Annotated in this window: 99 protein-coding genes, 1 other RNA gene and 12 pseudogenes (1 of these 112 running past the window's edge); 55 read left to right on the top strand and 57 right to left on the bottom strand. The window is 58.7% G+C overall.

Translation table 11 applies throughout. The features are described 5' to 3' along the window. A pseudogene (guaA, locus tag MUN84_RS20380) lies at positions 1–20 on the top strand (glutamine-hydrolyzing GMP synthase) (it extends 1,510 nt beyond the left edge of the window). A gap of 208 nt (positions 21–228) precedes the next feature. On the opposite strand, the gene MUN84_RS20375 reads toward guaA, so the two are convergent. The 3 genes from MUN84_RS20375 to MUN84_RS20365 form a co-directional block, all read right to left on the bottom strand. Continuing rightward, positions 229–588 (bottom strand): hypothetical protein, encoded by a 360-nt coding sequence (locus MUN84_RS20375; RefSeq protein ID WP_244695763.1) that lies wholly within the window; start codon positions 586–588, stop codon positions 229–231. An 11-nt stretch (positions 589–599) separates the two neighbouring features. Then, the gene (locus MUN84_RS20370; protein ID WP_244695762.1) at positions 600–1,787 is read right to left on the bottom strand and encodes a DUF4153 domain-containing protein; all 1,188 of its coding nucleotides are present in this window, start codon (positions 1,785–1,787) and stop codon (positions 600–602) included. Between the two features lie 386 nt (positions 1,788–2,173). Then, entirely contained in the window at positions 2,174–2,494 is a 321-nt protein-coding gene (locus MUN84_RS20365; protein ID WP_244695761.1) for a DUF6686 family protein, read from the bottom strand. A gap of 527 nt (positions 2,495–3,021) precedes the next feature. On the opposite strand from MUN84_RS20365, the gene MUN84_RS20360 reads away from it, so the two are divergent. Genes MUN84_RS20360 through MUN84_RS20350 form a run of 3 tightly spaced genes read left to right on the top strand, consistent with a single transcriptional unit; the run spans position 3,022 to position 6,178 of the window. Then, a complete protein-coding gene (locus MUN84_RS20360; RefSeq protein WP_244695760.1) occupies positions 3,022–3,741 on the top strand; it encodes a hypothetical protein in 720 nt (239 codons plus the stop codon). A gap of 2 nt (positions 3,742–3,743) precedes the next feature. After that, positions 3,744–5,402 carry a hypothetical protein gene (locus tag MUN84_RS20355; RefSeq protein ID WP_244695759.1) on the top strand — a complete coding sequence of 553 codons (1,659 nt, stop codon included), beginning with the start codon at positions 3,744–3,746 and terminating at the stop codon, positions 5,400–5,402. Next, positions 5,399–6,178 carry an AsmA-like C-terminal region-containing protein gene (locus MUN84_RS20350; protein ID WP_244695758.1) on the top strand — a complete coding sequence of 260 codons (780 nt, stop codon included), beginning with the start codon at positions 5,399–5,401 and terminating at the stop codon, positions 6,176–6,178. Before MUN84_RS20355 ends, MUN84_RS20350 begins: the two co-directional genes overlap by 4 nt. 274 nt (positions 6,179–6,452) lie before the next feature. Here the strand turns inward: MUN84_RS20350 and dgt are convergent, their stop codons facing one another. From dgt to MUN84_RS20320, 6 genes are all read right to left on the bottom strand, one after another. After that, positions 6,453–7,874, bottom strand: a complete 1,422-nt coding sequence (dgt, locus tag MUN84_RS20345; protein WP_244695757.1) for a dGTP triphosphohydrolase — start codon at positions 7,872–7,874, stop codon at positions 6,453–6,455. A gap of 88 nt (positions 7,875–7,962) precedes the next feature. Further along, a complete protein-coding gene (locus tag MUN84_RS20340) occupies positions 7,963–8,655 on the bottom strand; it encodes a DUF1361 domain-containing protein (protein ID WP_244695756.1) in 693 nt (230 codons plus the stop codon). 301 nt (positions 8,656–8,956) lie between these two features. Further along, a complete protein-coding gene (locus MUN84_RS20335; RefSeq protein ID WP_244695755.1) occupies positions 8,957–10,447 on the bottom strand; it encodes a TolC family protein in 1,491 nt (496 codons plus the stop codon). 68 nt (positions 10,448–10,515) lie between these two features. Beyond that, positions 10,516–11,916, bottom strand: a complete 1,401-nt coding sequence (locus MUN84_RS20330) for an HlyD family secretion protein (RefSeq protein ID WP_244695754.1) — start codon at positions 11,914–11,916, stop codon at positions 10,516–10,518. A gap of 144 nt (positions 11,917–12,060) precedes the next feature. Beyond that, positions 12,061–13,698, bottom strand: coding sequence for a peptidase domain-containing ABC transporter (locus MUN84_RS20325; RefSeq protein WP_244695753.1), 1,638 nt, complete (start codon positions 13,696–13,698; stop codon positions 12,061–12,063). Positions 13,699–13,808: 110 nt separating this feature from the next. After that, entirely contained in the window at positions 13,809–14,519 is a 711-nt protein-coding gene (locus MUN84_RS20320) for a TetR/AcrR family transcriptional regulator (RefSeq protein WP_244695752.1), read from the bottom strand. Between the two features lie 478 nt (positions 14,520–14,997). Here MUN84_RS20320 and MUN84_RS20315 point away from each other — a divergent pair, with 478 nt between their 5' ends. The 7 genes and pseudogenes from MUN84_RS20315 to MUN84_RS20285 all read left to right on the top strand — a co-directional run bounded on the left by MUN84_RS20315 (position 14,998) and on the right by MUN84_RS20285 (position 20,803). Further along, positions 14,998–15,858, top strand: a complete 861-nt coding sequence (locus MUN84_RS20315) for a hypothetical protein (protein WP_244695751.1) — start codon at positions 14,998–15,000, stop codon at positions 15,856–15,858. Further along, a complete protein-coding gene (locus MUN84_RS20310; RefSeq protein WP_244695750.1) occupies positions 15,795–16,841 on the top strand; it encodes an ABC transporter substrate-binding protein in 1,047 nt (348 codons plus the stop codon). The genes MUN84_RS20315 and MUN84_RS20310 overlap by 64 nt, the downstream gene beginning before the upstream one ends. A gap of 106 nt (positions 16,842–16,947) precedes the next feature. Next, positions 16,948–18,275 (top strand): annotated as a pseudogene (hemL, locus tag MUN84_RS20305) (glutamate-1-semialdehyde 2,1-aminomutase). Between the two features lie 285 nt (positions 18,276–18,560). Then, entirely contained in the window at positions 18,561–19,136 is a 576-nt protein-coding gene (locus MUN84_RS20300) for a hypothetical protein (protein ID WP_244695749.1), read from the top strand. A 100-nt stretch (positions 19,137–19,236) separates the two neighbouring features. Further along, a complete protein-coding gene (locus MUN84_RS20295) occupies positions 19,237–19,431 on the top strand; it encodes a hypothetical protein (protein ID WP_244695748.1) in 195 nt (64 codons plus the stop codon). 64 nt (positions 19,432–19,495) lie between these two features. Next, the gene (gene dcd / locus MUN84_RS20290) at positions 19,496–20,032 is read left to right on the top strand and encodes a dCTP deaminase (protein WP_244695747.1); all 537 of its coding nucleotides are present in this window, start codon (positions 19,496–19,498) and stop codon (positions 20,030–20,032) included. 249 nt (positions 20,033–20,281) lie between these two features. Beyond that, positions 20,282–20,803 carry a hypothetical protein gene (locus MUN84_RS20285; protein WP_244695746.1) on the top strand — a complete coding sequence of 174 codons (522 nt, stop codon included), beginning with the start codon at positions 20,282–20,284 and terminating at the stop codon, positions 20,801–20,803. Between the two features lie 70 nt (positions 20,804–20,873). Here MUN84_RS20285 and gldC read toward each other — a convergent pair whose 3' ends face one another. Together gldC and dnaN are read right to left on the bottom strand one after the other, a co-directional pair. Then, positions 20,874–21,212 carry a gliding motility protein GldC gene (gene gldC, locus MUN84_RS20280; protein WP_188557445.1) on the bottom strand — a complete coding sequence of 113 codons (339 nt, stop codon included), beginning with the start codon at positions 21,210–21,212 and terminating at the stop codon, positions 20,874–20,876. Between the two features lie 206 nt (positions 21,213–21,418). Beyond that, on the bottom strand, positions 21,419–22,543 hold the full coding sequence (gene dnaN / locus MUN84_RS20275; RefSeq protein WP_188557444.1) for a DNA polymerase III subunit beta: 1,125 nt from the start codon (positions 22,541–22,543) through the stop codon (positions 21,419–21,421). Positions 22,544–22,627: 84 nt separating this feature from the next. Here dnaN and MUN84_RS20270 point away from each other — a divergent pair, with 84 nt between their 5' ends. Together MUN84_RS20270 and MUN84_RS20265 are read left to right on the top strand one after the other, a co-directional pair. Beyond that, positions 22,628–22,783, top strand: a complete 156-nt coding sequence (locus MUN84_RS20270) for a hypothetical protein (protein WP_244695745.1) — start codon at positions 22,628–22,630, stop codon at positions 22,781–22,783. Between the two features lie 25 nt (positions 22,784–22,808). Next, positions 22,809–23,267, top strand: coding sequence for a BLUF domain-containing protein (locus tag MUN84_RS20265; protein ID WP_244695744.1), 459 nt, complete (start codon positions 22,809–22,811; stop codon positions 23,265–23,267). Positions 23,268–23,320: 53 nt separating this feature from the next. Here the strand turns inward: MUN84_RS20265 and MUN84_RS20260 are convergent, their stop codons facing one another. The 11 genes from MUN84_RS20260 to MUN84_RS20215 all read right to left on the bottom strand — a co-directional run bounded on the left by MUN84_RS20260 (position 23,321) and on the right by MUN84_RS20215 (position 32,128). Continuing rightward, a complete protein-coding gene (locus MUN84_RS20260; protein WP_244695743.1) occupies positions 23,321–23,854 on the bottom strand; it encodes a sensor histidine kinase in 534 nt (177 codons plus the stop codon). Then, on the bottom strand, positions 23,851–25,032 hold the full coding sequence (locus MUN84_RS20255) for a PAS domain-containing protein (protein WP_244695742.1): 1,182 nt from the start codon (positions 25,030–25,032) through the stop codon (positions 23,851–23,853). The genes MUN84_RS20260 and MUN84_RS20255 overlap by 4 nt, the downstream gene beginning before the upstream one ends. After that, positions 25,025–25,354, bottom strand: coding sequence for a circadian clock KaiB family protein (locus tag MUN84_RS20250; RefSeq protein ID WP_244695741.1), 330 nt, complete (start codon positions 25,352–25,354; stop codon positions 25,025–25,027). Before MUN84_RS20250 ends, MUN84_RS20255 begins: the two co-directional genes overlap by 8 nt. A 10-nt stretch (positions 25,355–25,364) precedes the next feature. Further along, positions 25,365–25,679: a circadian clock KaiB family protein gene (locus MUN84_RS20245; RefSeq protein ID WP_244695740.1), complete on the bottom strand. Its 315-nt coding sequence runs from the start codon at positions 25,677–25,679 to the stop codon at positions 25,365–25,367. A 36-nt stretch (positions 25,680–25,715) separates the two neighbouring features. Then, a complete protein-coding gene (gene kaiC / locus MUN84_RS20240; RefSeq protein WP_244695739.1) occupies positions 25,716–27,425 on the bottom strand; it encodes a circadian clock protein KaiC in 1,710 nt (569 codons plus the stop codon). A 412-nt stretch (positions 27,426–27,837) separates the two neighbouring features. Then, positions 27,838–28,494 (bottom strand): hypothetical protein, encoded by a 657-nt coding sequence (locus MUN84_RS20235; protein ID WP_244695738.1) that lies wholly within the window; start codon positions 28,492–28,494, stop codon positions 27,838–27,840. Beyond that, positions 28,485–28,703, bottom strand: coding sequence for a GldG family protein (locus MUN84_RS23275; protein ID WP_262920587.1), 219 nt, complete (start codon positions 28,701–28,703; stop codon positions 28,485–28,487). Before MUN84_RS23275 ends, MUN84_RS20235 begins: the two co-directional genes overlap by 10 nt. Further along, positions 28,682–29,449 carry a Gldg family protein gene (locus tag MUN84_RS23270; protein WP_262920586.1) on the bottom strand — a complete coding sequence of 256 codons (768 nt, stop codon included), beginning with the start codon at positions 29,447–29,449 and terminating at the stop codon, positions 28,682–28,684. Before MUN84_RS23270 ends, MUN84_RS23275 begins: the two co-directional genes overlap by 22 nt. 112 nt (positions 29,450–29,561) lie before the next feature. Continuing rightward, positions 29,562–30,287 carry a gliding motility-associated ABC transporter permease subunit GldF gene (gene gldF / locus MUN84_RS20225; RefSeq protein WP_244695737.1) on the bottom strand — a complete coding sequence of 242 codons (726 nt, stop codon included), beginning with the start codon at positions 30,285–30,287 and terminating at the stop codon, positions 29,562–29,564. A gap of 37 nt (positions 30,288–30,324) precedes the next feature. Next, positions 30,325–31,233: a gliding motility-associated ABC transporter ATP-binding subunit GldA gene (gene gldA, locus MUN84_RS20220; RefSeq protein WP_244695736.1), complete on the bottom strand. Its 909-nt coding sequence runs from the start codon at positions 31,231–31,233 to the stop codon at positions 30,325–30,327. A 241-nt stretch (positions 31,234–31,474) separates the two neighbouring features. Continuing rightward, positions 31,475–32,128 carry an SDR family oxidoreductase gene (locus tag MUN84_RS20215; RefSeq protein WP_244695735.1) on the bottom strand — a complete coding sequence of 218 codons (654 nt, stop codon included), beginning with the start codon at positions 32,126–32,128 and terminating at the stop codon, positions 31,475–31,477. An 84-nt stretch (positions 32,129–32,212) separates the two neighbouring features. Here MUN84_RS20215 and MUN84_RS20210 point away from each other — a divergent pair, with 84 nt between their 5' ends. Beyond that, positions 32,213–32,920 carry a GIN domain-containing protein gene (locus MUN84_RS20210; RefSeq protein ID WP_244695734.1) on the top strand — a complete coding sequence of 236 codons (708 nt, stop codon included), beginning with the start codon at positions 32,213–32,215 and terminating at the stop codon, positions 32,918–32,920. A 22-nt stretch (positions 32,921–32,942) separates the two neighbouring features. On the opposite strand, the gene MUN84_RS20205 is transcribed toward MUN84_RS20210, so the two are convergent. Beyond that, positions 32,943–33,653: an SDR family oxidoreductase gene (locus tag MUN84_RS20205; protein ID WP_244695733.1), complete on the bottom strand. Its 711-nt coding sequence runs from the start codon at positions 33,651–33,653 to the stop codon at positions 32,943–32,945. A gap of 102 nt (positions 33,654–33,755) precedes the next feature. Between MUN84_RS20205 and MUN84_RS20200 the strand changes: the two are divergent. Continuing rightward, positions 33,756–34,486 (top strand): annotated as a pseudogene (locus MUN84_RS20200) (MlaE family ABC transporter permease). A 65-nt stretch (positions 34,487–34,551) separates the two neighbouring features. Further along, positions 34,552–35,361: an ABC transporter ATP-binding protein gene (locus MUN84_RS20195; protein ID WP_244695732.1), complete on the top strand. Its 810-nt coding sequence runs from the start codon at positions 34,552–34,554 to the stop codon at positions 35,359–35,361. Positions 35,362–35,564: 203 nt separating this feature from the next. Here MUN84_RS20195 and MUN84_RS20190 read toward each other — a convergent pair whose 3' ends face one another. The 4 genes and pseudogenes from MUN84_RS20190 to MUN84_RS20170 all read right to left on the bottom strand — a co-directional run bounded on the left by MUN84_RS20190 (position 35,565) and on the right by MUN84_RS20170 (position 38,909). Next, the gene (locus MUN84_RS20190) at positions 35,565–36,110 is read right to left on the bottom strand and encodes a YfiT family bacillithiol transferase (protein ID WP_244695731.1); all 546 of its coding nucleotides are present in this window, start codon (positions 36,108–36,110) and stop codon (positions 35,565–35,567) included. A gap of 157 nt (positions 36,111–36,267) precedes the next feature. Beyond that, a pseudogene (locus MUN84_RS20180) lies at positions 36,268–36,893 on the bottom strand (bifunctional nuclease domain-containing protein). Positions 36,894–37,099: 206 nt separating this feature from the next. Then, on the bottom strand, positions 37,100–38,077 hold the full coding sequence (locus MUN84_RS20175; RefSeq protein ID WP_244695729.1) for an electron transfer flavoprotein subunit alpha/FixB family protein: 978 nt from the start codon (positions 38,075–38,077) through the stop codon (positions 37,100–37,102). 91 nt (positions 38,078–38,168) lie between these two features. Beyond that, entirely contained in the window at positions 38,169–38,909 is a 741-nt protein-coding gene (locus tag MUN84_RS20170; protein WP_188557429.1) for an electron transfer flavoprotein subunit beta/FixA family protein, read from the bottom strand. A 74-nt stretch (positions 38,910–38,983) separates the two neighbouring features. On the opposite strand from MUN84_RS20170, the gene MUN84_RS20165 reads away from it, so the two are divergent. From MUN84_RS20165 to MUN84_RS20155, 3 genes are all read left to right on the top strand, one after another. Beyond that, positions 38,984–39,325, top strand: coding sequence for a tetratricopeptide repeat protein (locus MUN84_RS20165; protein ID WP_244695728.1), 342 nt, complete (start codon positions 38,984–38,986; stop codon positions 39,323–39,325). A gap of 171 nt (positions 39,326–39,496) precedes the next feature. Next, entirely contained in the window at positions 39,497–41,968 is a 2,472-nt protein-coding gene (locus tag MUN84_RS20160; protein ID WP_244695727.1) for a M1 family metallopeptidase, read from the top strand. Positions 41,969–42,158: 190 nt separating this feature from the next. Beyond that, a complete protein-coding gene (locus tag MUN84_RS20155) occupies positions 42,159–42,932 on the top strand; it encodes a transporter (protein ID WP_244695726.1) in 774 nt (257 codons plus the stop codon). A gap of 311 nt (positions 42,933–43,243) precedes the next feature. On the opposite strand, the gene MUN84_RS20150 is transcribed toward MUN84_RS20155, so the two are convergent. The 4 genes from MUN84_RS20150 to rhuM form a co-directional block, all read right to left on the bottom strand. Beyond that, on the bottom strand, positions 43,244–44,581 hold the full coding sequence (locus MUN84_RS20150; protein ID WP_244695725.1) for a M20/M25/M40 family metallo-hydrolase: 1,338 nt from the start codon (positions 44,579–44,581) through the stop codon (positions 43,244–43,246). 400 nt (positions 44,582–44,981) lie between these two features. Then, positions 44,982–45,722, bottom strand: coding sequence for a hypothetical protein (locus MUN84_RS20145; protein WP_244695724.1), 741 nt, complete (start codon positions 45,720–45,722; stop codon positions 44,982–44,984). Positions 45,723–45,781: 59 nt separating this feature from the next. After that, a complete protein-coding gene (locus MUN84_RS20140) occupies positions 45,782–49,231 on the bottom strand; it encodes a pyruvate carboxylase (protein ID WP_244695723.1) in 3,450 nt (1,149 codons plus the stop codon). Positions 49,232–49,363: 132 nt separating this feature from the next. Further along, a complete protein-coding gene (rhuM, locus tag MUN84_RS20135; protein ID WP_244695722.1) occupies positions 49,364–50,350 on the bottom strand; it encodes a virulence protein RhuM/Fic/DOC family protein in 987 nt (328 codons plus the stop codon). 165 nt (positions 50,351–50,515) lie between these two features. Between rhuM and MUN84_RS20130 the strand changes: the two genes are divergently transcribed. The 7 genes and pseudogenes from MUN84_RS20130 (at position 50,516) to MUN84_RS23260 (ending at position 55,843) form a co-directional block, all read left to right on the top strand. After that, entirely contained in the window at positions 50,516–51,229 is a 714-nt protein-coding gene (locus MUN84_RS20130) for an SDR family NAD(P)-dependent oxidoreductase (protein WP_244695721.1), read from the top strand. Between the two features lie 117 nt (positions 51,230–51,346). Further along, a complete protein-coding gene (locus MUN84_RS20125; RefSeq protein ID WP_244695720.1) occupies positions 51,347–52,669 on the top strand; it encodes a cryptochrome/photolyase family protein in 1,323 nt (440 codons plus the stop codon). A gap of 59 nt (positions 52,670–52,728) precedes the next feature. Beyond that, complete coding sequence (locus MUN84_RS20120) at positions 52,729–53,364, top strand: TetR/AcrR family transcriptional regulator (protein ID WP_244695719.1); 636 nt, start codon at positions 52,729–52,731, stop codon at positions 53,362–53,364. Between the two features lie 338 nt (positions 53,365–53,702). Further along, positions 53,703–54,403, top strand: a pseudogene (locus tag MUN84_RS24210) (ABC1 kinase family protein). A 101-nt stretch (positions 54,404–54,504) separates the two neighbouring features. Continuing rightward, on the top strand, positions 54,505–54,813 hold the full coding sequence (locus MUN84_RS24205; RefSeq protein ID WP_317239021.1) for a hypothetical protein: 309 nt from the start codon (positions 54,505–54,507) through the stop codon (positions 54,811–54,813). Between the two features lie 170 nt (positions 54,814–54,983). Continuing rightward, complete coding sequence (locus MUN84_RS23265; RefSeq protein WP_262920585.1) at positions 54,984–55,484, top strand: dienelactone hydrolase family protein; 501 nt, start codon at positions 54,984–54,986, stop codon at positions 55,482–55,484. A gap of 50 nt (positions 55,485–55,534) precedes the next feature. Next, positions 55,535–55,843: a dienelactone hydrolase family protein gene (locus tag MUN84_RS23260; RefSeq protein WP_262920584.1), complete on the top strand. Its 309-nt coding sequence runs from the start codon at positions 55,535–55,537 to the stop codon at positions 55,841–55,843. Between the two features lie 199 nt (positions 55,844–56,042). On the opposite strand, the gene MUN84_RS20105 is transcribed toward MUN84_RS23260, so the two are convergent. From MUN84_RS20105 to MUN84_RS20040, 14 genes and pseudogenes are all read right to left on the bottom strand, one after another. Further along, on the bottom strand, positions 56,043–56,822 hold the full coding sequence (locus MUN84_RS20105; protein ID WP_244695718.1) for a phenylalanine 4-monooxygenase: 780 nt from the start codon (positions 56,820–56,822) through the stop codon (positions 56,043–56,045). Positions 56,823–57,191: 369 nt separating this feature from the next. Further along, positions 57,192–57,925 (bottom strand): annotated as a pseudogene (locus MUN84_RS20100) (phenylalanine 4-monooxygenase). A 553-nt stretch (positions 57,926–58,478) separates the two neighbouring features. Continuing rightward, positions 58,479–58,778 (bottom strand): hypothetical protein, encoded by a 300-nt coding sequence (locus MUN84_RS20095; RefSeq protein ID WP_244695717.1) that lies wholly within the window; start codon positions 58,776–58,778, stop codon positions 58,479–58,481. 113 nt (positions 58,779–58,891) lie between these two features. Continuing rightward, the gene (locus MUN84_RS20090; protein WP_244695716.1) at positions 58,892–59,197 is read right to left on the bottom strand and encodes a helix-turn-helix domain-containing protein; all 306 of its coding nucleotides are present in this window, start codon (positions 59,195–59,197) and stop codon (positions 58,892–58,894) included. Then, positions 59,161–60,192, bottom strand: coding sequence for a hypothetical protein (locus MUN84_RS20085; protein WP_244695715.1), 1,032 nt, complete (start codon positions 60,190–60,192; stop codon positions 59,161–59,163). Before MUN84_RS20085 ends, MUN84_RS20090 begins: the two co-directional genes overlap by 37 nt. Before the next feature lie 205 nt (positions 60,193–60,397). Further along, positions 60,398–61,411: a 3-deoxy-7-phosphoheptulonate synthase gene (aroF, locus tag MUN84_RS20080; protein ID WP_244695714.1), complete on the bottom strand. Its 1,014-nt coding sequence runs from the start codon at positions 61,409–61,411 to the stop codon at positions 60,398–60,400. Between the two features lie 131 nt (positions 61,412–61,542). Beyond that, the gene (gene trpA, locus MUN84_RS20075; protein WP_244695713.1) at positions 61,543–62,325 is read right to left on the bottom strand and encodes a tryptophan synthase subunit alpha; all 783 of its coding nucleotides are present in this window, start codon (positions 62,323–62,325) and stop codon (positions 61,543–61,545) included. Between the two features lie 60 nt (positions 62,326–62,385). After that, the gene (gene trpB, locus MUN84_RS20070; RefSeq protein ID WP_244695712.1) at positions 62,386–63,582 is read right to left on the bottom strand and encodes a tryptophan synthase subunit beta; all 1,197 of its coding nucleotides are present in this window, start codon (positions 63,580–63,582) and stop codon (positions 62,386–62,388) included. An 81-nt stretch (positions 63,583–63,663) separates the two neighbouring features. Continuing rightward, complete coding sequence (locus MUN84_RS20065) at positions 63,664–64,293, bottom strand: phosphoribosylanthranilate isomerase (protein WP_244695711.1); 630 nt, start codon at positions 64,291–64,293, stop codon at positions 63,664–63,666. Beyond that, positions 64,293–64,960 (bottom strand): annotated as a pseudogene (locus MUN84_RS20060) (indole-3-glycerol phosphate synthase TrpC). Before MUN84_RS20060 ends, MUN84_RS20065 begins: the two are co-directional and overlap by 1 nt. Before the next feature lie 430 nt (positions 64,961–65,390). Continuing rightward, positions 65,391–66,407: an anthranilate phosphoribosyltransferase gene (trpD, locus tag MUN84_RS20055; protein WP_244695710.1), complete on the bottom strand. Its 1,017-nt coding sequence runs from the start codon at positions 66,405–66,407 to the stop codon at positions 65,391–65,393. A 96-nt stretch (positions 66,408–66,503) separates the two neighbouring features. Continuing rightward, positions 66,504–67,070: an anthranilate synthase component II gene (locus tag MUN84_RS20050; RefSeq protein ID WP_244695709.1), complete on the bottom strand. Its 567-nt coding sequence runs from the start codon at positions 67,068–67,070 to the stop codon at positions 66,504–66,506. A gap of 166 nt (positions 67,071–67,236) precedes the next feature. After that, a pseudogene (locus MUN84_RS20045) lies at positions 67,237–68,651 on the bottom strand (anthranilate synthase component I family protein). Between the two features lie 287 nt (positions 68,652–68,938). Beyond that, positions 68,939–70,360: an alpha/beta hydrolase-fold protein gene (locus tag MUN84_RS20040; RefSeq protein WP_244695708.1), complete on the bottom strand. Its 1,422-nt coding sequence runs from the start codon at positions 70,358–70,360 to the stop codon at positions 68,939–68,941. 972 nt (positions 70,361–71,332) lie between these two features. On the opposite strand from MUN84_RS20040, the gene MUN84_RS20035 reads away from it, so the two are divergent. The 4 genes from MUN84_RS20035 to MUN84_RS20020 all read left to right on the top strand — a co-directional run bounded on the left by MUN84_RS20035 (position 71,333) and on the right by MUN84_RS20020 (position 78,425). Beyond that, positions 71,333–74,335 (top strand): SusC/RagA family TonB-linked outer membrane protein, encoded by a 3,003-nt coding sequence (locus tag MUN84_RS20035; RefSeq protein WP_244695707.1) that lies wholly within the window; start codon positions 71,333–71,335, stop codon positions 74,333–74,335. Between the two features lie 25 nt (positions 74,336–74,360). Then, entirely contained in the window at positions 74,361–75,959 is a 1,599-nt protein-coding gene (locus MUN84_RS20030) for a RagB/SusD family nutrient uptake outer membrane protein (RefSeq protein WP_244695706.1), read from the top strand. 94 nt (positions 75,960–76,053) lie between these two features. Beyond that, positions 76,054–77,121, top strand: a complete 1,068-nt coding sequence (locus tag MUN84_RS20025) for a SusE domain-containing protein (protein WP_244695705.1) — start codon at positions 76,054–76,056, stop codon at positions 77,119–77,121. A gap of 335 nt (positions 77,122–77,456) precedes the next feature. Next, a complete protein-coding gene (locus MUN84_RS20020; protein ID WP_244695704.1) occupies positions 77,457–78,425 on the top strand; it encodes an N-acetylglucosamine kinase in 969 nt (322 codons plus the stop codon). Positions 78,426–78,441: 16 nt separating this feature from the next. Here MUN84_RS20020 and MUN84_RS20015 read toward each other — a convergent pair whose 3' ends face one another. After that, a complete protein-coding gene (locus tag MUN84_RS20015; RefSeq protein ID WP_244695703.1) occupies positions 78,442–81,357 on the bottom strand; it encodes an alpha-amylase family glycosyl hydrolase in 2,916 nt (971 codons plus the stop codon). A 192-nt stretch (positions 81,358–81,549) separates the two neighbouring features. On the opposite strand from MUN84_RS20015, the gene MUN84_RS20010 reads away from it, so the two are divergent. The 4 genes from MUN84_RS20010 (at position 81,550) to MUN84_RS19995 (ending at position 85,890) form a co-directional block, all read left to right on the top strand. Next, a complete protein-coding gene (locus MUN84_RS20010; protein ID WP_244695702.1) occupies positions 81,550–81,930 on the top strand; it encodes a hypothetical protein in 381 nt (126 codons plus the stop codon). Position 81,931: 1 nt separating this feature from the next. Beyond that, positions 81,932–82,540 carry a DUF2279 domain-containing protein gene (locus MUN84_RS20005; RefSeq protein ID WP_244695701.1) on the top strand — a complete coding sequence of 203 codons (609 nt, stop codon included), beginning with the start codon at positions 81,932–81,934 and terminating at the stop codon, positions 82,538–82,540. A gap of 126 nt (positions 82,541–82,666) precedes the next feature. Next, the gene (locus MUN84_RS20000) at positions 82,667–83,779 is read left to right on the top strand and encodes a Smr/MutS family protein (protein ID WP_244695700.1); all 1,113 of its coding nucleotides are present in this window, start codon (positions 82,667–82,669) and stop codon (positions 83,777–83,779) included. A gap of 248 nt (positions 83,780–84,027) precedes the next feature. Continuing rightward, entirely contained in the window at positions 84,028–85,890 is a 1,863-nt protein-coding gene (locus MUN84_RS19995; protein ID WP_244695699.1) for a M1 family metallopeptidase, read from the top strand. A gap of 6 nt (positions 85,891–85,896) precedes the next feature. Here the strand turns inward: MUN84_RS19995 and MUN84_RS19990 are convergent, their stop codons facing one another. Genes MUN84_RS19990 through MUN84_RS19980 form a run of 3 tightly spaced genes read right to left on the bottom strand, consistent with a single transcriptional unit; the run spans position 85,897 to position 86,950 of the window. After that, a complete protein-coding gene (locus MUN84_RS19990) occupies positions 85,897–86,187 on the bottom strand; it encodes a hypothetical protein (protein ID WP_244695698.1) in 291 nt (96 codons plus the stop codon). 38 nt (positions 86,188–86,225) lie between these two features. Next, the gene (locus tag MUN84_RS19985; RefSeq protein WP_244695697.1) at positions 86,226–86,546 is read right to left on the bottom strand and encodes an element excision factor XisI family protein; all 321 of its coding nucleotides are present in this window, start codon (positions 86,544–86,546) and stop codon (positions 86,226–86,228) included. Beyond that, entirely contained in the window at positions 86,534–86,950 is a 417-nt protein-coding gene (locus MUN84_RS19980) for an element excision factor XisH family protein (RefSeq protein ID WP_244695696.1), read from the bottom strand. The genes MUN84_RS19985 and MUN84_RS19980 overlap by 13 nt, the downstream gene beginning before the upstream one ends. Positions 86,951–87,018: 68 nt before the next feature. Between MUN84_RS19980 and rnpB the strand changes: the two genes are divergently transcribed. From rnpB to MUN84_RS19935, 10 genes and pseudogenes are all read left to right on the top strand, one after another. Beyond that, positions 87,019–87,509, top strand: an RNA gene (gene rnpB, locus MUN84_RS19975) — RNase P RNA component class A. 159 nt (positions 87,510–87,668) lie between these two features. After that, entirely contained in the window at positions 87,669–88,817 is a 1,149-nt protein-coding gene (locus MUN84_RS19970; protein WP_244695695.1) for a cellulase family glycosylhydrolase, read from the top strand. Further along, positions 88,814–89,743 carry a hypothetical protein gene (locus MUN84_RS19965; protein WP_244695694.1) on the top strand — a complete coding sequence of 310 codons (930 nt, stop codon included), beginning with the start codon at positions 88,814–88,816 and terminating at the stop codon, positions 89,741–89,743. Before MUN84_RS19970 ends, MUN84_RS19965 begins: the two co-directional genes overlap by 4 nt. Then, positions 89,740–90,228, top strand: coding sequence for a hypothetical protein (locus tag MUN84_RS19960; protein ID WP_244695693.1), 489 nt, complete (start codon positions 89,740–89,742; stop codon positions 90,226–90,228). The genes MUN84_RS19965 and MUN84_RS19960 overlap by 4 nt, the downstream gene beginning before the upstream one ends. Then, the gene (locus MUN84_RS19955) at positions 90,228–90,854 is read left to right on the top strand and encodes a sugar-binding domain-containing protein (protein ID WP_244695692.1); all 627 of its coding nucleotides are present in this window, start codon (positions 90,228–90,230) and stop codon (positions 90,852–90,854) included. The genes MUN84_RS19960 and MUN84_RS19955 overlap by 1 nt, the downstream gene beginning before the upstream one ends. A gap of 52 nt (positions 90,855–90,906) precedes the next feature. Further along, positions 90,907–91,173, top strand: a pseudogene (locus MUN84_RS23255) (beta-galactosidase); the annotation flags it as partial. A 15-nt stretch (positions 91,174–91,188) separates the two neighbouring features. After that, a complete protein-coding gene (locus tag MUN84_RS19950; protein ID WP_262920722.1) occupies positions 91,189–91,803 on the top strand; it encodes a glycoside hydrolase family 2 TIM barrel-domain containing protein in 615 nt (204 codons plus the stop codon). Positions 91,804–91,856: 53 nt separating this feature from the next. Further along, the gene (locus MUN84_RS19945) at positions 91,857–92,060 is read left to right on the top strand and encodes a hypothetical protein (protein ID WP_244695691.1); all 204 of its coding nucleotides are present in this window, start codon (positions 91,857–91,859) and stop codon (positions 92,058–92,060) included. Between the two features lie 14 nt (positions 92,061–92,074). Beyond that, positions 92,075–92,644: a DUF4982 domain-containing protein gene (locus MUN84_RS19940; protein ID WP_244695690.1), complete on the top strand. Its 570-nt coding sequence runs from the start codon at positions 92,075–92,077 to the stop codon at positions 92,642–92,644. A gap of 230 nt (positions 92,645–92,874) precedes the next feature. Further along, positions 92,875–94,052, top strand: a pseudogene (locus MUN84_RS19935) (sigma-54-dependent transcriptional regulator). Between the two features lie 185 nt (positions 94,053–94,237). Here MUN84_RS19935 and MUN84_RS19930 read toward each other — a convergent pair. Next, entirely contained in the window at positions 94,238–95,239 is a 1,002-nt protein-coding gene (locus MUN84_RS19930; protein WP_244695689.1) for an acyl transferase, read from the bottom strand. A 115-nt stretch (positions 95,240–95,354) separates the two neighbouring features. On the opposite strand from MUN84_RS19930, the gene MUN84_RS19925 reads away from it, so the two are divergent. Further along, a complete protein-coding gene (locus tag MUN84_RS19925; protein WP_244695688.1) occupies positions 95,355–95,906 on the top strand; it encodes a hypothetical protein in 552 nt (183 codons plus the stop codon). Positions 95,907–95,980: 74 nt separating this feature from the next. Here the strand turns inward: MUN84_RS19925 and MUN84_RS19920 are convergent. After that, positions 95,981–98,402: pseudogene (locus MUN84_RS19920) on the bottom strand (thiamine pyrophosphate-dependent enzyme). 304 nt (positions 98,403–98,706) lie between these two features. On the opposite strand from MUN84_RS19920, the gene MUN84_RS19915 reads away from it, so the two are divergent. The 6 genes from MUN84_RS19915 to MUN84_RS19890 all read left to right on the top strand — a co-directional run bounded on the left by MUN84_RS19915 (position 98,707) and on the right by MUN84_RS19890 (position 103,698). Next, positions 98,707–99,480, top strand: coding sequence for a DUF1573 domain-containing protein (locus MUN84_RS19915; protein ID WP_244695687.1), 774 nt, complete (start codon positions 98,707–98,709; stop codon positions 99,478–99,480). A gap of 314 nt (positions 99,481–99,794) precedes the next feature. Next, positions 99,795–100,922, top strand: coding sequence for an alanine dehydrogenase (gene ald / locus MUN84_RS19910; RefSeq protein ID WP_244695686.1), 1,128 nt, complete (start codon positions 99,795–99,797; stop codon positions 100,920–100,922). A gap of 175 nt (positions 100,923–101,097) precedes the next feature. Beyond that, positions 101,098–101,697: an SMI1/KNR4 family protein gene (locus tag MUN84_RS19905; protein WP_244695685.1), complete on the top strand. Its 600-nt coding sequence runs from the start codon at positions 101,098–101,100 to the stop codon at positions 101,695–101,697. 83 nt (positions 101,698–101,780) lie between these two features. After that, on the top strand, positions 101,781–102,587 hold the full coding sequence (locus tag MUN84_RS19900; RefSeq protein ID WP_244695684.1) for a hypothetical protein: 807 nt from the start codon (positions 101,781–101,783) through the stop codon (positions 102,585–102,587). Continuing rightward, positions 102,569–103,465 (top strand): LTA synthase family protein, encoded by an 897-nt coding sequence (locus MUN84_RS19895; RefSeq protein WP_244695683.1) that lies wholly within the window; start codon positions 102,569–102,571, stop codon positions 103,463–103,465. The genes MUN84_RS19900 and MUN84_RS19895 overlap by 19 nt, the downstream gene beginning before the upstream one ends. Continuing rightward, complete coding sequence (locus MUN84_RS19890) at positions 103,426–103,698, top strand: hypothetical protein (RefSeq protein WP_244695682.1); 273 nt, start codon at positions 103,426–103,428, stop codon at positions 103,696–103,698. The genes MUN84_RS19895 and MUN84_RS19890 overlap by 40 nt, the downstream gene beginning before the upstream one ends. Before the next feature lie 68 nt (positions 103,699–103,766). Here the strand turns inward: MUN84_RS19890 and MUN84_RS19885 are convergent, their stop codons facing one another. After that, a complete protein-coding gene (locus tag MUN84_RS19885) occupies positions 103,767–104,165 on the bottom strand; it encodes a type I restriction enzyme HsdR N-terminal domain-containing protein (RefSeq protein WP_317239020.1) in 399 nt (132 codons plus the stop codon). 246 nt (positions 104,166–104,411) lie between these two features. Here MUN84_RS19885 and MUN84_RS19880 point away from each other — a divergent pair, with 246 nt between their 5' ends. Beyond that, positions 104,412–105,185 (top strand): AMP nucleosidase, encoded by a 774-nt coding sequence (locus tag MUN84_RS19880; protein WP_188557383.1) that lies wholly within the window; start codon positions 104,412–104,414, stop codon positions 105,183–105,185. 673 nt (positions 105,186–105,858) lie between these two features. Further along, entirely contained in the window at positions 105,859–107,517 is a 1,659-nt protein-coding gene (locus tag MUN84_RS19875; protein WP_244695681.1) for an amidohydrolase, read from the top strand. Positions 107,518–107,600: 83 nt separating this feature from the next. On the opposite strand, the gene MUN84_RS19870 is transcribed toward MUN84_RS19875, so the two are convergent. The 5 genes and pseudogenes from MUN84_RS19870 to MUN84_RS19850 form a co-directional block, all read right to left on the bottom strand. Further along, positions 107,601–108,911: a T9SS type A sorting domain-containing protein gene (locus tag MUN84_RS19870; protein WP_244695680.1), complete on the bottom strand. Its 1,311-nt coding sequence runs from the start codon at positions 108,909–108,911 to the stop codon at positions 107,601–107,603. A 250-nt stretch (positions 108,912–109,161) separates the two neighbouring features. Beyond that, positions 109,162–109,677, bottom strand: coding sequence for a DinB family protein (locus tag MUN84_RS19865; protein ID WP_244695679.1), 516 nt, complete (start codon positions 109,675–109,677; stop codon positions 109,162–109,164). Positions 109,678–109,906: 229 nt separating this feature from the next. Continuing rightward, a pseudogene (locus MUN84_RS19860) lies at positions 109,907–111,238 on the bottom strand (MFS transporter); the annotation flags it as partial. 309 nt (positions 111,239–111,547) lie between these two features. Beyond that, positions 111,548–112,135 (bottom strand): NTP transferase domain-containing protein, encoded by a 588-nt coding sequence (locus MUN84_RS19855; protein ID WP_244695678.1) that lies wholly within the window; start codon positions 112,133–112,135, stop codon positions 111,548–111,550. A 166-nt stretch (positions 112,136–112,301) separates the two neighbouring features. Then, positions 112,302–113,492: an XdhC family protein gene (locus MUN84_RS19850; RefSeq protein ID WP_244695677.1), complete on the bottom strand. Its 1,191-nt coding sequence runs from the start codon at positions 113,490–113,492 to the stop codon at positions 112,302–112,304. A gap of 361 nt (positions 113,493–113,853) precedes the next feature. On the opposite strand from MUN84_RS19850, the gene MUN84_RS19845 reads away from it, so the two are divergent. Both MUN84_RS19845 and MUN84_RS23250 read left to right on the top strand, forming a co-directional pair. After that, positions 113,854–114,924 (top strand): S8 family serine peptidase, encoded by a 1,071-nt coding sequence (locus MUN84_RS19845; protein WP_262920583.1) that lies wholly within the window; start codon positions 113,854–113,856, stop codon positions 114,922–114,924. Beyond that, positions 114,909–115,316, top strand: coding sequence for a S8 family serine peptidase (locus tag MUN84_RS23250; protein ID WP_317239232.1), 408 nt, complete (start codon positions 114,909–114,911; stop codon positions 115,314–115,316). Before MUN84_RS19845 ends, MUN84_RS23250 begins: the two co-directional genes overlap by 16 nt. Positions 115,317–115,343 lie beyond the last annotated feature (27 nt).

The raw sequence follows: 115,343 nt of genomic DNA, 5'->3' as shown, positions 1-115,343 counted from the left end.
CAACTATTGAGTGGGAATAGTGGTGAACCAGTGAGTTTGCCGTTCCACTAGGCCCAACAGGACGCCATGACCGTAAAAAAGCATGGGGTTACAACGTACAACGCCGCAGTGGGCGACACTCTCCGTCGAACGATTGAGTGTCGCCCCACTGGGGCGTTGTTCTTCTACTCATGCTAGCTTCTAGAATGTAACGTCCCATTAGGCCAGTAGAATCTAAAGCTCACTAGTTCACTTTTTCACCTCCAATAAAGCCTGGCCTTCGAAGCTGTACCATACACTATCCTGCCTCTGATGGCGGTTTAGGCTGCGCAGCACTAGCTGCAAGTGGAGGCGGTTGTCGGTGGCGTGCAGGGTAAGGGCCGCGGTGGGCAACTCTACGCTGGTGGCAGGATTACGGCCGTAGGTACGGGTCAGCGAATCGGCAACGGCACCGGGGGCGAGCGTGAGTTGGGGTTGCCAGCTTCCATCGGCCCGCAACTGCTCCAGTTGCAGCAGGTAGCTACGGCGACGAGTGCGTACCCGAAACGAACCTTCCGGCACGACTACCTCCGCCAGGACATCCTTATCGGGCACATGGTACTGATACACGCTCAGGTTGTTCAGCCAGTAGCGGCCGTTACCCAGGGTAGCACATCGGGGTTTTTGAGGTCGAATGTGGCAGAAATTTCTTCATTGGCAGCAGTCGCATAGGGGCTGGCGCGCTCCAGGCCGCTGAGCGCGAACAGACGGGTGGACTGCCAGTGCCTTCTCTCCCACGGCGTTTCTTGGCGCAACGAATCGGGCAGCTGCAAGGAGCCGGCAAAAACAGGTTGTAGCTCAGCCAGCGCCTGCCGCTGGGCGAAAAACTCAAAAATAGACGTGAGCCGCTGCCGCACTACCAAGGGCAGTTTCGGTGCTCGAGCCCCGGCTCCGTCTAGCTTACCGTTCCGCAGCAGGTTATACTCAGCGCTGATTTCACGTAACTGGTTGAGTTGACTACGCTCAGCCGTAGCAAATGCGCCCCAGGGTCCGGCGGCGGAGACCAGCGCAACCAAGGCCAGGGAAGCCGGAATCCAGATGATGCCCTGGCCTTTGCGCACCAGAAAGTAGGTAGCCATAACCAGCAGCCAGGCGGCCAGCACCAGGACGAAGTAGCGTTCCTCCGTAATGCCGTAGGACCGAATGCGGGTAGCAATAGCCACGGCCAGCAGCCCCAGCAGCGGAAACAGAGCCCGGTAAAACCATCGGGCAAACGTGCGGATCCAGGTGTTTTCGGTTGCGTTGCGGATTGGATGAATCAGGAGCAAAGCCAGAATGCCCGCTACCGCAAAAGCCAGTATCAAAACAGAGACCCAGCCTTTTGGTAGCTCCCACTGCACCAGTATGCGCCCCATGTAGGCGTACAGAATGCCCAGGTATAACACCACCAGCGGCAGTAGCACAAACTGCGTGAATACCTTCAGGCCTTTCGGATAGGTGGCCTCCTGCTCAAGAAGGGCGAAGTTGCGCGGCACCCCGGCCAGGAAAAACCAGGTGTTGAACACTGTTCCCAGCACGACGAACAGGTGCCCATACACGCGTTGGTCTACCTTCACCTCAAAAAGATTCTGGATGGCCAGCAGCGCCAGGGCGCATCCGACGAACAACACCCCGGAGTAGAGCCCGGCCGTGAGAATGCGCAGAAACAGCGTTTCGTTGTATCGCCAGAAGCCCGGCGTATCGGCCTCCCGGCGCAGTTCGGGTAGGTACGGCACTACGGCTACCAGCAGATGCGAAGCTACCAGCAACACAAACAGCCGGAGCCCCATATACTATCTGGTTGCGGGGGCACATGGCATACCAACCACCCAGCAGCAGTACTACCCCACTTGTAGCGGCCAACTGCTTCCACCCACGCCAGCGGTACCGCTCCGTGGCTAGGGCAACGGCCAGTGTGAGCGTAAGCCCCAATACGGCCGTGGAAAGCACTGGAAACAGCCAGTCGAGCTTGGCTTCCTCGGCATACGGTAGGCGCTGCACATAGATGCCTACGCCGCACAGAACGAAGGCGCAGAGCAGGGTTAACGGATAACGCCGAAGCACCATCGTGGCTTCGGTCAGCAGATGATGTAGGGAAGGAAGTCGCATAAGCTCCGTCGGATAAGTGCGCCAAGAAACAGCTTTTCCGTTGAGCTTACTGCCTGCAGGGCCACGCCTACTCGTTTTGCTGCAGCAGTTCATCTACCTCCAGGAGTAAGGCCGTATTTTCGAGGATGTCGCGCAGCTGGGTTAGCTCCACCAGGGAGAAAACCAGGGCCAACCGGGGCGCCGCCGTGCGCAGGGCAATGCTGCGGGCTTCCGGGTCGCGGGTGTGCAGGCAGTAGTGGCGCCAGGTTTCCGTGACGCAGTGCCGAAACTCCTGAAACTCAGTGGGGGTAGTAGCCATGGCCACGTTGCCGAAGCAGACGTGCAAATGACGTGTGCGCGGGCACCGGGCGCAGTACCCGTATTCGTTATGATGAAAGAACTGAGCCATGCGAAGTTGCTTACAAGAGGTTCACTGGCGCAAGTATAACTATTTAGAAAAATTCTAAATAATAAATAACCGTATTTCTTTATCCGCAACGCTGCCCTAGCCTATGGCTATTCGGCTTCTGTGGGTGCTACATAACTCTCGCCTCCAGAATTTCAGATACTGCTGCTTTACGATGCACGGCATGGCCTCTGGTAGCGCCGTGGCGGGTGAGCATTTCTGATGCTGTGCGCCCGAACTATGGCTGCTTCGGGCGTTTGTTGGGGCCGTTTCTGCGGCGGTAGGCATCAGTAGGGCGGGCCGCCGGCCTGGCTATTATTGGCACCGTTCTGCCCAGAAGGAACCGGCTTACGGTGCAAGCAGCGCGGAGGGCATAATGGGTTTGCTACTGGCTCAGACACGGCGCCGATTTCTGCGTAAAACCGCACCGGCCCTCTACTGCTCCGCTTGCGCTTTATGAAACGAACGTCCTTCCGCCAGTTCCTGGTCCTAGCTGTGCTGGGGTTGCTAGCGGTGGTAGTGGCGGGTACGTGGCTGATTGGGACGCACTGGGGCAGCGCCGCCTGGAGCAAGCTATCCGGCAGCGGCTGGCCCAGCAGTCAGACCTGGTGGTAGCGCCCTTCACGGTAGATTTTTCGGTGTGGCGCAACTTCCCTCACCTTACGGCCTCCGTGCACCACCTAGCCCTTACTGACACCTCCTACCACCGGGCCGTGCCCGTGCTGCGCATTGGGCGAGCCGATATGCGGGTAGAGCTCCAACACATCTGGCGCGGCACCATCCGCATCAGCCACCTCACGCTACAGGACGGTACCTTTCAGCAGTTCACCGACTCCCTGGGCCACGATTGGGGCCTGCGCGGCAAGGGTCCGCGCCGGGCTACTCCCGCTGGCCCTCCCGATTTCAACCTGGATTCTCTGGTGCTACGGAACGTGCACGTCACGGACCATAATGAGTTGCACCGCAGCGGCTTTGCGGCCCACGTGCGCCAGGGCCGGCTAACGGTTCGCTCCCGCAATGGAGTAGCCCATGCCAGTGGTCGGCTCGATGGGCAGTTGGTGTATTTGCGCAGTGGCCGCGGCAACTTGTTTACCCAGGAGCCGGTGGTAGCGCTGGTGCGCTACCGCTACAATTTCCGGCGGCGAGAAGGGACATTCTTGCGCACCCACGCCACGCTCAACGGCGACACCATTCTGGTTACCGGTACCCACCGGGGGCGGCGCCCGGCGAACCGCGCGGCACCCGCCTGAACTTGCGCTTCCAGGGTACGCAGCCCCTGCTAGAAGTACTACATGTGGCCCTGCCCGCGGGTTTGCAGCGGTTTTTGCGGGGTGCCCGCAGCCGCAGCCACGCCCGCATCTGGTACACCATTCGTGGGGTAAGCGGCCCAACTACCCGGCCGCGCACCATTCTGCGCTTTGCCCTGCGCGGGGCGCAGGTGCAATGGGCCGACGCCGCCCGCCGGATTCACCGCTGGGACGCGCGCGGCATTTTTGATAATGGTCCCCAGCACTCGCCCCGCACTACCTACCTCACCTTCACGCAGTGCCGGCTGTACTCGCGGGCTGGGCAGCTGGATGCGGCCCTGACGGTGCGCGACTTTACCCGACCCCACCTACTGGGCCGGATTCGGGGCCGCACTGAGCTGCAGACCCTGGCGGCCGTAGTAGCGCCCAGCTTGTGGCGGGCCCGGGGCGGGCAGGCGGCTCTGGACCTGCAGCTCAACGGCGCGGTGCCGGAAATCCCGGACCGCCTGACGCGGCGCTCGACCCGTCCTGATACGCTGCTACCCATTCTGGCGGCCCGCGGCACGGTTCGACTGGAGCAAGCCGCTTTTGCCGTGCCAGGCCGGCAGGCCGCCATGACGGGGCTGAACGTGCTGGTTCGACTACAAGACAGCCTCTGGATTCTGGAAAACCTAACGGGGCGGCTCAACGGCATGCAGGTGCGGGCTAATGCCACTACTACTTATTTGCTGGCCTACTTCAGCGGACAGCGGGCGGCTACTACCATAACGGGTTCGTTCGGGGTTGATGAACTGCACCTGCATGAACTGCGCCGCCTGCTTGCCCCGCCTAGTCGTGGTGCCCGGGCCGGGCGGGCTCCGCGGCCCGGCAGAAACCGCAAGGCCCAGCTAGCAACCCGGGTCCTGAACTTCTTACCTCCCGGGCTCCACCTCAACATCCGGCTGCAGTGCGGACGGCTGGTAGTAGCCACCGATACTCTGCAGCAGCTAGCCGCCACCGTGCGCCACGACGGGCGGCGGGTGCAGCTAACGGAGCTGCGGGGGCAGATGTGGGGAGGCACCATCCGAGGCGTTATTAGCTGGCCCACCGATACGCTCGCGCCCCCACCCGTAGCCGCCCAGCTGGCCGTACATTTCCGCACCCTGCGCTACCAGCAGTTGCTGGCCCGCCTAACCCGGCCACCGCGGCGTAGCGCCGCCGCCCCGGCGGCTCCTACCCTGCGCGAGGTGCTGTTGGCCGCCAACGGGCAGGCCCGCGTTACCATAGACCGGCTGCTGCTACCCGGAGCCGAGCAGTTCACGAATCTGCACCTGCGCGTAGATAAAAACGGGCCGCGTTTTCTGATTCCGGCCCTCACGTTTACCATTGGCACCGGGGGCACGGGGCGCGTGAGTGCCAGCGCTCTGCTGGCGGGCACGCGCCTGGCCCGGGCCCGCACCGATATCGACTTGCGGTATGGGTCCCTGAACGTGCAGCACTTGCTGCAGATGCTAGCCAGCCTGAGCGCCCTACCCACCGCCGCGCCGGAACAGATTCGGCCGGCCGCTTCTGTTGCCCGGCTGCGCCCCTCCCCCTTTCTAGATGGTACCATAACCGGCCGGGTGCGGGTGTCGGCCGCCCGCATGGCGTACGGGGCCTTGCGGGGCAGCAATTTCGGTTGTTGAGCAACCTGAAGGCGGGGCAGGTACAGGTTGACGAATGTGCGGTACAGGCCCTGGATGGCTCCTTGCACTTGCGCGGCACCCTACAAACGGATGCCGGCACGGCCACCCGCCCCTTGCACGCCCAGCTGCGCCTGCGCGACATTCAGCTTCCCAAGCTTTTCGAGCTGGCCCGCCTGCTGGGCTTTGACGTGGTAGGGCCCGACAACATTCGGGGCAGTATGCGCTGCGAAGCCGACGTACACACAGAACTAAGCCCAAGCTTCCTGCCCCTGCTAACGCAAACCCACGCCTTCATGCGTACCGACTTGCGCGACCTGGAGCTGATTGAGGTAGAAGCCGTGACCCAGGCGCTGAAGCTACTAAGCGAAAAGCGCACCGGGCACCTGTATTTCGAGCCCGTGCAGCCACGCTTCGTGCTGGAAGGCAACCGCCTCCTAATTCCGGCTTTAAGCCTGAGTAGCAACCTCACCGACATGACCGTAAGCGGCGAATACTACCTCACCGGCCAGGCAGATCTTTACGTGGGGCTCAGCCCGCTGCAAGCCTTGTTTGGCGATAATGAGAAGCGCATCAGTCGCATCCAAAGCGGCGAGGCCGAGCAGCGCCCCAGCCGCGGGCTGGTGTTCATGAACCTGTACCGACGCCCCGGCAGCCCCTACAAGGTGCGCCCCTTCCGCAAGCAGGAACAGCAGCGCCAGCAAGCCGTTATTCAGCAGCAGTACCGGGAGCTGTTGCAGCGCCAGCCCCTAGATACCACACTACGGCTGTTACAGTAACCTCTTGCGGGCCAGATAGGGTGGTAGCGCAGGCTAGCGTATGGTGCGGGCTTGTCCGTTCTTGCCGTGGTGCCTACCCTTCTTTTTGCCGTTTAACCTACTGATGCACATACGCTTTTCTTTCTTTCAAAAAGGTGCTTGCACCAGGCGAAACGAGGCTTTGCATGTCATTCCGAGCACAGCGAGGAATCTGGGTTCCGGCAAAAGAGGCTAACCCAGACTCCTCGCTGTGTTCAGTAGTACACTGAGCTAATACTGACTTTTCAGAAGCAGGCTAAAACCCCTTAGGCAAATCTATTCCGCGAATTGTGCGGAACAGGCTAATGGCGTTTTGGTCGGTGAGGCCGCCGATATAATCCGTGAGCAGAATGATTTGCTCGTAGGCTGAAGCGCCCTTCTGGTGAGCCACGGCCCGAAACTGCTCGGGCAACAGTTGCACTACTTTGCGGGAACGGGAGCTTTCTTGCGGATCAAAGGTGGCGTGCAGAAACGCATCAAGCAGCCCAGCCATGACCTCGAAACCGGCCGCCTCAATTTCCAGCACGGGGCGGCTGCGATACAGGTGCTCCATCGTGAGCTGATGCACGTGCTGGAGCTTGTCCCAGCAGTCGAGCTGCTGCACCAAGGGCTCATCGGAGCGGCCACGCAACAGGTCGGGGGCCCGGTCGGCGAAGAGGCGGGCGGTTTGCTGCACAAGGCGGTTGATAAGGCGGGCGCGCAGGTAGCCCAGTTCCTCGCGCCAGTCGCGCCAGTCCAGGGAGCCGCGGCGGCCAGGCGCGTCGCCCAACATGTCGCGCAGTACCCGCAGGCCGGTTTCGCACGGAATGAGGCCCAGCTTGAGCCCATCTTCAAAGTCGATGATGCGGTAGCATAAGTCGTCGGCGGCTTCTACCAGAAAAGCCAGCGGGTGGCGGTGGTAGAAGCCGCCCAGGTCAGTGCCCGGCGGCTTGGTCAGCAGCCCCAACTCCCGGGCTACCTCCTGAAAGCGCGGGGCCTCGGTCTGAAAGTAGCCGTACTTTTTCTCGCTAGTGCCCCGGGTAAGGGTGGCCTCCTCCACAATGGAAGGGCGCGGATACTTGGTAAAAGCGCCGAGGGTAGCGTAGGTCAGCCCCAGCCCGGCCGAGCCGCTACTGTGGGCCGCGTAGGTGTGGGTCAAAATTCGAAACCCAGCGGCGTTACCCTCAAAGTGCTGTAAATCGGTGCGTTGAGCCGCGTTCAGCATGCGCACAAACGGCTCGGCGGCGGGACTGCGGAAATAGGCCGAAATGGCATCTTCGCCGGAGTGTCCGAACGGCGGATTGCCGATGTCGTGAGCCAGGCAGGCGGCGGCCACAATGTCGCCGAAGTCGCTGTCGAGGTGGGGTAGCTGCTGGGCCAGACCAGTTGTTTCCTCCAGCAAAAGCCGCCCGCCCAGGCGCCCCAGGGAACGGCCCACGCAGGCTGTTTCCAGGGAGTGAGTCAGGCGGGTGTGCACAAAATCGGTTTCCGGCAAGGGCATCACCTGGGTTTTGCGCTGCAGCCGCCGAAACGGGGAACTAAACACCACCCGGTCGTAATCCTGCACGAAGGCGCCGCGCACCGGCGGCGCATCGGAAACAACGTGTAGCTGGGGCTGCTGAGGGTAGCGGCGGCGGCTGAGTAGCCGTTCCCAGCTCATGGTGGGCGTATCGGGCGAGTCGGGTTGGAGGTGCATCATCAGGGAGGCAAGGTACAAGGCAGCGGCAAATCATGCGGCTATTTCTTCCCTGCCCGTTGCGGCTACCCGTTGGCCGGCCGCTTATCTTCTACAGTTCTTCCGGCTCCCGGTGCTGGCCCAGCAGGCGCACCGTGGCGTAGCCCAGCAGCAGGAACACCCCATACAGCAACGTCACGCCCCAGGTGCCGCGGTGCATAGTGGGGTGCAGAATCCGCGAGATGATGTCGTAGAATAAGGTAATGGGATTGGTCAGAATGTCCCAGCTATTAAAGCGCAGGTAGCGGCCCAAGTACACCCCGAAGCTGCTTAGTAGCAGGGCCAGGGTAGCAAAGGCCCAGCCGGCGCTCCGGCCTAGGCGGCGCGTCACCAGCAGCTGCATATCAGTCAGGGAGGCGTAGGCCAGCATCAGCCCGTTCCAGGCGCAGCTCAGAATCAGGGCCAAATCATACCAGTACGGCACGCCGGGGCGAGGCTCCAAGTGAAATAAGTCGGTGAGGATGTAGGGCGCGTTGGGAAAGAACAGCAGCCAGACCGCGCCCACCGGCAGCAGCACCCGGGCCTTCAGGCGGCCGGCCGTCAGGCCCAGCATAGTGCTCAGCCCGAACGGAATCAAAGCCAGAAACAGATTCCAGAGCAGGAACACAAAGGAAATCTTGTGGGTCAGAAACACCCGGAAGGTAATCAGCACCACACTTAGCACCAGGGAAGCGCCCAGCACCAGCATCAGGTTCAGGCGCTGCCGCAATTGGGGCGCAGATAAAGTAGCTACGGACATCGACATACCACTAGGTACAAACTTTTAACCGGGGATAGTAACGCAAGGTTGCAGCCCGGCATTGTACGAGGGGCCGGCGTTCCGGAAATGGCTAACTAAGTAGCAAGAGAACGTCATTCCGAGCTCCGTGAGGAATCTCGCTCAGCTGACGACAGGATTACTACCCCAACTTCAGCATGCGAGATTCCTCGCGGGGCTCGGAATAACGTTTAAAAAGAGCTTGGCAGTAGTGGATACGTTTGCGCTACAAACGCCAAGCTCGGAATGACGTTCAGACCCCAACTTTCCTGCTTAGCCGACCTTGCCCCTACTCCGGCACGCCCCCGGCGGCCCAACGCAGAGTGGCCTGGGTTTGGGCGTACTTGGCTTGCAACTCGGCCAGCTTCACCCGGGCCGAGACCAGACTGGCTTCCCGGGAATTGATGAGAAACACGGAGCTTTCCCCGTTCTCGAAGCGGATTTGCTCGCCGTTGCGCAGGCGCTCAGCGTTGCGCACTACCTGCTCCTGCAGGGCGAGCTGCTCGCGCAGGGCTTCCCAGTCGTTGGCAACGGTGCGCACGGTGGTTTGCACCTCGCGGGTGTCCTGCTGCAGGTCCAGCTCAGCTTCGCGGGTTTTCAGCCGGTTGAGCTGGAGCTTGGCCCGCTCCTGGCGCAGTAGCAAGGGGTAGGCAAAGCTGACGCCCAGCTTGTAATTATTCTCTAAGTAGCTGCCACTCAGGCTAGCCGCCTTCTCGGGACTGAAGGGCTGGCCGGCCTGGAGCAGATTGTAGTCGAGGGTAAGCTTGGGCAGAAGCTTGTTGGAAAGCAGGCGCTGCTCCACGCTAAGTTGGCTGAGCTTGGCGCGGTTTTTCTGCAAATCTGGATGAATCTGCTGGGCCAGCTGGGCTAAGGCCGCTACTGAGTCGGGGGCCAGGGTACGCCAGTCGGTGGGGCCGGGCAAGGGCTGCGGTGCGGTGGCGGCGGGCAGATCCAGGGGCTGTTGCTGCTCGTTCCAGAGATAGTTGCTCAGCAGAAGGGTAGCGTTGCGGAACTGCACCCGGGCCTGGCTCAGCGTGGCCTGACGGTTCTGCAGCTCCGTGAGGGCCTCCACCGAGTCGATGGCGGCCAAATCACCCAGCACCACACGCTGACGAATGGCCCGGAAGCGCACATCGGCCAGGTCGGCGTTGCGGGCCAGCAGCTGCAAGCGTTGGTAGTTCAGGCTCCAGTCCCAGTAGTCTTTGGCAGCCTGGAGCAGCAGCTTGTTTAGGGCGCTACGGCGCTCGGCTTCGGCCAAGCCTTGCAGGGCTTGGGCCTGGCGCACGGCGGCGCGGCGCTCGTCAATCAGCAAGCCCTGGGCCAGGGGCACCGAGAGGCCCACGTAGCTCAAGCCAGCCGGGGAAGTGTAGTTTTCGGGGTTGACGTAGGTGCCTACTCCCCGTTCGAAGCCAGCCTTGACATCGAGACCGTACCACACCGGAATGCGCAGCTGGGTGTCCCAATCGTGAAAGTACTCTTTACCCTTGAAGGTCTTGCCGTAGTATTTGCTAGTGGCAGCGGGGTCGAAAAGGCCGCGGGCGTAGCGCACCTCCTGGCGGGCCCGCTCAGGCAGTAGGCCGGCCTGCCGGGCCACCGGGTGGCGCAGGGCCACGTAGTTCAGCAAATCAGCCAGGGCAAACACCTGTCCCGAATCAGCCGAGGTAGGCGTCACGACGGCGGGCCGGGGTACCGTTGGTTGGGCCGCCAGGCTTCCCAACTGCAGCCACCCGAGCAGTAGCAGCAACCCTACCCTACCCCGCCAGGGCCCGGCAGGGCGCACGGGTTGGCTAAGGGCCCAACCGAAAAAGGCTCCTGGGCTTCTACTGACAAATTGTACTAACTTCTGGCTCATTTCGCTTCCTCCTCTCCCCCGGCGTCGGCGGCTTTATCAGCTTTCTTGGCCTCTTTGCCACCCTTGCCGGCATCGGCGGGCGAGCCCACGAAGTTGGGCGGGAAGCCGTTGAGCTGGCGCCAGAGCTCGTACCAAATGGGTACATCATCGAGCAGGGCCCAGCCGTACACCCCGGAACCTACCCGTAGGGGCTTGGGCCAGGCTTCCAGCTCAGGGTCCGGCGTCACCAGGATGCGGTACTGGCCTTGGGAGTCAATGTTATCGATGACGGCCACGCGGCCCCCGAAGGTACCGAAGCTGGTACCGGGCCAGCCGCTGAACACCAGGGCCGGCCAGCCATCAAACTGCAGGCGCACCTTGCGGCCCACCCGCAGCAGCGGAATATCCATGGGCTTCACGTAGAGCTCGGCGGCCAGGGCCGGGGCATCGGGCATCACGCTCACAATGGGCTCCCCTTCCTTTACAATGTCGCCGAGACCGGTTTTCAAGGCCCGCACCACGTAGCCATCCTGGGGCGCCGTAATGCGGTAGAAGCCCGAACGGATGCTTAAGTTGGCTAGCTCGTTGCGCATTTTGGCAATCTGCCCCTCCGAGTCGAACTGGTAGGCCACGGCCGAGCGCCGGTCGGACTCCGACTTGGCCAGCTTATCCTGGTACTCGGCCTGCAACGAGGACAGCTCCAGCTGGGCATTGATTAGCTCCTGGCGGGAGGCGCCCAGCTTGTTTTCTACGGCCTGGCGCTTGGCGGTGCTTTCCTGAAACTTAAGGCGACGCTGCTCTAGCTCCGTGAGGCTCTTCAGGCCTTGCTTATAAAGCTCTTCCTGGCGCTGCAGCTGCTGGCGGGCAATGTCGAAGTCGTTGTTGGCGGCGCGCAGCTCGGCCTCGTCGGAGTTTACCTTCAGGCGGGTCTGGGTTACTTTGTTGCGGGCTTTGTCGAGGCTCACGCTCAGGCCGCTGCGCAGGGCGTCCTGCTGGCTGCCGAGGGCGGCGGTTTTGCCCCGGTTTTCTTCCAGAGCCGAAATTTTAGCCTCCAGTTGCTCGCGGGTGCGCTGTATCAGCTCGGGGTCGAAGTACTTGTCTTTGATTTCGGCAATATCCACCAGGGTGTCGCCCTTTTTCACGCGCTGGCCTTCGCGCACCCGCCACCGCTCAATGCGGCCGGCAATGGTGCTGGGCACGGTTTGGGGGCGGTCCTGGGGGCGCAGGGTAGTAAGTTGGCCGTAGGAGCGAATATTCTGGGTCCAGGGCAGAAAGCCGGCCAGCAGCACAATTAGGCCCAGGCCACCCAGCCACCGGGCCACCGTGCGGCCGGTACCTGGCGTCTGGACTCGCCCAAACGAGTGAAAACGCGCCGTGAGCGGGTTGGTTTCTTCCAACGGATGTTCAGCAAAAGGCACAGGTCAGGGAATTAGTAGTTGATAAGGAAGGATGAACGATGAGCTATTTCAAGGAGCCAAAGGCTAAGTCAGGTAGGGCACCGTGAAGTTCACTAACCACCCGGCTAGCCACTTACTTAGGCCTTGCTCTGGCTTGCTCATCGGCTACAGTAGCTCTTGTACTTCGGGCCTGGCGGCTACGGTGGCAAAGGGGCCATCGGCTAGCAGGTGGCCGTCGCGGAGCAGGGCGAGGCGGGGGCACAGTTCCAGCACCCGCCGGTCGTTGCTGGCAATGAGCACCGTCCAGGCGTGCGTGGAGTCCAGCAGCTGGCGCAGTATGCGCAGGCGCTCCACGGGCTCCACGCCGGGCAGGAAATTATCCAGCAGCAGCAGGCGGGGCCGGCGCACCAGGGCGCGGGCCAGCAGCAGCTTCTGGCGCACACTATCCGAAAGCGGCGTGCCAATGCCCAGGGGCGTGTTCAGGCCCAGGGGGCGGGCGTAGATGTTGTCGCGCAGGCCCACCAGTTCCAGCACCCAGGCCACATCGTCGGAGCTAATATGGGGCTGGTCGAGGGTCAGGTTCTGGAGTAGGGTACCTTCAAACAAGTTCTGGTGGGCAATGTTGTCGCCGACGTGGCGGCCCAGGGACTCGCTGGAAATGTCCTGTAGGGCCAGCCCATCGTAGGCTACTACCCCCGTATAGTCATTCAGCAGCCCCGCCATAATGCGCAGCAGGGTGGTTTTGCCCGAGCCATCGAAGCCAGCCAGGCCCAGGTGCTCACCGGCAGCCAGGGTCAGCGACACGTTCTGCACGGGGTGTTTGGTGCTGCCGGGGTAGTGGTAGCCCAAGTGGCGCACTTCTACCCGCAGCCCCGCGTGCACGGCCGGCAGGGGCAACTCCACGCCGGTACGCTGGGGTAGCACCGGCAGGTCCAGCACGTGCCCAATCTTGTCGAGGGAAGTCAGGGCGTCGTAGACCACATCCAGCTTGAGCAGCACTTTCTCCACGGCCGAAATGGTGAGGATAATCACAATTTCAGCGGCCACAAACTGACCGATGTTGATCTGTTTGGTGATTAGCAGCCAGCAGCCAATAATTAGCAAGGCGGCCGTAATCAGGGTTTTGAAGGCCACAAAGCCCCAGAACTGGGTTAGCAGCACCCGGAAGTGGCTTTGGCGGGCCGTGAGGTAGCCGCCCACCAGGTCGTCGGTACGGGTAACGGCCATTTCCTGGCGGGGCGAGTGACGGAAGGTGTGAACCGTGCGGGCTACGTCCTCGAGCCAGGCTACTACCCGGTACTTGAACTTCGATTCAACTAAGCTGGTCTTTAACCCTTTGGGCCCAGTAAATCGGATCATTAGGGCCAGCAGCAGCACCAGCAGCAATCCAAAGGCAATGAAAATGGGATGGTAAAAGGACAGCAAAATCAGGCCGAACAGGATTTGCAGGGCCGCGGCCGAAAACTCCACTAGCAGCGTAGAGAGGCCCTTTTGCAGGGTAGGCGTATCGAGCAGGCGGTTCATCAGCTCCGGTAGGTACTGCCCGTCCAGAGCCTCGGTGCGTACCCGGGGCAAGCGCACGGCAAAATCAAAGCTGACGCGGGCAAACAGCCGCTGCTGAATAAACTCCACCAGGTACAGCTGCATCACCTGCAGGGCGCCCACCAGAAACGTGCCCACCACAATAAACCCAATGAGCACCACCAACGACGTACTCACGTCGCCGCTGCTCACAAACCCAATCACGGACTGCACGCCCAGGGGTAGGGTCAGGCTGATGAGGCCGGCCAGGGCGGCGTACACATATAAGTAGGTAATGTCGCGCCGTTCGGCGACCAGCAGGCGGAACAGCCGCTGGCCGGGGTAAGAGAAGATGAGGGAAGATCGGCCATGAAGGAGGAAAAAGGAAATGGCTACGGGTTGCCAGGAAAAAAGTCAGCGGGGCCCAGTGGCGGCTTAGTATGCCTGCAGAGCCCGAACGCCAGGCCTTCGAGAAAGGCATAGCGGTCCGTGTCGGCGGCAGAATCAGTAAGGGAAGGCAGGTGCTGGGCAAAAAAGAGCTGCTTGCGGGCGGCTTCCAGCAGGGTGCTTACAAGGGCGTGGGGGAAGGGGTAGCAGGGCTTCAGTTCCTGCACTACCGCGGCCATGTCGGCGGCTAGGCGCTTATACTCCCGAAACAGGCCGGCCTGGTTGTCCTGGTCTACCTCACGGGTGAGGTAGGCCTTAGAGGCTTCGTGCACCACAATGCGGTAGAGGGCAGCCTCATCCAGGTCAGAGGTAGCGGGGTCATCGTGGTGGGCCCGGGTCAGAATGCTTAGCATGAGCCGCAGCCGCTGGGCCGCGTCGGGCACGTTGTGGGTGTGGTAGCGAATTTGGTAGCGCACCCAGGCCCAATACCACGACACCAGGTAGCCCAGCAGGCGGTGCTTGTTTTCGAAGTAGCGGTACAAGGAAGCCTCCGTGGACTCCATGCGCTGGGCCAGCTTGCGGAAAGTGAAGTGTTCCAGCCCCAGCTCATCAATGAGCCGGATGCTTTCCGTTAGCAGGCGGCGACCCAGCTCCGTTTCCTGCGGGTCGCGCAGGTAGAGCTTGTTGTTAAGGGTAATGCGTAGCTGCGGGTTCATTTGAAAAGTAAAGAGCTAAGCCAGAGCAGTACTACCTATCATGCATGATAGGTTTACTTTCAGGCCAGGCAACAAGTAAGGTGCCAAAACCAGCCGGTGACAGTACACTCCGCCGGCTCTGCAAAGGTAGGGCACGGGGCCATGGCCCAGCTTAAGAAGGGATTAAATGCAACTTAAGTTCGCATTAAAAATGCCCGATGAGCAGTGCTGACGCCGCTTAGGCGTTCGGCAACTCTTCCCCGGTGTATCTGCGTACCTTTGCCCGGCGAGTCGCAGGGTTGCGGCCTCGTGCTTCCTCCCGCCTATCTGATCTGGCTCCTCGGTTTATGAGGTCTTACTCTCTCCTGTTTGCTGCCGTGTTCTGCGGCAGCCTTACGTTGTCGGAATCTACCTGGGCCCAGCAGGCCCCAGCCAAGAAACCAACTACCCTCCCCCAGCCGGTAAGGCTACCACCCCGGCCACTTCGCGCCCAACTACGGTGCGCCCGGCTGCTACGGGCACCGTCACGCCCGGCGCCCGTCCGGCCCCGAAGACGACTACGACAACGCCAGCTCCTGCCGCGGGCAAACCAGCTACCTCTAGCGCCCCCAAGGCCAGCCCCACCACGAAACCGGCTACCTCCGCGGCCACGCCCAAACCAGCGGTTAACGCGGCTCCGAAGCCCACGGGCCCGCCCCTGCCGGCCAACATGAACTCCAGCGACCCGGCCACTCGCTACAAAAACGGCAAAACGCTGCTCGACCAGACCCGCTACGAGTTGGCCATGCAAGAGCTGTTGCCCGTCACGGCGCCCGGCAGCAAGTTTCAGCGGGCCCCGGAAGCGGCCTATCTCTACGCCGTGGCTGCTAGTCGGGCCAAGAAGTGGGCCGAAGCTGAGCAGATGCTCAACCTGCTGCGCACGGAATACTCGCAGTGGTCCAACCTGCCCGAGGCCTTCTTCCTGCAGGGGCAGGTGTCTTTTGAGCAGGGCGACTTCGAGAATGGCCTGCGGGTGGTCAGCCAGCTCCCACCCGACCGCCTGACCACGGAGCGGGAAAACATGAAGGCCGCTTATTTGCCCCGCGTCAAGGACAAAGCCACCTTCCAGAACCTGCTCAAGGCCTACCCCCAGGATGCCACCTTGGCCCGCGCCTACGCCGACAAGCTGGCCAACGGCGGCTGGTATACCGAAGCCGACAAGCCCCAGCTCGACCAGCTCATCACCCAGTTTGCCCTCGACCGGACCCGCTACACGCCCCGCCCCGGGCTCAGAAGAAGAGCACCTACAACATTGGGGTGCTGCTACCCTTCGAGTTTGATGACCCGAGTTGGGAAACCCGCCGCAAAAACCAATTCGTAACGGACCTGTACGCCGGCATGCGCCTGGCCCAGGACTCCTTGCAGCGTGAGGGGCACCCCGTGCAGCTGTTTGCCTACGACACCGGCGCCGATACTCTGCAGCTTAAGCAGGTGCTGGCTCTACCGGAGCTGGCCGGCATGGACATGCTGATTGGGCCGGTGTACAAATCGGGCAGCAAGATTCTGGCCCGCTACGCCCAGCAGAAGCAGATTGTGGTGGTCAATCCCCTTTCTCAAGACGGCGACTTGGTGCTGGACAACCCCTGGCACTACCTCTTCGAGCCCAGCACAGCCACTCAGGCCCGGCAGGCCGCCCAATTTGCCTTCACCCGCCTGGGTGGCCCCCGCACGGCCGTGGTGCTCTACGAGGACAGCAAGGACGAAGCTGCCTTTGGGCAGGCTTACAAACAGGCCTATGAGGCCCTGGGTGGGCGCGTGCTGCAGCTGCGCCGCATCAACTCCGATGTGGAAGAGTCTCTAGCCGCGGGCTTTGCTGGTGTTGATTTAAAGACCATCGGCCACCTAGTGGTGGCTTCCGATGGTAAAAAAGCTGGCCCCTACACCCTCGGGGCCCTTAAGGCCCAGGATGCCCGCACCCCGCTTATCACCTATGCTTCCTGGCTCGACAACAACCGCATTGGCCTGGGCCAGCTCGACGCCCGCGACGTGTATTTTGTGCACCCTAAGTTCGTGGACCGTACCGGCTACGGCGTGCGGCGGGTGCGCCAGCTTTACACCCAGCGCCAGAACCTGCCGCCTTCGGTATTTGCTTTGTCGGGCTTCGAGTTGCTGTACTACTTCGCTAGCCAGCTCCACCAGCACGGCCCCGCGTTTCAGCAGCCCCTGGCCAATGGCGGTCCGGTTTCCGGAGCCGTTTTTCAGGGCATCGGCTACCCCGGTGGCAGCCACGATAACCAGTACGTGCCCCTAACCAAGCTGGAGCGACTGGAAGTAGAAGTTCTGAACCCAGTGGGCATTCGGTAGGTTATTTACTTGCTGCCGCGCCCGTTTTGTGGCGCTGGTTTAACCCAGCTTTGGCTCCCTTTATCACGCCGCGCGAAGCCTCCGGCTTCCGCTACATTTTGCTTTCATGTCGCACGTAACCACTTCCCCAGCTCCTACGCTTCCCCTCACCACCAGTGACGCCCTGTTTACGCGGGCCAAAAACCATATTCCGGGCGGGGTAAACTCGCCAGTACGGGCCTTCCGGGCCGTAGGCGGTCATCCGGTGTTCATGCAGTCGGCCAAAGGTGCCTGGCTAACCGACGTCGATGGCAACCGGTACCTGGACTTCATCAACTCCTGGGGCCCCATGATTCTGGGCCATGCCCGGACCTGGTACTGAACGCCGTGCAGCAGGCCGTGCAGGGCTCCTTATCGTTTGGCGCGCCCACGCGCCGGGAGGTAGAAATGGCCGAGCTCATCAAGCAGATGGTGCCCAGCATCGAGAAAGTGCGCCTCGTAAACTCGGGCACCGAAGCAACGATGTCGGCTATTCGGGTAGCACGGGGCTTCACTGGGCGCGACAAAATCATCAAGTTCGAGGGCTGCTACCATGGCCACGGCGACTCCTTCCTGATTGCAGCCGGTTCGGGTGCCCTTACCCTGGGCGCGCCTGATTCGCCGGGCGTCACCCAGGGCGTGGCCCAAGACACGCTCACGGTGCCTTACAACAACTTAGCCGCCGTGGAGCAGATTATTGCTGCCAACGAGGGCCAAGTAGCCGCTCTAATTCTGGAGCCGGTAGTGGGCAATATGGGCCTGGTGGCTCCGCAGGAAGGCTACCTCCAGGGTCTGCGCGAGCTGTGCACCCAGCACGGCATTGTGCTGATTTTTGATGAGGTGATGACTGGCTTCCGGCTAGCCCGGGGCGGCGCCCAAGAACTCTACGGCATCACCCCCGACCTGACGACCCTTGGCAAAATCATTGGGGGCGGCATGCCGGTAGGCGCGTACGGCGGCCGCCAGGACATCATGGACAATGTAGCCCCGGCCGGTAAGGTGTACCAGGCGGGCACACTCTCGGGCAACCCCATTGCCACGGCGGCCGGCATTGCCCAGCTCTCCTACCTCAACGAGCACCCTGAGCTTTACGACGAGCTCAACCGCATTACCACTCGCATTGCCGACGGCACCCGCCAGATTTGCGCTGAGCTAGGCCTGAACTACACCGTTAACCAGGTCGGCTCCATGTTCAGCGTGTTCTTTACCAACCAGCCCGTCACCGATCTGGACTCGGCCAAAGCCTCTGATACGGAAGCTTTCGGGCGCTACTTCCGGGCCATGTTGCACCGCGGCATTTACCTGGCTCCGGCCCAGTACGAGGCCCTGTTCGTGAGCACTGCTATTACCGATGAGCTCGTGGACCACTACCTTACCGCCTGCCGCGAATCAATGAAAGAAGCCCACGGGTTGTAAGTGAAGTGGTGCATGAGTGATTGAGTAAGTTGTGTGATGGTGGGTAAAGAGGCACTACGACGCTGTATACCTTCTTTGCGTAACCAACCTGATAGTGTAACAAGCCCTTGCTTCCAACGCGGAGGCAGGGGCTTTTGCTTTCAAGGAAGCTTAGCTGGCACGCCCGAGGCACTAGGCCTTGTAGGAATTCCTGGTCATGACAACCACATTTTTGGCCTTTCTGCTGGCTGGCCAGCTTAGCGCAACTGCAAATTCCCGACCTTTGCCGGAAACTACCCTTGCCCTATGCCCCGACTTTGTCAGTTGCTACCGCTGTTTTTGCTGCTGTGGCTCGCTGGGCCGGCCGTGTTGCTGGCACAAACCGAAACCCCTGCGGCGGCCAACAAGCGCCTCTTCGACCGCACCGTGGACGAGCTGAATTTCCGAACCATGGAAACCGTGTACGACAAGTCGTTTGCCCGGGGCAAGTTTCCCGTCTCGCTACGCACGGCCAAGGCCCGTAAGGAGTTCGACAACTTCCCCGGCCGAGATGACCTGAAAAAGCTTTTCCTGAATTACAACGGCGTCTCGGACCGCTTTAAGTCGCGCTTCGGTAAGGGTCGCACCGACCTGGTAGAGTTCGAAAAACAGCTTAACAGCATTCTGGTTGACCGCAACTTTGAGTTCTTTATCCGGGTGCTACCCCGCGACGAACGAGTGGCCTTAATCCGGAGCCTGCAGCGGGCCATAAAGCAAGGTGCCGCGCAGTTTAACGCTTCTCAGGATGCCGCGCCCGAAGAATTGGCCGCCGACGGAGCCGCTGTACCCCCGCCGACATTGACCCGGCCTCGGCGCCTGCTTCCGCTCCTACCCCCGATGTGACGGCCGAGGACCCGCAGCCCGAACCCGAAGTGGCCCTGGCTACCCCGGCCGCCGGCTACCCCGCTCCCCGTTCCCTTGACTCAGCCCGCGCCACGACTGGATGGACTACCTCACGCTGCTGCTCTCGGGCAGCTCTCTGCTGGTGCTGCTTTACTTGGTTACCAGCGTGTTACCCGACCTCCGCAACCGCCTCGACGCCCTCACTGAGGACCAGGAACGCCCAACTCCTCCTGCCCGCACCCGCCGGCCCGCGCCCTTACCCGAGGACCGCTACGAGGACGAGGAGGATAATTAGAAGTTAAGAATTGGCAGCGGCATCCGACTCCTTAATTCTTAACTCTTCATTTTTACTTGAATTCATGATCCTCACCGACCAGCAGATTCTCGCCGAAATTGAGCGAGGCAACATCGTTATTGAGCCCTACGACCGGGGTTGCCTGGGTACCAACTCCTACGATGTGCACCTGGGCCGCTACCTGGCTACCTACCGCGACACCGTGCTGGATGCCCGCAAACACAACGAAATCGACGTTTTTGAAATTCCGGAGGAGGGCTTTGTGCTCCAGCCCGGCACGCTGTACCTGGGCGTAACCGAGGAGTACACCGAGAGCCACGCCCACGTCCCTTTTCTGGAAGGCAAGAGCAGCGTAGGTCGCCTGGGCATCGATATTCACGCTACGGCGGGCAAGGGTGATATTGGGTTCTGCAATACCTGGACCCTAGAAATCAGCGTTTCTATGCCGGTGCGCATATATCACTTGATGCCCGTGGGGCAGCTCATTTACTTTGCCGTGCAGGGCAACGTTGAAACGTTCTATAATCGCAAGGCCAATGCCAAGTACAACGACCGCACGGTGAAGCCCGTGGAGTCGATGATGTGGAAAAACAAGTTTTAGCGTTTCCGACGCGCAAATAGCGCTGCCATTCCAAGCAAGACGGAAAACTGGGGTTTACCGAGTGAGGTCAACCCCGTTTTCCGTTTTGCCTGGAATGGCAGTTTTTCATGCGCTTTCAGGCGCTAATCCTTATCAGAGTAAACTCCCTGGCACAATTTTTCGTTAGGAAAGGATACGACAGGAGGTTTCGCAACGGATGAAACGTGCTGTTTTATTTGGATCTGACTTGTTCACGATATCTTTTCCCCGATGAAAAAGAAACTTGCTGCCGCGACTGCCCTGGTGCTTGCTTCGCTTGGGGCCACCGCCCAACAGAAGCCTGCCACTCCGGCCCCGCAGGATAAACCAAGCCAAGCTTCCGCCCGTCTTAACCCCATCCAGGCCCACGCCCGCCAGCTCTCAGACCAAATGGCACGTGAGTTGCGCCTGAATGGCTACCAGAAAACCCGTCTGCAAGCCATTAACGAGGACAAGCAGGCAAAAATCGCTGCTATTACCCAGAAGAACGCCGGCAACGACAAGCTCATTAAGCAGCAGTGCGATGCCGTATGTAAAGAGCGTGACAAGGAGTTGCAGGCCGTGCTCAGCACCGACCAGTACAGCAGCTACTACGATGCGCGCCCTTCTTACAATCAGTTCAGCATGAATTATGGCAAAGCGGCTAATGCCATCTTTGTCAACTCAGTGCAGAACCCGCTTCCGGCTAGCAGCAACGGCGCTACCATTGGCCCGGCCAAGTCTGCCGCTCCCGCTACCCGCAGCCGTCAGTAAGCTTACTCTATAATTCATAAAAAAATCCCGCCAGATGTATCTGGCGGGATTTTTTCGTGCAAGTTAAGTACTAGCGTTGCTTGCGCTCTTCCTCCTCAATGTGGTCCATGAGCTGGCGGCACAGGTCTCGCATCTTGGTAGCCATCACGGAGTCGTTGGTGGCCGTGATGATGCTTTCTGCCATGGCGCCCATCGTATCCACGTAGAAGCGCTTCATTTCGTCCACCGGCATTTCCTTGGTCCAGAGGTCAATCTTCATGGTGCCGCGTTCGTCCCGGTCCCACAGGGCAATGTTGATGGCCTTGGCAAAGTGAATATCGGGACCTGCATCAGTAGCCGACCAGCTGATGGCCTCGGGGACCTTCTGATCGTCGAGGGCGATGCTGAAGCGAATTTCAGATTTCTTCATATCACGGATTTAAACGGATTATTCGGATTTCGCGGCTTCGTGTGGCCTTCCGTTTCGGGCCGCACGCCGCGTATTTTCCACCAACGGTGGAGGGTACTGACAGACCCAGTTTCACAACTGTTAGCCTGGTCGGCCAAAAGAAAAGACGGACTTCTCGATTCACAGAATGAACCTGTGCTATTCGAAAAATCCGTCTGAATCCGTGCTTAGACGTAGTTGTTCAACATCACCGGCATTACCAGCATCAGGATGCTCTCGTTGTCGTCGGGGGTGGTGGGCATGAGCAGGCCAGCGCGGTTGGGCGTGCTCAGCTCCAGGGTGATTTCCTCGGAGTCGATGTTGCTGAGCATCTCGGTCAGAAATTTGGCGTTGAAACCGATTTCCATGTCCTCACCGTCGTACTGGCAGGCCAGCTTTTCGTTGGCTTCGTTGGAGAAGTCCAGGTCTTCGGCCGACACCGTTAGCTCCGAACCAGCCAAACGCAGGCGCACCTGGTGGGTGGTTTTGTTGGAGTAAATGCTGATGCGCTTTACCGAGTTCAGGATTTCCTGACGGCTGATGATGAGCTTGTTAGGGTTGCTTACCGGAATTACATTTTCGTAATCAGGGTAGCGCTCATCAATCAGGCGGCACACCAGGCGCATCTGGTTGAAGCTGAAGAAAGCATTGGAATTGTTGAACTCCACGCGCACGGTAGTTGCTTCGGAAGGTAGAGCGCCTTTCAGCAGGTTAAAGGCCTTGCGCGGAATGATGATGTTGGCAGTCTGGCCCGCGCCCACGTCGGAGCGGCGGTAGCGCAGCAGGCGGTGGCCGTCGGTAGCCACGAAAGTCACCTGGTTATCGGCCAGCTGCACCAGAATGCCAGTCATGGCGGGGCGCAGCTCGTCGGTACTAACGGCGAAGATGGTCTTGTTGATAGCCCGCGACAACGACGTGGACGGCATTTCTACCGGCGCCGAACCCTTCACAACCGGTACGCGGGGGAAATCGGTGGCATTTTCGCCGGCTAGCTTGTAGCGGCCGTTTGAGCTGGCAATTTCGATGGTGTAGGTTTCCTCGTCCAGGGTGAAGGTTACGGGCTGGTCGGGCAGGTTTTTGAGCGTGTCCAGCAGAATGCGGGCGGGTGCTGCAATGCGGCCGCTTTCCCGGGCTTCCACGGGTAGCTCCGTCATCATGCTGGTTTCCAGATCAGAGGCCGTAATCGTCAGCTTGCCGTCCTCGATTTCAAAGAGGAAGTTCTCCAGAATCGGCACCACGGGGTTGTTCGTGACTACACCGTTGATGCTCTGCAGCTGCTTGAGCAGGGCGGAAGACGAAACGATAAACTTCATAGTGGGGCGGGGTTCGGTCGTTTTTTAGGAAGAGGACAAAGATAGGGAACGGCAGCGGGTTTGGAAACCGCTTCCCGTATTCCGGTGCCCCAGAAAAATCAGGTATTTCAGGCCAGATTTAAGCAATTATTTCTGGTCGCGGCCGCAGAAGCTGCAGGGCATTTTGCACTGGCCGGACGCTGCCGTACTGGATATATTCAAGCTCAACTATTGACTAATCCCGGCAAACCAATTAATTAGCCCCTAGTATGTCCTTCCTCCCGTCGTGGTCAGTTTTTCCATGTTTACTCCTGCCTTGTATCATCTTGTTTATCAAAGTGCGGCCACTACTCCCATGCGCGAGGACGAGCTAGCCGTGTTGCTGACCCAGTCCCGGACCTGGAACCAGGCCCACGACCTAACCGGCCTGCTGCTTTACAGCGACGGCAGCATCATGCAGGTTCTGGAAGGTACTGAGGAAGAAGTACGCTACATTTTTCGCCGTATTGAGGTGGATCAGCGGCACTTTGGCGTTACGAAGCTTTCCGACGGCCCGATTCAGGGGCGTAATTTTTCGCAGTGGTCCATGGGCTTCCGGACGGTTAATCCGGCGGCATTTCAGCGGTTGGTAGGCTACAATAACCCGGAAAATGGCAGCCATCTTGCCAACTACTCCGAGAATGGCAACGTCTCCCTGCACGACTTGCTCTCGTCCTTCATCACCCAGGACGAAGTGTATCGGTAGGCAGCAGGGTAGCAGCGCTACCGCTCCTGCGCATTAGCGGCAAGCAAGGCGGCTTACTGCTTGAAATACACTGAGAAGGTGGAGCCCACGCCTACCTCACTCTGAACCTCGATGCGGCCGCCCGCATTTTCCATAATTTTCTTGACCATATACAGGCCAATGCCGCTACCATCCACGTGGTCGTGAAAGCGCTGGAACATGGAAAATAGCTTCTGGTTGTTTGACTCCTTCAGGCCCAGGCCGTTGTCGCGCACTTCCAGCACCTGGTAGCTTCCCTCCTGCCAACTGCGGATGCTTACCTGGGCGAGTCGGTCGGGGGAGCGGTACTTGAAGGCGTTGCTGAGCAGGTTGTATACGATGCTGCGCAGATTTTTTTCCGTAAACGAAATGCGCGGACAGCTACTCACGGCCACTTCCAGCTGGCCGCCGGCCGCGTGTAGCAAGGGCGCCAAGTCCATGCTCACGTCCTGAATCAGAGTAGCCAGCTCAATAACGGCCACGGGCTGGTCATTTTCCTTTTGCAGCTTGGTAACCTCCGTCAGGTGCTCAATGGTGCGCTTGAACCGGTCCACTGAACCCTGCATCATTTGCAGGAGCAACTGCACTTGCGCCTCATTGTGGGGGTAATGCTTAGTTCCGGTAACAATGCGTGCAGCAGCCCCTCAATATTATTAATCGGGTCCTTCAGGTCATGCGAGGCCGTGTAGATGAAGTTATCCAGGTCCACGTTGACGCGGGTGAGCCGCTCGTTGTTTTCCTGCAGCTCCCGCTGGGCCTGATCGATGCGCTCCTGGGCTAGCTTGTGCTCGTGGATGTCGGTGTAGGTGCCAATCCACTGTATGATTTCGCCTTCCTCATTGCGCGAGGGTAAGGCCCGGCCCAGCATCCAGCGGTAGGCACCGTCCCGGCCCTTAATCCGGCATTCCACTTCTAAGGCGTGGCCGGTGTGCAGACTGTTGCGCCACCGGGCCTGGGCCGTGGGCAAATCGGCGGGGTGAATGCGGGACTGAATGGAGCTACCCGTTTCCGGCCCGGTAGTGTGGCCCGTGTAGTAAAACCACTGACGGTTCAGGTAGGTGTTTTGGCCCTGGGAATCAGCCGTCCAGGCTATTTGCGGAATGCCCTCTAGCATCCGGCTGGCCTCGGCGGCAGCCCGGGTTATGACATCCTGGGCGGCCTGCTGCTGCCGCAGTTCTTCGTTTTTGCGCGCCAATAGGGCGTTCTGCTCCACTACCTGCGCCCGGATATCGGTAATTTCCCGTTGGGCCGATAAGTCGGTAATGATGACGGCCAGCACCGGCAGCTCGTTGAACTCCAGCACGTTCATTGACAGGGAGAAGGGCTGCAGCAGGCCGGATCTAGTCTGCAGGGGCATCTCGCCCTTACTCTTGCCCGCCCACCCCTTCTGAATCAGCGCGGCCCAATACGGCTCAAACTGAAGCGGAACAAAACCCTCGAAAGAGCTACCAATTACTTCCTCCAGGCCCAGCCCGAGCAGGCTGGCTAGGCTGGCATTGCCGTAAAGAATGGTGGCATCCTGGCTGAGCAGCAGGGCGCCTTCGTTCATTTGCTCAATCAGGGTGCGGTAGCTCTGGTCAGCGCTTTGCAGCGTGAAAATGCGTGGCCCGTCGGAACTCTGCACGGCCAGCGCGTCTACGGCACCCGTGCGGATGGCGGTAATCAGCTCCTCGGCTTCCAGCAGTTGCTGCCGCAATTCCTCGTTTTCGCGGGCAAGGGCAGCGTGGCGTTGTGGGTCGTCAGTCATGGGGGCTAGCCGTACCGAACGGCGCCGACAGCCCTAGGGCCAGCAGCACCTTGTCTTTTTCCGAAAGATCTCCAATGAGCCGGCGCGTGGGCAGGGGCATTTTCTTGACCAGGGTCGGGGCGGCTACAATCTGATCCTGCTCGGCCAGCTCCGGCTGTTGGTATATATCAATGATAACCAATTCGTAGCGCCCCTTCAAGTATTGCTCGCAGAGGCCCTTGATGTTCTGAACTGCCCGCGTGGAGTTGGGGGTAGCCCCAGTAATATACAAATGAAGCACGTATTCAGCCGCCGCCTCTTGTCCTAGTTCCTCTAAATCCATCCGGCGCGGGTTACTTACTCTCAACCGCCCGAATATCTAACCCTACCAGCACTCGTTCCTGGTTGGATAAGTCGCCGATGATTTTGCGGATGGGGGCCGGCACTTTGCGCACCAGCGTGGGAATGGCCAGAATCTGGTCGCCGGCAGCTAGCTGCGGGTGCAGTAGTAAGTCAATGACTTCGAGCTTATAACGTCCTTTCAGATGCTGCTCGCAATACGCTTTCAGGTTAGCCAGGGCCGTAACCGACTTGACAGTCTGACCAGCCACGTACAAACGGAGCTCCCAGGTTTCTTCTTGGGGGGTAATTGGGAGAGGGGTCTCCATACGGGGGTGCAAATAGGAAAAAGACGTACTGGAGACTTACTCGGCGGAGGCGGTTCCCGCAATTTGCCGGCGGTTATCGGCTAGCTTCTGCTGGCGAACCAGCTCCTCATGGTTAATTTGCCGCAACTCCTCTTCCACTGACTCAAATTCCGTGCGCAAATTGGCAATGGTCGCTTCCAGCACCCGGCGTTTGCGCTCAATTTCTCGGTCTTTGCGCTCCAGCTCCTGCTGGCTGGCCAGGGCTTGGGCCTGCTCCTGCATTTGCTGGGTTAGGCGGCTGGCTCCCGTTACGATGCCCGTAGGCCCAATCACAACGTCCAGGAGTTGAACGCCGTGGTCAGTGACTACAAACTCCCGAACCTGGTTGGAGTGCGCCATGCCCCGAGCTTTCAGAATGCTGATGCCCCGGTTTCGCTCCCCTACCCCTTCCAAGTCCCGCACGCTTATCCAGGTGTCAACCAACGAGGAAACGCCTTCCTCCGTCATTTCCTGCTGAATATTACGGCCGTTGATCAGGGAAGTGAACATGGCCGTGATGTTGTTGATTTTCAGGAAGTCAATCAGGCGGGTGAGCATACTACGCACTTCCGCAATGTTGCCCACGGTGATTAGGTTGCTGATGGGGTCAATAACCACCGCATCGGGCTTGAACTCTTTAACTAGGCGGTGCAGCGTCACCAAATGCTTTTCCAGCCCGTTCAGGGTAGGGCGTGAGGCTTCCACGTGCAGTAGCCCTTGCTCCATAAAGGTGTTCAAGTTGAGGCCAATGGAGCGCATGTTGCGCACCAACTGCTGGGGCGATTCCTCGAAGGCGAAGAAGGCGCAACGCTTGCCGGTGCTACATATGGCATGGGCGAAGGAGGCGGCCAAGGTAGTTTTGGCCGTGCCGGCAGTACCCGTGATGAGCACGCTGCTGCCCTTGTAAAACCCGTGCCGGCCAAACATATCGTCCAGGGCTGGTACGCCCGTGGAAATAATTTCGTTGGAAACTTCGTGGTCGAGCTTCAGGCTGGTTACGGGTAGCACGGAAATACCGTCCTCGGTAATCAGGTAGGGATATTCGTTGGTGCCGTGGGTGCTGCCGCGGTATTTCACAATGCGCAGGCGGCGGGTAGTAATCTGCTCAATTACTCGGTTATCCAGCAGAATCACGCAGTCTGACACGTATTCCTCCAGGCCCTGCCGGGTCAGGGAGCCTTCGCCCCGCTCGGCGGTAATAATGGTGGTCACGCCCTTGTCCTTAAGCCAGCGAAACAACCGGCGGATTTCGGAACGGAGCACAGCTTGGTTGGTGAAGCCGGAGAACAGGGCCTCAATGGTATCGAGCACCACGCGCTTGGCCCCGATGGAGTCAATGGCGTAGCCCAAGCGAATGAACAGGCCTTCCAGATCATACTCGCCGGTTTCCTCGATTTCTGAGCGGTCGACGTGCACGTGGTCGATGCGCAGTTGCCCCTGGCCCTGGAGGGTTTGCAGGTCAAAGCCCAGGGAGGTGACGTTGGCGGCTAGCTCATCGGCCGTTTCCTCGAAGGCCATGAGCACCCCGGGCTCGTTGAATTGCTGAATGCCGCGCACCAGAAACTCCACGCCCATCAGGGTTTTACCGCAGCCGGCGCTGCCGCACACCAGCGTGGGGCGCCCCTGGGGTAAGCCTCCCTCCGTTATCTCATCCAGGCCATCGATGCCCGTGGGCGTTTTGGGCAGCTGTGGCCCCAGAGAAGCGGAGGAAGTCATCAGGTCTTGCATATTCTACTGGCGTATTCAGCAAAGATACCCGAATAGCAGACACTTCCCCGCCGCTCCGCACAATCCGGCTGGCTGCGCTAGCTTGTGTTGCTTGTAATTTCTGAGTCTGGAGTGCCGAGCTTATGCTTAACCCTACCGGCGCAAGCAGGCTGAAAAGTTGATTCAGAGCCCTAGCTGCCACTTTCAGCTCGACTGCTTAGCTATCAGCAGCACCTAGGCCAAGCCCGAAATCATGTTGTCGGCTACCCGTTCATGGGTTCGGCAAGCTGATGCTCGGCCAAGAACTGGAAGCAGAAATGCTAAAACGACGCGTACCGGCGCTTGCGGCGCCAGGCGCGCACTACCCCAAATAAGCCCAGCAAAGCCAGCGGAACCACCAAGTTCAGCAACTGCCAGCGGCGGCGTTCCTCCACTACCCGCAGCTTATCCAGGGGCGTAGGGTGATTTGCTTGCCGCGTACGGCAATCAGGCCGCTTTCATCCAGCATGTAGTCCACGGCGTTCAGCACCAGCTCCCGGTTGGCAAACTCGGTGTTGGCCAGGCGGTCGAAGCCCAGGCGAAAAGGTCGGCCCGTTTTAGGATCCACCTCATTACGCACAAAGTCGCCATCGGAAATGACCAGCACCTTGGCAGGCTTAGCTAGCGGGGAGGTAGCTGGCTGGTAGTGGGTGGTACCGGGCTCGGCGCGGTTGGCATACAGGGAGCGGAACTGACCTTCGAGCAGGTAGCCCACGGGCTTGAACTGCGCCTTGTAGAGCTTGGGGTCGGGCTCCAGGCGGGCGTCATTCAGGTTCACGGGTACCGGCGAGGGTAGCACCCGGGTGTAGCGGGAGGTGAACAGCAGGGGCGTTTTGTGGATGCCCACGGCCTTCACCGTATCAATGCTACTGACAAATTTGGTGTACACCGCGTCGAGGTTGCGGGTGATGGGGTGCTGGCTGAAGTTGTTGATCAGGGGGTAGAACTGCCAGGGCATGGGCTCCACCTTGGGCTTGTCGCCGAGGGTGCCAGTAACCATGGGAATGACGCCGGAGTTGAGGTCGAGCAGCAGATCGGGGTTTATGCGCACGCCGTACTTGAACAGTAGGTCGTCGAGGCCCAGGGGCTGGGGAAGGACAGCATGCCGCCGCGGTTGGCGCTGTCTAGGTTCACGCGCATGGCATCTACGAAGAACAAGGCACTACCACCCTGGGTCACGAACTGGTCGAGCTTAAACTTTTCCGGCTCGGCATAAGCTCCGGCCGGCTTGGCCACAATCAGGGCGCTGAGCGTACGCAAATCCTGGGGCGCGACTGAGCTAGGTTCACCCGGAATACGTCGTAGAACTGACTCAGGGAGCCAATCAGGTCGCCAGCTTCCTGGTTCGACAGCTCGCCGTGGCCCTCTACTACCCCAATGCGCTTGCGCGAGCCGGGGTTGAGCTTGCGGATGGCGCTGGCCAGCTCGTATTCCAGCCCTTCTATGCTCTGGTTGAGGCGCACATCGGAGGGGGCGGCTTGGTTACCGCGCAGCAGCAGCACCTGCTGCTCCTTGCCGCCGGCCGCTACCGTGGCCCAGGGAAAAATAATTTTCTCAGTGCGCTTGCCGTTTTCGGTAGCCCCGAGGTTGGTAGGCCGTAATCCTTTTTTGAACAGCGCTTGGTAGTACTCGTTGCGGGCCTTCTCGGTGCCGGCCGCTGAGGGGTCGACGAAGACGTAGTGCAGGTTGGCCCCGCCATACACCTGCATTTCGTTCAAGGTTTCGCGCACGGACTGCTGCAAACGCCGAAACGCGGGCGGAAAGTCACCGTCGAGGTAGACGGTGACGGTGACGGGCTGCTTCAGGCCTGAGAGCAACTGCCGGGTAGCCCCCGACATGGTGTAGCGCTTCTCCTCCGTCAAGTCAAGGCGAAAGAAGAACAGGCCAGCAAGGAAATTTAGTAGCAGCAAGCCCACCAGCGCCAGCGCAAAGCGCGTGAGGTCACGGCGTTTTCGGCTAGCTGTTGGCTGTTGGCTGTTAGTTGTTGGCTGATGTTCTGTGCTCACAGAATGCGGGTTGAAAGTTCTTCTTGTATCAAAAGGCTAGTAGCCAATTGCTATGTCACTCAGTTCTGCCAAAGGCCAACAGCTGAAAGCCATCAGCTTATAGCTAAAAATCTTACCAGTTCCGGCTTTGGAGTACCAGGCGCGTACCCAACAGCAGGCCAGCAATCAGGGTAAGAAAATAGAGTAGGTCGCGGGAATCGAGAAGGCCCTTGCTGATGTCGCGGTAGTGGGCCGCAATGCCCAGCTGCCCAATGTAGTAGGCCGGCGCTCCATCAAACACCGAAGCCAGCGAGTCGAACCCTGAATACACCAGAAAGCAGCCCACTACGGCCACCAGAAAGGCAATAATCTGGTCGCGGGTAATGGCGCTGGCAAAAATACCGATGGCTGCAAACACCGCTGCCAGCAGCCCCAGGCCCAGGTAGGAGCCCACCGTAGCAGCTGAGTCGATGTTCCCCTGGGGACTACCCAGTTGGTAAACCGAGTAATAATAAAGAAGCGTGGGGAGCAGAGCCAGGAGGGCCAGCAGCAAGCAAGCCAAGTACTTGCCGCCGATAATCTGCCCATCGGTGAGCGGACGGGTGAGCAGCAGCTCCATGGTACCGGCTTTCTTCTCCTCGGCGAAGGTGCGCATGGTAATGGCCGGAATCAGGAACAGGAAAATCCAGGGGGCCATGTTGAAAAGAGTTTGCAAATCGGCAAACCCGTAGTCCAGCACTGAGCTGTCTGGGAACACCCACACAAATAGGCCGGTAGCCACCAGAAACACCCCAATGACCACGTAAGCCACCGGGGAGTTGAGGAAGGAATTAAATTCTTTGCGAAGAACAGAGTACATCAGGAGGACAGGTGAATAGTAGATAAGCTACAGCTACTCATTTCGTCAGGGACTGGAAGACCTGCTCCAAGCTCTGCTCCTCTTGCCGCAGCCCCAGCAGCACCCAGCCCTGCTGGGCGGCCAAGCGGGAAATGGCTCCGCGTTGGTCGGAGCCAGCAGTTGCGCGAATATGATAGATGTTGCCAGCGGCGGCCTCCACGTGGGTTATGCCGGGCAAGGCGCGCAAGGGGGCCAGGTCAATGGCCTGCTCGAACTCGGCGCGGATGACGGTTTCGCCGGCTACCTTCCCGCCCAGCTCTGACACGGGAGAATCGGCTACCAGTTGGCCGCGGTTGATGATAACGGCGCGGCTGCACAAGGCAGCTACTTCGGGCAGAATGTGAGTGGAGAAGATGACAGTTTTGTCCTGGCCCAGCTCCCGGATCAGGCTGCGGATTTCACCAATTTGGTTGGGGTCGAGGCCGGTGGTGGGCTCGTCGAGGATAAGTACACCCGGGTCGTGAATAAGGGCCTGGGCCAGGCCTACGCGCTGGCGGTAACCTTTCGAAAGCGCCCCAATTTGCTTGTTTTGCTCGCGGCCCAACCCTACCCTTTCCACCATCTCTTGTACCCGCTGGCGGCGTTGATTTCCCTTTAGCCCGTGCACCGAGCCGATGAATTCCAGGTACTCGTGCACGTACATGTCTAGGTAAAGTGGGTTGTGCTCGGGCAGGTAGCCCACCCGGCGGCGCACTTCCAGCGGGCTGGTTTGCACGTCGAAGCCATCCACGGTTACCGTGCCCAGGGAAGGTGGCAGGTAACCGGTGGCAATTTTCATGGTCGTGGATTTGCCTGCCCCGTTCGGCCCCAGAAAGCCCAGGATTTCGCCTTTGCCTACCGTGAAGCTGATGTTGTTCACCGCAGCCTGGGCGCCAAAGGTTTTTGTGAGCTGTTGAACTTCTACCATAGGGTTCTATCGAAACCGTGCACACTTGTTTATTCTCAATACTTTGCCAGCAGCGGCAGCAGCGCCCAGGTTAGCTGCATAAGCAGCCACAGGGCGACTAACGCCACAAACATTCCCGTCGTTCGGCGCCGGTGGGGTAACGCCTGACGGCGCTGTTTTATGCAGTACAAGAGCAGCGCCAGCAGTATCAGTAGCGTCATCAATTACTTTGGTTGGGTGGGCCGCATCTGCAGCTCCGAAATCATGACGGTTTGCGGGGCTTCCAGGGCATGCACAATGGCGGCGGCAATGTCTTCGGGTTGCATTTTGTGCGGGTCGGGCTGCTGGCCGGGGTAGCGCCGTTAAAGTTGGTTTCCACCGAGCCGGGCATTACGCAGGTTACCCGCACACCGGCGGGGCGCACTTCCTTGAACAGGGCATCGGAGAAACCGCGCACGGCGTACTTGGTGGCGCAGTAGCCGGCTAGGTTGGCTGTGCCCGCCGTGCCAGCCAGGGACGCCACATTAATAATATGACCCTCCCGCTGCTTTTTCATCTGGGGTAGGGCGGCCTTGGTGCAGTAAAACAACCCGTGCACGTTGGTATCGAACATGGCGTGCCAGTCATCCGACGAAAACCCGTCAACGGGGCCGAAATTGCCGATGCCGGCGTTGTTAACCAGCACATGAACTTCCTGGCCTAGCTCACGCTGGGTGTTGGTGAAGGCTTCCTGAACCGCTACCTCGTCACGGATGTCGCACTCAAAAAACTGAAACCGCTCGTGGGTCAGGCTTTCTGGCGCGGTGCGGCCCCAGCCAGCTACCACGGCCCCGCGAGCCAGCAACGCTTCGGCCGTCGCCAGCCCAATTCCTTTGCTGACGCCTGTGATAATGGCTACCTTGCCGCGTAGGTCCATAGCAGTAGTTTGATGTTCGGGTTTAAAATGCGGCCGCAAGTTAGCGCCCTGCACCGGCTTTTACGCGGGAGTTACGCCCTAGGTATGGGCGTGCTGCTGCTGACGGCCTGCCAGCCGGAAAACGAAGCCGGTTGTTTCACCAGCACGGGCAACATCACCACGGAGCGCCGCAGCCTCCCTCCTTTCCGGGTGTTGACTACCTACGACAACGTGCGGGTAACGCTCCTACAGGACACGATAACCTACGCCGAGGTGCGAGCGGGCAAAAACCTGCAGGAAGATATCCGCCTGGAAGTGGAGGGTAACCACCTTACCGTTCGCAACACCAGCCGCTGCAACTGGGTACGTCGCTACAACACGCCCCGCGAAGTAACCCTGCACACCCCGCGCCTCACCGACCTGTTTCTGCGCGGCCAGGCTGATATCCAAACCAGTGGCACCTTCCGGGCCGATACGCTGTATGCCCACCTTATCGGCTCCGGCGACTTTCGCCTGCACCTGACCAGCCGCTACCTGGGCCTGGACCAGTACGAGCTAGGCGACATTTACCTGAGTGGAACCGCCGCGGAGCTGCACCACACCATTGGCGGCAACGGCAGCATGTACGCTTCGGAGTTGGCCACCGGAGACGTGTACTTACAAACCAATTTCAGCAGCAACGGGAATGGTTACTTCAGTCCGCGTCAGTTGCTGGCCGGCACCCACGCGGGCACCGGCACTATTTTTTACCGCGGAACACCTTCAGTAGCAGATTTTCGAGTCAGCGGCAAGGGCAAGCTAGCGCGCGAGTAAGAACCTAGGCTACTCCCGTCACTTACAGGTCGCCGAGTTGGGGCCGGATCAGCAGCTCCTCCACCACAGCCTGGGGCGAGAGAGAGTAGGTAGCAAAAATGGCTTCGGCTACGTCTTCGGCTTTGATGAATCGCTCGGCGGGCAGGTCAACGCCTTCCCAGCTGGCGGTGAGGGTAGCGCCGGGCAGCACGGCCGTCACCCGGATGCCAGAGTCCTTTAGCTCTTCGCGCAAGTTGCGGGTCATGCCCAACAGGGCGTGCTTGGCAATGCCGTAGGAGCCACCATTGGGGTAGGCCGTAAGACTGGCCGTAGAGCAGATAGTAAAGATATGGCCCGCCCGCTGCGCCAGCAGCCCCGGTAGCAAGGCCAGCGTCACATCGTAGGCGCTGAGCAAGTTCACGGCCAGCATCTGACGGAGCTGGGAGCCATCCTGGGGCTCATCTTGCAGGCGGCCCGGAATAAAGGAACCGGTGTTGTTAACCAACACTTCTACTTCGCCCTGGCTGCGCACGAAATCAGTGAAGCGCGCACAGTCTTCCTGCCGGCTTAAATCGGCGGGTAGGGTGTGCAGTACGGCGCCGGGAAGCTGCTCCGCGGCAGCGGCTTGCAGCTCCTGCAAGTCCGTGGTGGAGCGGGCGCAGGTAACCACCGGATAGCCTGCCTGCAGAAAGCGCCACACCAGAGCCCGCCCAATTCCTTTGGTACCACCTGTAACAACGATATTTTTTTGCATTCCTTTGATTCCTGAATTGGTTTTTACGTAAGCAAGGCAGCTCGGCACTCCCCTCCCTTTCGGGTGCCGCAAGTTTCCGCTTTTCTTTTCTTATTCCCTTTTATGGTCAAGTCCTTCGGTGAATTTCTGCTCTTTATTCAGAGCATGCTCACGCGGAAAGAACGGGTAGCCGTATTATGGCAACGCACTATAGACGAGTGTGTTATCATCGGCATCAACTCCATTTTTATCGTCGCCATCGTGTCGGCCTTTATTGGGGCCGTAACCTGCGTGCAGATTGCCTACAACCTGACCAACCCGCTCATTCCTAAAAGCACCATTGGCTACATGGTGCGCGAAATGACGATTCTGGAGCTGGCGCCTACCATTACCAGCATTGTGCTGGCCGGCAAGGTAGGTTCCAGTATTGCTGGTGGCTTGGGCACTATGCGCATCACTGAGCAGGTATCGGCCCTGGAGGTTATGGGCATCAACTCCGCCTCCTACCTGGTGCTGCCGCGCATTCTGGCCTCCATGCTCATGTTCCCGCTGCTCGTGATTCTGGCCATGGCTTTGTCCATCATCGGGGCTATTTGGCGGGGTCTCTGACGGGGGCGTTGTCGGCTCAGGAATATATTGAAGGTATCCGCACCGATTTTATTCCTTACAACATTGTCTTTGCCCTCATTAAGTCGGTTGTATTTGCCTTCTTGGTTTCGGCTATTTCGTCGTTCAAAGGCTTCTACACGCAGGGCGGTGCCTTGGAAGTGGGAGCGGCCAGCACTACGGCCGTCAACAACTCCATCATTGCCATTCTAGTGGCCGATTTTGCCCTGGCTGCCCTCCTTCTATAATGCGCAAGCTGTTAGCCTGGTTATCAAAAGCACTAACAGCCATCAGCTGACAGCTTACTACACATATGATTGAAGTTCACAACGTCCAAAAGTCCTTCGAGGGCAACCAGGTACTGAAAGGTATTACCTGCACCTTCGAAACGGGCAAGTGTAACCTGCTGCTAGGAGGTTCCGGCACGGGTAAATCGGTGCTGCTGCAGTGCATTGTGGGCCTGATGAAGCCGGACCTAGGCAGCATCACCTTCGACGGCACGGTGTTCACCAACAACAAGGTGGATATTCGGCAGGAAATCCGGAAGAAAATCGGGATGCTCTTCCAGGGCTCGGCCTTGTTTGACTCCATGACGGTGTACGAAAACGTGGAGTTCCCGCTGAAGATGCTCACGCCCGACATGAGCCGCGAAGAGCGCCGCGACCGGGTTGAGTTTTGCCTCAAGCGTGTGGGCCTGGAAAACGCGGGTACCAAAATGCCTTCCGAAATTTCAGGCGGCATGAAAAAGCGCGTGGGCATTGCTCGCGCCATTGCCCCAAATTGTACCTACCTGTTCTGCGACGAACCTAACTCCGGCCTCGACCCGCTCACCAGCATCAAAATTGACGAACTCATCCACGAAATCACCCACGAATACGGCATTACCACGGTGGTAGTAACCCACGATATGAACTCGGTGGTGGAAATTGGGGACCATATCATCTTCCTCTACAAGGGCCTTAAGCTCTGGGATGGTAACAAAGATGAAATCCTGAACGCCCAGGTGCCTGAGTTGAAAGAGTTTATCTTCAGCAGCAGCCTGGTGCGGGCCGCTAAAAAGGTAGATGATGAAACTGAAGGTGGCCTGGCCGCCGCTACCACCGACGAGGCTATTAATATTTAGTAGGTAGAGCGGTCCGTGAGGAAATGCCTTCATGGCGAGACATCCTTCCTTTCTTTGTGACCAGCCTGATAACCAGACAAGCCCTTACTTCCGCACTGGAGGTAAGGGCTTGTCACATCTAGAAGGGTAGCACGTTGGTCAGGACGGATGGCGTCGGTAGCCTCGCCATGACACCTTACTCACTGAATCACCGGCTCGCTATTCTACCACTGCTGGCGCTTGCGCAACTCCGTGATATGAGCCAGGTGGTGCCGGCCGTGCCAAGCATACAGTACTAGTACTTGGTCGAGGGTGAAGGTACGCTGGGAGCCGGGGTGGTAGAACGTGCGGTTCCACTGCGCGTCGGTGAGGTTACGCAGCAGCTTTATCCAGCGAATGTGCAGGGCCTCTAACAAAGCGAGGGAAACAGCTACTGGGGTTGCCTCATTATCGGGTAGCTCAGCCCAAAGCTGCTCCTCGTAGGGGCGCACCGTAGGATTATCCTCGGTCAGGGCCAACTTGAAACGAGTGTAGCTATTTAGGTGCGAGTCGGGCAGGTGGTGAATAACCTGGCGCACCGTCCAGCCGCCGGGGCGGTAGGGCGTATCAAGTTGGGCCGGTGAAAGACCCAGCACTGCAGTGCGTACAAGGTCCGGAAGGGTAGCAATTTGGGCCATGTAGGCGGTGCGGGCGCCGCGGTCCAGGGGTTCATCGGGCAATACGGGCTGGCCAATGGGAAAGCGCAAATCAAGGTCAGGAGTCGGTTCCATGCGAAAGAAGGTCTATCAGTTACCGCGGCAAGGTACAAGGTAGCAGGCATTCGATTGGGGCTTCATTACCCGAGGAGCCCGGCAGAAGGCAGAAACAAAAACGCCTCTCTATTCATAGAAAGGCGTTTCCATTATAACTCGAGGGTAGTAGCGGCGCTTAGCCGTTGCGCTTGTTGAGTTCGTCGCGGATTTTGGCGGCCTTCTCGTAATCTTCCCGCTCCAGGGCCTGGGCTAGCATCTTGGTCAACTCATCCAAGGATACCTGGCCGCTAGGCTCCCGGGCTCGGCGGGCGCAGGGGCCGGACGGCCGCTGTCGTCGTCCTCATCCTCGTCGTCCGTGTCGTCTTCGTCCTCGTCGGCATTTTCATCCAGGTCCGACAGGATAATTCCGGCTTCACTCAGGACGCTTTCCACCGTAAAAATTGGCACCCCGAAGCGCAGCCCAATGGCAATGGCGTCGGAAGGCCGCGAGTCAAGCTCGAAGGTAGTAGCACCGTCGGAGCATACAATCTTGGAATAGAACACCCCTTCTTTCAGGTCCGAAATCAGCACCTCCAGTACGGCCACGTGCACTTGTTCGGCAAATGATTTGAACAGATCGTGCGTGAGGGGCCGGTTCGGGCTGATCTTCTCTATCTGGATAGCAATACTTTGCGCCTCGAACATGCCAATGATAATGGGCAGGCGACGGTTGCCAGTCTTTTCACCCAGGATCAGGGCAAACGAGCCCGACTGCGACTGGCTGGAGGAGAGGCCCAGAATTTCGAGCGGTATCTTTTTCAAAGGAAAGTAGGGTCTTAAGAACTAAAAGTCGAGGGCTACTAGCCGGTAGGGCCACGTACGGGGTAGACAGGGCAGCGCCGGCTTGGCAGGTGCAAAAGAAATCAATACCGGCTTACCCTTCCCCATACGGCTAAAAAAGAGTTAGGGTCTTAGGCAATGCGGGGGCGAATACGCTCCAGCTTCCTAAGACCCTATTCTTTCAGCGGTTAGCCCAGCTCTTTTACAGCCTGGGTCAGCTTGGGCAGCACATCGAACACGTCGCCGACGATGCCGTAGTCAGCGGCCTTGAAGAAGGGAGCCTCCGGGTCTTTGTTGATGACCACAATTACTTTGGAGGAGTTTACCCCGGCCAAGTGCTGGATGGCACCCGAAATGCCGCAGGCAATGTACAGGTTCGGCGAAACGGTAATGCCGGTCTGGCCAACGTGCTCGTGGTGAGGACGCCAGTCGACGTCGGAAACCGGCTTGGAGCAGGCCGTAGCGGCACCCAGCGCTTGCGCCAGGTCCTCAATCAGCTTCCAGTTTTCCGGACCCTTCATGCCGCGGCCACCCGATACTACCTTATCCGCTTCGGGCAGCAGAATACCACCGGCCTGATCCTGCAGTACTACCTGCTTGGGAGCATCAGCAAAGTCAGCGTCGGAAAGTTGAGCCGAGAAGGATACGACCTCGGCCGTTTTACCAGCCTCGTGCAAGGCTTCAATGGAGTTTTTCTTGACGGCAATGATCTTCCGCTCGCCGGCCAAGGTTACGTCGGCGAAGGCCTTACCCGAGAAGGCGCCGCGCTTCACCGTGAAGCTACCCCCATCGGCTTTGGGCAATTCTACTACGTTGGTGGCTAAGCTGGCCTGCAGACGCACCGACAGGCGCGAGCCTACGGCAGCGCCAATGTTGGAGTTAGCCAGCACAATTACCTTGGCATCTTCCTGCTGCGCTGCGGCGGCAATGAGCTTGGTGTAGGCGCCGTTTACGAAATCTTTCAGGCGGGGCTCAGCATCGTAAAGCACTTTGGTAATGCCCTGCTCGCCGAGCTTGGCTAGGTTGGCTTCGGTAGCCTCACCTACGGCCACGGCCGTAGCCGACGTGCCGAGCAGTTGCGCTACCTGGCTGCCGTAAGAAGCTACTTCCAGCGAAGACTTCTTTACCTCGCCGCCGTCACATTCAACAACAACTAATACAGACATTTTTTGTGAATGAAGAATGAGGAAAGAAGAACAAGAAATGGCTGCGACGGACCCAGCCGAAGCACCTGCTTATTCTTCCTTCTTAATTTGATTAGATAACCTTGGCTTCGTTACGCAGCAGCTTGATCAGCTCACCGGCGCTTTCGGCCGGAATGAGCTTCACACCTTGCTTAGCTGGGGGTAGCGCGTAGGCGGAAACCTCGGTGCGGGCGCCCTCGCCGGTAGGCTCTACCACTTTCAGGGGCTTGGTGCGAGCCGTCATGATGCCGCGCATGTTCGGGATGCGGGGCTCACACATGGGCTGCTGGCAGCTGGCCACGAAGGGCGTGTTTACTTCCACGATTTCCTTGCCACCTTCAATTTCGCGCTCCAGGGTAGCGGTATTGCCGCTCATATCGAGCTTCATGGCGGGGGCTACTGTCGGGATGCCGAGCAGCTCGCCTACCATGCCGTGCACCTGGAAACCATTGTAGTCAATGCTTTCCTTGCCCATCAGAATCACGTCGTACCCGCCGTCTTTGGCGATGTTGGCAATCTGCTGGGCCACGAAGAAGGCATCCTTGGGGAAGGCATTCACGCGGATGGCATCATCGGCACCAATGGCCAGGGCCTTGCGGATGTTGGGCTCCGTGTCGGCTTCCCCCACGTTCAGTACCGTTACGGTACCGCCGCCCTGGGCTTCTTTCAATTCGATGGCGCGAGTGAGTGCATACTCATCCCAAGGATTAATCACGAATTGTACGCCTGCCTTGTTAAATTCCTTATTATCAGGCGTAAACGTGATTTTGGTGGTCGTGTCGGGCACGTTGCTAATGCAAACGAGAAACTTCATCTACGGCTACTTATATGAGAAGAACACGGGGAAAGTCCCAAATTTGGGGCGAAGATACTCAAATCTACTGCCCCATGGAAACAACGCCCAGCCGCCTGCAGCAACTCCTGGCCTTTTATCAGGACGACCCCGCTGATCCGTTTACGATTTATGCCTTAGCCACCGAATACCGGACCACGGAGCCTATCCGGGCCATGGAGTACTACCAAAAACTGCTCGACGAGCATCCGGAGTACGTGGGAACGTACTACCACGCTGGCAAAATGCTCCAGCAGTTAGGAAAGCCGGATGAAGCCGAAAAAGTTTACCGCACGGGCCTCACCGTAGCGCGCCGGGCCGGACAATTGCACGCCGCCAGCGAAATTCAGCAGGCCCTTAACCAGCTGCTGGGCCTCGACTACGAGGACGACGAGTAATAGTATGTTGCGGCCTTCCGATTTCGCGTCTGACTTGGAACAACAGCTCGAAAAGCACCTTTCCAAATACAACCTAAGTTAGAGCGGCGGCCTCGGTGGAATATACTACCTCCCCACCCGATCTGTGCTGAAAAGTTTGCAACTAGCAGCCCCATTCTTGCCCCTTATTTCATGACCAAAGCTTTCCTGCTGAGCCTCGGCCTGCTGGCAGCGGCCCCCGCCCTGGCCCAGTCGTCGGCCGCCCGCCCCGATTCTGCCGCTACCCTTCCCTACCGCGAATCAGCCCGCAAAATCAACGCGCTGGTGCACACCAAGCTTGATGTGCGCTTCGACTACGCCAAGCGCCAGCTGCTGGGCCGCGAGTGGGTGACCTTGCAGCCCGTGGCGTATGCCACCGACTCGCTGCGCCTCGATGCCAAGGGCATGGATATCAAGTCGGTGACTATGGTAAACGGCACGGCTACTTCAACATTGAAGTACGACTACAACCAGGAGCAGCTGCTGGTGCACCTGGACAAGCTGTACACGCCCGGCCAGCAATACACCGTGTACATTGAGTACGTGGCCAAGCCCGACGAGCTGAAAACCAAAGGCAGCCAGGCCATTACCGACGCCAAAGGCTTGTACTTCATCAACCCCGACAGCACCGAGGCCGGCAAGCCCCGCCAGATCTGGACCCAGGGCGAGACGGAGGCCAGCTCGGCTTGGTTTCCGACCATCGATAAGCCTAACCAGAAGACGACGGCTGAAATCAGCATGACGGTGCCCGCCCGCTACGTCACGCTCAGCAACGGCCGCCTCGACGCGCAAAAGCAGAACCCCGACGGCACCCGCACCGATACCTGGAAGCAGGAGCTGCCCCACTCGCCCTACCTGTTCATGATGGCTGTGGGCGACTTCAAGATTACCAAGGATACCTGGCGGGGTAAGGAGGTCAGCTACTACCTCGAACCTAAGTACGCGCCCTTCGCCAAGCAGATATTTGGCAATACGCCCGAAATGCTGGAGTTTTTCTCCCGCCGCCTCGGGGTAGACTACGCCTGGAACAAGTACGCCCAGATTGTGGTGCGCGACTACGTGAGCGGGGCCATGGAAAACACCTCGGCTACCCTGCACGGCGAGTTTTTGCAGAAAGATGCCCGCGAGTTGCTCGACGCTGAATATGCCAACGGCGAGTCGGTTATTGCCCACGAGCTGTTTCACCAGTGGTTCGGCGACCTGGTAACGGCCGAAAGCTGGAGCAACCTGACCGTGAACGAGTCGTTTGCCGATTTTTCGGAGGCACTGTGGGCTGAGTACAAGTACGGCCAGGACGCCGGCGACGCCCACGCCTACATGAACATGCGCAACTACCTGCGCAGCCCGGCCGACGCGCAGAAAAACTTGGTGCGCTTCCACTACGCCGACAAGGAGGACATGTTTGACTTGGTGAGCTACCAGAAGGGCGGCCAAATTCTGAACATGCTGCGCAACTACCTCACCGACGACGTTTTCTTCAAAGGTCTAACCAAATACCTGACCGACAACAAGTTCGGCAATGGCGAGGCCCACCAGTTGCGCTTAGCCATGGAGGCCGTATCGGGCCAGGATCTGAACTGGTTTTTCAACCAGTGGTACTTCGGCGCCGGCCACCCCGTCGTCACGATTGACTACGCTTACGATGCCGGCCGTAAGGAGCAAACCGTGACCGTCCGGCAAACGCAGCCCGGCCGGGTATTTCAGTTGCCGATGGCCGTGGAGCTGTACGTGAACGGCAAGCCCCAGCGCCACCAGGTAATGTTACGCCAGGCCACCGAAACCCTACGCTTCCCCGCCGCCAGCAAGCCTAGCCTGGTGAATGTGGATGCCGATAAGGTACTACTCTGGCAAAAAACCGACAATAAGCCCCTGGCGGAGTTTGCTTACCAGTTCAAAAATGCCCCGCGCTTCGTGGACCGTCGCGAGGCCGTAGCAGCCGCGGCCCAGCTGCCTCCCACCGATGCCGCTGCCCGTCAGCTCTTACTCTCGGCCCTGAGCGACAAGTACGCCGGCCTGCGCCTCACGGCCCTCTCGGGTCTTAAGCTCGATGATAAGGCCGTGCAGAAAGCAGCCGCGCCAGTTATCCGGAAGCAGTTGGCTCAGGAAAAAAACACCAACAACCAAGCGGCTTTGCTGCTGGCCTTGGCTCAGTTGAAGGAAAAGAAGGACCAGAAGGTTTTCACCCAGGCTCTGAACAGTCAATCGTACGCGGTGCAGGGAGCAGCTTTGCAGGGCCTAGCGGCCGTGCAGCCCCAACAGGCCGTGGCCCGCGCCCAAGCCTTGCAAAAAGATGCTCGTGGTAGCCTTGCCGCTTCTGTTGCAGCCGTTTACGCCGAGCACGGTAACGCCAGCACCTGGGCCTACGTGCGCGACCAGTTTGATGCCGCTGGCCCCCAGGGCAAGTTCCAGATGCTGGAAAGCCTAGTTGGGTTCATGTCGCGCCTCAACGATGTGACTGTACTTAACGAGGGCGTGGAGCGCCTGCAAAAGCTGGCCGTGCAGTACAAAAAATACGGGGTGGACGAGCCTATTCTGGCCATGCTCGACAAGGTGCAACAAAACAAGCCCGCTGACCAGAAAGCCACGGTGCAGACCGCCATTCAGGCCATTAAGCAGGCCCAGTAACACGTATAGTTTCTTGTTTTCAGAAAAAAAGGCCGGAATAGTTTCCGGCCTTTTTTTATGTCTGTTTTTGGGTCGTACCGCCCTGAGTTGGCTGTTTCGCCGGGTTTATTTGTCGCACGTAAATCAGCGGCCAGGGTTGCGGCGTCTTCGTAAAATCGAACTATTCCTACTGCGTAGGCGTCGAGGGTATATGCAAAAGACCACTCTGCTGACCGTCGGCGCGCTCCTGCTCGCCGGCTCGGCCCGCACCCTGGCCCAAACTACTGACCCGAATCTGAATAATGAAGAGTCGCCCTTTGTGCGCCTCATTCGCCCCGATCGGCCGGGTCAGACCATTACCACCAACATGCTCTACCCCGGCCAGTTTCAGCTTGAAACCAGCCTTAGCCGTTACGACAGGGGTAGTAGCACGGGCTACGCGGGCCGTACGGCTTGGGGCAATACCTTGCGGGTAGGCTTTTTCAACCACATTGAGTTGCGCGCCACCCAGAACTATCTGCTGACGCCCGCTACCCGTGCCATCAACCCAGAAGGCAGCCCCGCTCCGTTTGCGGGCCCGGCCGGGTTTGCGCCGCTAAACGTGGGAGCTAAGTTTCTGGCCTCTACGGTTCAGAATGCCCGTTCACAGGTAGTAGTGCTGTTCGACATGAACCTGCGCAACGGTGACGCCAGCTTTCCGAACAAGCAGTTTGAGCCAGGCGCCCGGCTGCTCGTTTCTCAGCAGCTTGGCAAGCGGTTTGGGCTGGAGGGCAACTTAGGTTTTCGGCAGCAGGGCTTCAAAGCGGAGGGCACCAAGCAAGGCCAGTACCTGACCACGCTGGCCCTTAACGGCCCCTCACGCCAAACAATCACGTCGGCTTTTTCGCCGAAACCTACGCTACTTGGCAACGGCAGCAGGGCTGGCGGCCGGGCCTTACCTCGGGCCTTTACTACCGGCCGATTCCCGGTCTGCGGTTTGATGTAACCGCCGCCCATGGCCTAACGCCTGCCGCCGGGGGCTTTAACATAGGAGCCGGCCTGAGCGCACGCCTGGGAAAGTGAGTCGGCACGTGAATGATTACGTGAAATGGTGTCTTGGTGAGGAGGCACAACGAAGCCATTCGTCCTGGTCAACGTATTACTATTTCTAACGAGACAAGCCCTTGCCGTATGGTAGCGTCAAGGGCTTGTCTCGTTATAGAGCTTGTTACAGAGGAGAGGAAGTGTGACGTCGACAAGGGCCTGATGCGCCACATACTCGCCAGGACACCACTTCACCCATTCACCGCCGCAGTGTTACTGTTTCACCGATTCAGGGGCAATACGTGTGGGGGTTTGCTGGCCACTGATGATACCGGCGGCACTGCGGCCGATGGCTGTAATGACGGCTGTCATGTTGACCAGGTCCAGACTTTCTACCTCGTCATCCACGCTATGGTAGCTCTTGTCGGTTGGAATCTGGTCGGTGCTGATGGTGTGGGCGGGCACACCTAGGCGAGCCAAGGTGGCGTTATCAGAGCGGTAGAATAGGTTCTGTTCTGGGTACGGATCGGGCTCAAAGCGGAAGGTGCCACCCTTGGTGGCAGTTTCCTGGAGGAGTTTACCGAAGTCTGACTTATCGAAGCCGGTGATGAAAGCCGTGTTGGGTCCAAACTTGGCTTCTTTGCCGATCATCTCAATGTTGAACATGGCCACCACCTGCTTGGGGTCAAGCTGCTGGGAAAAGTATCGCGCCCCGAAGCCGCCGATTTCTTCGGCCGCAAAGGCCACGAACACAAGGGTGCGGGCGTTATCCTTCTTCTTTTTGAAGTACTCAGCCAAGGCCACGACGGCCGTGGTACCGCTGGCGTCATCGTCGGCGCCATTGGCAATGGAGTCGCCTTGCACGGCAGGTAGAATCCCGATGTGGTCGTAGTGCCCACTGAAAACTACCTGTTCCGCAGCCCGAGCGGCATCTTTACCTGGCAGCACGCCTACCACATTGCGCAGTTCCACGGTCCGGATGGTGGTAGTAGCCGCCACCTGAAACTTCACCGGCGCGGGCGGGGTGGCGCCCAAGACAAATAGGGTAGTAAATGGCGCCGGCTTGTCGGGCCGCAGCCCGCCCCTTTTTAGGTAGCCAGCCAGCCGGGCAAACGCGGGAGCCTGGGCCGGGTCAATAAATACAAGGGTGTTTTCACGCGGCTCCAGCAAGGCCCGCACCTCACGCATGAGGTTGCCATCGGCGCCTACCGTCATGATGCGGGGGGCAGGCTCGTCGGCGTCCGTCCAGTTCAAATGGGGTTGGCCGGAGACCAGCAGCGTTTTATCGGGGCTGACGTTTGTGCCGTTGATGCTGATGAGCGCAGCTTCCGTGCGCACTTCATAGGTAGGAAAGCGTTGCTCAAATCCTTTCACCCCATTCAGCGGCTGGAGGCCAATGCGTTGAAATTCGGCCGCTAAAAAGCGGGCGGCTTTCTCGGCCCCCGGTTTACCAGAGGCGCGGCCTTGCATGTCATCAGCCGCCAACACCCGGATAACCCGCTCCACGGTAGCGGGTGCCACACCCGCACTGGCTGAAACGGCGGCCTTTTTCTGCCCGAAAGCAGTGTGTGTGCAATAGAACAGAAGGGAGATAAAAAGAAAGGTTCTCATGGTCGAAAGTAACCATTTTGTTTCTAGCCCAGCTATTTCCCTTCCCCTACCAAGCGCATTTTTACCAGGGAACCGGGTTCAGGTTAGCATGTACTCACCAGCAATGTGCGAATGGCAGTTCGCTCGTTTTTAATTGGTATTACCTGCCCAAACCTACCTCATTACTACTCGCTATCAATCAGTTGCAGCTCTCTATTTAGTTTTCAACCTGCGGCTGCTACTAGCTTCTGTTGCAAGGACAAGTAGCTTCTGACCTGGCAGCCTGATGCTGCACCACTGATTTATAACCGACAATGCGCCTTGTCTGCTGGCAGCAGCCAACACACAAAGCGCATTGTGAGGTAAGAATAAAGTAGCGCCAACGCAACTAACAGCACGGGCTGCGTTGATGCTAAGCTGTTTATTTGTCTGCGGCGGCCAGCACTGCTGCCCACTCGGCATCGGATTTGGCGGCTGAGGCATTGGGCGCTGCTTTTAAGGCCGCGGACAATTCTGGCGCGGCCGATTGCATTGCTTTAAGCGTCAGTTTTACGGGCACCACACTACCGTTGGGGTGGCGCAGGTAGTACATGGGCTTATCCTCAATTTCATCGTAGCGCCGGTCCGTACTGTACGCGCCCTGGTAGTCGGCCTTGCGGAGCACTTTGGCGTAACGCTTGAGTAACACGTATTTGCCCTCGTGCAGCACCTCCACGTATTCACCCCGCTGGGTGGGCACGGGAGCTTCGGCGAAACGGCGGAATACGCGGCGGCGGGTTCCGGCGGTGTTAAGCGCAGGTTCTTCCAGCTCAAAGCTGGCCAGCAGACGGTCATCCAACTGCAACGAATCATTGGGCCGACTTACCGGGCGCATGAGCAGCCGCTGGTTCAGCACGTCGTATTTCAGCGGCACCGGTGCTAGCGGCACGTTATTGCTCATGCGCAGCCGGGCGGGCAGCCACCGTTTGTCGGCGTAAGGCGAGCCCTTCGTGGCTTCCGTAGCTCCGCGTGGCACTACCGTAGGCGAGCCGTTCACCAAGGCGTTAAGGTTGGCTTGGGCCGCAGCTCCTATCTGCTCAATGCTAGGTTGTTGCGCGGCAGCAGTGAGAACAGTGCCAACTGATAGGGTGAGCGTCAGGATAACCGAAGAGCGAGTAACCATAAAAAGTGGAAAAGAGAGGGTTAGGCTCTCAATCTACTGGTTTCAGACGAGAAATATTCCTACCCCAGGGTTAGGACCAAATCATCGGCATTTACTAGCGTACCTTCCGGTAGGTTCACGGCCTGCACGGTGGTATCGTCGGTGGCCGTGATGGTGGTTTCCATCTTCATGGCCTCGATGATGAACAGCGGGGCGTTGCGCTTAACCGGCTGTCCACTCGCCACTAATACCTTGGAGAGCAGGCCCTGCAGGGGCGCGCCTACCTGCTTGGGGTTGGCTTTATCGGCCTTGGGGTTGAGTACGCGCTTGACTTCCACACTGGTATCCCGGATTTCCAGGTTGCGGGTCTGGCCGTTGAGGGAAAAGAAAATGGTGCGGCAGCCGTCCTCGTTTACCGGCCCAATGCTTTGCAGGCCCACGATGATGCTCTTGCCGCGGGCTATTTCGATGATGGTTTCCTCGCCAGGCTGCAAGCCGTAGAAGAACGCTTGGGTGGGAATAACGGACACGTCGCCGAACTGCTGCTGGTGCTGCCAGTACTGCTCAAACACCTTGGGGTAGAGCAGCCAGGACAGCAGATCCGTGAACTTGGCGCGCTGCCCGAATTTCTCTTCAAACTTCTGCCACTCCTGCTCGAAGTTGATGGGAGCCAGGTGCTCGTTGGGCCGGTCGGTGAAGGGCTGCTCATCCTTAAGGATAACACGCTGCACATCCTGGGGCCAGCCGCCCTCAGGCTGGCCAATGTCGCCGCGGAACAGCTCCCGCACCGATTCGGGAAAGCTCAGCGCGGCGCCTTTTTCCAGCACATCAGCCGTGGTTAGGTTGTTGGAAACCAGGAACAAGGCCATGTCTCCTACCACCTTCGAGCTGGGCGTAACTTTGATGATGTCGCCAAACAACTGGTTGACATCGGCGAAGGTGGTTTTAACGGTTTCAAACTTATCAAGCAGGCCCAGCGAGGCCGCCTGGGGCCGCAGGTTGGAGTACTGTCCGCCCGGAATTTCGTGCTGAAACACTTCGGAAGTGCCCGCCTTTAGGCCCGACTCGAAGGGGTAGTACTGCTCGCGCACAGTATCCCAGTAGTTGCTGAACTCGTTGAGGGAGTGCTGGTTGAACTCACGGTGGCGCTCTTGCCCGCGTAGCATTTCCGTTATGGAATTGAAGTTGGGCTGAGAGGTCAGCCCTGAAAGGCTGCCTAGGGCCACGTCAAGTACATCAACGCCGGCTTCCACGGCTTTCAGGTAGGTAGCGGCCTGCAGGCTGCTCGTGTCGTGGGTGTGCAGGTGAATGGGCAGGCTGACGGTGTCGCGCAGGGCCGTAATCAGCTCCTGGGCGGCGTAAGGCTTCAGCAGACCGGCCATGTCCTTGATGCAGAGGATGTGGGCGCCAGCGTCCTCAATTTGCCGGGCCAGGCGCAGGTAGTAATCGAGGGAATACTTCTGGTTGCGCTTGGGGTCGAGAATGTCGCCGGTATAGCAGATGCTGGCCTCGGCCAAACGGTCCGTTTTGTTGCGCACGAAGCCGATACAGGCTTCCATGCCGGGCATCCAGTTCAGGGAGTCGAAAATGCGGAACACGTCGATGCCGGTTTCGGCGGCTTGCTGCACAAAACGTTCCGTGAGGTTGTCGGGGTAGGCCTTGTAGCCCACGCCGTTAGCCCCGCGAATTAGCATTTGGAGCAGAATATTAGGCACGGCGGCGCGCAGCTTGGCCAGCCGCTCCCAGGGGTCCTCGTGCAAAAAGCGCAGGGCCACGTCGAAGGTGGCGCCGCCCCAGCATTCCAGTGAAAAGGTTTGGGGGTGATGCTGGGCGTAGCGGCCCGCAACCTTCAGCATGTCAAAGGTGCGCATGCGCGTGGCCAGCAGACTCTGGTGGGCATCGCGCAGGGTGGTGTCGGTGAAATGAATCTGCTTTTCGGCCCGTAGCCACTGGGCAAAGCCTTCGGGGCCCAGCTCGGTGAGTTTCTGCTTGGTGCCGGGGGGCGGGGCCAGGGTTAGGTTGGCTTCGGGTAGCAGGGGCTTGCGCAATTCGCGCTTGGGGTCGAGGTGGCCGCGCACATCGGGGTTGCCGTTCACGATAACGTCGCCGAGGAAGCTGAGCACCTTGGTGGCGCGGTCTTGGCGGGCTTTGAACTTGAACAGCTCGGGGTGGTCCTTGATAAAGTCCACGTTGGCCTCGCCAGCCATGAACACCGGGTTAGCAATGATGTTCTGCAGGAACTGAATGTTGGTGCTCACCCCACGCAGCCGGAACTCGTCGAGGGTGCGGGCCATCTTCTGAGCCGCTTCGGCCAGCGTGGGCGCGTGCGTCGACACCTTTACCAGCAGGGAGTCAAAGAAGGGCGACACCTTCACGCCGGTGTACACCGAGCCCTGATCCAGCCGAATACCAAAGCCGCCCGCCGAACGGTAGGCCGTAATGGTGCCGTAGTCGGGCTTAAAATCCTGCTCAGGGTCTTCGGTAGTAATACGGCACTGGATGGCTACCCCAATTTTCATGGGCTTTACGTCGGGCCCTAGCCCAATTTCCGGGTCGGTGAGGCGGCGGCCATCGGCAATGTGAAGCTGGGTTTTAATCAGGTCCACACCCGTAATCATCTCCGTAACGGTGTGCTCTACCTGAATGCGCGGGTTTACCTCAATGAAGTAGATGCGGTCCTGCTCGGGGTTTACCAGGAATTCCACGGTGCCCACGTTGTTGTAGTTCACGGCCCGGCCCAGGCGCAGCGCATACTCATACAGGAGGTGGCGCATGTGGTCGGGTAGGTTTAGGGAGGGCGCCACTTCCACTACCTTCTGGTAGCGCCGCTGCACCGAGCAGTCGCGCTCGTACAGGTGCATGAGCCCGCCGTGGTTGTCAGCTACTAGCTGCACCTCAATGTGCTTGGGCTGCTCCACGAACTTCTCCAGAAACACGGTGTCGTCGCCGAAAGCTTTCAGGGCTTCGTTGCGGGCCTCGAAGAAACCCCGCTCCAGCTGCTCATCGTCCCGAATGACGCGCATGCCGCGCCCCCCACCCCCGCTGGCGGCTTTTAGCATCACGGGGTAGCCAATACGGTGGGCTTCCTCCAGGGCAATGCTCAGGTCGGTGAGGTCCTGCTGGCTGCTCTCAATGATGGGCACCTGGCACGATACAGCCACTTTTTTAGCCGCTACCTTGTCGCCGAGAGCTTCCATAACTTCCGGCCGGGGCCCCACGAAGATGATGCCTTCCTCCCCACAACGGCGGGCCAGCGTGGCGTTTTCCGAGAGGAAGCCGTAGCCTGGGTGGATGGCGTCGGCCCCGTTTTCCTTGGCCGTGCGGATGATGCCTTCAATGTCGAGGTAGGGCTTGAGCGGCTCGTCGTCGCGGCCCACTTGGTAGGCTTCATCGGCCTTGTAGCGGTGCAGGGAGTACCGGTCCTCGTAGGTGTAAATGGCGACCGTCTGAATGCCTAGCTCCGTAGCCGCGCGCAGCACGCGAATAGCAATTTCGCCCCGGTTGGCGACCAGCAGTTTGCGGATATTCATCGTGGAAGGTTAGGGTAGGGATGAAAGTGGAAGGGTGCTGCAAGCTACGGAAAGCGACGAGAACAGTTAGCGAATTTTTGCTAAAAGCATTTTTTCGCTTCCGTTTAATCTCTACGATATGTCTGAATTAGGCTAGTTTTCTTGATTAATCAAGTTCACTACTAGCTTCACCATTACATCTTTATCCTCGGGCTTACTCTCTGCAATTAGCAGTGTAAGAGCAACCAAGGCATTATCAGCAAGGCGGCGAGATCCATTAGGTTTGTAGAGGCAACCGTTCTTGTCCATAAACCAGACGAAGAGGAAAGCAGCAATCCGCTTGTTGCCATCGGAAAAAGAGTGATTCTTTACAACGAAGTAGAGTAGGTTAGCAGCCTTTTCCTCTGCGCTTGGGTACAGATCTTCGCCGTCAAAGCTTTGGTAAATTGTTCTCACCGAACTCTGAAAGGAGTCATCTTTTTCCCGCCCGAATAGCACGCTACCTCCAAATTGTTGGCGTAAGCTATCCACAGCTTGTAGGGCAGCCTCATAAGTTAATTCGAACGGGGTGGCGGCAGAAGTACCCGTGATACGTAGGCGCTGGTGGTCATACTGGTCCAGCACATCAAGGGCCCGGGCGTAGTCGCTGAGCACGCGCAGCAGGGCGCTGGTCTGGTCGGGGGTCAGCTCCTGACTGTCTGCAATTTCGCCCTGAAGCTGAAGCAGGCGCTTGAGGTCAGCCAGTTGGCGGGCGTCTTCGCGCAGACGTTTTTCATTGAGCGCATAGCCCTGCACCAGATACTGGCGTAGCACCTGCGTGGCCCATTGACGGAACTGGGTACCTTTTTTCGAGTTGACGCGGTAACCGACTGAGATGATAACGTCTAGGTTGTAGTGTTTGACACGCCGGGTTACCTGCCGTTTCCCCTCTTGGCGAACTACCGAGTATTCCTCGGTAGTTGGCGCAGGAATTAATTCGCCTGTGCGGAAAATATTCTGAATATGCAGGCCTATTGTATCAGAATCTTTATCAAACAGCTCTGCCATCTGGGCCTGGGTCAGCCAGATAGTTTCGTTTTGCAGGTGAACGTCCAGTTGGGTATGGCCATCGGCGGATTGGTAGAGAAGAATATCGGGCATAGAAGCAATAATTGGGGTGGTGCGTAAAAAAAGCGGCAACTCAGCAATATGCGGAATCAGAAACCGGAAGCCAAGCTCGCAATTGGGTTTATTCCAAGGCCTAAGGGCCGAAACTTTCCCCGAACGGTTCAGTTAGCCAGTATGACGTCTTACGTGAACTGATATATGGAATTTGCTGATAAAAACATCCTCCTGGTCGGAGCATCCTCGGGCATTGGTCTGGCTACGGCGCAGTTGCTTCATAAGCTGAATGCTACCCTATTCACTGCCTCCCGGCACCAGTCTGCGGAGTTAGCGGCCCTGGGCACTACCTTTCTAGAACTAGATGTAACCCAACCGCTAGGCACCGCCCTGGATGCGTTGCCAGAGGTACTACACGGGGTAGTGTACTGCCCCGGCTCTATTAAGCTGCGACCTTTCGAGCGGATACCGGTTGATGACTTTCGGGCCGATTTTGAACTGAACGTACTGGGTGCCGTGCAGGTACTACAAGCCACCATGAAGCGGCTGAAAAAGGCCAACGGAGCCTCCGTGGTCCTCTTCAGCACAGTAGCGGCCGACACGGGCATGGCCTTCCACGCCAGTATTGCTACGGCTAAAGCCGCCGTGGAGGGCCTTACCCGGTCGTTGGCGGCTGAGTATGCGGCCAGTGGCATTCGGGTTAATGCAGTAGCACCCTCGCTGACCAATACGCCCCTGGCCGCCGCCTTGCTCAGCACGCCGGAAAAGGTGGAGGCCGGGGCCAAGCGCCACCCTTTGCAACGCATTGGCGAAGCCCAGGACTTGGCCTACATGGCGTCTTTTCTACTCTCCGACCACAGTTCCTTTATCACGGGCCAGGTGCTACCCGTAGATGGAGGTCTGGGCCGCCTGAAGTAAGCCCCTTTTTTAAGAGGCGCTAGGTGCTGGCCGCCAGCATAGTTCTAAAAGCAACTAACTGCAGCTGAAAAACACGTGCCACCATCCGGCCTGACCTATTCACCTGACATTCACCGCATGAAGATTACCCTGTTCTGGCATCGGCGCGACTTGCGCCAGCACGACAATGCCGGCTTGGCGGCAGCTCTGCAAAGTGGTCACCCCGTCGTTCCTCTGTTCATCTACGACCGGGAAATTCTGGATCTGCTTCCCTCCCGCCAAGATGCCCGGGTAACGTTTATCTATGATGAAGTGGAACGCCTGGCCCGGCAAACGGAGCAAGCCGGCGGCAGCTTTCTGGCCTTCTACGGCCGACCCCTGGAGGTTTTCGAGCAGCTGCTCACCCAGCACGAGGTAGCGGCCATCTATACCAATGAGGACTACGAGCCCTACGCCGCCGAGCGGGACGCGGCCGTGGCGGCGCTGGCCGCCCGGCACGGTGCTAGCTTTCAGGCGCTTAAAGACCAAGTAATTTTCGCCAAAAACGAGTTGCTGGGCAAATCAGGTAAGCCGGCCCGCGTATTTGGAGCCTACCGCAAGGCGTGGCTGGAAAAGCTTCAGGACGCACACTTGCAGCCCTACCCTTCCGCCGGCTTGTACACTTCTGCAAACCTAGCCCCGTTGCCCCAGGCTCCGCCGCGCCCAAGCCTAAGTAGCATGGGTTTCGAAGAGTTCCGGCAGCAGGTGCCAGCCAATGAGTTACCGGCCGAGGCGTTGGTGCGCACGTATCACCTCACCCGCGACACGCCCGGGCGCGTGGACAGCAGCACCCGCCGCTCCGTGCACCTGCGCTTTGGCACCCTGAGCGTGCGCGAGCTGATGCGCCAAGCTCGTGACCTAAACCCTAAGCTGCTGGCCGAGCTGATTTGGCGCGACTATTTTATGATGCTACTCTGGCACTACCCCCGCACCGTCACCGAGAGCTTTGAGCCGCGCCTGCGCCAAGTGCCTTACCGCAACAATGAGGAAGAGTTTCGGGCCTGGTGCGAGGGCCGCACGGGATACCCGCTGGTAGATGCCGGCATGCGCGAGCTTAACCAGACGGGCTACCTCCCCAACCGGGCTCGTATTGCCGCCGCGGGCTTTCTAGTGAAGCATCTGCTAATTGACTGGCGCTGGGGCGACCGGTATTTTGCCGATAAGCTCCTTGACTACGACATGGCCCAAAACGTGGGCAACTGGCAGTGGATGGCTGGTACTGGCGTGGTGGCCGCGCCTTGGTTCCGGGTGTACAGTCCCCAAAGTCAGCAGGAACAGTACGACCCCACGTTTGCCTACGTGCGGCAGTGGGTGCCGGAGTTCGGTACCCGCCACTACCCCCAGCCCATCGTCGAGCATAAGTTTGCCCGGGAACGGGCCGTTGATACGCTCCGGGCCGCTTACCGGGCTGCGAGTGAGTAGTCAGGTTATTTACCTCTACTGCCGAGCAACTTCCTACCCCTGCTACCGGTTGTACTACCATGGAAAAGGATCGGATCAAACAAGCCTACCTCGACTACGTGCTGCGCAAAGGCACGCCGCCCGTTTCGGTGTTTAAGCTCACCAAAAAGCTGGGCCTGCCGGAGCAGGAGTTCTACCGCTACTATGCCAGCTTCGAGGTGCTAGACCGGGAGCTGTGGGCTGATTTCGGGCGCGAGGCCTTCGATACAGCCTCTAAAGAACCCGTGTGGGCCGAGTATGGGGCCCGCGAGAAGCTGCTCAGCTTCTACTACATCCTGCTGGAAGTGCTAAAGCGCAACCGCAGCTTTGCCCTGCAAGCCCTGCGCCGGTCTTTGCACCGCATGCCCGGCCTGACCCCGCGGGTGCTGGACGGGCTGCGGCAGGAGTTCGAAGAATTTGCCGCCAAAATTTTGCAGGAAGGCCGGCAGCGAGGAGAGGTAGCCTCCCGGCCCTTGCTGGAGAATAGCTACCCCCGCTTTTTCTGGCAGCAGTTGCTGTTTCTGCTGAATTTCTTCGCCCACGACGAGTCCGTAAACTTTGAGCGTACCGACGCGGCCGTAGAAAAAGCAGTTACTCTCAGCTTTGACTTGGTAGGACGCAACACCCTGGATTCCGCCACCGACTTCGTGCGTTTCCTAATTCAGAGCCGGCGTTAAGCCCCCGCCAACTTGAGCAGCCTTCGCGGCAGAGCAGGTGCTTGGGCACCTACTAGTCACTGATGCAATTCAAGCCGTAAGGCTGCTGCTTTTCACCTTTTGCACCTTTGCAGGCCCTGCTGTGCAGGCCGCTTTCGTATGCCCGAATCACCTAAAAATATTCCCTCGATTCTTTGCCTACCACGAAGGTGGCGCGCGCGGCCCGCTTCGCCAAAACGGGCCTGAACGTAGGCGCTAATTACGTGAAGCACTACGCCAAGCGTGCCGTAGGAGCCGAGAGCCCTACTAGCGAGCTGCACGAGGCCAACGCGGCGGAACTGTACGGTGCTCTAAGCGAAATGAAGGGCTCGGTGCTGAAGGTCGCTCAGATGCTGGCCATGGAAAAGAACATTCTGCCCACGGCCTACGCCAACCAGTTTGCTCAGGCTCAGTACCAAACGCCTCCGCTTTCGGGGCCGTTGGTGGTAAAGGCTTTCCGGGACGCTTTCGGCAAGTCGCCCTTCGACGTGTTCGATTCGTTTGACCTCAACGCCCGGCAGGCGGCCAGCATTGGGCAGGTACATTGGGCTCAAAAAGACGGCCAGGAGCTAGCCGTGAAAGTGCAGTACCGGGCGTGGCTGACAGCATCCGTTCCGATATTCGCTTGGTAAAACCCATTGCCCTGCGGGTGCTAGGCCTAGAGGAAGCAACCGTGCGGCCGTACTTGCAGGAAGTGGAAACCCGCCTGCTAGAAGAAACGGACTACGCCCTTGAACTACGGCGCGGCCAGCAGATTGCCGCTGCCTGCACTGGCCTGGCGCATCTGCAGTTCCCGCGCTACTACCCCGAGCTATCCGGCAACCGCATCCTAACCATGGATTGGCTGCCCGGGCAACACCTGAAAGGGTTCTTGGCCACCCACCCCAGCCAAGCCGTGCGCAACCAGCTTGGGCAGGCTCTCTGGGACTTTTACATGTTTCAGCTCAACACGTTGCGCCAGGTACACGCCGATCCGCACCCCGGCAACTTCCTGCTGCGCGCTGAGGCCGGGGCACCGTAGGCGTTCTGGATTTTGGCTGCGTAAAGGAAATTCCGGCCGAGGTACACCGACTGTTCACGGCCCTGCTGGCTCCCGAAACCCTGGCTGATCCGGCCCGGCTGATGGCCCTGCTTACTGAGGCTGGCGTCGTGCGAGCCGAGGACGTGGAGGCCCAACGCAGCTTCTACGTCAGCACCATGCAGGCGTCGTTAGAGTTGGTGGGTCGGCCGTTTCGCCAGCCGAGCTTCGATTTCGGTGATCCTGCCTACCTGCAGAGTCTGTATGCTCTCGGCGACGACTTGCTGCAACAGCCGGAGCTACGCCAGCAGCGGGAACCGCGCGGGTCGGAGCACTTCATCTACCTCAATCGGACGTACGTAGGCCTCTACGCCTTACTAACTGAGCTGCGGGCATTCGTGCAGACGAATTAGGTTCAGCATGTGCTAAATAACTCGTGTCATTCCTCGCTCTGCTCGGAATGACTCGAGTTACTCACAACGAACCTTTTCCAAACCAGCTCTCCGTAATGAAATAGTCCGATAAGCCTTGTGTAGTTACATGAGTCTTATCGAACTGTCTCTTTTCACTCTTTTCTCTTTCCATGAAAAAATTCTGGACTCTTTGTGCAGCTCTGCTCGGCGTGGTATCGATGGCTTCGGCCCAAACCTTGGGCTGCTGCGTTAAGCCAACAGTTGGTCAGAATGCCACCGAAGTATTTGCTATGCTGGCTTCTAACGAAGATTTCTCGGGCGGCCACGATGCGCCCCTACCCTTCACGTACCAGGGTGCCGGTGAAATGGTGGAATTCAAAACCACCGATGGGCAAAGCAGCAAGGCATTCGAAATCAAAAGCAACGTCCGCTCCGACAAGTACCTACTGGTTATTCATGAGTGGTGGGGCCTGAACGACTACATCAAGCAGGAAGCCGCCCGCTTCGCCAAGGAGCTGCCCGGCGTCAATGTCATTGCCCTCGACCTCTACGACGGGCAGGTAGCCACCGACGCCGACCAGGCCGGTAAGCTCATGCAGGGCGTGAAAACTGAACGTGCCCAGGCCATTATCAAAGGGGCGCTGCTGTATGCTGGCCCCGCGCCCAGGTAGCCAGCATTGGGTGGTGTTTTGGTGGAGGGTGGAGCATACAAACAGCCTTATTGGCCGGTCCTAAGGCCAAGGGGTGCGTAGCGTACTACGGCATGCCAGAGAAGGATGTGGCCAAACTCAAAACGTTGAATACTGATGTGCTTTTCGTTTTCGCCAAGCAGGACAAATGGATCAATCAGGAGGTAGTCAGTCAGTTTGGAAAGGACATGGCAACCGCCAAGAAAGGCCTTACCGTAAAAGCCTACGACGCGGACCACGCCTTCGCCAACCCCTCTAACCCCAAGTACAACAAGGGCTTTGCCGAGGACGCTCACACCGCTTCCGTGACTTACCTCAAGAAAAACCTAAAGCTCAAGTAGTCAGGTAGCAGCCAAAAGAAGGGCTCTGCCTCCTGCTTTCTGGCCAACATGCTACCCCTCTGACATGTGACAAGCCCTTGACGCTACCATACGGCAAGGGCTTGTCTCATTAGAAGGCTGGTCATATGGAGAGGACGGGTGGCTTCGTTGCCCTCGTCATGACAACACTTCGCTCATCTACTCATTTACTACCTCATTGTTAATCTGCTAGTTGCGCTTGCAGTTCAGCTAGGCTTTCAGGAAGTTGGTGCATGCTTTCTAATACGAAATACAGCTCCTGAAATTTATCTTTCTCAAAGGCGGTATCCAGCACCCCAGTTAGGCTAAAGGGTAAGCGGGTAGGCTTCTCGCTGAGGCTGAACTTTACTTCTCCGTGCGACGAGAGTAAGCCAGCGCCGTAGATACGTAACCCATCAGGCTGGCTGAGCAAGCCAAACTCCGCCGTAAACCAGTACAAGCGGGTAAACAGCTCCAGTGAATTGGGCTGGTGGCGGTGGTGTTGGGCAGCAGCACCCAACTGCTGCAGAAAGGCGGCAAACTCCGGGTTGGTAAGCAGTGGCACGTGCCCAAACACGTCGTGAAACATGTCGGGTTCTTCTAGGTAATCGAGTTGCTCCAGCTTCCGCAGCCAAGTTGTAGCCGGGAATTTCTTATCGGCCAACAGCCCAAAGAAGATGGCATCGTCTACGATACCGGGCACCACCACCAGTTCCCAGCCCGTTAATTCGCGCAGCCGTGGGTTCACCTCGCGAAAATCCGGAATAGCTTCCCGGGTAAACCCAATGTGCTGCACTCCCGCCAGGAAAGCGTCAGCCGCCCGGCCAGGCAGTAGGGCCATTTGGCGGTCGAAGAGCAGCTGCCAGACGTGCTGGTCGGCGGCGGTGTAGGCGCTGTAGTCCTGGGTTAGCAAGGGCAGGACGGCTGGGGTTGCGGCAGTAGCGGCGGGCGTAAGCGCAGAAGAAGCAGAAGACGACAACATACTCGGGAAATGAAGGGATAAAAAAACAGCCTGCCTCCGCACGAAGCGGAAGCAGGCTGTGAAAGTGTCAGGGGAAGTAGTACTTATCCTCCGTGGCACGCCGTGGCCGCTCCGCTCCGGGCGGGAGCGTAATAGGCATAAGCGTAATAGCGGGAGGTAAGTAGCATCGGGGCAAAAGTACAACGCAACAGCTAGCAAACAAGCCAGCGGGCAAGAAACCTGTTCTGCGAACCGCTGAGGCGGCGGCCGAAGTGAGCGGGAGCAGCAGTTGGTATCCCACCCCCGCTTGCTGCCCGTCCTGGCTCACTCCTGCCTAAACGCGAAACCGATTGCTAACCCACTGGCTGTTACTGGCCCGCTGCAAGGGTCTTATTTTACGGGCTGCAGTTCCCAGCCCGCGGAGAGCAAGGCGGCCAGCTCGGCTACGCTTTCCGTGAGTTGGTCCCAGCTATTGAGCACGAAGTACTGCTCCTGCAAATGCGCTTCACTATAAGGCGTGTGCAGCACCGTAGCCAGATCAAAGGGGGCGCGGCGAGTTGCGTCGCCGAGACAATGATGAATCTCGCCGGAGGAAGACAGCAAGCCGGCGCCGTACATGCGGGCCTCATCCTTTTCCAGCACCATGCCAAACTGCACCGTGAAGCCGTAGAGGCGCTCTAGGCGGGTCAGGGCGGCAGCATCATGCAGGTGCTGCGCGGCCACGCGGCCCAGAAAATGCAAAAAGTCGGCAAAGGCCTGGTCCATGAGCAGCGGTACATGCCCAAACACCCGTGAAACAAATCGGGCTCTTCAATGAAATCAAACTGCTCCATAGACCGAATCCAGACGGTAGCGGGAAACTTGCGCTGGGCCAGCAAGCCGAAGAAGTCGGCGTCGCCGAGCAGGCCCTGCACCGGTTCCAGCTGCCAGCCGGTGGCTTTGAGCAGGCGCTGGTTTACTTGCTCAAAATCGGGAATGGCATTGCGGTGAAAACCAACGGCAGCCAGCCCCCGGCCAAAGGCCGAGCAGGCCCGCTTGTGCAGCAGGGCCGTCTGACGGTCGAACAATACCTTCCAAACCAACTGATCCTGGGCCGTGTACCGGTCGTACTGTTGCTGTACCATAGGAGGTAGCGAATAAGGGGCAGAAAAAAAGCCCGGCTCCTGGTAGGAGTCGGGCTTTCGCGAGATTTTCAGGGGAGAAGTGTCATGCTGCGCTTCTAACTTTCCTGTCCGCAAAGAGGCCCGACCTCGCCCTGCACGGGGCGAATATTCATCAGGTTAAAGCACTTTGCGGTTAGGTTCAGCATGATATTACAAATATACAGTTCTTCCTGAATACAGCGCCCTTAGCCCACGGTTTTTTCGTGCGCCAAGCCCTACATCTTTAGCACAGCTCCTACAGCCGCCGGAACGGACTGCAGCCGGGTTGCCACCCAACTTGGGCGACGCGCTAGCCAGTAATTGAGGGAGTAGCAGCTGGCGCCGGTGCCAACCGGTAAGATGTAGCCCTAAAACAAGGGCTGTTAGCAGTACATGCCCAGCAGTAACTTTTTCATAATAGGCAGCTGCATTCGGGTGAGTCACTACAGCTTACCGCTGGGCTCGTAGGTCATACTCAGGCTCTTGGTGTCACCGGATACCTTTAGGTTTAGATGAGCCTGCACCGCAGAAGGGTTCAGAAGCACGGCCGTGGAACCGGCCATGAAACGCAAGGTGCCCGGGCCCCGGGAGCCAAAGTGGTTTTGGTGAAGATGCCGCCCCCGCGGGGCCGTTCTTTTATCTCGATGGGAACCTTACCCACGTTGCGCGCCTCTACCTTGAAGGCCCCAGGCTGCCCGCCGCCCAGCACAAACTGCTTGCCGGCCTCAATAAATAAATCGGATGTCAGGTTGGCCCAGCAGCTGGTAGCTAGGGCGCACACGGCGGCTAAGGTCAGCAGCCAAGAGTGGGAGCGGGAAAAAATGGAAGCAAGCATGAGGAGTAAGGTTAAGGTGCAATGATGGCTCAAAGCAACTACCCGCTAGCTCCCTAACCGCTTCAATTTACCTTCTGGGACGTCCTACTATATGATTTGGCACGTTCACCCGCCTAGGTGCTCCGGCGGGCCACCTCGCTGGGCGTGACGCCCCGCAGCTTCCGAAATACCCGGTTGAAGGTGGACTTGGAGTTAAAGCCTACCTCTAAGGCCACGGCCAACAGGGTGTAGTGCCGAAACTGCGGGTCGCGCAGGCGGCGCTCGGCCTCCCGTATCCGGTATTCATTGATGAAGTCGTTGAAGTTCTGGCCGCAGCCCGCGTTGATAACCCTGGACAGCCAGGAAGTGTTGGTGCGCAGCTGAGTTGCCAGCTCCCCCAAAGTCAGCTCGGGCGCCAGGTAGGGCCGCTCGGCTTCCATGTGGCGAAGCAGGCGTTGGGTCCAGCGTTCCAGCTCGGGGCATCGGGAACTGGCGCGGGGGTAGGCGCCGGCGCGGCCAGGTTGGCGGCCGCGCCGGCGGCCGCAAGGAGCTGCCGCGCCTTGGCCGGCGCGGCAGTGGCAGGTTGCACGAGGGTAGGCGGTTCTGGAAGGTGGTCAGGTACGGGGGCCTCTTCGGCCGGCTGGAAGCGCAGGCTGGCTAGGCGGTGGCCCGTAAGAAGCCCGGCAATGCTGAGGTAGTAAAGCAGCAAGCCCGTGAACAGGTAGTCGTACCAAGCCTGATAGTAGCTCAGGGGCACCACAAGGTTAACAACGCCGAAGACTAGGGTTACGCCCGTGCCAATGCCCACTGCTATCAGTACGTTCCGTAGCCAGCGAAACCGAATTCGGTCGGTATCGGAGAAGTTATCGTTGAGGTAGCGGGCGTAGGCGCGGTACTCGCGGAGGGTGCGTAGCGTGAAGTAGAGGACCAGCACGTAGCTCAGAATATCCACCACTACCTTAATAGGCTGCTCATCGGCCCAGGCCGCAACGGGGCCCTTGGTGCCGAAGTGAGCCGGCAGCGGCTGGCCCCGCAGCCCGTGCCACCACCCAACATCGTACAGCAACCCCACTAGGTACAGGCCTAGCCAGGCTAGCTCGGGCCCGAAGGCGCGCCAGTGCCGCCGCGTCAGTCGAAACTCCTGGTTGGTGAGGCTGCGAAAGTAGAAATACAGCGCTGGTCCTACGGCCAGCCAGTGGTGAAACGGAAAGTAGAACATGAACGTGCTATGGGCATCGTGTGCGTCGTACCAACCGGCAAAGCCGAGCATCCACTGAGCTAGGCGCAGGGCGTGTAGCAACAGCAACAGGGCCAGCCACCGGTCGGCGGCGGCGTCGTTGCGGCGGCTGCGCACAACTAGCACCGCGGCCACCACCATGCCCTGCACGAAAAACGGCAACAGCAATCCGCTGTACTGGTTGAAACCGAAGACCATACCAGCAAGGTAGCAGCAGATTAGCTTTCGGCTATATAAAACACCGCCCCGGCTCAACTGAGCCGGGGCGGTATGTCAAACCATTAACTACGGTAGAGAGGTGAAGTGTCGCGTTACGTCGTTGAACGTCTTGGGGCAGAACGATGCAGTTGTAATAACAGCAACCCACGTAACGCGAAATATTGCCTCTTTACCTCATTCCGGGTTATTCCAGCTCCTGGCGCAGCTGGTACACCTTGCGCAGGTTGTGAACCAAGCGCGCCGACTCCTGAAAATTCAGGGTTTGAGCTCCGTCGGAGGCGGCTTCTTCGGGCTTCTCGTGGGCCTCGTAGATGATGCCGTCGGCGCCGGCCATGACGGCGGCTAGGGCCATGGAAGGCACGTAGTCGCGGATGCCGATGCCGTGAGAAGGGTCCACGATGACGGGCAGGTGGGTTTTCTCCTTCAGGATGGGCACGGCGTTCAAATCCAGGGTGTTGCGCGAGGCCGTTTCAAAGGTCCGAATGCCTCGCTCGCAGAGGATTAGCTTCTCGTTGCCGCCCGAAAACACGTACTCCGCCGAAGACAGCAGCTCTTCGATGGTGCCTGAAATGCCCCGCTTGATCAGCACCGGCTTATCAACGCCGCCTAGAGCATCCAGCAGGTTGAAATTCTGGGTGTTGCGGGCGCCTACCTGAAACACGTCCACGTAGTCGTGCATTTCCTCCACCTGCGACACCTGCATGACTTCCGTCACGATTTTTATGCCCCGCGCCCGCGCCATCTGGTGGAACAGTTTCAGCCCCTCCATGCCCAGCCCCCGGAAGGAGTAGGGCGAGGAACGGGGCTTAAATACGCCACCGCGCATAATGCGCACGTCGTTGTCCAGCAGGTGCTGCATGATGCTTTCCATTTGAGCCTCGCTCTCGATGCTGCAGGGGCCGGCTGCCAGTGTGAGGCTGCCCTCTCCTACCCGCACGCCGTCGCCGAGGTCGAGCACTGTGGGGCGCACCCGCCACTTGCGCGACACCAGTTGATACTCATCGGAAACTTGGTGAATATCCAGGATGCCCGGCAGCTGCCCAATGGTACGCAGGTCCACATCGGCTTTGCCGATGGCCACAAGGTAGTGGGCGCGCTGGGTTTTGACGTCGGTGACCTTGTATTTGAGGGCCTTGATGTGGTCTTCAATGGCCTTTTGAGCGGCTTCGGAGATATGGGCGTCGAGTTGGATGATCATATTCAGGGGAAGAGAAAGTCGATGGTCATGCCGAGCGTAGCATCTGGCTCGGCTGATGCCTGCTTACTATGGCAACGTCAGCCAGCCGAGCCAGATGCTAAGCTACGCTCTGCGTGAGGTTCTTTGTAATGCTAGGCCAGCACCGACTGCACAAACCGGGTAGCGGCGGCCGGGGCATCATCGGTGCCTTCCAGGGCCCGAATCAGGGCCGAGCCAATAATGGCGCCCTCGGCGTACTGGCAAGCTCGCTGGAAGGAGGCCTTGTCGCCGATACCGAAGCCGATGAGACGGGGGTTACGCAGGTTCATAGCCTCAATGCGCTGGAAATACGCCTCTTGCACGCCCTCGGCCTGGGTATTCGCGCCGCCGGTAGTGCCAGGACCCGATACGAGGTAGAGAAAGGAATCCGTCAGCTCATCAATGCGGCGGATACGCTCCGGGGCCGTTTGCGGGGTAATGAGAAACACCGGCCGCAGGTTGTAGCGGCGAAACAGTTCCTGGTACTCGGCCACGTAGTCGTCGAGCGGCAAGTCGGGCAGAATCACGCCATCTACGCCGGCAGCGGCAGCTTCGCGGCAGAAGTTTTCTACCCCGAACTGCATCACCGGATTGAGGTAGCCCATGAGCAGAATGGGCGTTTCGGTCACTTCCTCCCGGATGCCTTCCAGCTGCTGAAACAGCACCCGCATGTTCATGCCGTTTTGCAGGGCCGCGGTACTGCTGGCCTGAATCACGGGGCCATCGGCCAGCGGATCAGAAAACGGCATCCCAATTTCAATAAGGTCGGCGCCGGCCATTGACAGCGACTTAATCAGCGGCACCGTGTCGTGCAGGCGGGGGTAGCCGGCGGTAAAGTACACGTTGAGCAGGTTTTTACCTTTCTTCTGGAAAGCCTGTTGAATACGATTTTGCATGATGAATTTTGTTTGTCATGCTGAGTTTGCTGAAGCATGACACAGGTAGGTCAGCGGGCTTTACAGAATAGTATCGGCGTACTTGAGGTAGGTTTCCAGGTCCTTGTCGCCGCGGCCAGAGAGGTTGACCACCACCACATCGTCGGGGCCGGCGCCCAGCTGCCCCAGGGCGGCCAGGGCGTGAGCCGTTTCCAGGGCCGGAATAATACCTTCCAAGCGGCTCAGCTCGGCTACGGCGCGCAGGGCGTCTTCGTCTTCGATGCTAATGAACTGTGCCCGGCCCGAATCGGCCAGGAAAGCGTGCAGGGGGCCGATGCCGGGGTAGTCGAGACCCGCCGACAGGGAATAGGGCTCGGTAATCTGGCCGTCCTCATCCTGCATGAGCAGGGTGCGGGAGCCGTGAATGATGCCCGGCTTGCCCAGCACGGAGGTAGCCGCCGAGTGCCCCGAGTTGACCCCGTGCCCAGCCGCTTCCACGGCCACTAGCTTCACGGCAGGCTCCTCCAGGAAGTGGTAAAAAGCGCCGGCCGCGTTGGAGCCGCCGCCCACGCAGGCCACCACGTAGTTCGGCAGTTCCGAACCGGTTTTTTCCAGCAGCTGCTTGCGCATCTCCTCGCTAATAACGGCCTGCAAGCGCGCCACCAGATCGGGGTACGGGTGCGGACCGACCACCGAGCCGATGATGTAATGCGTGTCGACGGGGTTGCTGATCCAGTCCCGAATGGCTTCGTTGGTGGCATCTTTGAGGGTGCGGCTACCGCTCAAAGCCGCCCGTACTTCGGCTCCCAGCAGGCGCATGCGGTACACGTTCGGCTTCTGGCGCTCCATGTCGATTTCGCCCATGTACACGATGCACTGCATACCCATGAGGGCGCACACCGTGGCCGTGGCGACGCCGTGCTGGCCCGCGCCGGTTTCGGCAATAATGCGGGTTTTGCCCAGGCGCTTGGCCAGCAAAATCTGCCCCACGGTGTTGTTGACTTTGTGGGCCCCAGTGTGGCAGAGGTCCTCGCGCTTGAGGTACACGCGGGTGTTATACTTCGCCGATAAGCGCTTGGCTTCAAACAGCGGAGTCGGCCGGCCCACGTAGTCGCGGAGTAGCTGCTGGTACTCCTGCTGGAAGGCGGGGTCGGCCAGAATATCGAGGTACTGCTGGCGCAGCTCTTCCACATTGGGGTAGAGCATTTCGGGAATGAAGGCGCCGCCGAACTGGCCGTAGTAGCCGCGCTCCGTGGGTTGTTGGTAGGTAGTGCTCATGATTTCTCGGGAAGTTTTGGAGTAGGTAGCGCACCAAGCGGCAGCGCCGAAGCCCTGCCAAACGGTGCGCGCAACGGATACTTAGGGGCGTAACTGCTGAAACATCTGGCGCAGCAGCTCGGCATCTTTTACGCCGGGCTCAGTTTCGAATTGGCTGTTGAGGTCCAAAGCAAACAGGCCTGGAAGCTGCAGGTTTTGCAGGACGGCGGCGTGCGCCAGCGCCAGCCCGCCGGCCAGAAAATAGGGCACGGCTAGGCGGTATTGCTTTAAAATCTGCCAGTCGAAGGCCGTGCCGTTGCCGCCGGGCTGGGCGCCGGCCGTATCAAACAGGAAAAAGTCAACCTGCCCCACGTAGGGTAGCAGCTGGGCAAAGTCGAACTTCTCCCCTACCGCAAACGCCTTAATAACTACTACCCCGGTAGCGCGCAGCAAGGCGCAGGTTTCGGGCGTTTCGGTGCCGTGGAGCTGCACCGCCTGCAAGCCGTACTCCGTGATGCGCTCCTGCATTACGGCCGTGTCTTCGTCCACGAACACGCCTACCTTGCGGATAGTAGCTGGAACCGTAGCCGCATCAGTGGGGCTGAGCGTGGGCGCGGCGTAGCGCCGGGATTTGGGGTAGAAGATGAAGCCCAGAAAGTCGGGCCGCAGGGCGGCTACCGCCCGAAGGTTGTCGGGCCGGGCCATGCCGCAGACTTTCAGGCGTACACTCATTATAGTAGGGTTACGGCTTCGGTGGCGCGGAGCTGCTGCACCAGGGCGGCGCAGGCTTTTTCGGGCCGCGAGTGGCGCATGAACGTTTCCCCAATCAGGAAGCCCCGGTAGCCCACGGCCCGCAGCGCCTCAATATCGGCCGCCGAAGTCAGGCCGCTTTCCGTCACTTTCACGAACTCATCGGGGATGCGCTGGGCCAGCTCGCCCGAGGTATCCAGGCTCACGCTGAAGTCGTGGAGGTTGCGGTTGTTGACGCCCACTAGGCTCACGGCGTCGGGGTGCAAGGTTTTGTCGAGCTCCTCGGCGTTATGAATTTCGAGCAGCACTTCCAGGCCCAGGCTTTTGGCCAGGCGCCCCAGGCGCAGCACTTCTTCCCCACTGAGCACGGCCGCAATCAGCAGCACGGCGTCGGCCCCAATGCTCTTGGCTTCCAGAATCTGGTATTCGTCTACCACGAAATCCTTGCGCAGAATGGGGCAGAAATTGAAGCGGCGGGCAATAGTCAGGTCCTCATTCTTCCCCCGAAAAACTCGGTGTCCGTCAGCACCGACAGGGCCGAAGCGCCGGCCTGCATATAGCCCAGCGTGGTGCGCTCCACCGGGGCGTGGGGGTTGATGAAGCCCTTGCTCGGCGACTTGCGTTTGAACTCGGCAATGATGCCGCTCAAATCGTCGCGCAGCAAGTAGCGGCGCAGGCTCAGGGCGGCGTCGGCATGTAGAGGCTTTGCTCCAGCAGCTTCACCGGCACAAGGCTCTGGCGGTTGGCTACTTCCTGGCGCTTATGGGCAATAATTTTGTCGAGAATAGTGGGCATTGAAGGGCCGCCGGGTTCGTTGTGGCGGGATTTAGGGTGAATTCCTGTCTGGTGGAAAGGAATTGAGTGAACAGTATTTGGCAGAAAAGGAGCCCGCAAAGGCCAGAATCTTTATTCGGTTCTAGAGACGCGACACTCCGCGTCTGGTCGTTGCTGATGGTATTTGTCATTCCAAGCAACGCCAGGAATCTGGGTTACTCATTCAACTATTTAACCCAGATTCCTCCTGCGTCGGAATGACAGTTGGTTTCAGATCATTCGACCAGAGGCACCATATGGCGTCTCTACGTCGTGGTGGCGTGGCTGTGCGTGGCGGCGGCTACCAGCTTGCGCAGCGCCGTCCGCGCCCGCCCTGAGTCCAAGGATTCCTGGGCGGCGGCCAGGGCTTCGGCAAAGCTAAAGGTGGGTTCCAGGCACCGGATGGCCAGGGCCGCGTTGGCCGTCACCACGTCGCGTTGGGCCCGGGTAGCGCGGCCCTCTAGCACATCTACAAACAGCCGGGCCGACTCCGCCGCGCTTTTTCCGCCGGCCAGTTCCTCGGGTACTGTTGTCGTCAGGCCCAGGTCGGCGGCGGTTACTACCTGCTCGCCTGCCGGCGAAGCCAGCTTGGCAGCCGCTGTCAGCGAGAGTTCATCGTAGCCATCGAGGGCGTGGACCACGGCGTAGCGGGTGCTGGTTTGCTGCAGCAGGTAGTGATAAAGGCGAAGCAGTTCCAGGCTGAAAGTGCCGGCTACCTGGTAGTTAGGCCGGGCTGGGTTCACTAGCGGCCCCAGAATGTTGAAGAAGGTCCGCACGCCCAGCTCCCGGCGCACCGGCCCGGCGTGGCGCATGGCCGGGTGAAACGAGGGAGCGTGCAGAAAGCAGATGTTGGCGTGCTCCAGCTGCCGCTGCAGCACGTCGTTGCCTACCCCCAAATCAACCCCGAGCTGAGCCAGCACATCCGACGAGCCGCACACCGACGACACGCCGATGTTGCCGTGCTTGGTGACTTTATAGCCCGCACCGGCCACCACAAAGCAAGCCAACGTACTGATATTCAGCGTGTCTTTGCCGTCGCCGCCGGTACCTACAATGTCCACCGTATCGTGGGTTCCCAGCGCCGGGTCGCGGCTTAGGCTCAGCAGCGCGTCGCGGAAGCCCGCCAGCTCCGGCACCGAAATCGGCCGCATCCGGTACACGCTCATGAAGGCGGCCATTTCGGAGGCGTTGGCTTCTCCCTGCCCGATGCGCAACATGGCTTCGCGCGCTTCGGCGTGGGTGAGCAGCTGCTGGTCAAATAACTGGTTAAGAATCTGTTTCACAATTCGCGGTAGCGGTCAGCGAGTAGCTTTCCGCTTTGGGGTGGGGTAGTAAAATAGGAATGCGCCGTGCTGGTCAAGCAAGGCCTGAACAGGAACTCAGGCCAGCCAGTTGGCCAGCATCTGGTGGCCGTGCTCGGTGAGGATGGATTCGGGGTGGAACTGCACGCCGCGCACGTCGTACTCGCGGTGGCGAAAGGCCATTATCTGCCCGTTGGTGTCCACGGCTGTTACTTCCAGCGCCGCCGGCACCGATTCGGGCCGCACGCCCCAGGAGTGGTAACGCCCTATCTTGAACCGGGTGGGCAAGCCGGCAAACAGGCGGTCCGGGGCGGTTACGGTGGCGTCGGTGGCTAGGCCGTGCACTACCTCGGGCAGGTTGTACAGCTCCCCGCCGAAGCTTTCGGCCAGGCCCTGGTGGCCCAGGCACACGCCCAGCATCCGCTTGGTAGGCGCGTAGCGGCGAATAATCTCCGGCATCAGCCCCGCCTCGGAAGGCACGCCCGGTCCGGGCGACAGTAGCACGGCATCGTAGTCGGCCACGTCTTCCACCGTGAGCTTGTCGTTGCGAATCACCGTGACGTTATCGGTATGTCCCAACTCCCGCAGCACCTGCACCAGGTTGTAGGTAAAGGAGTCGTAATTATCAATGACGAGGATTTTCATCTTTAGGGTGGTAGAGGTTAGATGTGGTCCTACGAATGCCGCGCAGCGGTTCGTAGGACCACTCTCGTTGCTGAGGTTGCGGACGGCCGCCGGAAACTGGCCTTGTGTAGTCGTTTAGCGAGAGTGGTCTGACGAGGCCTGCGGCTACTCGTCGGACCACACCAAGCTACACTAACTCGGCTTCTTCCAGGGCTTTGCGCAGGGCGGCCAGCTTGTGGTGCACTTCGTTTAGTTCGGAGTTGATGTCGGAGGCAGCCACTACCCCGGCCCCGGCCTGGAAGTAGAGCTGACTGGCCGTACTCAGGAAGGAGCGAATCATGATGGCGTGGTTGAAGTCGCCGTTAAAGCCCAGGTGGCCGATGGCCCCACCGTAGTAGCCGCGAGCCGTAGGTTCCAGCTCATCAATGAGTTGCATGGCCCGGTGCTTGGGCGCCCCCGACAGCGTACCGGCCGGGAAGGTATCGGCCACTACCTGCAAGGAACTGGCCTGCGGAGCCAGCCGGGCCGTTACCTCACTAACTAAGTGAATGACGTGGGAGTAGTACTGAATTTCCCGGAATACCTTCACCTTCACCTCGTCGCCGTGGCGGGCTAAGTCGTTGCGGGCCAGGTCCACGAGCATGACGTGCTCGGCGTTTTCCTTGGGGTCGTCAGCCAGTTTTTGGGCCAGGGCCGCGTCCTCGGCGTCGTGGCCAGTGCGGCGAAACGTGCCGGCAATGGGGTATAAACTTGCCTGTCGGCCTTTTATAAGCAGCTGCGTTTCGGGCGAGGAGCCGAAAATTTTAAACGAGCCGTAGTCGAAGTAAAACAGGTAGGGCGAGGGGTTAATGGAGCGCAAGGCCCGGTACACGTTGAACTCGTCGCCGCTGAAGCCCTGCTGAAACCGCCGCGACAACACAATCTGGAACACGTTGCCCCGGCGGCAGTGCTGCTGCCCTTCGGCCAGCACCCGCAGAAATTCTTCGTCCGTCTGATTGGTCTGCTCCTCTCCTACCGTTTTGAATTTGAAATCAGGCAGGGAAGGATTCCGAATCAGGTTCACCAGCCGCGTAAGCCCGTCTTCATCAACAGTTTGCCCGGCCAGCGTGTGCTCAAACACGTACAGCTCGTTGCGAAAGTGGTTAACGGCAATTACGTAGCGGTAGGTGCTATAGAGAATGTCCGGAATTTGGCCGGCGGCCTGTTTCGCCGAGTTTAGCTCCAGGTCCTCGAAATACTGTACGGCCTCGTAGCCAAGATAGCCAAACAGGCCTCCCGTAATGAAATCGTGCCCCGTGTCCTGGGTCTGGAAGCAGTTAGCAAATTCTTGCAACCGGGCCAGGGCCTGTCGGGGTCGGCTAGGGTTTCCGTGGCGGTAGTATCATCGGGGAAGGTTAGCGCCAGTTCGTTGCCGCGCAGCTCAAAGCGGGCCAGCGGATCAAAAGCCAGGTAGCTGAAGGCGTTTTGCTGGCCGTGGTAGTCGGAGCTCTCCAGCAGCAGGCAGTTGGCATACCGGTCGCGCAGCCGTAAGTACAGGCCCACAGGGGTTACCGTATCGGCCAGAACGCGCAGGTGGCGGGTGTGCAAGTGGAAGGTTTTCATCGGCTGGTTGTGGTAGTGAGGTAAAGGACCAGCGCCGGGAAATAAAAAAGCCCGGCGGGGCGGCCGGGCTTTTGAGCGAATGCGAAGTAGGTTGTTCAGCTGACCTTAGCGCACGCACAGGATGTCCCGTCCGGAGTTTCCGTAGGGCCACCACCACGCTTGCTGGGTCATTGAGAAGGTCATTGCCAAATAGGGTTGGGCGTTGAACGGGGCAAAGGTAAGTTCAGGTAGGTTTTTGGCAAGCAGAAGCCCGAATTTTTTTACTTAAACCTACACTACCTCGTAACTTATTGTTTCACAAGCAGCTGTCGTCCTACTTGGTCTTTAACCCGGACCAGCACCTCGTAGCTACCCGCCGGCAGGCGGCTGACATCAACGGCGCTACCACCCTTCACGTGCTTGCGAAGTACCGTTTGCTTCTGTTGGTTTAGTATGGCTACCTGCCCCTTGCCACGGCCGGAAGGCAGGTGCACGATCAGCTGGTTCTGCTCGGCATTTAAATAAGCGCCATATGGCAGAGGCCCCCGGTTTCTGCGCTGCTGCATGGTAGCATCCGGCTGATACAGCCACCGGTAGGCCGCCGGAAACTCTCGCTTCCAGAACCACTCCGTGTGCTTACCATCGGCGGGGGTAGTGTATTGCACCCCGGCCCCAGCTCGCGCCAGGGTGTCGTGCACGGCCTTCATCAGCGGCACCATGGTTTCGCTTTCCGTGGTACCGCTCACAAAGTAGAATTGCGTATTGGGCTGGGGCCGACGCGGACGCAGGTAGGCAAAAAGGGAATCTTTGGCAAACCAAAAGGCTGGCGAAAACACGCCTACCTTGCTGTACACCTGCGGGTATTTCAGGGCCGCATAGGTGGAAATGAGGCCGCCCATGCTGCTGCCGGCAATGCCCGTGAACTCCTGCCCGCTTAGGGTTCGGTAGTTGGCATCAACATAAGGCTTCAGGGTCCGGACCAGAAAATCCACGTATTCGTTGCCCTGCCCGCCGCCGTACTCAGGGTTCTTCCAGGGCGAGAGTTCATTGAGCCGCTCCGAGCCGCCGTTATCTACGGCCACCACAAGGCAGCCAGTGGCATCCAAGCCCTGCTGCTGTAGTTGGCTCAGGGTTTCATCTACGCCCCATTCACCCGAAAAGCTGGTGCAGGCATCAAACACATTCTGGCCGTCGTGCATGTACAGCACGGGGTAGCGTTTGGCGGGCGCACTGGCATAGTCGCTGGGCAAATACATCCACACGCGGCGAGTGCGCCCTAACTGGGGCATCGGGAAGGAGGTGCTGATAACTTGCACGTTGGGCTGCAGTGCAGTGCTTTGGCAGCGGCTGGCTCCGGCCGCCGACAGATCCTTCCAGTTCAGCACCGTAAGCTGCAGCTCGCCATCCTTGTCGCCCGGAGTGCACACGCGGTTTTCAATGTCCTGGTTGCGGGCGTCCGTTTCCACGGTTTCCCAGGAGCCGCGGGTTATTTTATACGCGAAAGCCTCCTTAACAGAGGCCGGCAGCACCAGCTGGTAGCTGCCATCTGGGTTGCTCGTAAACCGGTAGGCCGCGCTGGCGGGGTGCCACGAGTTGCAAGAGCCCGCCAAGTACAATGCAGCCCCAGCCGGAGTAGCGGCGGGCACCTGAGCAATGCGCAGGGTGGTTTGGGCTAAGCCCGCATGACAGAACAGAACGCTAAGAAGCAGGATGACAAGGGAAAGTCGCATGAAGCAGAAGGGCAGAATTCAGCGGGCAAGTTACCACTGTTCTCAGCGCCCAATGCCGCCTGATACCATGACAAATAAACTCAACGGTACATCTTTACGCTTAATGCGAAATAGAGGATAAACCCAATCTGTATTTTTCCTAGAATTTACTTTTTTCTCTTACTCGCACTTTCCCGCACGAAGTAAGTAAGCCCTCACCTAAAGCTGTATTTTAGGCAACTACAATATGAGGGTTAAATGAGTGCTGTAAAAACTGACTTTCTATGCTAGCTCCTAAAATATATACAAAAATCAGCGCTTTAAACCGGCATAAACCAGCATAAACCAGCAAAAGTCTATGCGCCTGTATTGACAAGTACCCCGAAATTATTATTGATAGTCTTCTTGACAATTTTGCACCAATAATTCCCCAGGTACCTAGCCAAATATGCCATACCAAAGCAAAATGTGTTAGATACTGGCACTAAATGCCATGGATCTTACTACGCTTTCCTCAATTCTTATATAAAGTTGACTAGTACGCCTCTATTGACCTTTTATAATTAGCATCAACACAGCACACTATTTTGTTAATACAGCACAAGGCAATTATACCTCTGTTTCCTCCCTTGAAATGGCCTAATTGCTAGCCTTAACCTATAGTAAGCCACAGCTGCGAAGGTGTGCTAAAGTAACGTGAATAAGTTCCAGATGCTCCGTAAGATTGCAGCATTTTCTTTGCTGCTATACTCAGCAAAGAAAGTCCAATTATCACTATACCTGCTTCCCGCTTGTACCCCATTGTTTTTGTTGCTACCAGCGCTTTAACTTGCGCTGTTTAATAACAATTTGGTGATGTTGAACCCGGGCGAATGCGGCGATGATTCAAGCTCTAGCGACTGGAATTATTACGCTCCTACCCCTTGGATGAACCACTAAATTCCCACTCCGGTTTGTCCGGAAAAATCCATTTCAACCCCTAACTTCTTTTCAATGAAACACCCCTATCTAGCGAAACTGGCGCTGCCTCTCCTGTGCGCAGGCGTAAGCGTGAGCAGCGCATATGCGCAGGGAATCGGGACGGTGAGTGGCCGCGTACTCGATGAGAAGGGCGAAGGCATGCCCGGCGTTACGGTCCTGATTGAGGGTACCTCCCTGGGCGGCTCCACGAACTCCGACGGTTCCTTCTCTATCCAGAACGTTCCCTCGGGCCCCCACACCCTAGTGATGTCGTTCGTGGGTTACACCACTAAGCGGCAGCCGATCAACGTGACTGCAGGCCAAAACACTGCCGTTGAAAACCTATCGTTGGCTGAAAATACTACCCTTCTAAATGAGGCAGTAGTTATTGGTTACGGCACTCAGCGCAAGCAAGATCTGACGGGCGCTGTAGAGCAGGTATCGGAACGTCAGTTTGTAAAGGGCCAGGTAACGAACCCCGAGCAGCTAGTACAAGGTAAAGTAGCGGGCTTGCAGGTAACCACCGGCGGTGGTGCCCCAGGCGCCGGCTCCAGCATCCGCATCCGCGGAGGTTCGTCGCTGACCGCTTCAAACGATCCGCTGATTGTAATTGACGGGGTACCGGTAGACAACCGGGGTCTTTCTGGTACGTCCAACCCTTTGTCACTGATTAACCCCAATGACATTGAGAGCATTTCGGTGCTGAAAGACGCTTCCTCCACGGCCATCTATGGCTCGCGGGCCTCGAACGGCGTTATTTTGATTACAACCAAAAAAGGCCTGCAGGGCGAAAAGCTTCGCGTAAACGTTAGCTCACAGAACTCCGTTTCGAAAGCTCGCAATGAGGTTGATGTGTTGAATGCCTCCGAGTTGCGCGCTGTGGTAGCCGCTATTGGCAATGCTCAGCAAAAAACGCTGGTAGGCAACGCCAGCACCAACTGGCAGAACGAAATCTTCCGCACAGCCCAAACTACTGATAACAACGTCAGCATCTCGGGCTCGGCAGGCAAGGTGCCGTTCCGTGTTTCTGGAGGCTACCTGGATCAGGAAGGCCTACTATTACGTAATGACTTGAAGCGCTACACGGGCTCTGTTGGCTTGAACCCGGTGCTGCTCGATGGCAGCCTGCGCGTGAATGTCAACGTGAAAGGTTCTATAGTTGACAACAACTTTTCGAACCAGGGCGCTGTTGGCGCAGCCGTATATGCTAACCCCACGTTTCCGGTTTACAACGGCAGCATCTACGGTGGCTACACGGAGGTACTGGACCCCAACAATCCTAGCAACCTGAATACGCTGGCAACCCGCAACCCGCTGGGCCTTATCAACCAGCGCCGCGACCGGAGCACCGTAAAGCGCAGCATTGGTAACATTCAGCTGGACTACAAGCTTCCCTTCCTGGAAGGCCTAAGTGCTAACCTGAATCTAGGCTATGATATTCAGCGAGGCCGAGGTACGGTATTCGTGCCAGTACAGGCCGCCTCTGACTTTAACCGGGTAGTAACCGTGAACGGCGCTACGGTTGGTCAGGGTGGCGTAAATAATGAGTACGCCCAGGACAAGAACAACAAGCTGCTGGAAGCTTACCTGAGCTACGGTCGTCAGTTTGGTGTCGGCCGCCTGGATCTGCTGGCAGGCCACTCCTACCAGAGCTTCGAGGATAAGAACTACGTGTTTGCTGACCGGATTGCTAGCGGCGAAGTATACACCGCAGCTCCTACCCTACTCAACGGCCAAAACTTTCGCGACCCACGCTACGTGCTGGTATCGTTCTTCGGCCGGGCGAATTACAACATCAACGACAAGTACCTGTTGACGGCTACCATGCGCGCCGACGGTTCTTCGCGCTTCTTGGAAAGCAACCGCTGGGGCTACTTCCCTTCGGCCGCCGCGGCTTGGCGCATTAAAGGAGAAGATTTCCTGAAAAACTCTACCGCCATTTCTGAACTGAAGCTGCGCGTGGGGTACGGCCAGACCGGCCAGCAAGACATCGGGGACATTTACCCTTACCTAGCGCGCTATACCCCCAGCGAGGCGTCGGCTCAGTACCAGTTTGGGGATGAGTTCACGAACACGTTACGGGCTGCAGCCTATGATCGTAACATCAAGTGGGAAACTTCCACTACCTACAACGCCGGTCTGGACTACGGCTTCCTGGACGGCCGAATTTCGGGTGCTATTGATGTGTACCATCGCAAAACCGATGACCTGCTGAACAACGTATTTATTCCGGCTCTGGCCAATCTCTCTAATAAGCTGACGACCAACGTTGGTTCGCTGGAGAACAATGGTATTGAGGGCTCGGTAAACGTAGATGTCGTTCGGGGCGAAAAGCTCAACTGGACCCTGAACGCCAATGCTACGGCGTACCGCGTGAAAATCACTCAGCTAACCAACGCTTCTGACCCCTCCTATCTGGGTGATGAAACCGGTGGTATTTCGGGTGGTGTGGGCAACAACATTCAAATCAACTCGGTGGGCTACCAGCCAAATGCCTTCTACGTTTTCCAGCAGGTATATGGCGCTGATGGCAAGCCGTTGGAAGGAGTATACGTGGACCGCAACGGAGACGGGGTTGTGAATGTTAATGACCGGTACCGTTACCAGTCGCCAGCTCCACGGGTAAGCTTAGGCTTCGGCTCCAACCTGAACTACGGTAAGGCCAGCTTGGCCTTTACGCTGCGCTCAAACATTGATAACTACGTTTATAACAACGTTCGTTCGCAGGCTTTCTTCCCAGCTGGTGCCTCCAACGGGGTATTGGGCAACTTCAACCGCGAGCTGCTGGTATCGAATTTCACTACCTCCCAGCTGCAGTCGGATTATTACATTGAGAATGCTTCGTTCCTACGGATGGAGAACCTAACGGTAGGATACAATCTGGGCAGTATTTACAATGACAAAGCGAACGTGAACTTGTCTTTTGCTGTTCAGAACTTGTTCGTAATCACCGACTACAAAGGGCTTGATCCTGAAATATTCGGTGGTATCGATAACAACATTTATCCCGTCCGCGCACCTTCACCCTCGGGCTGAACATCGGCTTCTAATTCCCACCCCTATGAAGAATAAATTCTCGCGTACGCTGGCTACCGCTTTAATAGCGTTCAGCTTAGCACCTTTTACTTCGTGTGTAGGCGACCTAGACCAGACGCCTTCTTACGAGCCAACCACCGAAAACGTCTACAAAGACCCGACCCTAGCCCGGCAGGCGCTGGCTCGCCTCTACGCTACCATGGCTGTGAGCGGGCAGCAGGGTCCGGCTGGTCAGCCTGATATTCAGGGCATCGACGAGGGCTTTTCGAACTATTTGCGCCAGTACTGGATGGCGCAGGAGCTTACTACCGACGAAGCCATCCTCGGCTGGGAAAGTGACCTAGGGGTTCCGGAATACAACCGGATGACTTGGAACGCTTCCCACCCCTTCGTGCGGGCTATGTACGACCGGATTTTCTATCAGATTTCGCTTTGCAATGAGTTTATCCGTCAGACCACGGACTCTAAGCTCGACAGCTACGGCCTTTCTGATACCGAAAAAACCAACTTCCGGGCGTACCGGAGCGAGGCGCGTTTCTTGCGCGCCCTCAGCTACTATCACGCCCTGGACATGTTCGGTAACGTACCTTTCGCCACGGAAACTTCTGAAGTAGGCACTACAGCTCCCCAGCGCATTGAGCGCGCGGCTCTTTTTGACTACGTGGAGAAGGAGTTAAAGGAACTGGAGACGGAACTACCCACTCCCCGCGCCAATGAGTTTGGTCGGGCCGATCAGGCAGGAGCTTGGATGCTGTTATCTAAGCTGTACCTAAACGCAAATGTGTATAACGGTTCAAACCGCTACACCGACGCCGTTACTTATACGAAGAAAATCATTGGCGCTGGCTACACGCTGGCACCGAGCTACGCGAACCTATTCCGTACGGATAACAGCACTACGTCCCGCTTAGAAATCATTCTGCCGGTACGCTTTGATGGGGTGCGCACCAAAACGTTCGGCGGCATGACGTTCATTGTTCACGCTGCAGTGGGTGGTAGCATGTCCGTGAATGACTTCGGCATTGACTTCGGCTGGGGCGGCACCCGCACCAAAAAGAACTTAGTAAACCTGTTCCCAACAGCAGCTACTGTTACGGACAAGCGTTCCATGTTCTATGCCAATGGCCAGTCGTTAGAAATCAACGACCCCGCCACCTTTACCGATGGCTACGGTATTACGAAGTTTCGTAACGTGTCTTCGACCAATGTAGCAGGCTCCGATAAAACATTCCCCGACACCGACTTCCCCATGTTCCGTTTGGCCGATGTGTACTTGATGTATGCTGAAGCCGTGCTGCGGGGTGGGGCCGGGGGCGACGCCGCCACGGCATTGGGCTATGTTAATGCCTTACGTCAGCGGGCCTACGGTAACACCAGCGGCAACATTACGGCCGCTGATTTGAATCTGAATTTCCTGCTGGATGAGCGGGCACGCGAACTGTATTGGGAAGGCCACCGCCGGACGGACTTGATCCGCTTCGGTAAATACACAACCGGGTACAATTGGCCCTTCAAAGGCAATGTGCGCACTGGTACAGATGTTGCCGCCACCCGGACGCTGTTCCCCATTCCAACCACGGATCTGACGGCAAATCCGAATCTGAAGCAGAACCCTGGTTACTAAATTTTGTGCAAGTGAACCGGAAGCTACCTAGCGAAGTTTCCGGTTCACTTACGTACTCGTAACCAACTTTTCCCACCATCTTACTTTTTCCCCTATGTCACACTGGCTTACTCGCGTTTCCGGGCTTTGCCTATCGGCTGCGGTACTGCTGACTTCTTGCGAGAAGGAAGGCGACCAGGTCACTTTACAGCAAAGTGGCACCGCCGCTTTGACTGCGTCTTCCAGCACGCTGGTTTTGAGCAGTACCAACGCTTCGGCGCAGGCCACTACGCTTACCTGGCAGCCTATTTCCTATGGTTACCAAGCAGCTGTTACCAACACGATTCAGATCGATAAGAAGGGTAACAACTTTGCAACGCCCGTTGAAATAGCAGCAGGAGCCGCTAACACCATGTCCTTTACGGTAGCAGAGTTGAATGCTCTGGCACTGCGGGCCAAAGCTACTCCGGGCTCGACCAATTCGTTGGAAGTGCGCGTGAAGAGCATGATTACTAACAAGGTAGCGGCTACCTATTCTCCTACCGTTGCTCTCACGGTAACTCCTTACCTCGTGGTGATTGAGTACCCGTCGGTGTACGTACCGGGCAACCACCAGGGTTGGGCTCCAGCTACGGCGCCTAAGTTGGCAGCTTTCAATAGCAACAACAACCAACTCTATGAGGGTTTCGTGAACATGACTGATGCTGCGCCAGAGTTCAAAATCACTTCCATGCCGTCGTGGGGTGGCACTAATTATGGCGATGGTACTGGTGGCAAGCTTTCGCCTGATGGCGGTGCGGGTAACTTGAAAGTACCTACTCCTGGTTACTACCGCTTGAAAGCTGATTTGGGCGCCTTGACGCTTGAAACTGTCAAAACCACTTGGTCGATAATTGGTGCGGCTACCCCCGGTGGCTGGACTACTGATACACCGCTGGTATATGATGCAGCTGCCGGTACCTGGAGTGCTAGAATAACCCTGACGGCCGGCCCGATTAAGTTCCGTGCTAATAACGACTGGACTATCAACTTCGGCGACGGAAATGCCAAGGCTACTCCGGCAGTGCCTGCTGATGGCATCCTGGAATACGGCGCCGACGATATTGTGGTACCTGCTGCGGGTACATTCACGGTGACGCTCGACCTGAGCAAGCCGGGGAACTATACTTACTCCATTAAGTAAGCAGCGTACCTTCAGCCTAAAAAGCTCCTGGTCACATCTGGCCAGGAGCTTTTTTGTGTCAGAAAGTGGCAGCCCTATCTCCTTTGCAGACACCTTCACAAAATGTACCTCACCACCCCGAGGCGGTAGTGTGGTAAATAAACATTTTGTGCCATTGATGTCAGTAGTACCTTAGTTAGGTTAGAAAGCACAAAAGGCGGCACTATGTGATTTAAAAGGTTCGTTTTTTTGTGCCAGAATATTTTCCGTGTTTCGCTTATAGTAATTCTCTTATTAGGACTGTAAAACCTAATTCGTACTGGATTTAGCCCATTTCTTCACCTTTCCAACTGAATATGATTCTTATTGCCGACGGCGGCTCGACCAAGAGCAACTGGTGCCAGCTTGATGATGCGGGTAACCGGGTGTACTTCAACACCGAAGGGTATAACCCTGATTTCATGGGTACCACCGCCATTGCGGCATCCTTGGACAAAAACCTGCCCGACACCCTACCTCGTCAGGAAGTAAGTAAGGTGTATTACTACGGCGCAGGCGTGCACAACGCGGAAAAGGCCGAGCGGGTGGCCGCGGCCATGCGCCAGATTTTCCCGAACGCCAACGCCTTTGTAGCCGAAGACCTGCTGGCCGCCGCCCATGCCCTGCTTGGTAACAAGCCCGGTTTTGCGGCCATCTTGGGTACGGGTACCAACTCCTGCCTCTACGACGGCGAGAAAATCACGTACAACGTAGACTCGCTAGGCTACTTCCTCGGCGACGAGGGCTCCGGCTCCTTTATTGGTAAGCGCCTGCTGCGCGACTACCTGCGTGGCTTGTTGCCCGATGGGTTGCAGGATATTTTCCAGGAAGAATTCAAGCTCACCCGCGACGAAATTCTGGACCGGCTTTACAACCAACCCCTACCCAACCGGTTTCTGGCCAGCTTCGCCAAGTTTACCTACGACCACAACAACATCAGCTACTGCCGCGAGATTGTGCTGCAGGGCTTCGAGACGTTCTTTGCCAACTTGGTAAGCCACTACCCCAACTACCAGGACTACACTTTTAACTGTGTGGGCTCGGTGGGCTATAACTTCCGCGATGCACTAACCCAGGTAGCTCGGAGCCACAATATGGAAGTCGGTAAAATCATCCGCTCCCCATCGACGACCTCGTGTCATATCACGAAGCTGCTCGTCGGTAAGCCTACTTACCGCTTCGTCTGGAGCAAACAACTCAAAAACAAGAGGGCCACCCTACTGACAGGGTGGCCCTCTTGTTTTAGTATGCTACCTGGCTGGCTCCCGAGAGAACCAGCCAGGTAGGAAGCAGATGCCTTCTTTACTTCTGCACTACCAACCGGATGGCTTGCTGCTGCTGACCGGTCGTGAGCTGTACTAGGTACACGCCACTGGCCAGGTTGCGGAGCGGCAATTCCAGCTCGTGGGCGCCGGCGGCCTGACGGGTAGCGGGCAGGGTGTGCACCGTGGCTCCGAGCAGGTTGGTAACCGTAACATGCACGGTGGTTGCCTGGGGCAGGCTATAACGCAGCTGGGCCGAAGCAGCGGCTGGGTTGGGCTGGGCGGTTAGCTGCAGAACGCTTGCATCGCGCTGGCGCTTCGTGGCCAGCACCGTGCCGGCAGGTACGGCAACTTTGCGCGAGGTGTACACGGCATACTGGCCGGGCGCCAAAGTCATGCTCATGGTAGCGCTTGTCACGTTTAGCTGCTCGCTGGTGAGGTAGTTATACCAGGTGCCAGTTTGCGGGAAGGTAACCGTAGCGGTAGCGGGCACCACATCAAAGTTACCAACCACCGTTACGCTCAGGCGCGGGTCGGTGAGCTGCATGGTTTTCACGGCGCCGCTCAGGTTTTGGGTAAAGCTGGCCGGGTTTTCGAAAGCAGGCTCCTGCACTTTCAGGGCAATCAGGCTGCGGTACACGTCAAACAAATGGCGACGGTTCGGGTCCTGGTAGTAGTTCCACAGGATGGGCTTGTTGCCAAGCTTGCAGTTATCCGTGGGGTAAGGCTGAGGTACCGTACCATCGGGGCAGGAGAAGATCGACTTGTCGTAGCCTAGCTCACCAAACTGCCAAATCATTTTGGGACCGGGTACGGGGAAGAAGAAGGCGGCTGCCATTTCCTGACGGGCCAGGGCAGTCGGCAGGTTTTTCACGCTGTAGGAACCCGAGGAATTACCGAACGTCAGGTTCTTGTACATCAGGCGCTCCTCATCATGGCTTTCCATGTAGGTAACCAGGTTGGGCTGGCTCCAGCCGCGGCCCCCTTGGGCGGTGCTGCCGTAGTAACCGTAGCTGAAGTTGGAGTTGGGCAGGTAGCCCATGGTAGCCTCATTATAGTTGTAGGTCATAATGCCCCACAGCATCATCCCCATATCGGACAGCACCTTCTCCTCGTCGTTGTTGCCCAAGTGCTCCAGAATAGGATACGCCGTCTGATCCACGCTCACCATGTAATCGTGGTAGTCTTTCCAGATGTTCACGCGTGACTGGTCATACTGGCCCCAATCGGCAGTGTTGGTGCTTACTTTCTGAGTAAAACCTTTGCTCAGGTCGAAGCGGTAGCCATCCACGTTGTACTCCTTGAGCCAGTGCTCAATAATGCGCTTGGAGAAGTAGCGGGTGTAGGGGCTTTCGTGGTTAAAGTCGTAGCCTACGCTAAAAGGGTGCGTGGCATCCGGGTTAAACCAAGGGTTGTTGGCGGCGGGTTTGGTACCATCGAAGTACATCTGCACCATGGGGCTCTGACCGAAGGACTGATTGAGCACTACGTCCAGCACCACGGCAATACCGCGCTTGTGGCACTCATCAATAAAGCGCTTCAAATCGTTTTTCGGGCCGTAGTACTTGTCAGGCGCGAAGTAGTACGACACGTTGTAGCCCCAGCTTTCGTTGCCCTCAAACTCATTGGACGGCATCAGTTCGATGACGTTTACGCCCAAACGCTTCATGTAAGCCAGCGTATCGGTCAGGGTTTTGTAGTCGTGACGGGCCACAAAGTCGCGGGGCAGCAACTCATACACCACCATATCGGTGCGGGCGGGGCGCTGGAAGTTGGTGGTTTGCCAGGTGTAGGCCGGCGCGTTGCTCTGCAGCACCGACACGATGCCGTTGGTTTTTCCGGCCGGATATGCCTTCAGGTTCGGATACACGGTGTAGCCACCGGCGTTGATGTACTGGTCGTTGTCGGGGTCCAACACCTTTTCCGTGAAGGGGTCGGCCACGCGCATGGTTTCATTTACCAAGAACTGGTAGGCGTATTCCTGGCCGGGAGTCAGGCCATCAATTTGCACCCACCACCGGTCGTCAGCGGCGCGGGTAGCCGTAGCAGTCGTATCGGTGCGCTTAAGCTGGTAGGCAGCACCGGGCTGCCAGTTGTTGAAGTCGCCTAGCACGTACACCGATTTTTTGAAGGGTGCCGTGAGGGTCAGAATAGCGGAAGTGCCGTTGTTAATGTACGTAACGCCATCTTTCTTGGCTCCAGTGGGTAGGGCGGCCGTGGTGAAAGGCGCCCGCACGATTACGCTGCGCGTAGCCGAGGCAGTGTTGGTGCCGCTGGTGGCCGTCAAGACTAGGTCGTTCTGACCAGCTTGGGTTACGGGCACCGTGGCCGTGAGGACTTTGGTGTTGGTTTGCTGGGCTACCTGGGTGCCGTTGAGCGTCAGGGTTAGCGTGGCCTCGGTGGAAGCCTCGCCCCTAACGGAAACGCTGGCGCCGCTGTTCACGAAAATGGGGTTTCCGTTCTGCGAAGCAGGGCTAGTAAAAGCCACGGCAAAAGCGGTTTGCGCCACATCCACGAAGATGTCGCCGCCGCCGGTAGCGCGGCCCACGGTGGTGCCGGCCGCGTTTTTAAAGATCATGGCCAACTTCTGAACTTGGTCGCCGGCCGCTACGCCGTACCAGCTGCGCACGCTGGGCGTGAGGGCGATGGTGTAGCGGTTGGGATTAGTGGCGTCGCGCGTCATTTTGGCGGCTGGGTCGGCCTGGTTGAACGTTGGGCTTTTCACGTACTTCCAATCGGAGTTGGAATTGCTTTTGTCCGTGATAACGCCCGTCCAGATGTAGACGTCGCCGGTGAAATTGGCTAATGCTCCGTTGCCCTGGGTGGCATCGAACACAATGGTTACCGGGTCAGTGTCGCGGAAGAGGGCCGGCTGCGTAGTGACGACCTGGGCCTGCAGAACCGGGATTCCAGCCAGCAAAGCCACCAGACTCAAAAAAAGTCGAAGTATTCTCATGTAAGATGGGGGTTGGGAATTTTGGAAAGTGAGAACAAAACAAATGCTCTATTAACACGAGGTTGCCGAAAGCATCTACTCAAAGCGCAAGAGGGCATTAAAGATAGGGGGTACCGGCGGTTGTTACCAAGTCAATAGCCGCTTTTATTGTAGCTTTACCTACCGCTTCTGGCTTTTTGCCTTTTCCTCTATATGGTGTCTATTCAGCCGTTTCGCCAGCTCGTTGCCTGCCTTACGTGGTGGGCAGCCCTGGCAGTCGGGGTGGCCGCCTTCCCTACCCCGGCTACCGCCCAGATACCCCGGCTGCCGCCCCTAGCTGCCCAGGTCGGTGCCCCTGTTCAAACGGCTGATACAATAAAGGCCCAGTCCGATACCAGCCGTCTAAGTCGACGGCTGCCGGTGCTGGCGGGAGGGCTAGTAGTATCATATTCCGGAACGCTTTACTTGCTAAGCCAAGGCTGGTACACCGGCGAGCGAAGCCGCCTGCACTGGTTTAACGACTGGCCCGAGTGGAAGCAGCTCGACAAAGCAGGCCACTTCTGGGGGCTTTTCACGAAAGCCGGGGGCCGTTGATATGCTGCGCTGGGCGGGCGTGCCCGAGCGCCGGGCCCTCTGGTACGGTGGTTTTGTGGGATTTCTGCTGCAGAGCCCCATTGAGCTGCTGGATGGCCGCGACCCAGCCTACGGCGCTTCCGCCACCGACTTGGCTGCCAACTTTTTGGGCTCCGTGGGCCTGATTGGTCAGCAGTTGGCTTGGAACGAGGTACGCATCATGCCCAAGTACTCCTTTCATACCACGTCCTACGCCAAGCTCCGGCCTACTGTATTGGGCCGGAGCTTGGCAGAGCAGCACCTGAAGGATTACAACGGCCAGACGTACTGGCTGTGCGCCGACGTAGGAGCCTGGCTACCAGCCACCTCCCGGTGGCCCCGGTGGCTGCAGCCGGCCGTGGGGTACGGGGCCCAGCAAATGGTATTCAACGACCCGGCGGCCAATGCTGCCCTGGGCCTGCGCTCCTACCGCCAGTATTACCTCAGCCTCGACGTGGACCTGCGCCGCATCCCAACCCGCTCCAAGCTCTTGAAGCGCGTGTTCTACGTAGCCAGCATCTTCCACCTGCCGGCGCCCGCCCTGGAGTGGAACACCAAGCGCGGCTTGGTAGCGCACGGGCTGTACTACTAGCTCCAATACCAGCAAAAGCGCGGCAAACCGCCAGGCGCGCAGCCCTCGTAAAGCGCAGACGGGCCAGGCTCGTTTTGCCGGTTACCTTTGTTGCTTCTATTCCATCTGCATTTTCTTTCTGTTAATATGAACGTAGGAGACCGAGTACGCCTGCTTACCGGGCGCGAAGAAGGTATTATTACCCGCCTACTCAGCGACGAGCTGGTGGAGGTAGCCATTGATAATGATTTCACCATTCCGGTGCTTCGCCGCGAGGTAGTGGTAGTAGCCGCCGAGGAAACCAAAGCTTTCGGGCAGAGTGCCGCAGCCGTAGCGGCCGAGAAAAAAGCCGCAGCTTCCGGCGCGGCCCGGGCCGCCAAAGCCGCCGGCGTACCCGCTGCGGCAGCTCCTGCCCCCAACAAAGCGGAAGGTCCGGCGCCCATAAAGGCCGACAAAAACCTAACTCCGCCGGTTCAGAAAGGCTTGTATCTGGCCCTCACCCACCAGTCGCCGGAGCTGCTGGCTCTACAGCTTGTCAACCACACCGACCGGGACGTGCTCTACACCTTTGGGGAGGAGCGCAACGGGCAGTATCGCGGATTGTCGGCGGAGCGACTGGCGGCCAAATCGGCCAGCAAGCCCCTGGGCCACTGGCACCTCAAGGACTTCGATCAGTGGCCCGCGCCAGTGGTACAGCTGCTGCCATTTCAGCTCAATGGCACTACCGCCTTCGAGTTGCTAACCAAGCGCCTGCAGTTCAAAGCGGCCAGCTTCTACACCAGCCGTCAGCCCAACGTGCCCGTGCTGCAGCGCGAAGCCTACCTCTTTCAGCTCGACGAAAAGCCCGCCGCGCCGGCAGTGGTAGCCCCCGAGAAACTGGCCGAAACCCTGAAAGCCCAACTCACCGGCAACGCACCGGCCAAACCAGCCGCCGTAGCCCCTGCCCCGGAACCAGCCAAAGCCATTGTAGCCCCGCCCCACGAGGTAGACCTGCACCTGGAAGCCTTAATGCCGGAGGGTGGCACAGAAGGCCTGAGCAACACGGCTATTCTCAAGCTGCAACTAGAAGCGTTTGAGGATGCTCTGAGCCGGGCGCTGGCCACCAACATGCACGAAATCATCTTCATCCACGGCTCCGGCAACGGCACCCTGCGCAAGGAGCTGCACAAGCTGCTCAGCCGCAACCGCGACATCAAGTTCTTTGAGGACTCGCAAAAGGAGAAATTCGGCTACGGCGCTACCCTCGTGCGACTGAAGTAGATATGGCCTAGTCTGGCAGAGCGTTGTAACTGGTACACTCTCACTCTCATAGGACGTCATTCAGAGCGGAGCGAAGAATCTCACTTGTTTCCATGAGAGCTATTCTCCGAGAAGCAGGCAAGATTCTTCGCTCCGCTCTGAATGACGTTCTGTTTTTTTGGCCAAGCCACCCTTTTACTCGCCGCACTCGCTCCAACGCAACCCTCCGAACCTATGTAGTTACTTTGCGGCAGAACTATATTTTCCGCATGAAACTACCCGCGCTTCTCGCCGCCGCCCTTCTTTCCCTACCTGCTACGGCCCAGCAGCTGCCGGTTCCTCGCAACTTGCAGGCCACCTACGCCAAAAGCACCCGCGCTGAATCGGGCCTGCCGGGTCCTAATTACTGGCAGAACTCCGCTGAGTACAAGCTAAAGGTCAGCTTCGACCCAACCTCGCGGCGGGTGGCGGGCACCGTGGACATTGCCTACCACAATCAAAGCCCCGACTCACTACGGCAAATCTGGTTTAAACTCTACCCCAACCTCTACCAGAAAGGCGCGCCGCGGGCTAGCGGCATCAGCCCCGAGGACGTGAGCGAGGGGGTGAAAATCACCAAGCTGACCATCAACGGGCAGGCCCTGGACGTGGCCAAGCTGCGCGCCGACTTCACGAACCTCACGGTTCCCATACCCCGCGCCATCGGCCCAAAGCAGACGGCGCAGATGTCGGTTACCTACTCCTACGTCCTCAACAAAGGCTCCCACACCCGCACCGGCGAGGTAGAGCCCAACGCGGATTTCGTGGCTTACTTCTTCCCGCGCATTGCGGTATACGATGACATTGACGGCTGGAACCGCAACCCTTACCTCGGCTCTCAGGAGTTCTACAACGACTTTGCCAACTTCTCCGCCGACATCACCGTGCCCAAGAACTTCGTGGTGTGGGCCACCGGCGACCTGACCAATGCCGATAAAGTCCTGACTAAAAAGTACGCCCAGCGCCTCCAGGACGCGGAACGCAAGGACGGCATCACCAGCATCATCACCGAAGCCGACCTGAAAGCCCGGGACATTACCGCCCCCAATGCCCAGAACACCTGGCACTTCGAGGCCAAGAACGTGACCGACTTTGTGTTTGCCACCACCGACCATTACGTGTGGCAGTCGAGCAGCCTGGTGGTGGACCCCGCCACCAAGCGCCGCACCCGCGTGGATGCCGTGTACAACACCAAGCACAAGGATTACGAGGAGGTGATTCACTTCGCCCGCCAGACGGTAGAGGCCATGTCGTACACCTTCCCCAAGTGGCCCTTCCCCTACTCCCACGAAACCATTTTCGATGGCCTCGACCAGATGGAGTACCCGATGATGGTGAACGACAACCCCACCAGCACCCGCCAGGACGCCATTAGCCTCACCGACCACGAGATATTCCACACGATGTTCCCGTTTTACATGGGCATCAACGAAACCAAGTACGGCTGGATGGACGAGGGTTGGGCCACCATCGGCGAGTGGCTGATTTCCGGCATCATCGACCCCAAGCTGGACGACGACTACGGCATTGCACCCTACGCCGCCGCCGCCGCCACCGAGGTTGATTTGCCCATCGTCACGCTCAGCACCCAGCAAACCGGCACGGCCTTTTTCCTCAACTCCTACCCCAAGCCCGGCCTGGGCTACCTCTACGTGAAGGATTTGCTCGGCGACGAGCTGTTCACCAAGGCCCTGCATACCTACATCCGCAACTGGAACGGCAAGCACCCCATGCCCTTCGACTTCTTCAACTCGATGAACGCCGGGGCCGGCCGTAACCTCAACTGGTTCTGGCAGCGCTGGTTTTTCGATGGAGGTTACCCCGACCTAGCCATCCAGCAAGTGCAGAAAACTGCCACCGGCTACGACGTAGTAGTAGAAGCCAAAGGCACCAAGCCCGTTCCCGTAGACCTGACCATCACCTTCCAGGACAATTCCACCCAGAAGCTCCACCGCACCATTGCCGTCTGGGAACAAGGCGCCCGCACCGTTACGGTACCCGTAGCCACCACCAAAGCCGTGAAGCAAGTGAAGCTAGGCGCTACCCTCGTGCCTGACAGCTACCTGAAGGACAACCTGTGGGAGGGCAAGTAACGTCTGTTACTTAAGTGCACTGCGCATCAGATTTACAAGAACGCCTCCTAGAGGCAGGTAAGAAAAAAACGGCACGAGCCAGGCATATTCCATATAGGCAAAATCGTTGTTCAGCCCGCTGCCGAGCCAAATAGGCACTACGGCTAGACCCAAGGCCAGTAGCTTGGCTGTACCAGATGATTTTGTCCGAGATAGCAGTAAGACGGGAACAAGCAGGACCAAGGCAAACAACACTAGCAGCGCTGAGAAGAATAAGCTTATCGCAGTAGTTTCGGACAGAAGCAAGGTCAACAGCATTGCCGGAAATAGAAGATTTTAACTACAAGTCCTGCTTTTCACGAAGCTAGCCGTTGCTCCGGAGCCAGCGTAGCCAACACGATTCTATCGGCGGCTATACCGGCTTCGGTGAGTTCTTCCAGCAGGTCGTGTTCCGTGTTGTTGCGGTGAATCCATACGTGACCGTCGCGCAGTTCCACATCCTGAATGACGGCGTAGAAGTTTTGGCCGTTGAACCAGCCCGTGCGCACCACCAGAAAGCGGTTGTGTTTTACGTCTTCTATCAGTTCTTCCCGCAACTCCGGTACGGCGTAGGCGGCCGTGGGCGGCAGCGTTAACACGCTGCGGATGGCTTGCTGCCAAATAGTTAAGGGTTCCATTGCGTAATGGTTTCGGTAAGAGGGTCAAACACGAGCAGTTTCATTTGGCTGTCCCGAACGATGGTGCGGATAACGTCGTCGTGGAAAATTGTTTGATAGGCGTGCTCGGAGACAGCCAGATACAGTGTGCGGGTTGGATCGAAGCGACTGAGCAACTCCCGGTACAACTGATACTGACCGTAGCTTTTCTGATATTCACTTACCACCGGGCGGCCGGCCAAAAAGTTCTTTACTTCTACGGCTATAATGATGGCGCTATGGCCTTCTGTTGCCAGTTGGGCTCCCAAATCTACCTCTACGCGCGTATCTGCAAATGGCAAAATCAAGGGCTCATGTGTGATAGTCCAGCCTTCTTTCAGCAAAGCCCTCCGAACACAATCATGGTAAAAATCTTTTCGCGCCATTATCCAAATATATACTCTTCGCGGATTAGCTACTGTGGCTACGTCAGGTTTGCCTACCTTTGCCCCCAGTGATGGGTCGCCCTACCGCGGCGCCGGACGAAAGAACGGCGACGAGGAAAGTCCGGGCAACACAGAGCACCCTGCTTCCTAACGGGAAGGACTGGGCGGCGTAAAGCTTCTCAGGACAGCCAGTGCCACAGAAAATTACCGCCAGGCGGTGAAATGGTGAGTTAGTGAAATAGTGAGTTGCTGTTCGATCTGCGCAAGCAGAACCTCAAACTCACCATTTCACAATTTCACCATCTCACCTTTGGTAAGGGTGAAAAGGTGCGGTAAGAGCGCACCAGCGGCTGGGTGACCACGCCGGCTGGGTAAACCTCAGGGGTTGAAAGACCAAATAAGCTGGCACGCGGGCCTTTCGGGGCCGGCACCGGGCGGCTCGTCCGGCGCCAGCGGGTAGGTTGATGGAGCCTTTCCGCGAGGACTGGCCTAGATAAATGGTGGGGCCGCTGTTGCTTGCAAGGGCGGACAAAACCCGGCTTACAGACCCATCACCGAGTATCAAACGGCCGCTGCAGCTTCGGGTGCGGCGGCCGTTTTTGTGTTTATATGATGTTACTTCGCGAAGTCAAACGTTTGCGTTATGTATAATTCCTTGCGTGCTGTTGGTGCTGCTTGCCGCGGCTGGTTGTCTGTTTTGGCCGTCTTTGCTGGATTGTTGTTGCTTACCCAAGGCCCGCCCGCGTTTGCCCAGAAGGCTCCCCCGGCCCGGGCCGATGTGTACGTGGATGCCAAGGGCGTGCTGCGCTGGCAGGGTAGCAAGCAGGAAGTTGCCCTGTTTGGGGTGAATTATACTACCCCCTTCGCCTACTCCTACCGGGCCCACCGGAAGCTGGGCGTGAACCTGGAAAAGTCCATCGACCAGGATGTGTACCATCTCTCGCGGCTGGGCGTGGATGCCTTCCGGGTGCACGTCTGGGACGTAGAAATTACCGATACTCTAGGCAATCTGCTCCAGAATGAGCACCTGCGCCTGCTCGACTACTTGGTGCAGCAGTTGAAAGCGCGCCAGATCAAAATCATCCTGACCCCTATTGCTTACTGGGGCAACGGCTACCCCGAGAAGGACACGGCCCAAACCGGCTTCTCCTCCATTTACCCCAAGGGCCGCGCCTACAACAACGAGCGGGCCGTGCGGGCTCAGGAAAAGTACTTGGGCCAGTTCCTGAACCACCGCAACCAGTACACCGGCCAGCTCAACCGCGAGGACCCCGACATCATTGCCTACGAGGTCTGTAACGAGCCCCACTACCGCCAGCCCGAGGCCGAAGTCAGCCGCTTTGTGCAGCGCATGGTGCAGGCTATGCGGGCTACTGGCTACAAGAAACCCATCTTTTACAACATTGCCGAAAGCCCCACGGTAGCCAATGCCATCCTCGGCAGCCCGGTGCAGGGTTTCACGTTTCAGTGGTACCCCTCGGCCCTGGTGGGCGGCCACACCTTGCGTGGCAACATGCTGCCCCTGGTCAACCAGTATCCCATTCCCTACGCCCAGGATCCGCGCTTTGCCAGCAAGCCGCGCATGGTGTACGAGTTTGAGTCGGCCGATATTTTGCAGCCCGTCATGTACCCGCTGATGGCCCGCTCCTTCCGCAGCGCCGGCTTTCAGTGGGCGACGCAGTTTGCCTACGATCCGCTGGCTATTGCCTTTGCCAACACTGAGTACCAAACTCACTACCTCAACCTAGCCTACACCCCCGCCAAGGCCATCAGCCTGCTAATTGCGGGCAAGGTGTTCCGGCAAGTACCCCGGGGTCAGCAGTTCCGCTCCTACCCCTGGACTCTATTTTCCACGATTTTCGGGTGAGCTACCGCGCCGGCGTCAGTGAACTGAACACGCCCGAGGAATTCTACTACACCAGCTCGACCACCACGCAGCCGCGCAAGCCCGCTGCCCTGCGCCGCCTGGCCGGTACTGGCTCCTCGCCGCTGGTGACCTACGATGGCACCGGCGCCTACTTCCTCGACCAACTGGCTACCGGCGTGTGGCGGCTGGAGGTGATGCCCGATGCCATTCAGGTGCGCGACCCGTTTGCCACTACCTCCCTGCGCCAGCCCGTTACGCGCATTGCCTGGAACACCCAGCCCCTGCGGTTAACCCTACCCAACTTGGGCTCCGACTTTACGGTGCGCGGGCTGAACGAAGGCAATACCTTCCAGGGTCAAGCCACGAATGCCACCGTGCGCCTGCAGCCGGGCGTGTACATTGTGGCCGCGCGGAGCAAAAACACCAGCAACTTTACGGCTCAAACCAAGGTAGGCGCTATTAAGCTCGGTGAGTTTGTGGCCCCGTCGGCTACCAACCTGCCCGTACAGGTGCTGCACACGGCCCCTACTCAGCTGCAAGCCGGGCAAGCTGCCACGCTCCAGGCCACGGTAGCCGGCGCCGCAGCCACCGACTCCTTGCTGCTGGTCGCGCAGCACTACTACGGCCCCACCCGCACCATTCCGATGCGCCGCCTCACGCTGACCACGGCCGAGGCCACGGTGCCCGCGAACTTGCTTTACCCCGGCCTGCTTCGCTACTGGATTGTCGTGAAGGGCAATACCCGAAACACCACCTTCCCCGGCGGCCACCCCGGCAGCCCCCGCGACTGGGACTACGCCCCGCGGGAGCAGTGGGAGGCCTCTATTGTGGCCGCTGGCACGGCCTTGCCACTTTACGTAGCCAGCCAGGACCAGCAACGCACCGAAACCGGGGCGTTAATGGGGGCGGCTGGGCCGATTACGTGACTACCAGCAATGGCCAGCTGGCGTTGCGCCTGCTTCAGAGTCCGCCGCCTGCTAGCCCCATTCCTTTCGCGGATCCGGCCGCGCCGGTAGCCTTTCTGCGTGCTTACTTCGGCGACCGGCTGGCTTCCCGTGCCTCCGATGTAAGCCGCTTTCAGGAGGTAGTGCTCCGCGGCCGGCGCGGGGCGGGAGCTGGCACGGTACGGCTGGTGCTGACCACCCGCGACGCCGCGGCCTACGTGGCCGACGTGGAGTTAGGCGCCGACATGCAGGAAGTACGGGTGCCCCTCACGGCGTTCCGGCCAGGGGCTCAGTCCTTGCTCCCGCGCCCCTACCCCAGTTTCCTACCACTCACCTTCCAAACGGTCGGCCCGGCTACCCTGCCGCTCGCTCAGGCCGAAGTGCTGCAAGTGCTCCTGGGGCCAACAACTGCTCCGGCTACCACCGGACGACCTTTCCTTGACCTTGAATCGATATACCTGCGCTAATGCTGTTTCGCCCTTTTGCCTTCCCAAGCCGGCTGCTGCTGGCCGCGCTGGTAGCCCTGATTTCATGCACCCAGCCCGGTACTTCGTCTAGCCCTGGCTCTTCGCCCCTACCCCTCACCTTCAACGCCGACTGGGAGTTTGTGCGGGACGTGGACACGGCCGTGGGGCCAACCTTCTTCGCGCGCAATGACCCGTCGAAGCCCTGGGAAACAGTGGCCCTCCCCCACACGCCGCGCCTAGAACCGGTTGTTACCGCCGGCCGGCAGTGGCAGGGCACTTGCTTTTACCGCCGCTTTTTCCGGATAAGCCCTGCTGACACGGCCCGCCGAGTGGCCATCCGGTTTGAGGGTGCCATGCACGAGGCCGATGTGTATTTGAATGGCCGCCGCCTGCAACGTCACCAGGGCGGCTACCTACCCTTCACCGTCGACCTGACGCCCTATCTCCAGGTTAACGCCGATAACTGCCTGCTGGTCAAGCTTAACAACCAGGACAACCCCGCCATTCCGCCCGGCAAGCCGCTCAAAGACCTCGACTTCAACTACTACGGTGGCCTCTACCGCCCAGTGCAGCTGCTGATCCAGGACCGGCTGCGCATCACCGATGCCGTGGAGTCGGGCGGGTAGCTGGCGGTGGGATTCTGGTGCATTATGAAAACGTGAGCCCCAGCAGGCTACCCTTCACGTCCAGACCGAAATCCGCAACGACCACCACGCGGCCCGGCCTGCCAAGCTGCGCACCGTGCTACTCAATGCAGCCGGCCAGGAAGTGGCCCGCGCTGTCACGGCTGCGCCCCTGCTCACGCCGGGCGCAGCCACGGCCGTTGCGCAAACTTTCTCCCTGAAGTCGCCCCAGCTGTGGTCGCCGGAGCAGCCTACCCTGTATCGGCTGCGGGTGGAAGTCCTGGACGATAAGGGCCGCAGTGTCGATCAGCAGGAGGTAGCAACGGGCGTACGAACTATTCGCTTTGCGCCCGAGGGCTTCTACCTCAACGGGCAGAAAACTCGGTTGCGCGGCACCAACCGCCACCAGGAGTATCCCTATTTGGGCTACGCCCTATCGGATGAGATGCAGTACCGCGACGCCTGGAAAATCAAGGAAGCGGGCTTCAACTTCGTGCGCTGCTCCCACTACCCGCCCTCCCCAGCTTTCCTGCGGGCCTGCGACGAGCTGGGTATTCTGGTGATGAATTCTATTCCCGGCTGGCAGTTTTTTGGGGGCGAAGTCTTTCAGCGCAACAGCCTGCAGCACGTGCGCGACGTGGTGCGCCGCGACCGGAACCACCCCAGCATTGTGCTCTGGGAAGCAGCCCTCAACGAAACCGACATGAGCAAGTCGTTCATGGATCAGGCCCACCAGGCGGTGCACGAGGAGCTGCCTTTCCCGACCGATGTGTACACCTGCGGTTGGCTGGATTACGCCTACGACGTGTTCATTCCGGCCCGCCAGCACGCCAAGGCCCCGACTACTGGCACAAATACAACAAGCCCAAACCCATCCTGCTCTGCGAGTACGGCGACTGGGAGTACTACGCTCAGAATGCGGGCTTCAACCAGACGGCCTACGCGGGCCTAAAGGAGTCGGAGCGGACTTCGCGCCAACTGCGCGGACAGGGCGAGCGGGCCCTCGTGCAGCAGGCGCTCAACTTCCAAGAGGCACACAACGACAACTTTGTGGGACCCGCCATCGGCGACGCCAACTGGCTGCAGTTTGACTACAAGCGCGGCTACGCCCCGGATATTGAGTCGTCGGGTATCATGGACATCTACCGCCTGCCGAAATTCGCCTTCTACTTCTACCAGAGCCAGTACGGTCCCGCCCCGATGCTCTAGGGTTTGGCAAACCGATGGTGTACCTGGCCAGTTACGCCCAGGCCAGCACCGCGCCGCGGCAAGTGCGGGTGTACAGCAACTGCGCCGAGGTAGAGCTGCAGCTTGATGGCAAAACCCTGGCCCGCAAGCGCCCCGACCAGGACCAGTATTCCTCCCACCTCCAGCACCCCTCGTTCACGTTCACCGTGCCGCCGTTCTCGGGAGGCACCTTGCGCGCCGTGGCGTACGTGAATGGTAGAGTGGCCGCCGAGCACCTGCGGCGCACGCCCGGCCCGGCTCATCACCTGCTGCTCCGCGTTGATAAGAGCGGCCGTGACCTAACTGCCGGCCGCCAGGATGCCGTATTCGTGTACGCCACCATGGTTGATGCCCAAGGTACACCCGTGCCCGAGGCCACTACCCCCATCCGTTTCGCCGTAACCAGCGGCGACGCTGAGTTGCTCGGCGACAACCCCGTAGCTGCCGAAGCCGGCATTGCCACCACCCTACTGCGGGCCGGTCGCACGCCCGGCACAGTGCAGCTCACGGCTACTGCTCAAGGCCTGCCGGCGGCTACCTTGTCCGTGCGCAGCGTTAAACCGTAGGTAGAAAAGCCCGTCTAACTCGCCCCGGCAAGCAGCCTGATCATCTTTTTAAAGAGCAGAAAATTTAAAGAACGTCATGCAGAGCGCAGCCAAGTATGACGCCTAAGTACGTTCCTAGCACCTAATTTACTACCCCTATCACTCCCCGAACCAAGGTTTATAACCTAGCTAGCTTCATTGCCACCGGCTTTTCGTTACTTTGGTTTCTGCCATTTGCCTTTTCCTAGCCCATGCCCCGCATCTTAATTATTGACGACGAAAAAGCCATTCGGCACACGCTGAAGGAGATTCTTGAGTACGAAAGCTACCAGGTAGACCAGGCCGAAGATGGCCCCACGGGCCTGGATATGCTCATCCGCGACAAGTACGACGTGGTGCTCTGCGACATCAAAATGCCCAAGATGGATGGCATTGAGGTGCTGGAGCGGGCCCGCATTGTGGCCCCCAACGCGGCCTTTATCATGGTGTCGGCTCACGGCAACGTAGAAATGGCCGTGGATGCTACCAAGAAAGGCGCCTTCGACTTCCTGCAGAAGCCGCCAGACCTGAACCGCCTGCTGGTAACCGTGCGCAACGCCCTGGACCGCACCAAGCTCACGGCCGAAACCACCAAGCTGGCTACTGAGAACAAAACGCTCAAGAAAAAGCTAGCCAAGAATTCCGAAATGATTGGCGACTCGGCCGCCCTGACGGCCGTGCGCAAAGCCATTGAGAAGGTAGCCCCTACCGATGCGCGCGTGCTCATTACCGGCCCGAACGGCGCTGGCAAGGAAATGGTGGCCCGCCAGCTGCACGAGCTCAGTAACCGCAGTAGTGGCCCGCTGATTGAGGTAAACTGCGCCGCTATTCCTTCGGAGCTAATTGAATCAGAGCTGTTTGGCCACGAAAAGGGCTCGTTTACTTCGGCCGTCAAGCAGCGCATCGGCAAGTTTGAGCAGGCTGATGGGGGCACCCTGTTCTTGGACGAAATCGGCGACATGAGCCTGTCGGCCCAGGCCAAGGTGCTCCGGGCCCTGCAGGAAAGCAAGATTACCCGCGTGGGGGCGAAAAGGAAATCAGCGTGAACGTGCGCGTACTGGCCGCTACCAACAAGGACCTGCTCCAGGAAATTGCCGACCGCAACTTCCGCGAAGACCTCTACCACCGCCTCTCCGTCATCCTGATTCAGGTGCCCGCCCTCAACGACCGGCGCGACGACATTCCGGCCCTCATCGAGAAGTTCCTGAAAGACATTGCCGCCGACTACGGCACCAAGCCCAAGCGCATTGAGGATTCGGCCCTGGCCTACCTGCAAAGCCTAGATTGGCGGGGCAACATCCGGGAGCTGCGCAACGTGGTAGAGCGCCTCGTCATCATGAGCGACGACATCATTTCGGAAGCCGACGCCCGCGCGTTTGCAGGGAAGTGACTTCCTGTCATTGCGAGGACGCAGGACGAAGCAATCCGTCCTCTCATTTGTGACCAGCCTTATAATGTGACAAGCCCTTGACGTCCGCGCTGGTGTCAAGGGCTTGTCACATTTTAGGGTTAAGTACGTTGGCCAGGACGGATTGCTTCGTTCTGCGTCCTCGCAATGACACTGCCAATCATCCCTTATACCATCTGGTTGCAGCCGCGGATATCAGAATTATCCAGGCGACCCAGCACTTCAAAGGAGCCATCGGGGTGCAGGCGGGCCAGGTCTTTGGTTTCGATGAAGGCGCACGAGTCTACGTTGGCCAAATCGATGACGTTGATGGCGCCCGCGGCCCGGGTAGCCGAGACGGAAAACGGGTCGCTGGGGTCGCGCAGGAGTACGCGCAGCTGGGGTGGGGCGTGAAAGCGGCCGTCGCCGAAGCTGTAGGCCTGGCCCAACAGCTCCGTCATCCCGTACTCGGAGTGAATGCCGACGGGCCCGAAGGCCTGCTGTAACTCGGTGTGTAGCTCCTCCCGAATCATTTCACGGCGGCGGCCCTTCATACCGCCGGTTTCCAGCACCGTCAGGCCGTGCAGGGCCGGGTCGCCGGCATAGGCGGCGGCCAAATCTAGCAGGGCGTAGCTGACCCCAATCAGCAACACGCGGCGGCTAGAATCCTGCTTGGCTTGGCGCAAAGCCGCGAGTAGGGCGGTGTGGTCGTGGAGAAAGAAGGCGGCTTGGGTCTGGCCCGAGACCTGGGCAAAGTAATCGACCATAGCCACCAACGACGACTGGCCCTGCTCCAGATATGAGGGCAGCAGCGCCAGCACCGTCCAGCCGCTGAGCGGGCCGTAATAGTGCTCAAAAATGCGTGCCGCGTGCCGGCGGTACAGCTGCGGGTCACGGACGTAGTGGTGGCTGCGCTGCTGCTGGGTAGTGCCGCTGCTCAGAAATACTTCTTGGGGCTCCCACTCGGTGGCATCAGTGCGGACTTCATGGGTTTTGAAGAACTCTATTGGCAGGAAGGGAATGTCCTCGACCCGGGTGATGGCCGCCGGCTCGCGGCTTAGGGCGCTTAGGTAGTCGCGGTAAGGCAAGCAATGCCGAGCTTGGTACTGAAACAGGCGTAGGGCAGCGGCCTCGGCGGTGGCCGTTGTCAGGTGCGGTAGGTGGTGAAGGTGCTCTTCGCGGAAACTCATTCGGGAGACTCAGGGTTAGCGAAACGGTAGAACAATGTGGGCGCTACTTCGTTCGTTCAGATGTTGTACCTTCCGGCCGGCGGGCTGCTTCCTCCGGCGCATTATAGCTGTTTTTATGACCCTACTTCGTACTCTGAGCTATGCTGCTCTGCTGGCCTTTACCGGGCTAGCAACGGCTTCCTGCGTTAGTGAACCCGACTACTCCGAAACGCCGGAAATTGCCTTCAAAAAAATTGTGGTCAACCGCATTATTAGGCCCACGGGTGCCTTCGATACGGTGGCCGTAACAGTTTCCTTCAAGGATGGGGACGGGGACCTGGGCCTGAACAACGACGAAATCAGCTTCCCTTACAGCCAGATAGACCAGAACGGGCAGCCGAACAAGTATTACAACAACTACTTCTTCACGCCCCAGGTCCGCAACAGCGACAACACCTACACTGATTTGCCCCTTGGCAATTTCAACTACAACAGCCGCTACCCCCGGCTGGAGCCGGAAAGCCAGGGTTCCCGGAAGGCGCCGTTGAAAGGCGAATTGACGTTTGGGCAAAACTTCTTCCAAGGCTCCTTTGCCCCTGGCGCCGTAGTTCGCTTTAAAGTGCAGATTGTGGACCGTGCCCTGCACGAGAGCAATGAAATCGTGACCGATCCGATTACCATTCGCTAAACCCAACACTCCGCTACGAAACAGTCGGCCCCAGCTCTGGTTACCCAGGGCCGGGCCGACTGTTTGTGGGCTACCTAGTAGATGGCCGGAAAGCGCTTGGGTTCAGCCTCTTGCATCATTTCGTACACGGCATCAAATACGTCCTCCACGTTGGGCTTGCTGAAGTAGTCACCATCGGAGCCGTAGGGCGGGCGGTGGGCCTGTGCTGCTAGGCAGCGCGGCTGGGAGTCGAGGAAGCGGTAGGCCTGCTGCTCGTCCAGCACCTGCTGCATCATGTAGGCAGTAGCGCCCCGGGCACGTCCTCGTCGGCGAACAGCACGCGGTTAGTACGCTGCAAGCTGTCAGCAATGACGTGGTCTACATCGAAGGGTAGCAGGGTCTGCACGTCGATTACCTCTACGTTAATCCCCACTTCCTCCAGCTGCTTGGCGGCATCCAGCACAATGCGGCACATGGAACCGTAGGTTACGATGGTAAGGTCGTTGCCTTTCTTGAGCGTCTCAGGCTGACCCAGGGGTAGGGTAAACTCGCCCACGTTGCTGGGAATCCGCTCCTTGAGGCGGTAGCCGTTGAGGCACTCAATGACGATGGCCGGCTCATCACTACGCAGCAGCGTGTTGTAGAAGCCGGCGGCCTGGGTCATGTTGCGCGGCACGCACAGGTGCATGCCCCGGATGGAGCCCAGAATCATCTGAATGGGCGAACCGGAGTGCCAGATGCCTTCCAGCCGGTGCCCGCGGGTGCGCACAATCAGCGGGGACTTTTGCCCGCCCTTGGTGCGGTACTGCAGCGGGGCCACGTCATCACTCAGAATTTGGATGGCGTAGAGCAGGTAGTCGAGGTACTGGATTTCCGTGATGGGGCGCAGGCCGCGCATGGCGGCGCCAATGCCCTGCCCCACGATGGTGCACTCCCGGATACCGGTATCGGTTACGCGCAGTTCGCCGAATTTTTCCTGCAGACCGGCAAAGGCCTGGTTTACGTCACCGATGCGGCCTACGTCCTCACCAATGGCGAAGATGCGGGGGTCGCGCTGGAAGTTGGCTTCAAAGCAGGCCTGCAGCACCTCGCGGGCATCCACCTGGGGGCGTTGGCGGCAAACTCAGCCTTCACTTCCTCAATGTTGCCAATGGCCTCTTCGCTCTGGCTGAAGAGGTAGGAGTTGTAGCGGTCGGCGTTTTCGGCCAGGGCTTGCTCCAGCCAGTGTTGTAGGTCGCGGCGGGCGGCGCTACGCTGGCCGCGCACCTGGCGCAGGGCCCGGCGCACGGTGCGCACCAGGTCGGCGCGGATGGGTGCGGAGTTGTGCTCCAGGGGTTCTACCAGTTCGTGCAGGCTGTTTTCGGCGCCGGTTTCAGCCACCAGCTTGTTGAGCAACTGCACTACCTCGTCGCGCTCCTGCTTAATGGGGTTGAAGAACTCGCTCCAGGCAGTTGTACGGGCAATTTTTACGGTTTCTTTGGCCTCATTCTCAATCTGGTCGAGCTCAACTTCCGAAGCGTGACCTTCTTGCAGCAACCATTCGCGCATTTTACGCAGGCAGTCGTGCTCCTCCTCCCAGGAGAGGCGGTCTTTGCTCTTGTAGCGCTCATGCGAGCCGCTGGTGCTGTGGCCCTGGGGCTGGGTAACTTCCTGCACGTGTACCAGCACGGGTACGTGCTGGGCGCGGCACACTGCGGCGGCGCGCTGGTAGGTATCAATCAGGCCGGCGTAATCCCAGCCTTTCACCCGGAAAATCTCGAAGCCGTCCTGGCCCTCGCCTTCCCGCTGAAAGCCCTTCAGAATTTCGCTGATGTTCTGCTTGGTCGTCTGGTACTCGGCGGGCACGGAAATGCCGTAGTGGTCATCCCACACACTTACGAGCATCGGAATCTGCAGTACGCCGGCGGCGTTAATGGCCTCGAAGAACATACCCTCCGAGGTGCTGGCGTTACCAATGGTGCCAAACGCTACCTCGTTGCCATTCACCGAAAACTGGCTAAACTGGTGCAACTCGGGGTTCTGGCGGTAGAGCTTGGAGGCGTAAGCCAAGCCTACTAGGCGAGGCATCTGGCCGCCGGTGGGCGAAATATCAGCCGAGGAATTCTTGCTCTGGGCCAGGTTTTTAAAGTTGCCATCCTCGTCGAGGTGGCGGGTGCCGAAGTGCCCGTTCATGGCGCGGCCCGCCGTGGAGGGCTCCGCCTCCACATCGGCGTGGGCGTACAGCTGAGCAAAGTATTGCTGCAGAGTCAGCTCCCCGATGGCCAGCATGAAGGTCTGGTCGCGGTAGTAGCCCGCGCGCCAGTCGCCGGCCCGGAAAGCACGGGCCATGGCCAGCTGAGGCACTTCCTTGCCGTCGCCGAAAATGCCAAACTTGGCTTTGCCCATAAATACTTCCTTGCGACCGGCCAAGGAGGCCTGCCGGCTTTCCCAGCCCAGGCGGTAATCATGGAGGAGGTCTTCTTTGCTGAGGGAGGCGACGCTGGTTTGCACGTCGGCGGCGGTTTCGGCAGTGGACATAGAATGGGAGGCGGGTGGATTAGGAGCCGGAGGTGAGAAGGGGTGGGAGCCTGCCGCCCGGAAAGCAGGCCCCCAAAAGTACGGATTTACGTTTGATGCGGTGCCAGGCGTTTTTGTGGTTATCTTTGGAGTAGGGTGAGAGGGTAGGAAGATGAGAGGCCCGGAGGTAAAAAAGTGTCGGAAGTTGCAGGCGACGCGTCAGAACCCTTTCTGACCGGGGCCTTGTTCTCGACACTGGCCTTTACACGCTGCCCCTTACTTCAACTCCTACCCTCCTACCCCCGCACCCTCTTACTCTTTAATTATGAAACACGTATTCTCCCTCCTGCTGGCCCTGCTCGTGGCCGCTGCCGCCCAGGCCCAGGGCGTGCTCAAATTCGAGCAAGAGCTGCATGATTTCGGCTCCGTACCCGAGGGTACCATGGCTACCCACGAGTTCAAGTTCAAGAACGTTGGCAACCAGCCCGTTATCATTGCCAACGTGCAGGCTAGCTGCGGCTGCACTACCCCCGACTGGACCAAGACCCCCGTGCTGCCCGGCAAAACCGGCATCGTGAAGGCCGTGTACAGCAGCGCCGGCCGGCCTGGCATCTTCAACAAAACCGTCACGGTAACCAGCAACGCCGCCAGCCCCAGCACGGTGCTCACCATCAAGGGCAACGTACTGAACAAGGAGCAAGTGAAGTCCACGCTGACCCCGGCCCAATTGGCCCAGTCGCCGCGGCTGGTGCTGGACCGCACCACCCACGATTTCGGTAAGATGGAAGCCGGGCAAGCCCCCGTGGCGCGCTTCACCGTGAAAAATACCGGCAAGCAAGACTTGGTGCTCGGCGCCATTACTTCGCAGTGCTACTGCGTAGGCTACCGCAACGTGCCTTCTCCCATCAAGCCTGGCCAAAGCGCCGTGGTGGAACTGGTGTATAGCCAACGGAAGCTGGGTGCCCAGGCCGAGCCCGTCGTCATTACCAGCAACGACCTGAACGGGGATGCCAAGCTGACGCTGAAGGCAACTGTAGTACAGGACCTGAACGCCGGCAGCATGGTCAAGGAAAGCGGCGCCTCGGTTCCGTTCAAGTAGGCATATCGATGTAGTTGCCCTAGTAGCAGCGCCCGTCATCCTGAACGCCGCGAAGGGCCTTGTCACGTTGGAACAGTAATCGTATCAACGATTTGTTCAGGCGGGGCAAGGTCCTTCGCGGCGTTCAGGATGACGGGCGTTTGGGGTGGTTGAAAAGGCTGCGGCGCACTTGTGCTGACTTTGGCGGGCCGATGCTGAGGTGCATTCTTTTTACTGTTCGCCCTCGTCCGCTCCTCACCAAATTCCGCCTTATCTTTGTCCCGCCTTTCCCGGGCAATCCTCAATCCACCCACCTTCACCCTCTGCTTCGAGTCATGATTATCGGCGTACCGAAAGAAATTAAGAACAACGAGAACCGCGTGGGCCTAACGCCCGCTGGCGTAGCTGAATTCCGTAAGCACGGCCACGAGGTGTTTGTGCAAGCAACCGCTGGCAACGGCAGCGGCTTCTCCGACGCCGAGTATCAGCAGGCGGGTGCCACCATTCTGCCCACCATTGCTGACGTGTACGGCAAGGCCGAAATGATTGTGAAGGTAAAGGAGCCGATTGCCTCGGAATATCCGCTTATCAAGGAGAACCAACTGCTGTTCACCTACTTCCACTTTGCCTCCGGCGAGGAGCTGACCCACGCCATGATTGAGCGCAAGGCGGTGTGCCTGGCCTACGAAACTGTGGAGCTGCCCTCGCGCGCCCTGCCCCTGCTCATCCCGATGAGCGAGGTAGCCGGTCGTATGGCCCCGCAGGAAGGCGCTAAGTACCTGGAGAAGCCCCTGAAAGGCCGGGGCATTCTGCTGGGCGGCGTACCCGGCGTGAAGCCTGCCGAAGTACTGGTGCTGGGCGCCGGCATTGTAGGCACCCAGGCGGCTAAAATTGCCGCTGGTCTGGGCGCCCAGGTCACCATCATGGACATCAGCCTGAACCGCCTGCGTGAGCTGGACGACTTCATGCCCAAGAATGTGGTGACCCAGTACTCCAACGAGTACAACATCCGCGAAGCCATCAAAACTGCTGACCTCATCATTGGGGCCGTGCTGATTCCGGGCGCCAAAGCTCCCCACCTCATCACCCGCGAGATGCTCAAGACCATGAAGCCCGGCACTGTGCTCGTGGACGTGGCCGTGGACCAGGGCGGCTGCATTGAAACCTGCGAGCCGACCACCCACGAAAACCCCACCTTCATCATCGACGACATTGTGCACTACTGCGTGGCCAACATGCCCGGTGCCGTGCCGTACACTTCTACCCTGGCCCTAACCAACGCTACCCTGCCCTACGCCGTGAAGCTGGCGAACCTGGGCTGGCAGGAGGCTTGCCGCCGCGACGAGGCTCTGCGCCTCGGCCTAAACGTGGTGCACGGCAAAGTGGTGTACAAAGGTGTAGCCGATGCCTGGGGCCTTCCCCTGGAGTCGGTGGAGTCGGTAATGGAAGGAGCGGTTGCTTAAGCACCCCGTCACTACCCAATAAGCAGAAAGGAAAGCCTTTCCGGCCGGATGGTCGGAAAGGCTTTTTCTGTAGCGCGAAGCTCCAGCCTCGCGCCGTGTTGTACGTAACGCGTTGAACCGGTACCCGTTGCCGTTCTTCAGCACTGCGCGAAGCTGGAGCTTCGCCTTACTTCTTATGAGAGGAATTTTGTACACCGGCGGCGAGCTGACGGACCTCGTAAGCTTTGCCCGCCTTCCCTCCTACTTGCAAACCTTTCTGCGAGAGCAGAACGGGGTAGTGGCGTACTTCGGGGGGCTGCACATTCGGGGCTGCGTAACCGGACCGCCATGGCACGCGCTGGCCGAAGCCTGGCAGGGTGAAACCGCTTTCTGGCGCACCTACGACGAGGTTACGGAAACTGATATTCCCTTTGCCCAGGACTCGGTGGGCAACCAGTTCCTGCTGCGCGGCGACGCGGTACTGTTCCTGGACACCGAAACTGGGGAGCTGGCTGATCTGGAGGTGGATTTCAAGCACTTTTTGTTCGGGGCCGAGAAGTTTCCGCTCGACGCCCTCGGGATGGAGCAGCTCCGGGCGTTCCAGCAGGGTGGCGGCGTGCTGAAACCAGGCGAGTTGCTGAGCCTGCATCCGCCCGTGTGCATTGCTACCTCCGGCAACAGCAAGCCAACTTCGAAGGCCGTACCGGTTGCCGCCCGCCTTACTTGGCTAGCCGACTTCTACCGCCAAATCAAGGATTTGCCGGATGGGCAGCAAGTTCGCCTGAAGCCGCTGTAAGAAAGCGGCAGATCTGTTTTTGGTCGCCCGCCGTAGGAGGGTTCGTTTGCCTCTCGCCGGGTAGTCGCCTAGCGCCTCATTGTATGCCTTCATTTTTTTTGCAGTTGCTGCTGCGGCGGTTTGCCCTGCTGCTATTCATCTACATGCTGCTGCGGCTTGGCTTTTACTGGGCCAACCATGCCGTATTTCAGGAAGCCAACACGGCGCAGGTACTGCAGGCTTTCTGGCACGGCATCCGGTTTGATATGGCCGCTCTGCTGCTGCTAAACCTGCCGTTTGTGCTGCTTTCCTTGGTACCACGGGCGGGTGCTGGCTGGCAGGGATTAGTGCGAGGCGTGTACCTCACCCTGAACGCCACGGGCATTGCCTTGAACCTGATTGACACCCAATACTTCAAATTCATTGGGCGACGCACCAGCAACGAACTGCTCACGATTACCGGCGACATCCAGCGCCAGGCCGGGCAGCTGGCGGGCCATTACTGGTTTCTGCTGATTCCGTTTGTATTGCTGTTTGGCCTGCTGTGGTACGCCTACCCCTTGCCGAGTACCGAAGCCGTTGCGGCCCGGCCACTGCAAGGCCGGCGCCGGTGGCTGCAACTGGGTTTGGAGTTGCTACTAGTGGCGGGGCTAACGGTGCTTGGCATTCGCGGCGGCCTGCAGCTCAAACCCTTACGAACGGGGCACGCCTTCGTGCAAACGCCCCCATTGCTGGGCCACGTTACGCTTAACAGCACGTTTACCTTTCTGAAAAGTTTGGGCTACCAGCCGCCCGAGCGGCGGAGTTACTTTAGCTCCGCGCCCGCACTCCGGCAGGCGTTGGCAGCGCACGAGCCCACCACGCGTCCCGGTGCTACCCGCCCCCCGATAACGTGGTTATTTTGCTGGTAGAAAGCTTCGCCTCGGAGTATAACGGCATTGAAAACGGCGGGCAGGGCTACACGCCTTTTTTCGATTCGTTGGCGACTCAGGGTCTGTTCTTTCGAAACCACTACGCCAATGGCCGGCGCTCCATTGAGGCCCTACCGGCGGTGCTGGCGGGCCTACCGGCCCTAATGGAAAGTCCCTTTATCACGTCCAACTTCCAAACGGATGAGCTGCACGGCTTGGGCGAAATTCTGGGCCGACAGGGCTACGCTACTTCCGTTTTTCACGGGGCGCAGAACGGCACCATGGGCTTTAACACCTTTGCCGGCATCACCGGTATCCAGCAGTACTACGGGTTGCAGGAGTACCCCGGCGGAGCCCAAAGCCCCGACTACGATGGGCACTGGGGCATCTTCGATGAGCCATATCTGCAATACTTTGCCCGGCAGCTTGGCCAGCAGCGGCAACCGTTTTTCTCGACGGTGTTTACCCTGACTTCCCACGAGCCGTTTCCGGTGCCGCCCCAGTACAAAACCCGGTTTGCGCCCGGCCAGCTGCCTATTCACGCCTCTATTCGCTACACTGATTTCGCCCTGCGTGAGTTTTTCCGCACGGCCGCCCGGCAGCCGTGGTACCGCAATACCCTGTTTATCCTGCTGGCCGACCATACCTCCCAAACCCTGCGCCCCGACTATCAGAACACGCTAGGTAGCTACAAAACGCCGCTGCTGCTGTTTCATCCCGGCCGCAAGCTCCCGGCCGCCAACCCCAGCGCATCACCCAGCAGGCCGATTTGCCCGCTACCGTGCTCGACTACCTCAACGTGCCAGTTCAGGGGCGCTTGCTACCCTTCGGCTACTCGGTGTTTGACTCTACAACTACTGGCCGGGCCCTGTTCCTGAGCGGCGGCAGCTACTTCCTCGTCCACTCCGATTTCGTGACGGAGCTGACCGTAGATAATAAAGTGCGGCTCTACCCCTATCAAACCCACCAGCTCCCTACTACCCCCCTAGCCGCTCCCAACCCGCAAAAGCTGCTACAGTACGGCAACGAGCTGAAAGCCTGCGTGCAGTTTTTCTTGAACGGCCTGGCGGACAACACTTTATATAGGCAAACTAGTGAGATGGTGAAATAGTGAGTTCGATGTTCTGATTGCGCATATCGCGCGGTTCAGGCCGCCAGAACGTCAAACTCACCATCTCACTATCTCATCAGTTCACCATAAGCCGGCACCTCCGCCAGCCGCTCGTTGGTGCGTTCGGCGAAATTCACGCGCCAGCAGAAGTGGCTGAGGCCATTGGTGAGTAGCAGCAGCGGGGCCCCAATGGTTTGATTGTAAGTCGCGGACTGCAGGGCCACGGCGGCCGTAATCGGTACCGAGGGAGCTTTGCACTCGACCAGCAGCAGGGGCTGGCCGGTGGCATCTAGGGCCACTAGGTCGGTGCGCTTCTGGCGCTGGTTGTAGCGGTGGCCGCGTTCCAGGCTCAGCAGGCCTTTGGGGTAGCCGCGGTGGTTCACCAGGTAGTGAACCACGTGTTGGCGCACCCATTCCTCGGGCGTAAGCACCACGTTGCGCCGGCGCAGAACGTCCCAGATTAGCAAATTTTCGCTGGATTGTGTAACTTTGTACGCGAAAGGCGGCAGGTTCAACTCTTGCATCACCTCCAAAGGTACGGCCCTGGGTAGTCAACTCCCGCTTTTCGCCCCGTACCGTCGCACCCGCTCCGCTGGGTTCCGACGGTTTTTTTGTACCTATTATTTCCGGCTGCGCGTAGCTGGTCACGGTCCTTCGCCGCGGCCGATACCGACGCAGCCTTTCCGTAAGCAACCCATAACCACCAATACCTTATGAAGACTAAAGCCGACATCGTCGAGAACTGGCTGCCCCGCTACACGGGCGTACCCCTGAATGACTTTGGTCAGTACATCCTGCTGACCAACTTTATCAACTACGTACACATGTTTGCCGAGCAGTTCGGGGTAGAGGTACGCGGCTTGGACAAACCCATGCAAACGGCCACGGCCAACGGCATTACCATCATCAACTTCGGCATGGGCTCCCCCATGGCCGCCACCGTGATGGACCTAATTTCGGCCGTAAAACCTAAAGCAGCCCTGTTCCTGGGCAAATGCGGAGGCCTGAAAAACAAAACCAAGCTCGGCGACCTGATCTTGCCCATCGCGGCCATCCGCGGCGAGGGTACCTCCGATGACTACCTGCCCGCCGAAATTCCGGCCCTGCCCTCCTTCCGCCTGCAGCGCGCCGTGTCGTCCATGATCAAGAAGCACGAGAAGGACTATTGGACCGGTACCGTGTACACTACCAACCGCCGCGTGTGGGAGCACGACGAGAACTTTAAAGAGTACCTGCGCCAGATCCGGGCCATGGCCGTGGATATGGAAACGGCTACCATCTTCACCGTGGGCTTCGTAAACGAAATTCCCCACGGCGCCCTGCTGCTGGTATCGGACAACCCGATGACGCCCGAAGGCGTGAAAACTTCGGAAAGCGACAAGAAAGTAACCGCCGATTTCGTGACCTCTCACCTGCAAATCGGTATTGAGTCGCTGCTAGAGCTGAAGAACTCCGGCGAATCAGTAAAGCACATGCGCTTCGAATAAGCAATTCGCTACCCTTTTAAAAGCCCCACTACCTGCGCAGGTAGTGGGGCTTTTCTATTCCGGACACACCCAGATTATATGGAACGTTCTGCCAAGCGCAAGCGAAGCACCTTGCCTGCTGACTCTGTTAAAATGAGCGGTCATGCTGAGCTTGTCGAAGCATCTCTCCCACTTCGTTGCTACTCTAGTTAATTAGAAGCTATTAACAATTGTCTTAAAGGCCGTCATGCAGAGCGTAGCGAAGCATCTCGCTCGCATCGTTGGGCTACTACCACAACCTCAGCACGCGAGATGCTTCGCTGCGCTCTGCATGACCAGCTGATGCAATTCATAAGTTCGAAGTCCAACTGTTCATGCGACCTAGCCAGCAGTAGAGACATTTCTACTCCGCTCAGCACGACCGTATTTTTGCTATTGAAGGATCAACACCAATCTAATGTCAACTAAGGCTGAGTGGACAGTAATTGGAAAGACTGTGACTGTGATGCAGGGGCGCAGCCGAAGGCTCGGCAGTACGGTCCGTAGGCGAGAAGACGCATGCTTTGGTTTTCCTCTATGGGGTAGTTCGTAAATCTGCTGAGCTCCCGCTCAACATCCGATTTTCTGCCTCAACTTGCAGCCTGCGGCACACAACCGCCGACTCTGCCTCACCCCACGACCAACTCAACCGTTCATGATCCAACGTTTCCGCCCGTTACTGGCGCTGCCTCTGCTGCTGGGAGGCTTCAGCGCCTGCCAGACTACCTCCCGCCAGGCCGCTGACTTGCTGGTGTACAATGCCACCGTTTACACCGTTGATTCGGCCTTCAGTAAGGCGCAAGCGTTTGCCGTGAAAGATGGCAAGTTTGTAGCCGTAGGTACGGCCGAGGAGTTGCGCGGAAAGTTTCAAGCCAAGCAGGAAGTGGACGCCAACGGCCAGTTTATCTACCCTGGTTTCTACGACGCGCACTGCCATTTCTACCGCTACGCCCTGGGCCTGCGCGACGCGGACCTGGTGGGTACTGGCTCCTGGCGGGAGGTAGTGCAGAAGCTCCAGCAGCAGCGCCAACAGTACCCGCAGGCGGCCTGGCTTACGGGTCGGGGCTGGGACCAAAACGACTGGCCCGGCAAGCAATTCCCGACCAAAGACACTCTGGATGCGCTGTTTCCGAACACGCCCGTGTTCATTGTGCGGGTAGATGGGCACGCGGCCCTCGTCAACCAGAAGGCCCTGGAGCTGGCCGGCATCACGGCCCGCACGCCCATCAGCGGGGGCACCATCACGAAGAATGCCGCCGGGCAGCTTACCGGCCTGCTAGTAGACAACGCCGTGGACTTGGTTACGGCCAAAATTCCGGAGCCTACCCCCACCGAAGCCAACGCCGCCCTGCTGGAAGCCCAGCAGCGCTGCGTGGCCGTGGGTCTGACCAGCCTCGCCGACGCCGGCCTCGACAAAGCCAACATCGACCAAATGGCCGCTTTGCAGCAGCAGGGTAAGCTCAAGCTGCGCCTCTACACCATGCTCAACCCCACGGCGGCCAATAAAGAGTTCTACTTCAAAAACGGCCCCGTGTATCAGGACCGGCTTACGGTAAACTCCTTCAAGGTGTACGCCGATGGCGCGCTGGGCTCCCGCGGGGCCTGCCTGGTAGAGCCTTACCACGATAAGCCCCAGGAAACCGGCTTCCTACTGTCCACCGAAAAGGAGTACCGGCAGCTGGCCAAGGACATTGCGGCCAGCAAGTTCCAGATGAACACCCACGCCATCGGCGACTCGGCCAACCGCATTATTCTGAACATCTACGGCGAGGCACTTAAGGGCCAAAAAGACCGGCGCTGGCGCATCGAGCACGCCCAGGTTATCACCCCAGCCGACATGCCCAAGTTTGGACAGTTTGGCATTGTGCCCTCGGTGCAGCCCACCCACGCCACCTCCGATATGTACTGGGCTGGGGAGCGGCTAGGGGCCGAGCGCCTGAAAACGGCCTACACCTATGAGCAGCTGCGCAAACAGTACGGGCAGGTAGCCTTGGGCTCTGACTTTCCAGTGGAAGATATTAACCCGCTGTTCGGCTTCCACTCGGCCGTAGCGCGCCAAGACGCCAAGAACTACCCCGCTACTGGCTTCCAGATGGAAAACGCCCTAAGCCGCCCCGATGCCCTGCGCGGCATGACCACCTGGGCCGCCCACGCCGCCTTCGAGGACAAACAAAAAGGCAGCATCCGCCCCGGCATGGCCGCCGACTTTGTCATCCTCGACACCGACCTGTTGCAAGCACCCAAGGAAAAGCTCCGCGGCGCCAAAGTGCAGCAAACCTGGATTGCCGGCGAGCGGGTATTCGGAGGGAAGTAATCTAAGGCACAAGGGGTAGAATAGAGTAGAGCAATACTTCAAGATATTACTCTATTCTACCCCTTGTGCCTTAGCATATTATGTCAATCTACTATGACTACGCGTCGCGTTACCAGTTTAGCTTCAGCATACTGTACTTGTAGATGGTAAATGCCAGCTACCAGACCTGTTAGTGATAAAGTAAATGCAGGGTTGGGCTGCATTATCGTCCGGACAGGCCGGCCTAAGGCATCAAGTAGCTGCACCCGTTGGGGGGAACTGGATGCGTCAAGGTTTACATGAAGCACCTGTCGGCTGGGAACAGGCCAAGCGTTGGTGCGGGCGTCCGCGACGGATGAACTCACGTGTAGCACGTTAGCCTCGCGCAGGCGCACCAAGGCTGTTGTGTAAGCTAAACTAGGATGTTGCAGAGAGCCCGCCACCATGATGGCACCGTCAGGCTGCACTAATAGCGCGCTGACGCCCCAGTTGTTGTTGGGGTTACTAGCAGCCCGGGGGGCATCTTTGGACAGGAAATTGCCATCCACAGCTCCTGTAGTCACTACTCGCTCCGTCAAAAGGCCACCTGTCAGAAGGCGGCCATTGGGTTGTATACTCAGTGCTCTTATAGTGTTTAACTGATTACCGCGGTAATCAAAAGAAGCATCGGTTGTGCCATTGGGCCGCAAACGCCGCAGGTAAGGATGGCCGCTACCAGCACTGTTATATAGCCCCGCAGCGTAAATATTACCAACTTCATCCAACGTCAGCGCTCTAATTTCCGACGTATAGTAGTTGGTTAAGCTTGTAAAACTGTTATCTGGGGACCCGTCAGGATGTAGCTGCGTCAGGAGCGTACCCAGTTGGTAGGAGAATGCTGATCCACCTACTACTATTTTGCCATTGGGCAGTAGCAGCAGGGAATAAACGCCAGTATTTGCGGCTTGATATGGCCGAAAGTTAGCGTCGGGTTGCCCGCTAGCACCATCAAGGCGGTCGAGTAGTTGCGTAGTATTAGTACCTCGGACATTGAAATAACCGCCTAACAGGACGCGGCCGTCTGGCTGTACCGCTAAGCTGTATACCGTAGGGGTTGCGCCATTCAGCGCTACCGAGGGTGGGGCAAAGGGAGTATCGAGGGTTCCAGTTGGTAGTAAGCGACCTATTGCCACGCGCGCACCACCGGATAAACTAGAGAATGAGCCACCTACTACAATTTTACCGTCAGTCTGCAATGCCAGCGCCATTACCGGACCGTTGGCAGCACTTGCAGCAGTAAAGGCGGCGTCTACAGTTCCATCAGGCAGTAACCGAGCTAAATTATTAGCTGGCACACCATTGATTTCCGTGAACACGCCGCCTACTACAAACTTTCCATCAGGTTGCCTTACCACAGCGGTAAGTACGCCACTCACGCGCGGTTGCGTACCGGCGGCTCCTTGCCATACCTGCGTAGGTTGAAAACTAGTGTCTACTACAGGACTCTGCGCTCTACTTGAAGAAGCCAGCCCTACTAGTACGCCGCTCGTGATAACCAGAATACGCCACATATGGGAAACCGCTAGAATGAAAATACCTGAATCTCAGGAACAAGGTCACATCTTGCTATTAATATAGAACATTCTGTTCACATCTAGATAGTACATAATTAATATATTATATAGGTTATGCTCGTTGCGGGGCCTCGTCGGCGGAGCCACCGTAGATAGCGGGCACGGGAATGTCGAGCAGGCGTAGGTAGACGGAAAGCTGACCGCGGTGGTGAATGAGGTGGTTGAGTACCATAGTGCGGGCTACGGCGGCGCGCGGCAGCGTCAGCAATACTTGCTCTCCGTGACGCAACGACCACTGGCCGTGGAAGGTAGCGTCATCTACCTGCTCCAGGGCCTTGTGGATGTTTTCGCCGTTCACATCAAAGCGGCGCAGCACCTCGTCGGTAGTAGCTGAGTTAGGCATTGCTACGGTGGTTACGTCGGTGTCGGGGCCGGTTAGGGAGAGTTCCAGGAAACCAACCAGGTTGGCGATGTGGGAAGCCAGGCCCCCAATTGTCATGGACTTGGGGTGGGGCTGCCAGCCGAACTGCGCGGTAGGTACCCGCTCCAGTAGGCGGCGTGTGAGCTTTAATTCGTGGCGTAGTTCCTGGCTGAGAGCGGCTTGCAGGGTGGGTTGGGTGTTGGGCATGGAAGTAGTACGGAAAAGTGGGTGAGAAACGTGCGCCAAAGTAACTACGAAGCCTGCGGATGGTTGTGCCCGCGCCCAAAAGAAAAGCCCCACCGAGTAATTCGGTGAGGCTTTTGGCAAGGGGCCAGCGGTGGCGGCTAGCGCGCCGAAGCTGGCATGCCCACGTTGGGGTAGCAGGTGGCGGGCCTAGCGCGGCGGTTTCCGGGGCAGCAGCATCGCGCAGCTTTTTGCCGCGCAAGGTCAGCAGGAACAGCAGCCCTAGGATAAAGAACACAATCAGGGAAAGAATGCTGTTGCGCATGGAACCGGTTATCTGAGCGATGATGCCGAAGACGGCCGTGCCGATTACGATACTGAGCTTTTCCGTGACGTCGAAAAAGCTGAAGAAAGCCGCCGTATTGGGGGTGTTTTCAGGGATAATTTTGGAGTAGGTGCTACGCGAGAGGCTCTGAATAGCGCCCATGGTCAAGCCAATTACGGCCGCCAGCGCATAAAATGACCACCCAGCCTGCACAAAGTAACCTGCTACGCAAATGCACATCCAGATAAACACCGACCAGCTCAGGGCCCGGGTATTGCCAATACGCTCCGAAAGCTTGGCAAAGAGGTAGGCACCCAAAATACCAACTATTTGCAGCAGCAAAATGGTGACAATTAGGGCCGTACTTTCCAGGTGTAACTCCTTGTCGCCGAAGATGGTAGCCACGTACATCACGGTTTGTACGCCCATGTTATACGTGAAATAGGCCAGCAGAAAGCGTTTCAGATTGGGCAGGTGCTTGAGCTGATCTACTACCTTGCCCAGCTCCCGAAAACCATTGAGCAGCCAGCCGGAATCGGAAGAAGTGGCGCCTTTGGGGCGACCGGGGTCAGTGGGCAGACTAAAGAACGGAATCTGGGCGAAACCAGCCCACCAGATGCCCGTGAGCAGAAAGGCTAGGCGAGTCGCGTGGCCCTCTTCCAGTCCAAGTGTATCGTGCCCCATGATGAGGCCCAGGCAAATCAGCAGCAGCAGTACCGAGCCAATGTAGCCCATGGAAAAGCCCCGAGCCGATAAGGAATCGTACTTTTCCTCACTGGAAATCAAGGGTAGGTAGGAGTTGTAAAAAACAATGGAGCCGGAGAAGCCGATGGTGGCCGAAATAAAAATAAAGGTACTGGCAGTCAGCGTATCGGGCGTGAAAAAGTACAGGGCCGCGCAGGAAGCTGCCCCGAGGTAGCAGAAAATCTGCATGAATAGCTTCTTGCGACCTGAAAAGTCGGCGAGTGAGGTCAGAAATGGGCTAACCAAAGCAATGACCAGAAAGGCTGCGGAAATGGCGTAGGTCAGCAGAGAGGAGCCAGGCACTTCGAACCCAAGGAAGTTAACAACATCCGTTTGAGGGCTGATTTGCTTGGTGATGGCGCCCCAATAAATGGGGAAGATGGAGCTGGTAATTACCAGCGGGTACACGGAATTGGCCCAGTCGTAGAACGTCCAGCCGCGGGTAATGCGCTTGTCGTCCTTGGGAATGTTTTCGAAGCCCGCCTCGGGGGCCGGAACTGCGGCAGCGTCGCTCATACAGGGAATGGTTGAGGTAGGTTCGGGCAAGATAACGGGAAATCGGCGTGGCCGTTGCGTTGGGTACACCAGGTAGTCTTTTTGCGACTCTGCTCGCTCCGGCTGCCACCTTGCAGCAACCTTGTCGCGCCGGAAGTCACCTTGGGGGTGCCTCTTCAATCCTGATACTCGACGGGCTTTTCTGTCTGAACCGGCTTCCGGCTAACTCGTAGCTCAACATGCGGCACACTTCACCACTGCTGTTCACTTGTGAAGATTGTGGTGGCTGGAGCTAGCAGGCAACCATGTTGCAGTGCGAGCAGAAATCAGCTACCCAGCCAACAAGGCGGCGTACTGCGCTTCCGTGTCCACATCTACGGCTCCGGCCGGGAACGGCACCGCGGCTACCAGCTCAGGGTGTTGCCGCAGCAGCTGAGCAGCACCAGCGCCGTCGGGTAGGTGCTGACACCAGCGTACGGCTTCCGGCCCAAACAGCACCGGCACGCCCCGGACACCCGCATACTCGGTGGCTACTATGGGCTGGCCGGAGGTAGTGCGTAACTGCTCCAGCTGCCCCAGCAGAGCCGTGCTGACGTGGGGCTGGTCGCAGAGCAAGACAATAACGTCGGTCCAGGTAGCGCACAGGCTGCGCAGCACGGCCAGACCAAATTTCAGGGAGGCGCCCATTCCCCGTTCCCAGGCTAAGCAGCGTGCTACTGCCACCGGCAGACCGGTAAGCTGCGGGAGCAGGGCTTCGTGCTGGGCGCCGGTAACCACCACTACCGGCGCCCCGGCGGCGGTAGTTACGGCCGTTTCGGCTGCGCGGCGCAGCAAAGTTTTGTCTTGGTATTCCAGCAGCTGCTTCGGTCGGCCCAGCCGCGTGGAGGCCCCGGCGGCAAGAAGTAAGATGGCAGGCATACTAGCGGAGGTTGAAAAGCGGGCTCGTTTTATCTGTCGGGCCTTTATAGCCGGAGCCCGTCCTAGGAGAAATATTAATAGCGCTACTCAGGTATTTCTGCTGCACACGGAACTGAGTAAGAACCGAGTATAGCCAGCGGAATGAAGGCTGCAAGCGCCAACCCTTTTACAGGCCACACACCGCATCAACCCGGCCCTCAGTCACGAGCGGCCCGTCGGCGCGCAGGAGCGGATGAATGGGATGGGGCGAGTCGCGGAGGAAGCCGGCCGGCCGACCAGTTAGCACCGCCTGAATTTCGGCTACAATAGAAAGGGCAATTTCCTCAGGCGTCTCGGCACCCAAGTTCAGGCCAATGGGGCTATGAATGCGGCCCTGGAGCAATGCAGCCGCATCGGGCTCGTGTTGGCGCAGGTCGTCAAGCAGGCGTTCATACTTCTTGCGCGGCCCCAGCAACCCAATGTAGCGGGTAGTGGTTGGCGGCAGCAAGTGGCGCAGCACGGCCAAATCGTAGTAATAGTTGTGGGTCATCAGCAAAGCGAAGCTGCCGTCATGGGGCTCCTCCCCTACCTGCGCCAGGGGCAGCACACGCACCACTTCGGCTTCCGGGAAGCGAGCCGGCTGGGCCTGAGCCGGGCGCCCATCCACCACATGCACCCGCCAGCCTAGCCCGGCCGCCAACCGTACTAGGGGCTGCACATCGTTGCCGGCTCCGTACACAGTAAGGCGCACCGGGGGCCGTAGGAGTTCTAAACTCACGCGCACCGTGCCGGCTGCCACGGGGTAGTGGCGGGTAGCAGGTTGCGCTGCTGCAAGGGCAGCGTGAGCATCGGTTAAAATTGACTGATACAGCGCAGCCTGGGCAGGTAGCGTGCCTTGAGCGGCTCCGCCTGAGGTAAGCAACAGGCGCTGGCCTACCTCAATCCCGGCTGCCGCCCCAGCTACGCCAAATACTGTGGCAACCACGGCGAGTTTTTCCACGCCTTCGGCCCAACGGCGTAGCAGCTCCACAGGGTTGTTGGGATTCTGGAAATCGAGGGGCTCCAGCAGAATCTGCACAATGCCCTGGCAGCCCAGCGCCGCCCCAAACTGCAGGTCGTCGTCGGGGTCCGTGGAGTCGTAGGTTACGACCGTGGGGCGACCCTGCTGAATGGTACGGCGGGCGCGCTGGCGGGCGTCGCCTTCTAAGCAGCCCCCACTAATGGCCCCGGTTAACACGCCCTCGTCTGTCACGAGCATCCGGGCGCCAGGGCGGCGATAGGCGGAGCCGGCCACATCAACCACCGAGGCCAACGCGCAGGCCCGGCCCGCGGCGCGGTGCTCATCGTAGGCGCGCAACAGGCGCTGAAGTTCAGTCATGACAATAGAAGCAGGGTGTGACGCTGGTCGGGCAGCAGCGGGTTTCGAAAGGTCGTGGGCAAGATAATCGGCCCCGAAGGGTTAGCAGGGAGTACGCGGCGCAAGCAAGGTAAGTTAGCTACCTGAGCCCTCAGCCTACCGGAAGCAGGGCGCCTACCCCACTAGTTACAGTGGGCAAACCAGAAGTAAACCAAGCTGAATACCAGATGTTTTAAACCTAAAATATGCAATACTCTATGTGTAAAATTTTATTTATTAGTCTGATACTACCAATAGTTTGAATTAGTATTACCAACTTACTATCCCACTTAACTACTACTTCATGTTAAAATCATCCACGACGCTCCGCTCTTTCTCTTTATTGAGCCTTGGTCTCGTTCTATTAGCTGGGTGCAGCAAAGAGGATATTCGGGTGGCCGAGCCCCAGAATAGCCTCAGCAACGCCGCTACTGCCAACTCCGAAACGGTAGTACGCCGCAGCCAGCACTATATCATCCTCTCGTCTACGGACCAGCTGCCGGTCGATTTGGCTAGCCAGACCCAGGCGGCCAACGGTACCCTTACTGAACAACTACCCGGGGCTGGCCTAGCCCTAGCCACTTCCTCTGACCCTGATTTCGCAGCTAAAGCTGGCCGCATCACGGGTGTTCGCTCTGTTATTCACGACTTTAGCTACCAGGGCTACAACCCCGAGGCTGCCCGCGGAGTAGAGGCCGTGCAGGACGCCGACAACACCAACCCCGCCAGCACCGGCGACAACGACCGGTTCTTCCCGCTGCAGTGGGGTCACACGGCCATTCAGGCTCCCGAGGCCTGGAATACCGGGGCCCGCGGCCAGGGCGCACTAGTAGCAGTGCTCGACGGTGGCTTTGACTTAACCCACCCCGACCTGAAAGCGAACATTGTGGGCGCCGAGTCATTTGTGACCGGAGAGAAGGCCCAGTTCGTAGGCTCTGGCTTCAGCCACGGCACACACACAGCCGGCACTATTGCCGCCGTTGATAACAACATTGGTGTAGTTGGGGTAGCCCCGGATGCCAAGCTGCTGCTGGTGAAAGTGCTACGTGATGGTGGCTCAGGCTCCTTCTCCTGGATGATTCAGGGTATTTACTATGCCGTATCGAAGCAGGCTGACGTAATTAACATGAGCCTGGGCGCTGCTATTCCGCGCAACAGCAAGTTCCGCGACGACAACGGCACGCCCAACGATACTTCCGACGATACCTGGGTAAACGAAACCAAGGAAATTCAGGAGCTGCTGGTAGCCATCAGCAAGGCTACTACCTACGCTACCAAGAATGGCGTTACGGTAATTGCCTCGGCTGGTAACGACGCCAACAATGGCCAGCGCGACCAAGACCTGATGCACATTCCTTCGGGCGCTACCAGCGTTATTTCGATTTCGGCTACCGGCCCCTGGGCTGGGCGCTGAATCCGTCAACCACGCTCGACCGGGTAGCTTCCTACACGAACTACGGCACCTCCGACGTAACCTTCGCTGCTCCCGGCGGCGATTCAGAATATCCTGGCAACGAGATTGTGACGGTAGCTGGCGTACGTCAGTATGCCTTCGCCTTTGACATGGTCTTCAGCTGCACCAGCCTGGGCCGCTACAGCTGGTCGGCAGGCACTAGCATGGCCGGCCCGCACGCCGCCGGTGTGGCTGCTCTTATCGTAGGCAAAAACGGGGGCCAGATGGACCCAACTCAGGTTCGGGCCACGATGCGCGCCTCGGCTGATGACCTCGGCAAACCCGGCCGCGACCCATTCTACGGCTACGGCCGCGTGAATGCCTACCGCGCCGTAACGCAGCCTGCTAACTAAGGATAACTAGTTGGGCACCCGCTTAAT

This window comes from Hymenobacter sp. 5516J-16, assembly GCF_022919335.1.
GTDB lineage: Bacteria > Bacteroidota > Bacteroidia > Cytophagales > Hymenobacteraceae > Hymenobacter > Hymenobacter sublimis.
Note: the sequence above shows the minus strand (reverse complement) of the source record. Positions and strands in the feature narration are given on the sequence as shown.

Coding starts and splice junctions, on each gene's coding strand:
- MUN84_RS20370 (WP_244695762.1), bottom strand. CDS start 1,787: ATGGGGCTCCGGCTGTTTGTGTTGCTGGTAGCTTCGCATCTGCTGGTA.
- MUN84_RS20365 (WP_244695761.1), bottom strand. CDS start 2,494: ATGGCTCAGTTCTTTCATCATAACGAATACGGGTACTGCGCCCGGTGC.
- dgt (WP_244695757.1), bottom strand. CDS start 7,874: ATGATGCACCTCCAACCCGACTCGCCCGATACGCCCACCATGAGCTGG.
- MUN84_RS20340 (WP_244695756.1), bottom strand. CDS start 8,655: ATGTCGATGTCCGTAGCTACTTTATCTGCGCCCCAATTGCGGCAGCGC.
- MUN84_RS20320 (WP_244695752.1), bottom strand. CDS start 14,519: ATGAACCCGCAGCTACGCATTACCCTTAACAACAAGCTCTACCTGCGC.
- MUN84_RS20300 (WP_244695749.1), top strand. CDS start 18,561: ATGCCCCGACTTTGTCAGTTGCTACCGCTGTTTTTGCTGCTGTGGCTC.
- MUN84_RS20295 (WP_244695748.1), top strand. CDS start 19,237: ATGGACTACCTCACGCTGCTGCTCTCGGGCAGCTCTCTGCTGGTGCTG.
- dcd (WP_244695747.1), top strand. CDS start 19,496: ATGATCCTCACCGACCAGCAGATTCTCGCCGAAATTGAGCGAGGCAAC.
- MUN84_RS20285 (WP_244695746.1), top strand. CDS start 20,282: ATGAAAAAGAAACTTGCTGCCGCGACTGCCCTGGTGCTTGCTTCGCTT.
- gldC (WP_188557445.1), bottom strand. CDS start 21,212: ATGAAGAAATCTGAAATTCGCTTCAGCATCGCCCTCGACGATCAGAAG.
- dnaN (WP_188557444.1), bottom strand. CDS start 22,543: ATGAAGTTTATCGTTTCGTCTTCCGCCCTGCTCAAGCAGCTGCAGAGC.
- MUN84_RS20260 (WP_244695743.1), bottom strand. CDS start 23,854: ATGATGCAGGGTTCAGTGGACCGGTTCAAGCGCACCATTGAGCACCTG.
- MUN84_RS20255 (WP_244695742.1), bottom strand. CDS start 25,032: ATGACTGACGACCCACAACGCCACGCTGCCCTTGCCCGCGAAAACGAG.
- MUN84_RS20250 (WP_244695741.1), bottom strand. CDS start 25,354: ATGGATTTAGAGGAACTAGGACAAGAGGCGGCGGCTGAATACGTGCTT.
- MUN84_RS20245 (WP_244695740.1), bottom strand. CDS start 25,679: ATGGAGACCCCTCTCCCAATTACCCCCCAAGAAGAAACCTGGGAGCTC.
- kaiC (WP_244695739.1), bottom strand. CDS start 27,425: ATGCAAGACCTGATGACTTCCTCCGCTTCTCTGGGGCCACAGCTGCCC.
- gldF (WP_244695737.1), bottom strand. CDS start 30,287: ATGTACTCTGTTCTTCGCAAAGAATTTAATTCCTTCCTCAACTCCCCG.
- gldA (WP_244695736.1), bottom strand. CDS start 31,233: ATGGTAGAAGTTCAACAGCTCACAAAAACCTTTGGCGCCCAGGCTGCG.
- MUN84_RS20215 (WP_244695735.1), bottom strand. CDS start 32,128: ATGGACCTACGCGGCAAGGTAGCCATTATCACAGGCGTCAGCAAAGGA.
- MUN84_RS20210 (WP_244695734.1), top strand. CDS start 32,213: ATGGGCGTGCTGCTGCTGACGGCCTGCCAGCCGGAAAACGAAGCCGGT.
- MUN84_RS20205 (WP_244695733.1), bottom strand. CDS start 33,653: ATGCAAAAAAATATCGTTGTTACAGGTGGTACCAAAGGAATTGGGCGG.
- MUN84_RS20195 (WP_244695732.1), top strand. CDS start 34,552: ATGATTGAAGTTCACAACGTCCAAAAGTCCTTCGAGGGCAACCAGGTA.
- MUN84_RS20190 (WP_244695731.1), bottom strand. CDS start 36,110: ATGGAACCGACTCCTGACCTTGATTTGCGCTTTCCCATTGGCCAGCCC.
- MUN84_RS20175 (WP_244695729.1), bottom strand. CDS start 38,077: ATGTCTGTATTAGTTGTTGTTGAATGTGACGGCGGCGAGGTAAAGAAG.
- MUN84_RS20170 (WP_188557429.1), bottom strand. CDS start 38,909: ATGAAGTTTCTCGTTTGCATTAGCAACGTGCCCGACACGACCACCAAA.
- MUN84_RS20165 (WP_244695728.1), top strand. CDS start 38,984: ATGGAAACAACGCCCAGCCGCCTGCAGCAACTCCTGGCCTTTTATCAG.
- MUN84_RS20160 (WP_244695727.1), top strand. CDS start 39,497: ATGACCAAAGCTTTCCTGCTGAGCCTCGGCCTGCTGGCAGCGGCCCCC.
- MUN84_RS20155 (WP_244695726.1), top strand. CDS start 42,159: ATGCAAAAGACCACTCTGCTGACCGTCGGCGCGCTCCTGCTCGCCGGC.
- MUN84_RS20150 (WP_244695725.1), bottom strand. CDS start 44,581: ATGAGAACCTTTCTTTTTATCTCCCTTCTGTTCTATTGCACACACACT.
- MUN84_RS20145 (WP_244695724.1), bottom strand. CDS start 45,722: ATGGTTACTCGCTCTTCGGTTATCCTGACGCTCACCCTATCAGTTGGC.
- MUN84_RS20140 (WP_244695723.1), bottom strand. CDS start 49,231: ATGAATATCCGCAAACTGCTGGTCGCCAACCGGGGCGAAATTGCTATT.
- rhuM (WP_244695722.1), bottom strand. CDS start 50,350: ATGCCCGATATTCTTCTCTACCAATCCGCCGATGGCCATACCCAACTG.
- MUN84_RS20130 (WP_244695721.1), top strand. CDS start 50,516: ATGGAATTTGCTGATAAAAACATCCTCCTGGTCGGAGCATCCTCGGGC.
- MUN84_RS20125 (WP_244695720.1), top strand. CDS start 51,347: ATGAAGATTACCCTGTTCTGGCATCGGCGCGACTTGCGCCAGCACGAC.
- MUN84_RS20120 (WP_244695719.1), top strand. CDS start 52,729: ATGGAAAAGGATCGGATCAAACAAGCCTACCTCGACTACGTGCTGCGC.
- MUN84_RS24205 (WP_317239021.1), top strand. CDS start 54,505: ATGGCCCTGCTTACTGAGGCTGGCGTCGTGCGAGCCGAGGACGTGGAG.
- MUN84_RS23265 (WP_262920585.1), top strand. CDS start 54,984: ATGAAAAAATTCTGGACTCTTTGTGCAGCTCTGCTCGGCGTGGTATCG.
- MUN84_RS20105 (WP_244695718.1), bottom strand. CDS start 56,822: ATGTTGTCGTCTTCTGCTTCTTCTGCGCTTACGCCCGCCGCTACTGCC.
- MUN84_RS20095 (WP_244695717.1), bottom strand. CDS start 58,778: ATGCTTGCTTCCATTTTTTCCCGCTCCCACTCTTGGCTGCTGACCTTA.
- MUN84_RS20090 (WP_244695716.1), bottom strand. CDS start 59,197: ATGGAAGCCGAGCGGCCCTACCTGGCGCCCGAGCTGACTTTGGGGGAG.
- MUN84_RS20085 (WP_244695715.1), bottom strand. CDS start 60,192: ATGGTCTTCGGTTTCAACCAGTACAGCGGATTGCTGTTGCCGTTTTTC.
- aroF (WP_244695714.1), bottom strand. CDS start 61,411: ATGATCATCCAACTCGACGCCCATATCTCCGAAGCCGCTCAAAAGGCC.
- trpA (WP_244695713.1), bottom strand. CDS start 62,325: ATGCAAAATCGTATTCAACAGGCTTTCCAGAAGAAAGGTAAAAACCTG.
- trpB (WP_244695712.1), bottom strand. CDS start 63,582: ATGAGCACTACCTACCAACAACCCACGGAGCGCGGCTACTACGGCCAG.
- MUN84_RS20065 (WP_244695711.1), bottom strand. CDS start 64,293: ATGAGTGTACGCCTGAAAGTCTGCGGCATGGCCCGGCCCGACAACCTT.
- MUN84_RS20050 (WP_244695709.1), bottom strand. CDS start 67,070: ATGAAAATCCTCGTCATTGATAATTACGACTCCTTTACCTACAACCTG.
- MUN84_RS20040 (WP_244695708.1), bottom strand. CDS start 70,360: ATGCGACTTTCCCTTGTCATCCTGCTTCTTAGCGTTCTGTTCTGTCAT.
- MUN84_RS20035 (WP_244695707.1), top strand. CDS start 71,333: ATGAAACACCCCTATCTAGCGAAACTGGCGCTGCCTCTCCTGTGCGCA.
- MUN84_RS20030 (WP_244695706.1), top strand. CDS start 74,361: ATGAAGAATAAATTCTCGCGTACGCTGGCTACCGCTTTAATAGCGTTC.
- MUN84_RS20025 (WP_244695705.1), top strand. CDS start 76,054: ATGTCACACTGGCTTACTCGCGTTTCCGGGCTTTGCCTATCGGCTGCG.
- MUN84_RS20020 (WP_244695704.1), top strand. CDS start 77,457: ATGATTCTTATTGCCGACGGCGGCTCGACCAAGAGCAACTGGTGCCAG.
- MUN84_RS20015 (WP_244695703.1), bottom strand. CDS start 81,357: ATGAGAATACTTCGACTTTTTTTGAGTCTGGTGGCTTTGCTGGCTGGA.
- MUN84_RS20010 (WP_244695702.1), top strand. CDS start 81,550: ATGGTGTCTATTCAGCCGTTTCGCCAGCTCGTTGCCTGCCTTACGTGG.
- MUN84_RS20005 (WP_244695701.1), top strand. CDS start 81,932: ATGCTGCGCTGGGCGGGCGTGCCCGAGCGCCGGGCCCTCTGGTACGGT.
- MUN84_RS20000 (WP_244695700.1), top strand. CDS start 82,667: ATGAACGTAGGAGACCGAGTACGCCTGCTTACCGGGCGCGAAGAAGGT.
- MUN84_RS19995 (WP_244695699.1), top strand. CDS start 84,028: ATGAAACTACCCGCGCTTCTCGCCGCCGCCCTTCTTTCCCTACCTGCT.
- MUN84_RS19990 (WP_244695698.1), bottom strand. CDS start 86,187: ATGCTGTTGACCTTGCTTCTGTCCGAAACTACTGCGATAAGCTTATTC.
- MUN84_RS19985 (WP_244695697.1), bottom strand. CDS start 86,546: ATGGAACCCTTAACTATTTGGCAGCAAGCCATCCGCAGCGTGTTAACG.
- MUN84_RS19980 (WP_244695696.1), bottom strand. CDS start 86,950: ATGGCGCGAAAAGATTTTTACCATGATTGTGTTCGGAGGGCTTTGCTG.
- MUN84_RS19955 (WP_244695692.1), top strand. CDS start 90,228: ATGCTGTTTCGCCCTTTTGCCTTCCCAAGCCGGCTGCTGCTGGCCGCG.
- MUN84_RS19940 (WP_244695690.1), top strand. CDS start 92,075: ATGGTGTACCTGGCCAGTTACGCCCAGGCCAGCACCGCGCCGCGGCAA.
- MUN84_RS19930 (WP_244695689.1), bottom strand. CDS start 95,239: ATGAGTTTCCGCGAAGAGCACCTTCACCACCTACCGCACCTGACAACG.
- MUN84_RS19925 (WP_244695688.1), top strand. CDS start 95,355: ATGACCCTACTTCGTACTCTGAGCTATGCTGCTCTGCTGGCCTTTACC.
- MUN84_RS19915 (WP_244695687.1), top strand. CDS start 98,707: ATGAAACACGTATTCTCCCTCCTGCTGGCCCTGCTCGTGGCCGCTGCC.
- ald (WP_244695686.1), top strand. CDS start 99,795: ATGATTATCGGCGTACCGAAAGAAATTAAGAACAACGAGAACCGCGTG.
- MUN84_RS19905 (WP_244695685.1), top strand. CDS start 101,098: ATGAGAGGAATTTTGTACACCGGCGGCGAGCTGACGGACCTCGTAAGC.
- MUN84_RS19900 (WP_244695684.1), top strand. CDS start 101,781: ATGCCTTCATTTTTTTTGCAGTTGCTGCTGCGGCGGTTTGCCCTGCTG.
- MUN84_RS19880 (WP_188557383.1), top strand. CDS start 104,412: ATGAAGACTAAAGCCGACATCGTCGAGAACTGGCTGCCCCGCTACACG.
- MUN84_RS19875 (WP_244695681.1), top strand. CDS start 105,859: ATGATCCAACGTTTCCGCCCGTTACTGGCGCTGCCTCTGCTGCTGGGA.
- MUN84_RS19865 (WP_244695679.1), bottom strand. CDS start 109,677: ATGCCCAACACCCAACCCACCCTGCAAGCCGCTCTCAGCCAGGAACTA.
- MUN84_RS19855 (WP_244695678.1), bottom strand. CDS start 112,135: ATGCCTGCCATCTTACTTCTTGCCGCCGGGGCCTCCACGCGGCTGGGC.
- MUN84_RS19850 (WP_244695677.1), bottom strand. CDS start 113,492: ATGACTGAACTTCAGCGCCTGTTGCGCGCCTACGATGAGCACCGCGCC.